The sequence below is a fragment of the Pseudomonas sp. DWRC2-2 genome, assembly GCF_049897885.1.
Taxonomy (GTDB): Bacteria; Pseudomonadota; Gammaproteobacteria; order Pseudomonadales; family Pseudomonadaceae; genus Aquipseudomonas; species Aquipseudomonas azotoformans_A.
This window is the reverse complement of the sequence record NZ_JAFCXD010000005.1, coordinates 112,559-223,492: the sequence shown is the minus strand read 5'-3', so window position 1 is coordinate 223,492 and position 110,934 is coordinate 112,559. Positions and strand designations below refer to the sequence as shown.

At 59.6% G+C, this 110,934-nt stretch carries 117 protein-coding genes, 2 tRNA genes and 3 pseudogenes (1 of these 122 running past the window's edge); 74 read left to right on the top strand and 48 right to left on the bottom strand.

What is annotated here, in order from left to right:
- Positions 1-45: 45 nt before the first annotated feature.
- From ACP7EW_RS22845 to ACP7EW_RS22800, 10 genes are all read left to right on the top strand, one after another.
- Complete coding sequence (locus ACP7EW_RS22845) at positions 46-567, top strand: fimbrial protein (protein ID WP_426219926.1); 522 nt, start codon at positions 46-48, stop codon at positions 565-567.
- A 49-nt stretch (positions 568-616) separates the two neighbouring features.
- Entirely contained in the window at positions 617-1,174 is a 558-nt protein-coding gene (locus ACP7EW_RS22840; protein ID WP_426219924.1) for a fimbrial protein, read from the top strand.
- Positions 1,175-1,193: 19 nt separating this feature from the next.
- Positions 1,194-3,797, top strand: a complete 2,604-nt coding sequence (locus ACP7EW_RS22835) for an outer membrane usher protein (protein ID WP_426219922.1) — start codon at positions 1,194-1,196, stop codon at positions 3,795-3,797.
- The gene (locus ACP7EW_RS22830) at positions 3,794-4,552 is read left to right on the top strand and encodes a fimbria/pilus periplasmic chaperone (protein WP_426219920.1); all 759 of its coding nucleotides are present in this window, start codon (positions 3,794-3,796) and stop codon (positions 4,550-4,552) included. The genes ACP7EW_RS22835 and ACP7EW_RS22830 overlap by 4 nt, the downstream gene beginning before the upstream one ends.
- Positions 4,553-4,573: 21 nt before the next feature.
- Complete coding sequence (locus tag ACP7EW_RS22825; RefSeq protein WP_426219918.1) at positions 4,574-5,146, top strand: fimbrial protein; 573 nt, start codon at positions 4,574-4,576, stop codon at positions 5,144-5,146.
- Positions 5,147-5,156: 10 nt separating this feature from the next.
- Positions 5,157-5,651: a fimbrial protein gene (locus ACP7EW_RS22820; RefSeq protein ID WP_426219916.1), complete on the top strand. Its 495-nt coding sequence runs from the start codon at positions 5,157-5,159 to the stop codon at positions 5,649-5,651.
- A gap of 13 nt (positions 5,652-5,664) precedes the next feature.
- Positions 5,665-6,144: a fimbrial protein gene (locus ACP7EW_RS22815; RefSeq protein WP_178954308.1), complete on the top strand. Its 480-nt coding sequence runs from the start codon at positions 5,665-5,667 to the stop codon at positions 6,142-6,144.
- 11 nt (positions 6,145-6,155) lie between these two features.
- Positions 6,156-6,704, top strand: coding sequence for a fimbrial protein (locus tag ACP7EW_RS22810; protein ID WP_426219914.1), 549 nt, complete (start codon positions 6,156-6,158; stop codon positions 6,702-6,704).
- A gap of 64 nt (positions 6,705-6,768) precedes the next feature.
- Positions 6,769-7,740 carry a fimbrial protein gene (locus ACP7EW_RS22805; RefSeq protein ID WP_426219912.1) on the top strand — a complete coding sequence of 324 codons (972 nt, stop codon included), beginning with the start codon at positions 6,769-6,771 and terminating at the stop codon, positions 7,738-7,740.
- A 145-nt stretch (positions 7,741-7,885) separates the two neighbouring features.
- Positions 7,886-8,167, top strand: a complete 282-nt coding sequence (locus ACP7EW_RS22800; RefSeq protein ID WP_033902944.1) for a hypothetical protein — start codon at positions 7,886-7,888, stop codon at positions 8,165-8,167.
- A 9-nt stretch (positions 8,168-8,176) separates the two neighbouring features.
- On the opposite strand, the gene ACP7EW_RS22795 is transcribed toward ACP7EW_RS22800, so the two are convergent.
- From ACP7EW_RS22795 to ACP7EW_RS22780, 4 genes are all read right to left on the bottom strand, one after another.
- A complete protein-coding gene (locus ACP7EW_RS22795) occupies positions 8,177-8,407 on the bottom strand; it encodes a hypothetical protein (RefSeq protein ID WP_038850956.1) in 231 nt (76 codons plus the stop codon).
- A gap of 76 nt (positions 8,408-8,483) precedes the next feature.
- The gene (locus ACP7EW_RS22790; protein WP_426219909.1) at positions 8,484-9,398 is read right to left on the bottom strand and encodes a c-type cytochrome; all 915 of its coding nucleotides are present in this window, start codon (positions 9,396-9,398) and stop codon (positions 8,484-8,486) included.
- Entirely contained in the window at positions 9,395-10,042 is a 648-nt protein-coding gene (locus tag ACP7EW_RS22785; RefSeq protein WP_426219907.1) for a c-type cytochrome, read from the bottom strand. Before ACP7EW_RS22785 ends, ACP7EW_RS22790 begins: the two co-directional genes overlap by 4 nt.
- Positions 10,043-10,216: 174 nt before the next feature.
- Positions 10,217-10,570 (bottom strand): hypothetical protein, encoded by a 354-nt coding sequence (locus ACP7EW_RS22780; protein WP_033902948.1) that lies wholly within the window; start codon positions 10,568-10,570, stop codon positions 10,217-10,219.
- A 214-nt stretch (positions 10,571-10,784) separates the two neighbouring features.
- On the opposite strand from ACP7EW_RS22780, the gene ACP7EW_RS22775 reads away from it, so the two are divergent.
- From ACP7EW_RS22775 to ada, 4 genes are all read left to right on the top strand, one after another.
- A complete protein-coding gene (locus ACP7EW_RS22775) occupies positions 10,785-11,087 on the top strand; it encodes a DUF1883 domain-containing protein (protein ID WP_003191319.1) in 303 nt (100 codons plus the stop codon).
- 25 nt (positions 11,088-11,112) lie between these two features.
- Positions 11,113-11,280 carry a hypothetical protein gene (locus tag ACP7EW_RS22770; protein ID WP_016974793.1) on the top strand — a complete coding sequence of 56 codons (168 nt, stop codon included), beginning with the start codon at positions 11,113-11,115 and terminating at the stop codon, positions 11,278-11,280.
- A 4-nt stretch (positions 11,281-11,284) separates the two neighbouring features.
- Positions 11,285-11,950 (top strand): DNA oxidative demethylase AlkB, encoded by a 666-nt coding sequence (alkB, locus tag ACP7EW_RS22765; RefSeq protein ID WP_426219904.1) that lies wholly within the window; start codon positions 11,285-11,287, stop codon positions 11,948-11,950.
- A 75-nt stretch (positions 11,951-12,025) separates the two neighbouring features.
- A complete protein-coding gene (gene ada, locus ACP7EW_RS22760) occupies positions 12,026-13,072 on the top strand; it encodes a bifunctional DNA-binding transcriptional regulator/O6-methylguanine-DNA methyltransferase Ada (protein ID WP_426219902.1) in 1,047 nt (348 codons plus the stop codon).
- Here the strand turns inward: ada and ACP7EW_RS22755 are convergent.
- Positions 13,069-13,653 (bottom strand): CGNR zinc finger domain-containing protein, encoded by a 585-nt coding sequence (locus ACP7EW_RS22755; RefSeq protein ID WP_426219900.1) that lies wholly within the window; start codon positions 13,651-13,653, stop codon positions 13,069-13,071. The genes ada and ACP7EW_RS22755 overlap by 4 nt on opposite strands.
- Positions 13,654-13,820: 167 nt before the next feature.
- Here ACP7EW_RS22755 and ACP7EW_RS22750 point away from each other — a divergent pair, with 167 nt between their 5' ends.
- The 8 genes from ACP7EW_RS22750 (at position 13,821) to ACP7EW_RS22715 (ending at position 22,145) form a co-directional block, all read left to right on the top strand.
- Complete coding sequence (locus tag ACP7EW_RS22750; RefSeq protein WP_426219898.1) at positions 13,821-14,699, top strand: alpha/beta fold hydrolase; 879 nt, start codon at positions 13,821-13,823, stop codon at positions 14,697-14,699.
- 109 nt (positions 14,700-14,808) lie between these two features.
- Complete coding sequence (locus ACP7EW_RS22745) at positions 14,809-15,870, top strand: NAD(P)H-dependent flavin oxidoreductase (RefSeq protein WP_061437003.1); 1,062 nt, start codon at positions 14,809-14,811, stop codon at positions 15,868-15,870.
- Between the two features lie 113 nt (positions 15,871-15,983).
- The gene (gene modA, locus ACP7EW_RS22740; RefSeq protein WP_426219895.1) at positions 15,984-16,742 is read left to right on the top strand and encodes a molybdate ABC transporter substrate-binding protein; all 759 of its coding nucleotides are present in this window, start codon (positions 15,984-15,986) and stop codon (positions 16,740-16,742) included.
- Positions 16,743-17,423, top strand: coding sequence for a molybdate ABC transporter permease subunit (modB, locus tag ACP7EW_RS22735; RefSeq protein ID WP_426219893.1), 681 nt, complete (start codon positions 16,743-16,745; stop codon positions 17,421-17,423).
- Between the two features lie 5 nt (positions 17,424-17,428).
- Positions 17,429-18,508: a molybdenum ABC transporter ATP-binding protein gene (gene modC, locus ACP7EW_RS22730; RefSeq protein WP_426219891.1), complete on the top strand. Its 1,080-nt coding sequence runs from the start codon at positions 17,429-17,431 to the stop codon at positions 18,506-18,508.
- A gap of 78 nt (positions 18,509-18,586) precedes the next feature.
- Positions 18,587-19,624, top strand: coding sequence for a DNA topoisomerase IB (locus tag ACP7EW_RS22725; protein WP_426219889.1), 1,038 nt, complete (start codon positions 18,587-18,589; stop codon positions 19,622-19,624).
- A 124-nt stretch (positions 19,625-19,748) separates the two neighbouring features.
- A complete protein-coding gene (locus ACP7EW_RS22720) occupies positions 19,749-21,371 on the top strand; it encodes an ATP-binding cassette domain-containing protein (RefSeq protein WP_426219887.1) in 1,623 nt (540 codons plus the stop codon).
- Between the two features lie 69 nt (positions 21,372-21,440).
- Positions 21,441-22,145, top strand: a complete 705-nt coding sequence (locus tag ACP7EW_RS22715) for a YoaK family protein (RefSeq protein ID WP_426219885.1) — start codon at positions 21,441-21,443, stop codon at positions 22,143-22,145.
- Between the two features lie 146 nt (positions 22,146-22,291).
- Here ACP7EW_RS22715 and ACP7EW_RS22710 read toward each other — a convergent pair whose 3' ends face one another.
- The 4 genes from ACP7EW_RS22710 to ACP7EW_RS22695 all read right to left on the bottom strand — a co-directional run bounded on the left by ACP7EW_RS22710 (position 22,292) and on the right by ACP7EW_RS22695 (position 24,107).
- On the bottom strand, positions 22,292-22,645 hold the full coding sequence (locus ACP7EW_RS22710; protein WP_177075005.1) for a hypothetical protein: 354 nt from the start codon (positions 22,643-22,645) through the stop codon (positions 22,292-22,294).
- A 171-nt stretch (positions 22,646-22,816) separates the two neighbouring features.
- The gene (locus ACP7EW_RS22705; RefSeq protein WP_426219883.1) at positions 22,817-23,128 is read right to left on the bottom strand and encodes an AzlD domain-containing protein; all 312 of its coding nucleotides are present in this window, start codon (positions 23,126-23,128) and stop codon (positions 22,817-22,819) included.
- On the bottom strand, positions 23,125-23,820 hold the full coding sequence (locus ACP7EW_RS22700) for an AzlC family ABC transporter permease (protein ID WP_038850981.1): 696 nt from the start codon (positions 23,818-23,820) through the stop codon (positions 23,125-23,127). The genes ACP7EW_RS22705 and ACP7EW_RS22700 overlap by 4 nt, the downstream gene beginning before the upstream one ends.
- A gap of 71 nt (positions 23,821-23,891) precedes the next feature.
- Positions 23,892-24,107: a hypothetical protein gene (locus ACP7EW_RS22695; RefSeq protein WP_005788169.1), complete on the bottom strand. Its 216-nt coding sequence runs from the start codon at positions 24,105-24,107 to the stop codon at positions 23,892-23,894.
- Positions 24,108-24,284: 177 nt separating this feature from the next.
- Between ACP7EW_RS22695 and ACP7EW_RS22690 the strand changes: the two genes are divergently transcribed.
- The 9 genes from ACP7EW_RS22690 to ACP7EW_RS22650 all read left to right on the top strand — a co-directional run bounded on the left by ACP7EW_RS22690 (position 24,285) and on the right by ACP7EW_RS22650 (position 32,590).
- Positions 24,285-24,641: a metalloregulator ArsR/SmtB family transcription factor gene (locus ACP7EW_RS22690; RefSeq protein WP_426219881.1), complete on the top strand. Its 357-nt coding sequence runs from the start codon at positions 24,285-24,287 to the stop codon at positions 24,639-24,641.
- Positions 24,642-24,660: 19 nt separating this feature from the next.
- Positions 24,661-25,944: an arsenic transporter gene (locus tag ACP7EW_RS22685; RefSeq protein ID WP_033902962.1), complete on the top strand. Its 1,284-nt coding sequence runs from the start codon at positions 24,661-24,663 to the stop codon at positions 25,942-25,944.
- Positions 25,945-25,946: 2 nt separating this feature from the next.
- On the top strand, positions 25,947-26,417 hold the full coding sequence (locus ACP7EW_RS22680; protein ID WP_426219879.1) for an arsenate reductase ArsC: 471 nt from the start codon (positions 25,947-25,949) through the stop codon (positions 26,415-26,417).
- Positions 26,418-26,428: 11 nt separating this feature from the next.
- Positions 26,429-27,115: an arsenical resistance protein ArsH gene (gene arsH / locus ACP7EW_RS22675; RefSeq protein ID WP_426219877.1), complete on the top strand. Its 687-nt coding sequence runs from the start codon at positions 26,429-26,431 to the stop codon at positions 27,113-27,115.
- Positions 27,116-27,163: 48 nt separating this feature from the next.
- Positions 27,164-27,775, top strand: coding sequence for a LysE family transporter (locus ACP7EW_RS22670; protein WP_426219875.1), 612 nt, complete (start codon positions 27,164-27,166; stop codon positions 27,773-27,775).
- A 318-nt stretch (positions 27,776-28,093) separates the two neighbouring features.
- Positions 28,094-28,387, top strand: a complete 294-nt coding sequence (locus tag ACP7EW_RS22665; protein ID WP_016975784.1) for a hypothetical protein — start codon at positions 28,094-28,096, stop codon at positions 28,385-28,387.
- A 235-nt stretch (positions 28,388-28,622) separates the two neighbouring features.
- Positions 28,623-31,337 (top strand): magnesium-translocating P-type ATPase, encoded by a 2,715-nt coding sequence (gene mgtA / locus ACP7EW_RS22660; protein WP_426219873.1) that lies wholly within the window; start codon positions 28,623-28,625, stop codon positions 31,335-31,337.
- 65 nt (positions 31,338-31,402) lie between these two features.
- On the top strand, positions 31,403-31,750 hold the full coding sequence (locus tag ACP7EW_RS22655) for a DUF2493 domain-containing protein (protein WP_025999705.1): 348 nt from the start codon (positions 31,403-31,405) through the stop codon (positions 31,748-31,750).
- 18 nt (positions 31,751-31,768) lie between these two features.
- Entirely contained in the window at positions 31,769-32,590 is an 822-nt protein-coding gene (locus ACP7EW_RS22650) for a hypothetical protein (RefSeq protein ID WP_426219871.1), read from the top strand.
- Here the strand turns inward: ACP7EW_RS22650 and ACP7EW_RS22645 are convergent.
- Positions 32,587-33,276, bottom strand: coding sequence for a tellurite resistance TerB family protein (locus tag ACP7EW_RS22645; protein WP_426219869.1), 690 nt, complete (start codon positions 33,274-33,276; stop codon positions 32,587-32,589). The two genes, ACP7EW_RS22650 and ACP7EW_RS22645, sit on opposite strands and share 4 nt — an antisense overlap.
- 125 nt (positions 33,277-33,401) lie before the next feature.
- On the opposite strand from ACP7EW_RS22645, the gene ACP7EW_RS22640 reads away from it, so the two are divergent.
- The gene (locus tag ACP7EW_RS22640) at positions 33,402-33,929 is read left to right on the top strand and encodes a DinB family protein (RefSeq protein ID WP_426219867.1); all 528 of its coding nucleotides are present in this window, start codon (positions 33,402-33,404) and stop codon (positions 33,927-33,929) included.
- On the opposite strand, the gene ACP7EW_RS22635 is transcribed toward ACP7EW_RS22640, so the two are convergent.
- Positions 33,901-34,374: a GFA family protein gene (locus ACP7EW_RS22635; protein ID WP_426219865.1), complete on the bottom strand. Its 474-nt coding sequence runs from the start codon at positions 34,372-34,374 to the stop codon at positions 33,901-33,903. The two genes, ACP7EW_RS22640 and ACP7EW_RS22635, sit on opposite strands and share 29 nt — an antisense overlap.
- Positions 34,375-34,569: 195 nt before the next feature.
- Here ACP7EW_RS22635 and ACP7EW_RS22630 point away from each other — a divergent pair, with 195 nt between their 5' ends.
- On the top strand, positions 34,570-34,851 hold the full coding sequence (locus tag ACP7EW_RS22630; protein ID WP_426219863.1) for a hypothetical protein: 282 nt from the start codon (positions 34,570-34,572) through the stop codon (positions 34,849-34,851).
- On the opposite strand, the gene ACP7EW_RS22625 is transcribed toward ACP7EW_RS22630, so the two are convergent.
- The 5 genes from ACP7EW_RS22625 to ACP7EW_RS22605 form a co-directional block, all read right to left on the bottom strand.
- The gene (locus tag ACP7EW_RS22625) at positions 34,852-35,499 is read right to left on the bottom strand and encodes a DsbA family oxidoreductase (RefSeq protein WP_426219861.1); all 648 of its coding nucleotides are present in this window, start codon (positions 35,497-35,499) and stop codon (positions 34,852-34,854) included.
- A 172-nt stretch (positions 35,500-35,671) separates the two neighbouring features.
- Positions 35,672-36,040, bottom strand: coding sequence for a hypothetical protein (locus ACP7EW_RS22620; protein WP_061437024.1), 369 nt, complete (start codon positions 36,038-36,040; stop codon positions 35,672-35,674).
- 247 nt (positions 36,041-36,287) lie between these two features.
- Complete coding sequence (locus ACP7EW_RS22615) at positions 36,288-37,046, bottom strand: SDR family NAD(P)-dependent oxidoreductase (protein ID WP_426219859.1); 759 nt, start codon at positions 37,044-37,046, stop codon at positions 36,288-36,290.
- Positions 37,047-37,188: 142 nt separating this feature from the next.
- Positions 37,189-38,634, bottom strand: coding sequence for an MFS transporter (locus tag ACP7EW_RS22610; RefSeq protein WP_426219857.1), 1,446 nt, complete (start codon positions 38,632-38,634; stop codon positions 37,189-37,191).
- 84 nt (positions 38,635-38,718) lie between these two features.
- Positions 38,719-39,192 carry a nuclear transport factor 2 family protein gene (locus ACP7EW_RS22605; protein ID WP_426219855.1) on the bottom strand — a complete coding sequence of 158 codons (474 nt, stop codon included), beginning with the start codon at positions 39,190-39,192 and terminating at the stop codon, positions 38,719-38,721.
- Between the two features lie 127 nt (positions 39,193-39,319).
- Between ACP7EW_RS22605 and ACP7EW_RS22600 the strand changes: the two genes are divergently transcribed.
- The gene (locus ACP7EW_RS22600) at positions 39,320-40,174 is read left to right on the top strand and encodes a LysR family transcriptional regulator (protein WP_426219853.1); all 855 of its coding nucleotides are present in this window, start codon (positions 39,320-39,322) and stop codon (positions 40,172-40,174) included.
- 91 nt (positions 40,175-40,265) lie between these two features.
- Here the strand turns inward: ACP7EW_RS22600 and ACP7EW_RS22595 are convergent.
- A tRNA-Leu gene (locus ACP7EW_RS22595) sits at positions 40,266-40,352 on the bottom strand.
- A 232-nt stretch (positions 40,353-40,584) separates the two neighbouring features.
- Between ACP7EW_RS22595 and ACP7EW_RS22590 the strand changes: the two genes are divergently transcribed.
- On the top strand, positions 40,585-40,821 hold the full coding sequence (locus tag ACP7EW_RS22590) for a hypothetical protein (RefSeq protein ID WP_426219851.1): 237 nt from the start codon (positions 40,585-40,587) through the stop codon (positions 40,819-40,821).
- Here the strand turns inward: ACP7EW_RS22590 and ACP7EW_RS22585 are convergent.
- Complete coding sequence (locus ACP7EW_RS22585; protein WP_426219849.1) at positions 40,781-41,110, bottom strand: hypothetical protein; 330 nt, start codon at positions 41,108-41,110, stop codon at positions 40,781-40,783. The two genes, ACP7EW_RS22590 and ACP7EW_RS22585, sit on opposite strands and share 41 nt — an antisense overlap.
- Positions 41,111-41,187: 77 nt before the next feature.
- Here ACP7EW_RS22585 and ACP7EW_RS22580 point away from each other — a divergent pair, with 77 nt between their 5' ends.
- On the top strand, positions 41,188-41,793 hold the full coding sequence (locus ACP7EW_RS22580; RefSeq protein ID WP_426219847.1) for a cysteine hydrolase: 606 nt from the start codon (positions 41,188-41,190) through the stop codon (positions 41,791-41,793).
- 39 nt (positions 41,794-41,832) lie between these two features.
- Here ACP7EW_RS22580 and ACP7EW_RS22575 read toward each other — a convergent pair whose 3' ends face one another.
- From ACP7EW_RS22575 to pstS, 6 genes are all read right to left on the bottom strand, one after another.
- Positions 41,833-42,426, bottom strand: coding sequence for a hypothetical protein (locus tag ACP7EW_RS22575; RefSeq protein ID WP_426220301.1), 594 nt, complete (start codon positions 42,424-42,426; stop codon positions 41,833-41,835).
- The gene (locus tag ACP7EW_RS22570; protein WP_426219845.1) at positions 42,426-43,124 is read right to left on the bottom strand and encodes a hypothetical protein; all 699 of its coding nucleotides are present in this window, start codon (positions 43,122-43,124) and stop codon (positions 42,426-42,428) included. The genes ACP7EW_RS22575 and ACP7EW_RS22570 overlap by 1 nt, the downstream gene beginning before the upstream one ends.
- Positions 43,125-43,151: 27 nt before the next feature.
- Positions 43,152-43,913, bottom strand: coding sequence for a phosphate ABC transporter ATP-binding protein PstB (pstB, locus tag ACP7EW_RS22565; protein ID WP_033902990.1), 762 nt, complete (start codon positions 43,911-43,913; stop codon positions 43,152-43,154).
- 76 nt (positions 43,914-43,989) lie between these two features.
- Positions 43,990-44,883 carry a phosphate ABC transporter permease PstA gene (gene pstA, locus ACP7EW_RS22560; protein WP_426219843.1) on the bottom strand — a complete coding sequence of 298 codons (894 nt, stop codon included), beginning with the start codon at positions 44,881-44,883 and terminating at the stop codon, positions 43,990-43,992.
- Complete coding sequence (gene pstC / locus ACP7EW_RS22555) at positions 44,883-45,848, bottom strand: phosphate ABC transporter permease subunit PstC (RefSeq protein ID WP_016978032.1); 966 nt, start codon at positions 45,846-45,848, stop codon at positions 44,883-44,885. The genes pstA and pstC overlap by 1 nt, the downstream gene beginning before the upstream one ends.
- A gap of 73 nt (positions 45,849-45,921) precedes the next feature.
- Positions 45,922-46,950: a phosphate ABC transporter substrate-binding protein PstS gene (gene pstS / locus ACP7EW_RS22550; RefSeq protein WP_016978033.1), complete on the bottom strand. Its 1,029-nt coding sequence runs from the start codon at positions 46,948-46,950 to the stop codon at positions 45,922-45,924.
- A gap of 185 nt (positions 46,951-47,135) precedes the next feature.
- On the opposite strand from pstS, the gene ppk2 reads away from it, so the two are divergent.
- Positions 47,136-48,053: a polyphosphate kinase 2 gene (ppk2, locus tag ACP7EW_RS22545; RefSeq protein ID WP_025999860.1), complete on the top strand. Its 918-nt coding sequence runs from the start codon at positions 47,136-47,138 to the stop codon at positions 48,051-48,053.
- Here ppk2 and ACP7EW_RS22540 read toward each other — a convergent pair.
- The 4 genes from ACP7EW_RS22540 to ACP7EW_RS22525 form a co-directional block, all read right to left on the bottom strand.
- Positions 48,050-49,168, bottom strand: coding sequence for a hypothetical protein (locus tag ACP7EW_RS22540; protein ID WP_426219841.1), 1,119 nt, complete (start codon positions 49,166-49,168; stop codon positions 48,050-48,052). The genes ppk2 and ACP7EW_RS22540 overlap by 4 nt on opposite strands.
- A gap of 16 nt (positions 49,169-49,184) precedes the next feature.
- Positions 49,185-49,958, bottom strand: coding sequence for a GNAT family N-acetyltransferase (locus ACP7EW_RS22535; RefSeq protein WP_426219839.1), 774 nt, complete (start codon positions 49,956-49,958; stop codon positions 49,185-49,187).
- Positions 49,959-50,081: 123 nt separating this feature from the next.
- Positions 50,082-52,145 carry a maltose alpha-D-glucosyltransferase gene (gene treS / locus ACP7EW_RS22530; RefSeq protein ID WP_426219837.1) on the bottom strand — a complete coding sequence of 688 codons (2,064 nt, stop codon included), beginning with the start codon at positions 52,143-52,145 and terminating at the stop codon, positions 50,082-50,084.
- An 86-nt stretch (positions 52,146-52,231) separates the two neighbouring features.
- Positions 52,232-52,990: a helix-turn-helix domain-containing protein gene (locus ACP7EW_RS22525; protein ID WP_426219836.1), complete on the bottom strand. Its 759-nt coding sequence runs from the start codon at positions 52,988-52,990 to the stop codon at positions 52,232-52,234.
- A gap of 186 nt (positions 52,991-53,176) precedes the next feature.
- Here ACP7EW_RS22525 and ACP7EW_RS22520 point away from each other — a divergent pair, with 186 nt between their 5' ends.
- Genes ACP7EW_RS22520 through ACP7EW_RS22500 form a run of 5 tightly spaced genes read left to right on the top strand, consistent with a single transcriptional unit; the run spans position 53,177 to position 59,597 of the window.
- On the top strand, positions 53,177-54,796 hold the full coding sequence (locus tag ACP7EW_RS22520; RefSeq protein WP_426219835.1) for an APC family permease: 1,620 nt from the start codon (positions 53,177-53,179) through the stop codon (positions 54,794-54,796).
- A 14-nt stretch (positions 54,797-54,810) separates the two neighbouring features.
- Positions 54,811-55,737, top strand: coding sequence for a 4-hydroxyproline epimerase (locus ACP7EW_RS22515; protein WP_426219833.1), 927 nt, complete (start codon positions 54,811-54,813; stop codon positions 55,735-55,737).
- Between the two features lie 42 nt (positions 55,738-55,779).
- A complete protein-coding gene (locus ACP7EW_RS22510) occupies positions 55,780-56,727 on the top strand; it encodes a dihydrodipicolinate synthase family protein (protein ID WP_426219831.1) in 948 nt (315 codons plus the stop codon).
- A 59-nt stretch (positions 56,728-56,786) separates the two neighbouring features.
- On the top strand, positions 56,787-58,358 hold the full coding sequence (locus ACP7EW_RS22505; protein ID WP_426219829.1) for an aldehyde dehydrogenase (NADP(+)): 1,572 nt from the start codon (positions 56,787-56,789) through the stop codon (positions 58,356-58,358).
- A 3-nt stretch (positions 58,359-58,361) separates the two neighbouring features.
- Positions 58,362-59,597: an NAD(P)/FAD-dependent oxidoreductase gene (locus tag ACP7EW_RS22500; RefSeq protein WP_426219827.1), complete on the top strand. Its 1,236-nt coding sequence runs from the start codon at positions 58,362-58,364 to the stop codon at positions 59,595-59,597.
- A 155-nt stretch (positions 59,598-59,752) separates the two neighbouring features.
- On the opposite strand, the gene ACP7EW_RS22495 is transcribed toward ACP7EW_RS22500, so the two are convergent.
- From ACP7EW_RS22495 to ACP7EW_RS22480, 4 genes are all read right to left on the bottom strand, one after another.
- Positions 59,753-60,760 (bottom strand): GlxA family transcriptional regulator, encoded by a 1,008-nt coding sequence (locus ACP7EW_RS22495; RefSeq protein ID WP_426219825.1) that lies wholly within the window; start codon positions 60,758-60,760, stop codon positions 59,753-59,755.
- Positions 60,761-61,074: 314 nt separating this feature from the next.
- Positions 61,075-61,683 (bottom strand): LysE family translocator, encoded by a 609-nt coding sequence (locus tag ACP7EW_RS22490; protein WP_038844575.1) that lies wholly within the window; start codon positions 61,681-61,683, stop codon positions 61,075-61,077.
- A gap of 269 nt (positions 61,684-61,952) precedes the next feature.
- Positions 61,953-62,108 carry a hypothetical protein gene (locus ACP7EW_RS22485; protein WP_177074976.1) on the bottom strand — a complete coding sequence of 52 codons (156 nt, stop codon included), beginning with the start codon at positions 62,106-62,108 and terminating at the stop codon, positions 61,953-61,955.
- 123 nt (positions 62,109-62,231) lie between these two features.
- Positions 62,232-62,696: a hypothetical protein gene (locus ACP7EW_RS22480; protein ID WP_033903010.1), complete on the bottom strand. Its 465-nt coding sequence runs from the start codon at positions 62,694-62,696 to the stop codon at positions 62,232-62,234.
- Between the two features lie 207 nt (positions 62,697-62,903).
- Here ACP7EW_RS22480 and gcvA point away from each other — a divergent pair, with 207 nt between their 5' ends.
- From gcvA to ACP7EW_RS22455, 5 genes are all read left to right on the top strand, one after another.
- A complete protein-coding gene (gene gcvA, locus ACP7EW_RS22475; RefSeq protein WP_426219822.1) occupies positions 62,904-63,809 on the top strand; it encodes a transcriptional regulator GcvA in 906 nt (301 codons plus the stop codon).
- A 75-nt stretch (positions 63,810-63,884) separates the two neighbouring features.
- Positions 63,885-64,712, top strand: coding sequence for an EamA family transporter (locus tag ACP7EW_RS22470; protein WP_426219821.1), 828 nt, complete (start codon positions 63,885-63,887; stop codon positions 64,710-64,712).
- Between the two features lie 30 nt (positions 64,713-64,742).
- The gene (locus ACP7EW_RS22465) at positions 64,743-65,504 is read left to right on the top strand and encodes an SDR family oxidoreductase (protein ID WP_426219819.1); all 762 of its coding nucleotides are present in this window, start codon (positions 64,743-64,745) and stop codon (positions 65,502-65,504) included.
- Between the two features lie 99 nt (positions 65,505-65,603).
- Positions 65,604-66,146, top strand: a complete 543-nt coding sequence (locus tag ACP7EW_RS22460) for a hypothetical protein (RefSeq protein WP_426219817.1) — start codon at positions 65,604-65,606, stop codon at positions 66,144-66,146.
- 215 nt (positions 66,147-66,361) lie between these two features.
- The gene (locus ACP7EW_RS22455; protein ID WP_426128715.1) at positions 66,362-66,607 is read left to right on the top strand and encodes a hypothetical protein; all 246 of its coding nucleotides are present in this window, start codon (positions 66,362-66,364) and stop codon (positions 66,605-66,607) included.
- Between the two features lie 101 nt (positions 66,608-66,708).
- Here the strand turns inward: ACP7EW_RS22455 and ACP7EW_RS22450 are convergent, their stop codons facing one another.
- Entirely contained in the window at positions 66,709-67,158 is a 450-nt protein-coding gene (locus ACP7EW_RS22450; RefSeq protein ID WP_426219815.1) for a hypothetical protein, read from the bottom strand.
- Between the two features lie 576 nt (positions 67,159-67,734).
- On the opposite strand from ACP7EW_RS22450, the gene ACP7EW_RS22445 reads away from it, so the two are divergent.
- Complete coding sequence (locus ACP7EW_RS22445) at positions 67,735-68,511, top strand: hypothetical protein (protein WP_426219813.1); 777 nt, start codon at positions 67,735-67,737, stop codon at positions 68,509-68,511.
- Between the two features lie 442 nt (positions 68,512-68,953).
- Entirely contained in the window at positions 68,954-69,823 is an 870-nt protein-coding gene (locus ACP7EW_RS22440; protein WP_426219811.1) for a TIR domain-containing protein, read from the top strand.
- A gap of 89 nt (positions 69,824-69,912) precedes the next feature.
- Here the strand turns inward: ACP7EW_RS22440 and ACP7EW_RS22435 are convergent, their stop codons facing one another.
- The 3 genes from ACP7EW_RS22435 to ACP7EW_RS22425 form a co-directional block, all read right to left on the bottom strand.
- Entirely contained in the window at positions 69,913-70,938 is a 1,026-nt protein-coding gene (locus tag ACP7EW_RS22435) for a hypothetical protein (protein WP_426219809.1), read from the bottom strand.
- Between the two features lie 86 nt (positions 70,939-71,024).
- Positions 71,025-72,302, bottom strand: a complete 1,278-nt coding sequence (umuC, locus tag ACP7EW_RS22430) for a translesion error-prone DNA polymerase V subunit UmuC (RefSeq protein WP_426219807.1) — start codon at positions 72,300-72,302, stop codon at positions 71,025-71,027.
- Positions 72,295-72,720 (bottom strand): LexA family protein, encoded by a 426-nt coding sequence (locus ACP7EW_RS22425; protein ID WP_044286813.1) that lies wholly within the window; start codon positions 72,718-72,720, stop codon positions 72,295-72,297. The genes umuC and ACP7EW_RS22425 overlap by 8 nt, the downstream gene beginning before the upstream one ends.
- A 101-nt stretch (positions 72,721-72,821) precedes the next feature.
- On the opposite strand from ACP7EW_RS22425, the gene ACP7EW_RS22420 reads away from it, so the two are divergent.
- Positions 72,822-73,571, top strand: coding sequence for an SOS response-associated peptidase family protein (locus tag ACP7EW_RS22420; RefSeq protein ID WP_426219804.1), 750 nt, complete (start codon positions 72,822-72,824; stop codon positions 73,569-73,571).
- A 123-nt stretch (positions 73,572-73,694) separates the two neighbouring features.
- On the opposite strand, the pseudogene ACP7EW_RS22415 reads toward ACP7EW_RS22420, so the two are convergent.
- Positions 73,695-74,488: pseudogene (locus ACP7EW_RS22415) on the bottom strand (DNA adenine methylase).
- A gap of 172 nt (positions 74,489-74,660) precedes the next feature.
- On the opposite strand from ACP7EW_RS22415, the gene ACP7EW_RS22410 reads away from it, so the two are divergent.
- Positions 74,661-75,200, top strand: a complete 540-nt coding sequence (locus ACP7EW_RS22410; RefSeq protein WP_139212922.1) for a hypothetical protein — start codon at positions 74,661-74,663, stop codon at positions 75,198-75,200.
- A 6-nt stretch (positions 75,201-75,206) separates the two neighbouring features.
- Here ACP7EW_RS22410 and ACP7EW_RS22405 read toward each other — a convergent pair.
- A pseudogene (locus ACP7EW_RS22405) lies at positions 75,207-75,338 on the bottom strand (lysis protein); the annotation flags it as partial.
- Between ACP7EW_RS22405 and ACP7EW_RS22400 the strand changes: the two are divergent.
- Positions 75,300-76,109, top strand: coding sequence for a tyrosine-type recombinase/integrase (locus ACP7EW_RS22400; protein WP_426219802.1), 810 nt, complete (start codon positions 75,300-75,302; stop codon positions 76,107-76,109). The pseudogene ACP7EW_RS22405 and the gene ACP7EW_RS22400 sit on opposite strands and share 39 nt — an antisense overlap.
- Positions 76,110-76,135: 26 nt before the next feature.
- Here the strand turns inward: ACP7EW_RS22400 and ACP7EW_RS22395 are convergent, their stop codons facing one another.
- From ACP7EW_RS22395 to ACP7EW_RS22385, 3 genes are all read right to left on the bottom strand, one after another.
- Entirely contained in the window at positions 76,136-77,167 is a 1,032-nt protein-coding gene (locus tag ACP7EW_RS22395; protein ID WP_426219800.1) for a CBS domain-containing protein, read from the bottom strand.
- A 268-nt stretch (positions 77,168-77,435) separates the two neighbouring features.
- Positions 77,436-77,509: transfer RNA gene (locus ACP7EW_RS22390), tRNA-Cys, on the bottom strand.
- A 212-nt stretch (positions 77,510-77,721) separates the two neighbouring features.
- The gene (locus tag ACP7EW_RS22385) at positions 77,722-80,007 is read right to left on the bottom strand and encodes an acylase (RefSeq protein ID WP_426219798.1); all 2,286 of its coding nucleotides are present in this window, start codon (positions 80,005-80,007) and stop codon (positions 77,722-77,724) included.
- Positions 80,008-80,245: 238 nt separating this feature from the next.
- Here ACP7EW_RS22385 and ACP7EW_RS22380 point away from each other — a divergent pair, with 238 nt between their 5' ends.
- A complete protein-coding gene (locus ACP7EW_RS22380; protein WP_033903021.1) occupies positions 80,246-80,626 on the top strand; it encodes a fe2+ zn2+ uptake regulation protein in 381 nt (126 codons plus the stop codon).
- Between the two features lie 6 nt (positions 80,627-80,632).
- Here ACP7EW_RS22380 and ACP7EW_RS22375 read toward each other — a convergent pair whose 3' ends face one another.
- The 6 genes from ACP7EW_RS22375 to ACP7EW_RS22350 form a co-directional block, all read right to left on the bottom strand.
- Positions 80,633-80,821, bottom strand: a complete 189-nt coding sequence (locus ACP7EW_RS22375) for a hypothetical protein (protein WP_010210250.1) — start codon at positions 80,819-80,821, stop codon at positions 80,633-80,635.
- A gap of 111 nt (positions 80,822-80,932) precedes the next feature.
- A complete protein-coding gene (locus ACP7EW_RS22370; protein WP_426220299.1) occupies positions 80,933-81,679 on the bottom strand; it encodes an ABC transporter permease in 747 nt (248 codons plus the stop codon).
- An 11-nt stretch (positions 81,680-81,690) separates the two neighbouring features.
- A complete protein-coding gene (locus ACP7EW_RS22365; RefSeq protein WP_426219796.1) occupies positions 81,691-82,890 on the bottom strand; it encodes an ABC transporter substrate-binding protein in 1,200 nt (399 codons plus the stop codon).
- Entirely contained in the window at positions 82,877-83,680 is an 804-nt protein-coding gene (locus ACP7EW_RS22360; RefSeq protein WP_314526337.1) for an ABC transporter ATP-binding protein, read from the bottom strand. Before ACP7EW_RS22360 ends, ACP7EW_RS22365 begins: the two co-directional genes overlap by 14 nt.
- Positions 83,677-84,738, bottom strand: a complete 1,062-nt coding sequence (locus tag ACP7EW_RS22355) for an acyl-CoA dehydrogenase family protein (protein WP_426219793.1) — start codon at positions 84,736-84,738, stop codon at positions 83,677-83,679. The genes ACP7EW_RS22360 and ACP7EW_RS22355 overlap by 4 nt, the downstream gene beginning before the upstream one ends.
- Before the next feature lie 33 nt (positions 84,739-84,771).
- Entirely contained in the window at positions 84,772-85,332 is a 561-nt protein-coding gene (locus ACP7EW_RS22350) for a carboxymuconolactone decarboxylase family protein (protein WP_426219791.1), read from the bottom strand.
- 102 nt (positions 85,333-85,434) lie between these two features.
- Between ACP7EW_RS22350 and ACP7EW_RS22345 the strand changes: the two genes are divergently transcribed.
- Positions 85,435-86,340: an AraC family transcriptional regulator gene (locus ACP7EW_RS22345; protein ID WP_016978064.1), complete on the top strand. Its 906-nt coding sequence runs from the start codon at positions 85,435-85,437 to the stop codon at positions 86,338-86,340.
- Here ACP7EW_RS22345 and ACP7EW_RS22340 read toward each other — a convergent pair.
- Positions 86,337-87,248 carry a LysR family transcriptional regulator gene (locus ACP7EW_RS22340; RefSeq protein WP_426219788.1) on the bottom strand — a complete coding sequence of 304 codons (912 nt, stop codon included), beginning with the start codon at positions 87,246-87,248 and terminating at the stop codon, positions 86,337-86,339. The two genes, ACP7EW_RS22345 and ACP7EW_RS22340, sit on opposite strands and share 4 nt — an antisense overlap.
- 118 nt (positions 87,249-87,366) lie before the next feature.
- Here ACP7EW_RS22340 and ACP7EW_RS22335 point away from each other — a divergent pair, with 118 nt between their 5' ends.
- The 20 genes and pseudogenes from ACP7EW_RS22335 to ACP7EW_RS22240 form a co-directional block, all read left to right on the top strand.
- Entirely contained in the window at positions 87,367-88,362 is a 996-nt protein-coding gene (locus tag ACP7EW_RS22335) for an aldo/keto reductase (protein ID WP_426219786.1), read from the top strand.
- A 110-nt stretch (positions 88,363-88,472) separates the two neighbouring features.
- Positions 88,473-89,627, top strand: a pseudogene (locus tag ACP7EW_RS22330) (cache domain-containing protein); the annotation flags it as partial.
- A 15-nt stretch (positions 89,628-89,642) separates the two neighbouring features.
- A complete protein-coding gene (locus ACP7EW_RS22325; protein ID WP_426220297.1) occupies positions 89,643-90,488 on the top strand; it encodes a methyl-accepting chemotaxis protein in 846 nt (281 codons plus the stop codon).
- Between the two features lie 81 nt (positions 90,489-90,569).
- Positions 90,570-91,028 (top strand): SRPBCC family protein, encoded by a 459-nt coding sequence (locus tag ACP7EW_RS22320; protein WP_033903032.1) that lies wholly within the window; start codon positions 90,570-90,572, stop codon positions 91,026-91,028.
- A gap of 97 nt (positions 91,029-91,125) precedes the next feature.
- The gene (locus ACP7EW_RS22315; RefSeq protein ID WP_426219784.1) at positions 91,126-91,572 is read left to right on the top strand and encodes a DUF411 domain-containing protein; all 447 of its coding nucleotides are present in this window, start codon (positions 91,126-91,128) and stop codon (positions 91,570-91,572) included.
- Positions 91,569-92,012: a YqaA family protein gene (locus ACP7EW_RS22310; RefSeq protein ID WP_061437094.1), complete on the top strand. Its 444-nt coding sequence runs from the start codon at positions 91,569-91,571 to the stop codon at positions 92,010-92,012. The genes ACP7EW_RS22315 and ACP7EW_RS22310 overlap by 4 nt, the downstream gene beginning before the upstream one ends.
- A 44-nt stretch (positions 92,013-92,056) precedes the next feature.
- Positions 92,057-93,058 (top strand): alpha/beta fold hydrolase, encoded by a 1,002-nt coding sequence (locus tag ACP7EW_RS22305; RefSeq protein ID WP_426219781.1) that lies wholly within the window; start codon positions 92,057-92,059, stop codon positions 93,056-93,058.
- Positions 93,059-93,084: 26 nt separating this feature from the next.
- Complete coding sequence (locus ACP7EW_RS22300) at positions 93,085-94,038, top strand: D-2-hydroxyacid dehydrogenase family protein (protein ID WP_426219779.1); 954 nt, start codon at positions 93,085-93,087, stop codon at positions 94,036-94,038.
- A 400-nt stretch (positions 94,039-94,438) separates the two neighbouring features.
- Positions 94,439-95,992 (top strand): glycogen synthase GlgA, encoded by a 1,554-nt coding sequence (glgA, locus tag ACP7EW_RS22295; RefSeq protein ID WP_426219777.1) that lies wholly within the window; start codon positions 94,439-94,441, stop codon positions 95,990-95,992.
- 20 nt (positions 95,993-96,012) lie between these two features.
- Positions 96,013-97,758, top strand: coding sequence for a malto-oligosyltrehalose trehalohydrolase (treZ, locus tag ACP7EW_RS22290; RefSeq protein ID WP_426219775.1), 1,746 nt, complete (start codon positions 96,013-96,015; stop codon positions 97,756-97,758).
- Positions 97,755-99,839 (top strand): 4-alpha-glucanotransferase, encoded by a 2,085-nt coding sequence (gene malQ / locus ACP7EW_RS22285; protein WP_426219772.1) that lies wholly within the window; start codon positions 97,755-97,757, stop codon positions 99,837-99,839. Before treZ ends, malQ begins: the two co-directional genes overlap by 4 nt.
- A complete protein-coding gene (locus tag ACP7EW_RS22280; protein WP_426219770.1) occupies positions 99,836-102,571 on the top strand; it encodes a malto-oligosyltrehalose synthase in 2,736 nt (911 codons plus the stop codon). The genes malQ and ACP7EW_RS22280 overlap by 4 nt, the downstream gene beginning before the upstream one ends.
- A 24-nt stretch (positions 102,572-102,595) precedes the next feature.
- Positions 102,596-102,868: a DUF2934 domain-containing protein gene (locus ACP7EW_RS22275; protein ID WP_033896523.1), complete on the top strand. Its 273-nt coding sequence runs from the start codon at positions 102,596-102,598 to the stop codon at positions 102,866-102,868.
- A 119-nt stretch (positions 102,869-102,987) separates the two neighbouring features.
- The gene (glgX, locus tag ACP7EW_RS22270; RefSeq protein WP_269130733.1) at positions 102,988-105,147 is read left to right on the top strand and encodes a glycogen debranching protein GlgX; all 2,160 of its coding nucleotides are present in this window, start codon (positions 102,988-102,990) and stop codon (positions 105,145-105,147) included.
- A gap of 1 nt (position 105,148) precedes the next feature.
- Positions 105,149-106,147 carry an acyl-CoA dehydrogenase gene (locus tag ACP7EW_RS22265; protein WP_426219768.1) on the top strand — a complete coding sequence of 333 codons (999 nt, stop codon included), beginning with the start codon at positions 105,149-105,151 and terminating at the stop codon, positions 106,145-106,147.
- Positions 106,144-106,902 (top strand): PIG-L deacetylase family protein, encoded by a 759-nt coding sequence (locus tag ACP7EW_RS22260; RefSeq protein ID WP_426219766.1) that lies wholly within the window; start codon positions 106,144-106,146, stop codon positions 106,900-106,902. Before ACP7EW_RS22265 ends, ACP7EW_RS22260 begins: the two co-directional genes overlap by 4 nt.
- The gene (locus ACP7EW_RS22255) at positions 106,899-107,498 is read left to right on the top strand and encodes an SAM-dependent methyltransferase (protein WP_426219764.1); all 600 of its coding nucleotides are present in this window, start codon (positions 106,899-106,901) and stop codon (positions 107,496-107,498) included. Before ACP7EW_RS22260 ends, ACP7EW_RS22255 begins: the two co-directional genes overlap by 4 nt.
- On the top strand, positions 107,495-108,154 hold the full coding sequence (locus ACP7EW_RS22250; RefSeq protein ID WP_426219762.1) for a glycosyltransferase: 660 nt from the start codon (positions 107,495-107,497) through the stop codon (positions 108,152-108,154). Before ACP7EW_RS22255 ends, ACP7EW_RS22250 begins: the two co-directional genes overlap by 4 nt.
- A 179-nt stretch (positions 108,155-108,333) precedes the next feature.
- Entirely contained in the window at positions 108,334-109,095 is a 762-nt protein-coding gene (locus tag ACP7EW_RS22245; protein ID WP_426219760.1) for a PIG-L deacetylase family protein, read from the top strand.
- A gap of 248 nt (positions 109,096-109,343) precedes the next feature.
- On the top strand, positions 109,344-110,934 hold the 5' portion of the coding sequence (locus ACP7EW_RS22240; protein WP_426219758.1) for an autotransporter domain-containing protein. 929 nt of this gene lie beyond the right edge of the window; the window shows 1,591 of its 2,520 coding nt (coding positions 1-1,591); its start codon is at positions 109,344-109,346; its stop codon lies beyond the right edge, outside the window.

Genomic DNA, 110,934 nt, shown 5'->3' with positions numbered 1-110,934 from the left:
CGGGGTTTCTTTATGACGTTCATTAATATAGATGGGTCTTAGCTGATGAAAACTGAAATCAAAACTGCACTGTTGTCTATTGGGCTGCTGATGGGGTCGATGTCCGTCGCGCAAGCCGCGGATGGCACTATCACCTTCTTAGGATCGGTCCACTCAGGTGCTTGTTCTATCAAGCCAGACTCTGTCGATCAGTCCGTTCACCTGGGTGCAATCGCAAAACATCAATTGCAAACGGGAGGAAAGTCCGAAGCCCGCCGCGTATTGATCGAGCTTGAAGGTTGCGATCTCACCGGCCTGACCGACAACACCGTAACCACCACCTTCACAGCTGCACCATCGTCCGTCGTTCCGGGCGCGATCGGCACCGTGGGTGGCGCGGGCAACATCGGCATCATGATGACCCACGGCGGCAAACTCGTTGAGTTGGGTGTGCCCACTACCCCGCAGGCCATCGTTGCCGGTGATAACACGCTGGAGTTCGGGGCCTACGTTCAAGGTGCAGCGACGGGCGACGTCGTGCCTGGCGATTTCAGTGCGACCACCAATTTCACCCTGGCTTATCAGTAAGCATTTCCCCCCGCCACCAACGTGGCGGGGGAACTGATGGGAGATAACGGTGAAAACATTAATAAGCCTCGCAATTACCTCTTCGTTGGCGGTCATCAGCCCCGGGATTGTCGCGAAGACATCCGGTCAGGGCGATGGAGTGGTCACGCTGGGTGGAGAAGTCATTGACTCGGCGTGCGGGCTGGAACTGGCGAGTGCCGACCAGTCCATCGAAATGCCACCCGAACCTATTGGCCGGCTTTTGCGTAACACGATCGGCGAGCCGCATCCCTTCCAACTGCGCCTGGTCAATTGCTCATTGACTCGCCCGGACCCTCTGCGCCCTGGGTTAACGCTGCCCGACTGGGAGCATCTGCGCGTGACATTTGACGGGGCCAGCGACCGGCAAGGCCGCTCATTCGCCGCCGCTGGGCTTTCCCAGGGGGTCGCATTTCATATCTGGGATTCGCTTGGCCAGGAGAGTGTTCCAGGTGAGCCGATGCCGCTGGTGCCCCTGAATGAAGGCGACATGACCCTTCACTACACGGTCCGCCTGGTCGGTAACGGATTGCAACTGATGCCTGGGGATCACCGCGCGGCAGTGCGGTTCAAGTTGGAATACTTCTGAACATTGATGGGTTGCTTTCATGTTGAATGCGTCGAAGATCAAACATTCGCTCTGCCCTACCCTGTTTGGAGGGTTGATATCCGTGGCGGGCACTGCATTGGGTGCAGGGGATATCGAGTTCAATACTGACGTTCTGGATCTGAGTGATCGCACTAATATTGACTTGTCCCAGTTTGCCCGCAGTGGCTTTATTCTGCCCGGCACTTATTCAATGGTGGTGCAACTAAACAACCAGCCACTGCCTGAACAATCCGTCGCATTTTACCCTCCCGATAACGATCCCAAAAGCAGTGAAGCCTGCTTGTCTCCCGCCATCGTGGAGCAATTGGGCCTGAAGGAATCCGGCGCCACTGAGTTGACTTGGTGGAAAGGCGGGGAATGCCTGGATATCCGGGCGCTGCCCGGCATGGAGGTAAGGGGTGACCTGGCCACCAGCACGCTGAACATCAACCTGCCGCACGCTTACCTTGAGTACAGCGCGATCAACTGGGATCCGCCTTCACGTTGGGATGAAGGGATCCCAGGGCTGCTGCTCGACTACAACATGACGGCACAAACCAGCCACCAGAGGAATGACCGCACCCGCAACGACGTCAGTGGTAACGGCACGTTGGGAGCCAACGCCGGCGCTTGGCGCCTGAGGGCGGATTGGCAGGGCCGGGTCGACCAGGACCGCGAGGCGTCGGCCAGGCGTTCGCGTCTGGAATGGAGCCGTTACTATGCCTATCGCGCCATTCCATCGCTGAAGGCACGTCTGGTACTGGGAGAAAACTACCTGTATTCGGACCTGTTCGACAGCTTCCGTTTTACCGGCGCTGCGCTCAACTCCGATCAAAGTCAGCTGCCGCCGAATCTGCGCGGTTATGCACCCGAGGTGGTCGGCGTCGCCAAGACCAATGCAAGAGTCATCATCAGCCAGCAGGGCCGCGTGCTGTATGAAACCCTGGTGGCCGCGGGACCTTTTCGTATCCAGGACCTGAATGATGCGGTGAGCGGCAAGCTCGACGTGCGGGTAGAAGAACAGGATGGCTCGGTCCATACCTCCGAGGTCAATACCGCAGGCGTACCTTACCTGACTCGCCCTGGTCACATGCGTTACAAGGTCGCGGCGGGACGACCGTCCAATCTTCAATATGGCGCGGATGGCGACTTCTTCACTACCGGGGAGTTCTCATGGGGCGTCAGCAATGGTTGGTCACTGTTTGGCGGCGCGATTACCGATAACAACTACCGTGCGCTATCGGTCGGTGTGGGGCGTGACTTGTTATCCTTGGGCGCCCTTTCGTTGGATGCCACTCAGGCTCAGGCCAATGTCTGGAATGACACACTGTCGGGCAAATCCTACCGCCTGCAATATTCGAAGCACTTCGAGCAGTACGACAGCCAAATAACCTTTGCTGGCTATCGGTTTTCTGAACAGAACTACTTGAGCATGAGCGAATACCTCGATGCGCGTCATTACGGCAGGAACGGTGAACTCGCCGGGCGCTACAGGTACGACGAATACACAGAAAGTTGGAAGCCTATTGGTGGCAGTAAAGCCTTGTATACCGCGACGATCAATAAGCAATTCCGCGATTTGGGCACCACCGTTTACTTGAGTTACAACAAACAGACTTATTGGGAACGCGCGGCCACGCAACGTTGGAACTTGGCGGTATCGCGTTACTTTAATCTTGGGACGGTCAAAAACATGAGCCTGTCCCTGAATGTACACCGCACACTGGACTACAACTATAAAGATAACGGCGTTACGCTGACCGTCAGCCTTCCGTTAGGGCGTACGGGCACTCTGTCGATGGACGCTGATAGGACCCGTGGCGATAACGGTTTTTCAACGCGCTACAGCGATCGCCTGGATGAACGTAACGGCTACCAACTCAGTGCCAGTGACAAATCTGTCAGTGGTTACCTGAATCATATCGGTGACCAGGCGGACATCGACCTTGCGGCCAGTCAGCAAAGGGACGGCTACAGCACCCTGAGTGTGTCTGCTCGTGGCGGCGCTACGCTTACGCCCCAAGGGGCAGCCCTGCATCGGGCCAACAGCATGGGTGGCACTCGGCTGATGGTCGACACCGGCGGCGTGGCCGATGTGCCGGTGCGCGGTTACGGCGCACCGACACGCAGTAACGCCTTTGGCAAAGCAGTCATTTCCGACATTGGCAGCTACCAGCGGATGGCCGCCAGCGTCGACCTGGAAAGTTTGCCCAGCAATGTCGAAGCCACCCAATCCGTCACGCAACTCACACTGACCGAAGGCGCCATCGGCTATCGATCCTTGCCTGTGATTGCCGGCGAAAAAGCCATGGCGGTGCTGCGTCTGCCGGACGGCAGTGCACCGCCGTTCGGTGCGACGGTGAAGAACCTCAAACAGCAAGACACCGGCATTGTGAATGACGGCGGCAACGTCTACCTGAGCGGCATCCAGCCTGGCGCTCAGATGACCGTCAGCTGGGGAGGTGCAGAGCGATGCACGCTCACGCTCCCTGTCGTGCTACCCGCTGATGCCTTGACTGATGCCCTGCAACTGGGCTGCCGAATGGTAGCCAATGATCAATCCCTGCCCGAGCAAGAAACACTGACCGGGAAGCGTACCAATACGGAGAAAACATCCTCATGAAGCTGAATACGCGCCTTAACCAGACCTGCGCACTACTGGTTCTTGGCTTGAGCCAGAGCACCAACGCCGCGATTGGCCTGGATCGTACCCGAGTGATTTTTGATGGTGGCAAAGATGCCACCAGCGTAAGCATCACCAATAACAACACCCAGTTACCGTATCTGGCTCAGGGCTGGATCGAAGACGAAGCCGGCGAAAAAATCTCCAGCCCCTTGATCGTGCTGCCGCCGGTTCAGCGCGTGGAACCCGGCAAACAAAGCCAGGTAAAGGTTCAGGCGTTACCGGCGGCCAAATCGTTGCCCCAGGACCGAGAGACGGTCTACTACTTCAATTTGCGAGAAATTCCGCCACGCAGTGACAAAGCCAATACCCTGCAAATTGCCCTGCAGACTCGGATCAAACTGTTCTACCGGCCGCAAGCCATTGCGCCCAGCCAGCAGGACTTGTCCACCCCCTGGCAGGAAAAACTCACCCTCACCCGCGATGGCGAGCGTTACCAAGTGAATAACCCGACGCCTTATTACGTGACGCTGGTGGATGCGCGCAGCACCAAGGACGGCAAGACCGTGTCGGGCTTCGAGCCACTGATGGTCCCACCAAAAGGCCAGTTGACCCTGGGCGTCACCGCCAAGGCGCTCGGCACCACCCCGCATCTGGCTTACGTAAATGATTACGGCGGACGTCCATTAATGGCCTTCACCTGCAGTGGCAACACCTGCACGGTGAATGCACAAGCCTCCCCATCCAATCAGTAGCACCAGCCGCTGGAGAACACCATGAAGTGGCACATTGTGAAGGGCTTGGGCGGGCTGTTATTGGTCGCGCCATGGGTCGCACAGGCCGAGGACGTCGAGGGCATGAACGGGATGCTGAACATTTCCGGGAGCATGCATGAAATCCCCTGCGCGCTGGAGATGAATTCACTGCATCAAACCATCGACCTTGGCGCCGTATCAGCCAGCCAGCTGCAACGCCCCGGCGATCAAGCAAGGCCCGTGGCATTCCAATTGCGGTTTGCCGATTGCCAGCGCACCGCTGGCACCATCCGCAGCGAACGCACGGGCAACCTGACGTGGAGCGCCTTTCAACCGGTGCTGTCGGTCATGTTTGTTGCCCCTGCCGATGCCGATGACCCAAGGCTCGTCAAAGTGCAGGGCATAACAGGAATGGGCCTGCGCCTGGCCGACGCTCTGGGACGCGATGTACAGCTGGGATCAAGGGGCGAACCGCTGTTTTTGCCACTGGGCAGTAACACCCAGACGTGGACCGTTCAGCCCACACGCACCGCCGCACCGCTGACCAGCGGCGCGTTCCGGGCCGTGGTGGATTTCAAGCTCAACTATGAGTAAGGGCGTGACAATGGCTAAGCCAACCGGCCTATGGGCCGTTCTTATCAATGGTGGCCTGCTTTGGGCCGTCAGCCAGGGTGTGCAGGCCGAGACCAGCCTGACCATCCGCGCAGTGATTATCGCACCACCGCCCTGCGTGATTAACAGCGGCGCCACACTCGACGTGCCATTTGGTAATGACCTTCAAACCTCACGGGTTGACGGCGTCAATTATCGTCGGGGGGTGCCTTACACCGTCACCTGCAATTCACCTGTCAGCAACGCGATGAAGCTGGAACTCAAGGGCACGGCCGCTGCGTTTGACAATCGTGTGCTGATGACCCGCAAACCGGACCTGGGGGTAAAGCTGTTCGTGAATGGCGCTGATTGGCCACTCAATACCCCCGTGAACTTTACCCACCCGAACTTTCCGGTGGTACAGGCGGTGCCGGTCAAACGCGCGGGCAGCACCTTGACCGGAGGGGCCTTTGATGCGGCCGCCACCCTGGTGGTCGATTATCAATGAAGAGGAATAATCAATGACTGGTTGGCAGCAGCGAGCGTTGCTCGCCTTGTGCTCCCTGGGCCTCTGCGGTGGCGCAGTGGCAAACCTGACGTTCAGTGGAACGCTGAATGAACCACCGCCTTGCACCATTGATGCAGGCAACACGATTGAAGTCGACTTTGGTGATGTGGGCGTAAAGCGCGTAGACGGCGTGAAGTACCGCAAAGCGGTGCCTTACACCATCAACTGTGGCGCAGCCACCCTGCCCTGGGCGCTGAAGTTGAGTGTCAACGGCACGCCGACGGCATTTGATGGCGCGGCGGTGCAAACCAACGTATCGGCGCTGGGGATTCGGCTCTTCCAGAACAACGTGCCGTTTCCACTCAATACGCCAATGGACATCGTCCTCTCATCTCCGCCGAGATTGGAAGTGGTGCCCATCAAACAACCGGGCGCAACACTGCCCCCCGCACCGTTTTCAGCAGTGGCCACGCTGTTGGCTGAATACGAGTAGGAGCCGCGTCGATGCGACATGAAATGGATCATAAAAGATGGGCATGCGCCTGGCTGGCGTTACTGCTGAGCTTCGGACTGACGCCCAATGCGGATGCTGCGGACAACCTTCGCTTCAAGGGCAACCTGGTGGAAGAGGCCTGCACGATCCGCCCAGGCGACGACGCAATCACTCTGGAACTCTGGGACGTGACCAGCAAGCACCTCTACATCAATACCCGCACTCGAGCGAAGGCTTTCAAGGTGCACCTGGAGAACTGCGACACCACGATTGGGGACACGGTCACCATCCTGCTCGGTGGCACGGAAAACGTGAAGCTGCCGGGGTTGTTCGCGCTGGACGGTGGCAGCGGCGCAACGGGGATTGGCCTTGGCATAGAGACACCGGACAACAAGCCTTTCCCCGTGAATACCGTCAGCGAAAAACAGGTGTTAAGCACCGGCAGCAACGTCATTGAGCTCAAAGCCTATGTGCAGGGCGAGCCGGATGCGATCAGGGATCAAACCATTGGGCACGGCCGGTATACGGTGACCTCGACTTTCACGCTGGACTATCCGTAACAGTCCCAGACAAACCTCAAATCTCTCCTGGGTAATTCCAGTAGAGAGGCAACGAGAGATCAACATGAAACGACTTTATGGCGCCATGGTGCTGCTTGCCTTGGTGGGTATTACAACAAACGTGAACGCTGCCCAGTGCCGGGTCAATGGCGGCCCGTGGCAACAAGTGGACACGGGGGGCACGCTGCCCCTAGAGGTTCCCGTGACCGTCCAGCTCGGCTCGGACACAAGCCGTATCCTTCTGGAAGGCGTAAGGCTTGAGTGCCGATTCACGCCTTATCCGGGCTGGCCATCCCATTACGAGGACTACTGGGCGACATCGGTTCTCGCCGGTCCAGCCTGGACACCCGGTCCTAAATTTGTCAACCAGGGTACTGGTTTAAGAATAAACGGGGGGTACTACAACACCCCAGTACCGACTAACATTCGAATTGCAACCATGCCCAATAACGCCATCGGTGTTGCCGTCAACGTGACGCCTTACATCCTGAATCGCAACGATCCGGCGAACCCGATCAACGTTGTCATAAATGACATCCTTGGCACGTTGCGCTTGAGCCAGACAAACAATTATGACTCAGGTAGGGCAGGTCTTTCGCTCGTATACAGGGCCGCCAACAATTTTTCCATCTCTCCCTCAACCTGCACGATCAACAATAACAACCCCATCGAGGTCAACTTTGGTAACGTCCACCAACGACAAATCGGTACAGATCCACTGACAACGCCTATCCAGAGCAATCGCAGGCTCACCTACTCCTGCCCGAATGCGGGGATCACCACACCGATCACCATCACCTATAAAGGCATCGCGACGTCGTTCGACAACCGCCTGCTGCTGATGACCAACCCGAATGTCGGCACAGCGATGGTCCGGGCGGGATCCGCGGTGGCTGTGAACGGCAGGTTCCTGACCCAAATCACCAACAGTGTCGGAGGGGATGATGTGACGTTCTCCCTGGTTCAGAGACCAGGCTCACTGCCTGCCGCAGGGCCTGTAACCGGGAGTGGTGTACTCGTGATGGGAGTTCCGTGACACAGAAAAACCGCTAAGGGCAGGAGCGCGCAGTTGCGAAGTGTATTTATGTGACTGCGCACCAGGTGGCATTTCGCTATAATCCTGCGCCAACGCCCCACGACCGTGTCAGCGTCCCCTCCCACACCCTCGACGATGAACCCCTATGAACAAGTTTCTGGCACTGACTGCAGTCCTGGCGCTCGCCGGGTGCACCACCACGTCTGACGTCTACCTGAAAAATGGAGAGCAAGGCCTGACCATCGACTGTTCCGGCGAGGCCAATTCCTGGGCCAGTTGCTATGAAAAGGCCGACGCCTCATGTGCCGGCACCGGCTACCGTATCGTCGGCACCGAGGGCACACCCTCGCTCCAGGAAAGTGACAAGACCCTGGGCAAGGACGTGGGCAACTTCAAAAGCCGCAGTGTGGTTGTAGTGTGCAAGTAAGCCTCAGGCTTACAGCTGAATATCGGCAAACTTGATACCCAGCCCCCGGATGGTCTCCACCAGGTCATCCAGCCGCTGGAACGACTCGACTTCGTCCTGATCGTCCACCAGGAAAAAACTGCGGCCGCCGCTTTTCTTGAAAAATACGATCCACTCGCCCAAGTCGGCCGGGTTCTGGATGATGTGCGTCGCTGATATCTGGCCTTCGGCCTGGCGAGCCCTGACGTGTTCACGCTTCATGAATAACTTCCCAAAAAGACAAATGCCGCACAAACCGAGGGTTTGCGCGGCATCTTTGCATTGATCGGGTAACAGTTTAACGGATGCCCTGCCCGATCAACACGCCTTCTACAGTTTGCCCGTAGAGATTGACGCCGTCATTGGCGTGGAACTTGAGCCGGGTTTTCTCCACGGAACCGTCAACTAGGCGCGGATCCTGCGGCCGTTCATGGCTGTTGACATAGGCGGCCACGTCCCAGGCTTGCTGGTCGCTCAGACTACCGCCCTTGCCCAACGGCATGTTGTGTTTGATGAAGGACGCGGCCGTATTGATGCGGTGCATGCCCGCGCCCCAATTATAGGAGTCTTTACCCCACAACGGCGGCATCACATAGTGGTCACCGACCTTCTGGCCCTGCCCTTCGGCGCCATGGCAGACAGCGCATTGCCCGTCATAAACCTGGGCGCCCTGCCTCAAGTCGTAACCCTTGGCCGGTTGCGCAACGTCCGGATAGCCGCGCCCCGGCAATTCAACACCCAGTGGCGCCTTGCTCGCCAACCAATAAGCGTAAACCGAGAGCGCGGTGATCTCGGGACTATCTGCGGCCGGAGGCGTGCCGCCATTCATGCTGAACTGGAAGCAGCCCTGCAATCGCTCGGCAAACGTGTTGACCTTGTCGTTTTTCTTCCGATAGGCCGGGTACATCGGGTAGGCAGCCCACAAGGGCGCCGAGTTGGCGAGGCGGCCCTGGTCCAGGTGGCAGTTGCTGCAGTTGAGTCCGTTACCGACATAGTTCGGCGCCAGACGTCTGGTATCCACGAACAGCGCGTAACCCTCCTTGACCAGCTTGCCGTAGGCATTGTCAGGCAGTTCGCTTTCTTGAGGAGGCTGGAATTGGCTGGCAGCAGCGTGGCTGGCAGGTTGCAACTGCGACTGGTCTTCCATGGCGATCGTGGCGGCGTGGGCCGAGGGTAGACCCAGTAGGCCCAAGGCCAATATCAACGGGCTCATGGCTTGGCCTCCAGTTTCAGCGAGGCGAAATACTGGGCCACGCCCTGCACTTCTTCTGCCGTGAGAGACTTGGCGATGTGCCCCATCAAGTCATTCGGGTCATTGTGGCGGGTACCGCTTTGCCAAGCCGTCAACTGCGCGGCCAGGTAAGCGGCGGGTTGACCGGCCAGGGGTGGGAACGCGTCGCCGACGCCCGTCCCTGCTGGGCCATGGCAACTGGCGCACGCCGGAATCTGCCGCTCCCAGGCGCCCTGTTGTGCGAGTTTTTGGGCGGCATTGATCGGCATTTCGCTGCGATAGACCGCCTGGGGAACAGGAGCCGGCATTGCCGCCAGCACCTGGCTGACCGCCTCTATTTCGGCATCCGTGAGCGCATTCGCCAACGGTTGCATCACCGGATTCGTACGGCTGCCACTTTTAAAGTCTTCCAGTTGTTTACGCACATATGTCGCGGGCAAACCTGCCAGTCTAGGAAAACCCGCTGCGGCCATCCCCGATCCATCGGCACCATGGCAAGCTACACACGGCATGGCACCCGGCTGCGAACCGCCCTCGGCAAAAATGTTCCTCCCCTCCAGCGCGTGGGCATTGCCCAATAACAACATCAGCGCACTGCCCATCAGTACTCGTTCCAGGGACATCATCACGGCTCCATTTTATAGTTATATGCTTAGACGCTTACGGAATAAGCCTACAAATGGTAGGGGAATGACCCCGTCGCGACAACTCCAAAAACGTAACGCAAAAAAGCCCGGCTTTGCGCTTACGCGGCCAGGCTTTTTTATCGGATAGGAAGTCGCTGGGTTGAACAGGCCAGATCAGCCGGAAATGCAGTCCTCGCCCGCCTTCTTCACATCACCCGGACGGATCGGCACATTGGACATGCTCTCGTAGAGCTTGATGCTGCTACCGCTGGAGCGCTCATCGATCTCGAAGATCGCTGAAGGGTCGGCGGAAAACTTCTGCGGCACAATCACCTGCACACCGCCATCCTTATGCGGTTCGATCTGCGACGGCCGACGGGTCGCCGAGAGTTTTTTCACCACACACGCGGCGTATTCCTGGGGCTTCTTCCCGGAAATGACGGCCAAGGTCGGAGGGGTCTGCTTGATATCTGCAACCGAAGCACACCCACCAATCGCCAGGGCCAGAACCAACACACTCCACTTCATACAAAAACCTCCGATAAAGACCCTACGACAGCGGGGATGGTAATTTTCTCCCGCCCACGTAGGATTTATCCCTGATAACTCGGTAAATAACTGTTTTAAATTGTCGATGTCGTTGAAGACGGGCCGATAATAAACGCGCTGGGGCTGATAAACTCCATCTTAACCTACGTATCGTTCTGATTTTTCAGAAAAAGCCCTTCTGGAGCCCCCACCCATGAAATTCATCCACCAGCGTGAGCACCTCAACGAGGGCGACATTGTCGTCATCGAATGCTCGCAGACTTGTAATATTCGTCTGATGAGCGACGCGAATTTTCGCAGCTTCAAAAATGGCGGCCGTCATACCTATCACGGCGGCGCTTTCGACAAGTTCCCCGCCAAAATCACCGCACCGAGCACCGGATTCTGGAACATCACCCTGGATGTGGTCACGCGTCGTGCAATCAGCGTGACCCGCAAACCCGCGTTGTCCCACAAGATCCGCATCGTGCGTCGCACCAGCTCCAAGCTGAGCTGATCCGCACACTTCACAGGAAATAGCCGTGAACACCACTACAAAATACGTGATCAAGTACAAGCTCAACGGCGAACGCCGTTTTGAGTTCGCCCAACTGCAGACCAACAGCGTGGAAGAAGCCAAACAGGCCCTGGCGAAAATTCACGATGCCAGTGATGAAATCACCGACATCAATGTGAGCAAGGCGCTGTAAGCCGATGCCCGGCCCCACCGCTGACCTGTTTGCCGACGACGCCCTGCAGCAACCCCCAGGGCGTGAGCAAATTGGCGAGCAGTCCTACGTATTACGGGGCTATGCCCTACCTTGGATTGAGCACGTTCTGCCAGAACTACGGCGTGTTCTGGCTCAATCACCGTTCCGGCAAATGGTCACACCCGGCGGCTTTACCATGTCGGCGGCATTGAGCAGTTGCGGCGACCTGGGCTGGACCACCGACACCTCCGGCTACCGCTACTCGCCGCTCGACCCGCGCAGCCAAAAGCCATGGCCGCAGATGCCAGACGTTTTGCGTCAATTGGCGGTGCAGGCGGCGGCAGAGGCCGGCTTTCCCGACTTTGCCCCCGACGCCTGCTTGATCAACCGCTATGTACCCGGTGCCAAGATGTCGCTGCACCAGGACAAAAACGAACGTCGCTATAGCGAACCGGTTGTATCCGTGTCACTCGGCTTGCCGGCGATTTTCCTGTTTGGCGGACATGAGCGCAGTGACAAAACCCGCAAAGTCTCGCTGTTCCACGGCGACGTGGTGGTGTGGGGCGGCGTGGACCGCTTGCGCTTCCACGGGGTGATGCCGATCAAGGAAGGCGTACATCCGGTCATGGGCCCGCAACGCATCAACCTCACGTTTCGCACCGCCGGCTGATTTGACCGCAAGCTTCAGAGTGCCAGGTGTGCATGGCGCGATTAGTCTGAATGGAATCCGTCAGGAGTACCGAGCATGACCAACGAACAAGACCCCCGCTGGGCGGCCATCCTCGCCCGCGACCCCAAGGCTGATACGTTGTTCGTCTACGGTGTAAAAACCACCGGTGTGTACTGCCGCGCCAGCAGCGTTTCACGCTTGCCACGCCCGGAAAACATCGAGTTCTTCGACACCCCTGCACAGGCCGAAGCCGCCGGGTATCGCGCCAGCAAACGCGTAAGCGCAGACCAGACCCAGTTGGTTGCGCACCACGCGCAACTGGTCGCGGACGCGTGCCGGCATATCGAACAGGCTGACACTGCACCCAGCCTGCACGCGCTGGCTTCGCAAGCCAACCTGAGTCCGTTTCATTTTCACCGTGTATTCAAAGCCGTCACCGGCCTGACCCCCAAGGGGTATGCCACTGCGCACCGTTCGCGCAAGGTACGCGATGGGCTCAAAGGCTCGCACTCGGTGACCGATGCCTTGTATGACGCAGGCTTCAACTCCAACAGCCGCTTTTATGAGTCGGCTGACCAGCTGCTTGGCATGAAACCCAGCGACTACAAAGCCGGAGGGACTAACTCGGCGATCCTGTTTGCCGTCGGGCAGTGCTCGCTGGGGGCGATTCTAGTGGCACAAAGTGCGCGTGGCGTGTGCGCGATTCTGCTGGGGGATGACCCTGACAAGCTGGTACGCGATCTTCAGGATCAATTTCCCAGGGCGGAACTGGTAGGCGCCGACCAGCGCTTCGAGCAGTTGGTCGCGCAGGTCGTGGGCTTTGTCGAAGCGCCTGCGCTCGGCCTGGACCTGCCACTGGACTTGCGCGGCACCGCATTTCAGGAGCGGGTGTGGCAAGCCTTGCGCGATATTCCAGCGGGAAGCACGGCCAGCTACGCGCAAATAGCCGCGCGAATCGGTGCGCCGAAGTCGTTCCGCGCAGTGGCTCAAGCCTGTGGCGCGAACAGCCTCGCGGTCGCCATTCCTTGCCACCGGGTGGTGCGCAGCAATGGCGACCTGTCGGGCTACCGCTGGGGTGTAGAACGTAAGCAGCAGTTGCTGGAGCGTGAGAGCAAGGCTTAACCCAGCTTGCGCTTGCGAAACTCAGCGACTTTGTGCCGGTTGCCACACAGCGCCATGCTGCACCAACGGCGCTTATGCGCCTTGGTGCGGTCGTAGAACCACAACACGCATTCGGGATGTTCGCAGGTGCGGATCAGGTTGAAATCCCCGTCTACCAGCAAACGCGCTGCGGCTTCTGCAATCACCGAGAGAAATTGCTCCGGGGTCTGCTGCTTGCGCTGACGCTCAACGCGTAACTCACCCGACGCCGGCCAAGCCAACTGCGAATGGCTGACGGCCTTGCGCAAAAAGCCATTCAGCGCGGCGGGATCGCCCCGCGTTCCCTCCTTGCGCGACTCCAGCAATACACGGATTACCTCGCGCAGTTCCCGGCCCACCCGGAGCAATGCGCCCGGTTCAAATGCAGGCACCTGCCCTTCCTTCACCCACTCCAGGCGCACCAGCCAACGCTCGACATCGGCATCGGACTGCCAGAAGTCGTGGGGTTGCGCGTCCACATTGGCGCGCGTGTTGAGCATGTCCAACACCGGGTCATCGGCGAGGACATAAGGCTCAAGGGGGGCTGGGATAGTCATGGTCATTCCTCTTATAGGCGTCGACATAGTAACCGCTATCTAAGCACACGGATAGTTACACACGACAAAATTGAAACCTCTATAAATAGTTTGACAGGTTACTTGTTTGAGCGCAGATTTTGAAAACGGTAACCCGTATATCAACCCAATCAAGTTACAAAGGCGCTTTCATCATGACCACTCCAACCTCCGTCGTTCACTACCGCCATGTCGATGCCGACGGCGTAAGCATGTTCTACCGCGAAGCCGGCGACCCCTCGGCGCCGGTCATGTTGCTGCTGCATGGCTTCCCCAGTTCGTCGCATATGTACCGTGACCTGATCCCGTTGCTCGCCACGCGCTTTCGAGTGATCGCGCCGGACTTGCCAGGTTTTGGCTTCACCGAGGTACCGGCCGAACGCGACTACCACTACAGCTTCGATAACCTGGCGATCACCGTCGGGCATTTTGTCGACGCGCTGGAATTGACGCGGTACGCGTTGTACGTCTTCGACTACGGCGCACCCGTAGGTCTGCGCCTGGCAGTGGCACACCCTGAACGGGTCAGCGCGCTCGTCTCGCAAAACGGTAACGCCTACCTGGAAGGCCTGGGGGACGCCTGGGCACCCATTCGCGCCTATTGGGCCGAACCAAGCCAGGCCAACCGCGAGGTGATCCGCAACGCGGTCATCAGCCTGGAAGGCACGCGCTACCAATACCTGCACGGTGTCCATCAACCCGAGCGGGTTGCGCCGGAGTCCTACATGCTCGACGTACTGCTCATGCAGCGGCCCGGCAATGACGAGATCCAGTTGGACCTGTTCCTCGACTACCGTAACAACCTGACGCTGTACCCGGCGTTCCAGGCCTTCTTCAGGGCCAAACAGGTGCCGACACTGGTGATCTGGGGCCAGAACGATCCGTTCTTCATCCCACCAGGGGCTCACGCCTACCAGACCGACAACCCGAACGCGGTGGTGGAACTGCTCGACACCGGGCACTTCGCCCTGGAAACCCACGCAGCCCACATCGCCGAACGGATACACGCGGTACTGGGCGACGCCATCAACTGATGGCACACCACGAAACGTGCCGTTCGTCCAGTGAATAAAACAGAGTGGCCGGGGCACATGGGCCCTGTTAAAACAGCGTAAAGCCTCACTAACGCTGGAGAGACATCCCATGAGCACCTGGCCAGACACCCGCATTATCGACCTGCTGGGGATCGAACTGCCCATCATCCAGGCGCCCATGGCCGTGGGTACGACCACGGCCATGGTCATCGAGGCCAGTAAAGCCGGGGCGCTGGGCTCATTGCCGGCGGCTGCACTGAGCCTCGCGCAATTGCGCGAAGCCCTGGCCGCCATCCGTGAGGCCAGCCCGCGCCCGATCAACGTCAACTTCTTCTGCCACCAACCGCCAGCCCCCGACGCTGCGCGTGATCGGCGCTGGAAGGACTTGCTGGAACCCTACTACCGCGAATTGGGTGCCGATTTTGAGGCGCCGACGCCTGTGTCCAACCGCGAACCGTTTAACGAAGCGGCTTGCCAAGTCATCGAGGAATTCTGTCCCGAAGTCGTCAGTTTTCACTTCGGCCTGCCAGAAAAAGCCCTGTTGGATCGGGTAAAAGCCACGGGTGCGAAAGTGCTGTCCTCGGCCACCACCGTGGAAGAAGCAATCTGGCTGGAGCAGCACGGCTGCGACGCAATTATCGCCATGGGCAGTGAAGCGGGCGGCCATCGTGGCTTGTTTCTCAGCGATGACCTCAATACCCAGATAGGCCTGTTCGCCCTGCTGCCGCAAGTGGTTGACGCCGTGAGCGTGCCGGTGATTGCCGCCGGGGGAATCGGTGACGCACGCGGAATTGTCGCGGCCTTTGCCCTGGGCGCCTCGGCGGTGCAAATCGGTACGGCTTACCTGTTTACACCTGAAGCCAATGTCACCCCTTCGCACCACCACGCACTGCGCCATGCCCAGGCCAGCGAAACCGCACTGACCAACCTGTTCACCGGTCGCCCGGCACGGGGCATCGTCAACCGTGTGATGCGTGAGTTGGGCGCAATCAACCCAGCAGCTCCGGCCTTCCCCACCTCCGGCGGCGCGTTGATACCGCTCAAAGCCAAGGATGAAGCAGGTTTCAGTAACCTGTGGTCTGGCCAGGCACTGCGCCTGGGCAAAGACACCACCACCTATGAGTTGACGCGTGAACTGGCGCAGCAGGCGCTGGCCAAACTCAACCCATAGAACCTGTGGCAACTTTGCACTGTACCGGCAATGGCCAACCGCTATATATTCCCATACATAGCGGTTAAGCCTTCTACCTATAACAAGCCGTACACTCTCAAAGGAGCTGCTTCATGACGATTCACGCCTCACGCCTGGCCATCCTGGTCGCTGCCCTCGCCTTCGGTTCGGCCCACGCCGATGAAGTCCAGGTGGCCGTCGCCGCCAACTTCACCGCACCGATCCAGGCGATTGCCGCCGATTTCGAAAAAGACACCGGCCACAAACTGATCGCAGCCTACGGTGCCACCGGCCAGTTCTACACCCAGATCAAGAATGGCGCGCCGTTCGAAGTGTTCCTGAGCGCCGACGACACCACCCCGCAAAAGCTCGAAACCGAAGGCGACACCGTCAAAGGCTCGCGCTTCACCTACGCCGTCGGCACCCTGGCGCTATGGTCGGCCAAAGAAGGTTACGTCGACGCCAAAGGTGAAGTGCTGAAGAAAAACGAGTTCAAGCATTTGTCGATCGCCAACCCGAAAGCCGCACCTTACGGCCTCGCGGCTACCCAAGTGCTGGCCAAGGAAGGGCTGACCGAGAAGGTCAAAGACAAGATCGTCGAAGGCCAGAACATCACCCAGGCCTACCAGTTCGTGTCCACCGGCAACGCCGAGCTGGGCTTTGTGGCCTTGTCGCAGATCTATAAAGACGGCAAAGTCACCAGCGGTTCAGCGTGGATCGTTCCAGCAGCCATGCACGACCCGATCAAACAAGACGCAGTGATCCTCAACAAGGGCAAGGACAGTGCTGCTGCCAAGGCACTGGTTGACTACCTCAAGGGGCCTAAAGCCGCTGCTGTCATAAAGTCCTATGGTTACGAGCTGGCCAAGTAAATGCCGTTATCGAGTGCCGATTTTTCCGCTATCTGGTTGACCATTGAACTGGCGTCACTGACTACCGTGATCCTGCTGGTCATCGGCACTCCGATTGCCCTGTGGTTGTCGCGCACCCGCTCCTGGTGGCGCGGCCCCATTGGCGCCATCGTCGCTCTGCCGTTGGTGTTGCCACCGACGGTGATCGGTTTCTACCTGCTGTTGACCATGGGCCCCAATGGCTACTTCGGCCAGTTCACCCAATGGCTGGGCCTGGGCACTCTCACCTTCAGCTTCGCGGGGCTGGTCATTGGCTCGGTGATCTATTCCATGCCGTTCGTGGTGCAACCGTTGCAAAACGCCTTCTCCGCCATCGGCACACGCCCGCTGGAAGTGGCCGCGACCTTGCGGGCCAATCCTTGGGACACGTTCTTCACGGTCATTTTGCCCCTGGCGCGACCAGGGTTTATCACCGCCTCTATCCTGGGGTTTGCGCACACCGTCGGTGAATTCGGCGTGGTGCTGATGATCGGCGGCAATATCCCGGACAAGACCCGCGTGGTGTCCGTGCAGATCTACGACCATGTGGAAGCCATGGAATATGCTCAGGCCCACTGGCTGGCCGGCTCGATGGTGGTGTTCGCGTTCCTGGTGTTGCTGGCGCTGTATTCCAGCCGTAAAACCAAGATGGGCTGGAGTTGATGCCGATGATTGATGTACGCCTGAAACTTGAGTACTCGGGCTTTGCCCTGGATGTGGACTTGCACTTGCCCGGTCGCGGTGTGACGGCGCTGTATGGGCATTCCGGCTCCGGCAAGACCACGTGCCTGCGTTGCATCGCCGGGCTGGAGCGCGCCGAAGACGGTTTTATCCAGATCAATGATGAAGTCTGGCAAGACAGTCGCAACAGGTTGTTCGTACCGCCGCATAAACGCGGCCTGGGCTACGTGTTTCAGGAAGCCAGCCTGTTCCCTCATCTGTCGGTGCGGGCCAACCTGGAGTTCGGCCTCAAGCGTATTGCTCGTCAGCAGCGCCGTGTGGATATGGCCCATGCCACCGAGTTGCTGGGCATCGGCCACCTGCTCGATCGCCATCCCCAGCACCTTTCCGGCGGCGAGCGCCAGCGCATCGGCATCGCCCGCGCCTTGCTCACCAGCCCCAGCTTGTTATTGATGGACGAACCCCTGGCCGCTCTCGATAGCCAGCGCAAAGGCGAGATCCTGCCGTACCTCGAACGCCTGCACGATGAACTGGATATCCCGGTGCTGTACGTCAGCCATGCCCAGGATGAAGTAGCGCGCCTGGCCGACCACATCGTCTTGCTCAGCGACGGCAAGGCCCTGGCCAGCGGCCCCATCGGCGAAACCCTGGCGCGGCTCGACCTGCCCCTGGCGCTGGGAGACGATGCCGGGGTGGTGATCAACGGCGCGGTCAGCGCCTACGACGATCACTATCAGTTGCTCACCCTGCGACTGCCCACCAGCGCCTTGCATATGCGTGTGGCCCATGCACCGCTGGCCGTGGGCAAAGCGTTGCGTATCAAGGTGCAGGCGCGGGATGTGAGCCTCAGCCTGCAAGCGGAGGAGCACAGCAGCATCCTCAACCGCTTGCCGGTGACGGTTACCCAGGAGATTTCGGCGGACAATAACGCCCACGTGCTGGTGCGACTGGACGCGGGTGGGACGCCGTTGCTGGCGCGCATCACGCGGTTCTCCCGCGACCAACTGCAACTGCACCCCGGCCAGCGTCTCTGGGCGCAAATCAAGGCCGTCGCGGTGTTGGCGTAAGCAACCTTTTGGCACGACCGCACACCGCTGCGGTCCATCAGACATACCGGCCTGATTTGTTGCCAAGGAACCCGCCTCATGCCCGACTCTGCGCTACCCCGCGACCTGCATTACGTTGACGACACCCAGCCCGGCATCCGCCGCAAGACGCTGCGGGGCAAGTTCCAGTATTTCGACCCCAAGGGTGAGCGCATCACGGATGCCGACGAGATCAAGCGCCTCAATGCCCTAGCCGTCCCGCCGGCCTACACCGATGTGTGGATCTGCGCCGACCCGCGCGGCCACCTGCAGGCCACCGGCCGCGACGCCCGTGGGCGCAAGCAATACCGTTATCACCCGCGCTGGCGCGAAGTGCGGGACACCGACAAGTACTCGCGGCTGCAAGAATTCGGCAATGCTCTGCCCAAGCTGCGCAAGCAGCTGGAAGCGCAAATCGCCGAACCCGGATTTACCCGCGAAAAGGTGCTGGCCACCGTGGTGACGCTGCTCGACGCTACGCTGATCCGCGTCGGTAATACCCAGTACGCCCGCGACAACAAGTCCTATGGATTGACCACCCTGCGCACCCGCCATGTGGATGTCAAAGGCAGCGAAATCAAGTTTCAGTTCCGCGGCAAGAGCGGCGTCGAGCACCAAATCAGCGTTAAAGACCGGCGACTGGCAACCGTGGTCAAACGCTGCCTGGAATTGCCGGGCCAGAACCTGTTCCAGTACCTGGATGAAGACGGCGAGCGGCACACCGTCAGCTCTCACGACGTGAATGACTACCTGCACAGCCTCACCGGCGCCGATTTCACCGCCAAGGACTACCGCACCTGGGCCGGCACTGCCATGGCGCTGGCCGTGTTGCGGGAGTTGGAGTGGCAGCCTGAGTCCGATGCCAAAAGGCATGTTGTGTCGATGGTCAAGGATGTCGCCAAACAGCTTGGCAACACCCCTGCGGTGTGCCGCAAGTGCTACATCCACCCTGCCGTGCTGGAGCATTTCAGCCTCGGCGAACTCTCCAAGCTGCCCAAGCCGCGCATCCGCAAAGGGCTCAAGGCCGAAGAAGTGGCCTTGGCGATGTTTCTTGAGCAACTGGCGGCGCACTTGCCGAAAAAAGCCAAGACGGGTTAGGCTTTGCCTCCCTTCTGATCCGCAGGACGACCGCCGACGTGAACCACTAAGCCTTCCAAAATGTATCTGCAACGAGCCGCCTGGCGCGCTTGTTGGCCTGTCCGACATTTTTTTGGAGGTGCTGATGACTGACGTCAACCGGCCGCCCGTCCTTGTTTCCCTGCAACACTTGAGTTTCCAGTTCGCCAATGGCGAGACCTTGCTGGATGACCTGACCCTGTCCATCGATCACACACCCACCGGCATTGTGGGGCGCAATGGTCGCGGCAAAAGCATTCTCGCCCGGTTGATCGCGGGGCTGCTGCCACCCTCCTCCGGATCGCTGAATGGCCCTGGCCGTGTGATCTACGTGGCACAGAGCATCACGGCTGCGCCAGGGGAGACGGTCGCCGATCTCACCGGCACCGCCGTGATATTGGCCGCCCTTGAACGCATGGTGCGAGGCGCCGCACGGATCGAAGACCTGGAACTGATCGATGACCGTTGGGACCTGGCCGAACGCTTGCGCAGTGCCCTGGATGGCGCGGGGCTGGCGCAGCTGTCCTTTGATACCCCTGCCGACCAACTCAGCGGCGGCCAGTTGGCCAGGGTCGCGATCATCGGTGCGCTGCTGGCCGCGCCGCCGTTGCTGGTACTCGATGAGCCCACCAACCACCTCGACAGCGAAGGCCGCGCCTGGCTGCTGCGTGTGCTCAGCGCTTGGCGGGGTGGCCTGGTGGTGGTCAGCCATGATCGGCAATTGCTCAACGCCATGGCGCGCATCATTGAACTGTCGCCCCTCGGCGTAAACGTCTATGGCGGCAACTACGATGCCTATCGCCTGCAGCGCGATGCCGAACAACAGGCCGCCATCGCCGCGCTCGACCATGCACGCCTGGAGCGCAGCCGCGAACGGCGGCGCCTGCAAAAAGACCACGACAGCCTGCAACGCCACGCCGCGCGCTCACGCAAGCAGGCAGAAACCGCCAACGTCGACCGCTTCACCAAGGCGCGCTGGAAAGGTGCCGCCACCGAGATCGTCAGCACCGTGCGTAGCGCGCATGGGCAGCATAAACACGAACTGGATGCCCAGGTGCGCCAGGCTTATGAACGGGTCGAAGATGAAACGCCGACCTTGTTGGCATTGCCCGCCTCAGCGGTGCCCAACGGGCGACAAGTGCTGTCGTTGGTGAACGCACAGTTACCGTGGCTGCCGTCGACCTGCCTGAATGTGCATCTTACAGGTCCGGTGCGCGTCGCCGTGCGTGGGCCCAACGGCTGCGGCAAGTCCTCGTTGTTGAAGGTACTGGCCGGTCAATGGCAGGTCGTCGCGGGTGAATGCAGCGTGTTTCTGCCCTGCGCCTACATCGATCAACACCTTACGCTGCTGGACGATCAACGCTCCATCGTTGAACAGCTCAACCTGCTCGATACATCCCTGGCCGAAGCCCAACTGCGCACGCGCCTGGCGTTGCTGCAACTGGATGCCTTGCGCGTCACCCAACCCACCGGGCAACTCAGTGGCGGCGAACGCTTGAAAGCCGCGATGGCGATTGCCTTGTGGCGCGAAGTGCCGGCGCAACTGCTGTTACTGGACGAACCGACCAACCATCTGGACCTGGAGTCGGTGATGGCTTTCGAGCAGGCGCTGCAAGGTTTCAATGGGGCGATGGTGGTGGTGTCCCATGACGCGGCGTTCATCCGATCGATCAGGCCTACCCATTTCCTGGATTGGCACCCCACAGGTTGGTCGCTGGAGCCTGTCTGAGGTCATTGCACGTGTGCATAAAGCGTCATACGGTAGTGGCCGGATAATCTCACCGAGGAACCCGGTCCTATGCTGCCTTCGCCCCGCAAGCCTTACGCCAATGCTGCACTCGCCCATCGACAGCGCTGGCGTGGCCGGGTCGGGCTGATGCTGGTGGCCAGCCTTTCAGTACTGGCGGGGATGACCGATGCCATCGGCTTCATGGCGAGCGGCGACTTCGTTTCATTCATGAGCGGCAACACCACGCGCCTGGCAGTGGCGATCAGCGCGGGAGAGCTTGGGCTGACCGGGCGGCTGTTGTTGCTAGTAGCAACATTTGTGGTCGGTAACGCACTGGGTGTGCTGGTCAGTCGACTCAGCCGTCGTCATGCCCTGCCTTTGCTGCTGTGTATTGCGGCCTTGTTGTGCGGCGCGGCATGGCTGCCTTTCACTGACACACTGCTCGCGCTGCTGGCGGCGATCATTGCGATGGGCATGCTGAATGCGGCAGTGGAAGAGGTCAACGGACTCCCCGTAGGGCTGACTTACGTCACTGGCGCACTGTCACGCTTTGGCCGTGGGCTGGGGCGCTGGATGCTCGGAGAACGGCGCACGGGCTGGCGCGTGCAGTTGATCCCATGGACCGGCATGTTCGTGGGCGCGGTGATTGGCGCGCTGCTGGAGCAGCAGATGGGCTTGAAGGCGCTGATGGTCAGCGGGGTAGTGGCGGGGTTGTTGGGGTTGCTGTCACTGAAGATTCCCCGTCGCTGGCACCTGGGTTACATGCCGCGTTGAAGAAAAGGAGGGATGCTCGCCCGACGTTTAGGCCTCGACGTCCGTGTACTGGTAAAGAGCCATCATGTCGGGCGAGCGGGTGAATCATAAGCTAATGCCCGGCGGCTGTCGTGCCAGGCATTTCCTAAATCTTCTAAGGCAATGGATTACAGGCAGGTCGCGAGTGCAGCCAAACGACGCTTGGCGGGCATGTTGTCTTCTGCGGCGTAGTACTTGATAGAGGAGCCGGCACCCGCGTTTTGCACATCGACAAAGTAATCGCCAGCGGTGGTGTAGACGGTGTAGCCGCCCGCCGCTATCGGCTCCTTGAAGCCGCCGGCATCAACGCCAAACACGCTTTCGTCCTGCCAGCCGAACTGCACGCATTCGGCAACAACCAGGGTGGCCTTGTCCGAAGCCAGGGTTTTGTAGGGCGTGCCTGCGCGCGCTTCTTTCATCTTCGAACCCGCGCAACCGGCCAGGGCCGCCAATACCAGTGCGCCAATTACCACCTTGTGCATGCCATTGCTCCGTTGGAAAAAAACGCGACTGTACCATTGCCACAGGCACTACTGACGGCTGGATGAACTTTGTTTCACTGTAAAGAGAGCAGGCGCCGCCTATAGTGGCGACGCTCATTTTTAGAAGTCTCCCTTCGGCCCGCTCTCCCGCGGGCTTTTTTTCGCCTGGGCTCAGAGCAACCAGCGAAACAGATAGAACACCACCATGCTCAGCAACACGGTGAGCAGCACATTGCGCGTCCAGAACATCAGCCCCACTGCGCTGATACCCGCCAACAGGTAGGGGTTGGCCGGACTGAGGTTCAGATGATGGTCCGCCAGGAAAATGATCGGCCCGCAAATCGCCGTGAGCATGCCGGGCACGGCAAACCCGAGAAACTCCCGCGCGCCCCGGTTGAGACGCACCGGCAGGCGCGGCTCGATAAACAGGTAACGGTTGAGAAAGACCGCGAGGCCCATTATCACAATCATCAGGAAGATCATGGCTGCCCTACTCCCAATCGCTTGCAGGCGTAACCCGCGCTCATGCCCAGCAGGCCGGACACCACCACCGCCGATTCCCAGTGCAGGAAGCTCAACCACACCGAAAACAGCAGTGAAACCGCCACGCAGACCACCGTGGGAATATCCCGCACCACCGGCGTGATCAACGCGATGAAGGTGGCGGCAATGGAAAACTCCAGGCCCAGTTGATCAAGGCCGGGAATGCTTTTGCCGAGCACAATGCCCGCCAGGGTGAACAGGTTCCAGGCGATGTAGAACGTCAGCCCGACGCCCAACGCATACCAACGGTTAAAGGTCTCGCGGTCATAGTGGCTGACCAGTGCGAAGAATTCGTCGGTCAACAAAAAGCCCAGGCTGATACGCCAGCGGGTCTTGAGGGGAGAAAGGATCGGCCGCAGGTGCATGCCATACAGCAGATGCTGGGAGGTCAGCAGCAAGGTGGTCAGCACGATGGAAATCAGGCTGGCGCCACTCTTGACCATGCCGATGGCAACCAGTTGCGCGGCACCGGCAAACACGATGGCGGATAAGCCCTGGGCTTCCAACGGGCTGAATTGCGCGTCGATGGCCATGGAACCGGCCAGCAGGCCCCAAGGCGCGCAGGCCAGGGACAAGGGAATAACGGCAATGGCGCCGCGAGCGAAGGCGTAATGAGGTAAGGCAGTAGGCATGGAAACGGCTCATCGACAGACAGTCGACAAGCATGCCAGCGCAACAACGGGCTTGTCTTGAACGATCTTGCTCAGGCGAGCCTGACCGACACCTGCTCCACCGAATCACGCGCTTCGCGCAACTCATAGGCATCCTGGTTGAGCCTGTGAATGGTATTGAGCAGACGCTGGCGCAGCACTTCATCACCGAGTTTTTCGACGGCGCGCATCAGGTCGAACGCAGCGGTTTCGTTGTTTTCCGCGACGGAATCGAGGGTCTTGCGCAGGTTACGAGTGGCACGGGTCACGCGGGGTCTTCCTTCATCAGCAATGGGCAGGCACTTTAGGACATTCGTGTTTCATTTTAATTTCAAACACTTGTGGCGGATTTCAAGGCATTTGATCCATATCAATTGAAACAGGGTTTGACTGATATATATGGAAATACGTATATTCGGATAACCATATATACAAAGGCCTTGGCCATGTCGGACTCCCTCTCCCCGCCCACTCTCTTCAAATGCCTGGCCGATGCCACCCGTGCCCGCCTGACATTACTGATCCTGCGTGAAGGCGAACTTTGCGTGTGCGAACTGATCCATGCCTTGGACGACAGCCAGCCGAAAATCTCCCGGCACCTGGCGCAACTGCGCAACTGCGGGTTGCTGCAGGACCGTCGTCAGGGTCAGTGGATCTACTACCGCATCAACCCCGCGTTGCCCGAGTGGGTGACGCAGGTGCTGCACACCACCTTGCAAGCCAACCAGCCATGGTTGCACAGCGACGCACAGCGTCTTGATGCAATGGGCGACAGACCACAACGGGCCAGCACTTGCTGCTGAGCCATCGGAGCCTTTATTCATGCTTGTCGCAATTGCCATTTTTATCTTCACCATCGTCCTGGTCATCTGGCAACCCAAGGGTCTGGGCGTTGGCTGGAGCGCCACGATGGGCGCGATCCTGGCCCTGGCCTGCGGCGTGATCAGCCTGGCTGACATTCCCGTGGTGTGGCACATCATCTGGAATGCCACGGGGACCTTTGTCGCGCTGATCATCATCAGCCTGTTGCTTGACGAAGCCGGCTTCTTCGCCTGGACCGCACTCCACGTCGCACGCTGGGGTCGTGGACGTGGCCGACGCTTGTTTGCCTATATGGTGCTGCTCGGCGCCTTGGTCTCGGCGCTGTTCGCCAACGACGGCGCGGCACTGATCCTCACGCCCATCGTAATGTCGATGCTGCTGGCGCTGCGCTTTTCCCCGGCGGCCACCCTGGCGTTCGTCATGGGCGCAGGCTTTATCGCCGACACGGCGAGCCTGCCGCTGGTGGTCTCGAACCTGGTGAACATCGTCTCGGCGGATTACTTCAAGATCGGCTTCAACGAATACGCCGCCGTGATGGTGCCGGTGAACTTCGTCAGCGTCGCGGCCACACTGGCGGTGCTGCTGTGGTTCTTCCGCCGTGATATCCCGCAGACCTACGACCCCGCCGACCTCGCAGACCCTGCCAGTGCCATCCACGACCGCGCGACTTTCCGCGCCGGCTGGTGGGTGCTCGGCATCCTGCTGGTAGGCTGCTTTGCCCTGGAACCACTGGGCATTCCGATCAGCGCGATTTCCGCCGTGTGCGCCGTGCTCCTGCTGGTGATCGCCGCCAAGGGCCACAAGATCTCCACGCGTAAAGTGCTGAAAGAAGCGCCGTGGCAAATTGTGATCTTTTCGCTCGGCATGTACCTGGTGGTCTACGGCTTGCGTAATGCCGGCCTCACCACCTACCTGGCCACCTGGCTCGACACCTTCGCCACTTACGGCGTGTGGGGCGCGGCCATGGGGACCGGCGTGCTGACAGCACTGCTGTCATCGGCGATGAACAACCTGCCGACGGTGTTGATCGGGGCGCTGTCCATCGAGTCCAGCCATGCCGTGGGCGTGGTCAAGGACGCGATGATCTACGCCAACGTGATCGGCAGCGACCTGGGCCCGAAAATCACCCCTATCGGCAGCCTCGCTACCTTGCTGTGGCTGCACATCCTGGCGCGCAAAGGCATCACCATCACCTGGGGCTACTACTTCAAGGTCGGCATTGTGCTGACCTTGCCGGTGCTGTTGATCACCCTCGCCGCCCTTGCCTTGCGACTGAGTATCTAACGATGAAAGTCCTGTTCATGTGTACCGCCAACAGCTGCCGCAGCATCTTGTCCGAAGCGATGTTCAATCACCTGGCGCCGGAAGGTTTCGAGGCGATCAGCTCCGGCAGCTTTCCCAAGGGCCAGGTCCTGCCGCGCAGCCTGAACACCTTGCAGGCCGCCGGTATCAGCACCGAAGGCTTGTACAGCAAAGGCAACGATGCATTCGAAGGCAGCCCGCCGGACGTGGTGATTACCGTGTGCGACAAGGCGGCCGGCGAAGCGTGCCCGGTGTATTTCGGGCCAGCGGTAAAAGCGCACTGGGGGTTGGAAGACCCATCGGATGTACAGGGCGACGACGCGAGCGTGCAGGCGGCATTCGACGCCACGCTGAAGACCATTGCCACTCGCTGCAGGGCGTTTTTTATCCTGCCGTTTGCCGAGCTCAGCCCAACTGAACTCAAGGCAGAACTCGCTCGAATTGCCGAGCTGTAATCGGAGGCTCCATGACCACCCTGCCCAACCTGGACCTGTCGCTGTTCCCGTCAAACGCGCACGGCGCGGCTCAACCACCGCGCATCCTGCTGCTCTACGGATCGACCCGGGAGCGCTCGTTCAGCCGCTTGCTGGTGGAAGAAGCCGCGCGCCTGTTGCAGCACTTCGGCGCGCAAACGCGCATCTTCAACCCCAGCGGTTTACCACTGCCGGATGACGCCCCCAGCGATCACCCCAAGGTACAAGAGCTGCTGGAACTGATGCAGTGGTCCGAAGGCCAGGTGTGGTGCTCGCCCGAGCGCCACGGTTCAATGTCAGCGGTGTTCAAGGCACAGCTCGACTGGGTGCCGCTGGCCCTTGGCGCGGTGCGCCCGACCCAAGGTAAAACCCTGGCGGTGATGCAGGTGTCCGGCGGCTCCCAGTCCTTCAATACGGTTAATCAGTTGCGCGTGCTGGGGCGCTGGATGCGCATGTTCACCATCCCCAATCAATCCTCGGTGCCCAAGGCCTTCCTGGAGTTCGACGATCAGGACCGCATGAAACCTTCCGCCCTGTACGACCGCGTGGTCGATGTAATGGAGGAACTGGTGAAGTTCACCTTGCTGCTGCGCGAACGCCCGGACCTGGTGGACCGCTATTCGGAGCGCAAGGAAAGCGCCGACGAACTCTCGCAGCGCGTCAATCAACGGTCGATTTGAGCCCGTCTGCCAGCGTATGCTCACGCACTTTCCTGAAAGGACGCGGGCATGCTGACCATCTTCTTTTACGCACTGGTATTCGGTTTTGTGTTCTGCCTCTCACCCGGCGCGGTGTTGGCAGAGACTTTGCGCCGTGGCTTGCTGCACGGCTTCACACCGGCCCTGCTGGTGCAGTTTGGCTCACTGGTGGGCGATGCGGTGTGGGCAGTGATCGGCCTGACCGGGATCGCTTTGCTGATCCAACATGATGCCGTGCGCGTGCCGCTGACGGTGGTCTGTGCGGTGTACCTGGCCTGGCTCGGCATTCGCAGCCTGATCGACGCCTGGAAGCTACCTGAGTCAGACGATGCACCCGCCAGCACTCGGCAAAACGCATTGGCCACCGGGGCAGCGATCTCCCTGGCCAACCCGAAGAATATCGTCTACTGGGGCGCGCTGGGCAGCGCGTTGTCGGGCATCGTCGGCACCACGCCCAGCCACGGGCAGACGCTGATGTTCTTTGCCGGCTTCATGCTGGCGTCAGTGCTGTCGTGCTTTCTGCTCGCTGCGCTGGTCAATTTGCTGCGCCAGAACGCATCACCGTTGTGGCAACGTATCAGTTATGGCACCTGCGGCGTGGTATTGATCTATCTGGCCGTTCTGGCCGCACAGGGTATCTAAAGTTATATACCCACTCACTTTCGAATGCCGATTATCTGAATGAACTCTGAACACCGGACACTTTAATTAATCATGCGTTGACATTTTGTAACCGTCTGAGTAGATTGCCCGTGCCTGCAACTGGGGCCTTTTTTAAACCTCACAAAAGAAGCCAATGGACACAGTATCTAGTCGCTGTCCGAGCACCGCTTACGCGGGCATCGGGCGCCAAACCCAGAATATGACAGGACTCGCCTCCCCGGTCCGGTAAGCTGCGCTAGAGCTCGATGCTCCACCGTAACTGCCTCGCCGGTCGCCTGTCCGGTCCCGAGGTGTGTTATGACCTTCCAAGCCCTTGTTTTGCCTGATGTACGCACACTAGCGGCCGCCCTGCGCGCCAAACTGTGCCGTGAGCCCGTAGGCTTTTCCCCTACCCGCTCAGCGTTTGCTGCACCCTCCCCTCAAGTGCGCCCAGCCTACCCGCTGGCGCATTGGCGTATCTGCCCGGAAAGCGGCCAACTGGTGCAGCACTGGGATCACGCCGACCCTCAAGACCCGCAGAGACCCAAGGTTTCCAGCCTGGCACAGGCCAGCTTGATGCTCGGTCTTTATGTGAGCGCTCGCGCCGCCTGACCCGGCTGGAAACAGCAACTTCCTGATCCATATTCTGGAGTTCTTTATGAACACGTCCAGTAGTAGCCCGCTGCGCGCTAGTTAACTAACGTGCTGTAAGCGGGCGATATAGAAGTTATGTGAATACCTTATTTAAACCGATCGCGAAGTTAGCGACTCGGCATGCTTTCGCTCGCCTGTCTTCAGGTAAGTACCGGGTATGTTTTGTCGAAAATTGGCGACAGGAGTACAGACAATGAGCGCCGTAAAAAACACGCCTCTGCACAAAAAGAATGGCACCGACGCCGACACCAAACTGTCGATGCGTGCCGCCCGCGAAGCCCACAACGGCCTGTCGGCCACCCTGGCGAACGTACGTGCCACCCAGGACGGCCTGACCGAACTGGACGCTTCCGCTCGCCTGCAACGCGAAGGCTACAACGAAGTCGCCCACGACAAGCCGCCTCACGCCATCGTCCAGTTCCTGCACGCACTGAATAACCCGTTCATTTATGTGTTGTTGACCCTGGGCGGCATCAGCTTCTTCACCGACTGCTGGCTGCCGATGCAGGAAGGCGAAGACGCTGACCCGACCAAAGTGATCATCATCATGACCATGGTGATGCTCAGCAGCCTGCTGCGCTTCTGGCAGGAACACCGTTCGGCCAAATCTGCCGAAGCCCTGAAAGCCATGGTTCGCACCACGGCCACCGTGTTGCGCCGTGAGCAAGTGGGTTCGCAACCGACCCTGCGCGAAGTGCCGATGCGCGAACTGGTGGCCGGCGATATCGTGCAGCTGTCGGCCGGCGACATGATCCCGGCGGACATCCGCCTGATCGAATCCCGCGACCTGTTCATCAGCCAGGCCGTACTGACCGGCGAAGCCTTGCCGGTGGAAAAGTACGACACCCTGGGTAATGTCACGCAGAAATCCGCCGGACCGGTGGTGGCCGACCAGGGCAACCTGCTGGACCTGCCGAACATCTGCTTCATGGGCACCAACGTGGTCAGTGGCCGTGCAAAAGCGGTGGTAGTCGCCACCGGGCCGCGCACCTACTTTGGCTCCCTGGCCAAGGCAATTGTCGGTTCGCGGGTGCAAACCGCGTTCGACCGTGGGGTAAACAGCGTCAGCTGGTTGCTGATCCGTTTCATGCTGGTGATGGTGCCGATTGTGTTCCTGCTCAACGGCTTCTCCAAGGGCGACTGGGGCGATGCGTTCCTGTTTGCCCTGGCGGTGGCCGTCGGCCTCACTCCGGAAATGCTGCCGATGATCGTCAGCGCCAACCTGGCCAAGGGCGCCACCGCCATGGCCAAGCGCAAAGTGGTGGTCAAGCGCCTCAACGCGATCCAGAACTTCGGTTCGATGGACGTGCTGTGCACCGACAAGACCGGCACCCTGACCCAGGACAAAATCATCCTCGAACATCACGTCAACGCCTTTGGCCAGCGTGATGATGCGGTGCTGTCCCTGGCCTGGCTCAACAGCCATCACCAGAGCGGCATGAAGAACCTGATGGACCAGGCGGTGGTGGAGTTTTCGGAGCAGAACCCGAAGTTCAAGGTGCCGTTCGCCTACAGCAAGATCGATGAATTGCCGTTCGACTTCGTGCGTCGTCGCCTGTCGATCGTGGTCAAGGATGCCGCCGACGACCAACTGCTGGTGTGCAAAGGCGCTGTGGAAGAGATGCTGAGCATTTCCACTCACGTCATGGAGGCCGGCGCCGCCGTGCCGCTGGATGATCGTCGCCGTGAAGAACTGCTCGCGATTGCCAACGACTACAACGAAGACGGGTTCCGTGTGCTGGTGGTCGCCACCCGCCACATTCCTAAATCCATGGCACGTCAGCAGTACACCACTGCCGATGAGCGCAACCTGGTGATCCAGGGCTTCCTGACCTTCCTTGATCCACCGAAGGAAACTGCCGGCCCTGCGATTGCGGCACTGCAACAGACCGGCGTGGCGATCAAGGTACTGACCGGCGACAACGCCGTGGTCACCAGCAAGATCTGCCGCCAGGTCGGTCTCGATCCAGGCCAGCCGCTGCTGGGGGCTGAAATCGAAGCCATGGACGATGCCACGCTGCTGCGCCGTGTGGAAGAACGCACCGTGTTCGCCAAGCTGACACCACTGCAGAAGTCACGCGTGCTCAAGGCGCTGCAAGCCAACGGCCACACTGTGGGTTTCCTGGGTGATGGGATCAACGATGCACCGGCACTGCGCGACGCCGACGTGGGTATCTCGGTCGACACGGCCACCGATATCGCCAAGGAATCGGCCGACATCATCCTGCTGGAAAAGAGCCTGATGGTGCTGGAAGAAGGCGTGCTCAAGGGCCGCGAAACCTTCGGCAATATCATGAAGTACCTGAACATGACCGCCAGCTCCAACTTCGGCAACGTGTTCTCGGTGCTGGTGGCCAGTGCATTCATCCCATTCCTGCCGATGCTGTCGATTCACCTGTTGCTGCAGAACCTGATGTACGACATCTCCCAGCTGGCTTTGCCGTGGGACAAGATGGACAAGGAGTACCTGGCCAAGCCGCGTAAGTGGGATGCGAAGAACATCGGCCGGTTCATGATCTGGATCGGGCCGACCTCGTCGATCTTCGACATCACCACCTTTGCGCTGATGTGGTACGTGTTCGCGGCCAACAGTGTGGAAGTGCAGACCCTGTTCCAGTCCGGCTGGTTCATCGAGGGGCTGCTCTCGCAAACCCTGGTCGTGCACATGCTGCGGACCCGCAAGATCCCGTTCTTCCAGAGCATCGCCGCGTGGCCGGTGTTGATGATGACCTGTGTGGTGATCGTGCTGGGGATCTACGTGCCGTTCTCGCCACTGGGCACCCTGGTCGGCCTGCAACCGCTGCCGCTGGCGTACTTCCCATGGCTGGTGGGAACCCTGCTCAGCTACTGCTGCGTGGCCCAACTGATGAAGACGATCTACATCCGCCGCTTCAAGCAGTGGTACTGATCTCCCCCGCCGTTTAAACGGTGGCGGTCGCCCGGCCGCCACCGTGCAACACAAGGAATCACCCTATGCGCGTCTTGATCTGTGCAGGTCGTCATTACGCCGACACCAAAATGTCCCGCCAAGTGCTGGACGCTTACCATCGCCTGCGCCCGGTGCAGGTATTGATCCACGGCGGCAACCAATTCCTCGGCAGCGACGTCGAGGAATGGGCGCGGGAACTGGGCATCGACGTGGTGCGCTACCCGCCCAACTGGCAACGCCACGGCAAGCAGGCGGAACGCCAGCGCAACCATTTCATGCTGACCGACAGCCGCCCAGATGTAGTCATCGCCCTGCCCGGCGGGGACGACACCTCTGAGCTGGTCTGCCAGGCCAAAGCCAGCGGCATTTCGGTGCTGACCGTAGAAAGCTGAATTCATGCGAGGTGCATCATGCACAAAAAACACACCCCACCACGCCAGGACGGGTTCGCCAAATACCGTGCGCGTCACTACCGAGGTGCGCGTCATACTCTGTTGTTGCTGCCACCGGCCAAGCGTCGCGCGTTGCAACGTAACCTGATCTTTATCGGGCTGACCCTGGGCATCCTGTTGGCGATTGCCTTGCTGTCCAAGGCCAATGCGGCCGGAGGTTCGTACGTGGTCGATGACGGCGCGATCAATGCGCCGGGCGAATGCAATGTGGACGCCTGGCACACTGCCAACCGCCACGAGGGTAGTACCCACACTGAAACGCTGTCGCCCGCCTGCACCTTTGCTGCGTTGCCTTCGGTGCAATGGGGCGCAGCCCTGTCCCGTGCCACCAGCGCAGACAAGGGCGAAACCCAGGTGAACCCACAGGTCAAGGCACAAGTGCTGTCGCGGGAAGACCTGGGGCTGGAAATGGCCGTGTCGGCCGGTGCGCATTTTGCACTCGACCGTCAGCACGGCTTCGATGGCGCCGACTTCAACATCCCGTTGACGTGGCAACCGCTGGAGCCCTTGCGGTTGAACCTGAATGCCGGTTGGTCCCACGCCTACAACGATGGCGACCAAAAACACCGCCTGACCTGGGGCACTGGCCTTGAGTACCACGTGGCCCATTCGTTGACCGTGATCGCCGAACGTTACGGCCAGGATGGCGGCGATCAGGCATGGCAGGCCGGGCCCAGGTTTCATGTCGGCGAGTTTGTCGACGTGGACCTGGTGGTCGGGCGCAGCCTGATCGGTGAGCGCGCGCAATGGCTCACCACCGGTGCCACACTGCGATTCTAGGCCTTGGCTTGTTGTTCCAGGTGCAGTTGCAATTGCGGGTCGATTTGCAGCTGCCCTGCCAGGTCATCCAGATAGTTACGCTCGGCGTCCTGCTGATCGTCCACCAACATCACACTGGCCAGGTACACCTCGGCCGCCACAGCCGGGTCGCTGGCGAACTCGGCGAAATCCGCGGCATCCAAGGGCTTGGCGACTTCGGCGTCGAGCCACTGTTGCAGTTGCGGGTCGTCGGTATGGCGGCCCAGCTCACTGGAAATCAGCGCCTGTTCTTGCTCATCAATGCGCCCATCGGCTTTCGCGGCGGCAATCAAGGCACGTAATACCGCATGGCTGTGGGCTTCGGCTGCGGGGCCGTCGAGCTGGTCTACTGTCTGGAAGGCTTGCTGCGGCGCAGTGGCCTGCTGGCGTTGCCAGGCTTGGTAGGCCTGGAATGCCGCCATACCGAGTGAGGCCAACGCAGCGTAGTTCATCCCGCCGGAACGCCCTTGAGCGGGACGAGTGCCCGTGGCGCCACCCAACATGCCACCCAGCCCTCCCAATAAACCACCCAGACCGCCACCGGCTGATGCATTGCCTGTGCCGGCGCCCTTCAGTAACCCACCCAGCAGTCCACCCAGTCCGCCGGATGACGCACTGCCGCCTTGCCCGGCGCGCAGGAGTTGTTCGAGTAAATCGCTGGTGTTCATGGTGTCACCCTCCGAGGGCGCAGTGTTGGCGTCTATCAACCATAGCCCGACCTTGCCGGAACACCATGACCGCCGGGCGGTCCCGGCCTATCATGACGCTATCGCGACTTCGAGAGAAAACCCAAGTGAACCGGACTGAGCACATCGCACTGATGGCGAATTACAACCAGTGGATGAACCGCAAGCTCTATGACGCGGCCCTGACATTGACGGACACGGAGCTGGCGATGGACCGACAGGCGTTTTTCGGCTCGATCCTCGGCACCCTGAACCACCTGGTGCTGGGCGATACCGTCTGGCTCAAGCGTTTTGCGCAGCATCCAGCAGGTTTTTCAGCACTGGTTCCGATGCAGGCTGTTGCTACGCCTGCTGATCTCAAGCATCTGGCCTTCGCGGATATACGCCAGCTGGCAGCCCATCGCACCTGGCTGGATCAATTGATTGTCGATTGGAGCCACACCGTGCAGGAGACCGACCTGGACCATCGCCTGCATTACAGCAATATGCGCGGCGTCACGGCCGATAAGGACTTCTTCAGCCTGCTCGTACATTTCTTCAATCACCAAACCCACCACCGGGGCCAGGCCACGACCTTGCTGACCCAGGCAGGCTTGGATGTGGGCACTACGGACTTGCTGGCGCTGATCGACTGAACTCGGCGTAGGCCTGCATCAAGCGCGGAAATTCCTGAGGCTCGGGCAGCTGCGCAAAGCTTTCCACCGCCGGAGTGGAGGCCCAAGGCAGCTTCTCGCGCGTCCAGGTCTCCATGTAAGGCACGTAACCGCTGGCGTTATCCAGCAAGGCGGCGCGCACGTTGACGAACTCATCGATGCCGTGGGGCCGGGTGAACAACCAGCTCATGCAATGGGGGCAGAAATAGTGGCGATCCACGCCCTGCATACCGCCGATCACAGGGCAACCCTGGATGACCGTGAAACCGCTGGCGGGAATCAATGCGCTCAGTGAGAACGCACTGGAAGACATCTTCTGGCAGCCGGTGCAGTGGCAAGCCATGGTGATCACCGGGGCAGCACTCACGGTGAAGCGCACACGCTCACAACGGCAACTGCCCTCGTATGGCAGGGTCTCGACGCTCATCATTGCTTCCTTATTCTTGATGGGTGGCTTGGCAGGTTAGCTTCAGGTGCCAGGCTTGAACAGGCCCTGGGCGAAAACCGAACGCTGTCTCAGCGTTGGGGTCGTAACCCTAGGTGTCGAGGTTTTACAGCCCCGCCCTCCCCGCGCGCATTGTGAGTCTACCGATGTGCGTACCCCCAAGAAGGAGACGCTGACATGGTCATTCACTTCAAGGTTGCAGGTCACTTGGCCTGTGGCCACCACGGCACCAACCTCCCCTCCAGCACCGAGCTGAACCGGGTCAAATGCCGTACCTGTCGCAATACCGATGCCTATAAAGAGGCGCGCCGCACCCAGCGCAACGCCGCCCGCCGCGCCAATCGAAAAGCCAAGACTCAGACCCACGTTGACTGGCGCACCGCGTGGACGCAGCGTCTTACCGACTTGCCTGGTTTGCAGCGTTTGCCACGCGGGTTCAGCGGTCAGCCGTTCGTGTAATCACGGCGCAACCGCAATTTGCCTGATGGCTTGTTCGTATTCCTCGACGGACTGTGAGCCAGCCACCAGGTGACGCCCATTCAGTACCATAGCCGGGACAGCGTTGATCCCGCGACTGCGGTAAAAATCTTCAAGCTCACGGACTTCAACGGCGAACTCCCCACTGTCCAGCACCCCTTGAGCGCGTGCCGTGGAGAGCCCCGCCTCACCAGCAAGACGCACTAAGGTGTCGTGGCTACTGATATTTTCCCCATCACTGAAATGCGCCTTGAACAGAAGGTGCTTCAGTGCAACTTGGCGACCCTGCGCCACCGACCAATACAACAGACGGTGGGCGTCAAAGGAGTTGTAGAAGTGCGTACGCTTCGCCAAGTCGAACGTGAAGCCCAAGGCGTTACCGCGGTCGATCACCTTGACATTACGCGCGGCGACTTCGGCCAAGGTTCGGCCATATTTACGCATCATGTGTTCGAGAGCGTTTTCGCCCTCAGGCGGCATGTCCGGGTTCAGCTCGAAGGGTTTGAAGGTCAGCTCCACGGCAACTTCGCCCGCCAGGTTCGCGATGGCCTGTTGCAGCGCTAAAGCGCCGAGTGCACACCAAGGGCACATCACATCCGACACGAACTCGATGCTCACGGTGCGAGTCACGATAGGGACTCCAACAGGTTATTGCGCCATTCGATGGTTTTGAACAAGGGCATCAGTAATTCTCCAATTCGCGCCCTGCCGGGATGACAGAGCGGCGAATGGGAAGAACTCTAGGAGGTTGTACCGGATGAATAAATACAGGGGCAGGCACTTCATTTGTACTTCAGTGTAATCAGTTTGCCGATTGCTTAAAGGCCACGCTGCGATTGGTTAATATGCTTTCCAAATTGGCGGGCTCTACACTCACATGGGTTTTGCGCCTGATCTCTTCCAACCCCAGCTCTATCCGATAGTTGCAAAGATGATCAAAAAGCCTGTCGTGCGTTTCCGAAATCGCCGCCCCTTCATTTTTCGCGAACAGGATGTGAAGTACGGCCATCAAGGGGAGTGACAGGCACTCATCTGAATCATTTTCGAAAAAATCCTCCATCTGCGCGGATAACACCTCCAGCCACTGGTCGCTCAAGTTACAAGGCAGGGTCGACTCCGGCCCGTTTTGCATGACCTCTTTAGAGAATGATTTGAGCAGATCTTCACTCATGAGCAGTACCCTCATCTACCTATCTGGGAGCCTAAGATTTAACAATTCGGCAGAGGTCATATGGAAGCAAAGCTCGCGTCTGAAGCATCCTGATTTTTTGAGCGCAAATTCGTACACGCCTCGACTGATTCTTGAAGTCACAGCTAACGACTTGTTGTAACAGGCTGGTCAATGTTTCTGCGGGGGCACCGCGACCTGAGACGTACTAAGCAGCCTCTTGTGAGGCTGCTCAGGGTTTATCGGGTCTCTAGATTTGCGACAGGCCTCCGTCCACCATCAGTTCCACTCCGTTGACGTACTTGGCATCGGCCGAGGCCAGGAACAATGCCGAAGTGGCAATCTCTTCAGGCTCAGCCATATAGCCCAGCGGCGTGATCTGCTCGACGTGTTGGCGCAGCGCGGCGATTTCGTGCGCGCTCATCTTCAACCCATTGTCCTGAATCGGGGTGCGGGTAAAACCTGGGCTGACGACATTTGCACGAATTTTGCGGCCCTTGAGTTCATTCGCCCAAGTACGGGCAAAGGAGCGCACGGCTGCCTTGGAGGCGTTGTACAGGCTCAGCCCTTCCATGCCGTTGCTTGAACAGATCGAGGCGGTCAGAACGATGGACGCACCGTCTTTCATCAGCGGCAGTAAGGTTTGGACACTGAAGAAGACGCCCTTCACATTGATGTCAAACACGTTGTAGTAGGTGGACTCGCTGGTTTCGCCCACGGGGTTTTTTTCGCAGATCCCTGCGTTCGCGAACACTGCATCGACCTGATCGTGCTGTGCTTCAATCATTGCCTTGAGCTTGTCGAGATCCGCTTGGCGGGTAACATCGGAGAGCACCGCGACGGCCTTGTCGCCCAACCGGGCAACCGCTGCCTCCAGGGCACCGGCTGACCGGGCTGTGATGTAGACGCGCTTGGCCCCCTCGGCAATCAAGGCGTGCGCCATCGCAAAGCCGATCCCCGTGGAGCCGCCGGTGACGACGGCAACCTGACCACTGAATTTACCTGACATATCTGACTCCTCACGATTGGAGACCCATTGTGCGAGGGAGCAGGAAAACGCGGCACTGGCATAAATGAACATTGCTCGTACATTTTTGTGCAGTGAAAAAACCCGCTGGTCACCTGCAGTACTACGCGCGGCCGGGTTAGGCTCAAGTTTCCAGCCCAGGTGTATAGCCAGCGGGTCGCCAAGCGAGCGTAACGCCCAAGCCGGCACCTGCGGCCAGGCAAACGGCAATGCACAGGTTCGCAACGATGAAGGCGTGAGTGATCGCGGCTGGATCGGTGCGCGAACCGAGAACGGTATAGAACACCCCGCCAATTACGGCGACGCTGAGGGCCGTGCTGACTTGCAGGGTCGAACTGGCGATGCCGGCAATCATGCCCGAATAGGCCGGCGCAACGCTGCCGGTGACCATGCGCATCAACGTCGGCAGGGCCAGCCCTTGCCCCAGGCCAATCACAAACAGAGTCGCTCCCAGCCCCACCGGCGCCAGTGGCGCACCGACGGGTGTCGCAGCGATGAGCCAGACCAGCGCAAGCAACCCGATGGACTCCAGCGCCATGCCGAGCGGATTGACATAGCCGCCGAGTATGCGCCGCCCCAACGGGGTCAACAGGGGGCCGACCAGGAACCCTGCGCCAAATGGCAGGAACACCAAGCCGGCGCTCAGCGCAGAGGTGTGCAACGCCTGCTGCAGGTATACCGAAAACAACAGAAAGAACACGCCAATTGAGTAAAACAGCAATGCAACCAGCAGTGCGCGGCCCAACCTGGGGGCGGTCAACGCGGCGGGCGCAATCAGCGGCACGCCGCCGGAACGGCTCAGGTGAGTTTCATAGCGCCAGAACAACCGCGCCAATACCGGTACGGCAAGCAGCGACAACCACGACCACCACGGCCAGCCTGCTTCCCTGCCCACGGTCAACGGTACGATGAGCGCGCCAAGGCAGGCAACCGACAACGCCATGCCGCCGAGGTCCAATTGCGTGGTATGACGTAATTTCACGTCCTTCAGCAGGGGAATGCCAAACAGCACGACCAGTGCCGCCACCGGCAAGTTGACCAGGAAAATCGCCCGCCAGCCCAAACCCATGGGATCGAGGGAAATCAAGATGCCTCCCAAGGCCTGGCCGATCACGGAGGCCAGGCCGAAGACAGCACCGTATAAACTGAGCGCGAGCGGCTTTTCCGACTCGGGAAAAATCGCCTGCACCGACGCCAGCGCCTGCGGGGCCATCACGGCGGCCGTAACGCCCTGCAAGGCGCGTCCGGCGACCAACACCCAGGGCGACCCGGCAAAACCGCACAGCACTGATGCCGCCGCAAAACCCACCAGGCCGCAAAGAAACACGCGGCCTCTTCCGTAGAGGTCCCCAAGCCGTCCTCCGGTGATCAGTGTCACTGCATACAGCGCGGCATACGAGGAAATGACTAGCTGCTCGGCGGAGGCCGAGCCGCCCAACGCGTCGCGGATCGACGGCAGTGCGACATTGACGATAAAAAAATCCAGCGGCGGCAGGAACGCGCCGACCAGCAAAACCGCAAACATCGCCCAGCGGCGTGGGTCAGGCTGGGAAATAGCAGTGCGCAACATGGACATACTCCCTACACAATCAATCGAGGCCGGGCTCTGCGTCATCCGCCCAATCAACGGCGCGCATCCCAAACGGCTGCGGGTTCAAATACCGCCGAACGTTTCCGAACCCGCGATGGGCTTCCAGTTTTCCAGTGGCGTCAGGAAGTGCAGCTCAAAGCGTCGCTTGGTAAACAGCCATTGGCCGTCGCGTCGTTCGAAGCAATCGTGATAAAGGCCACTGACCTGCACCGGACCTTTTTCGATGTCATGAAACAAGCAGTCAGCTGCGACGGTTGCCGTGGCGACATCACCCTCGATACGAATCAGCGGGTTGGCCATCCAATGGTGCATATGGGGCATCTTTCGCCAGCTGTTGTGTGCCATAGCGACAATACCTTCCGGGCCGGCGCCTTCGCCAAAGCCTGGCAGGTCCAGCACGGCATCGGCATGCCAGATCGTGCGTAACAAGTCAGGGTCCAAGCGATCAAACGCGTTGGCGTAGGCAGAGATGAGTGATTCGATGGCCGCACGGCTTTCCAGGGCCTCCAGTCGAGCGGCCAGGGTTTCAAGGTTCATGCGGGTGTCCTTCTGTGGGTGCAGGAGTCAAGCCTGAAACGGCTTGCCCGCCATTGTGCGAGCCCAGGGGTTGCCGCGGGACTGCCATTACTGCATCTTCACTGTTCACTTTTGTACGGGGTAAACCATGGAATGGAATGACTTGCGCGTCTTCCTGTCCGTCGCACGCGGCGGTTCGCTGGGTGCCGCCGCCAAGCTGTTGGGCGTCAGCCATCCCACCGTGGGGCGACGCCTGCACGTGTTGGAGCAGGCCGGTGGCGAGGTGTTTTTCCGCCGCACGGCGTCAGGGTTGGTATTGACCGACAGCGGTGAACGCATTTTCGAACTGGCAGAGGAAATGGAACGTAACGCGCTGGCAATCGAGCGACGCATCGCGGGCGAAAGCGCCCAGCTTGAAGGCCAGTTGCGGATCTCATCGGCGGACTGGTTCGCCAGTTATGTGCTAGGCCCCGTCCTGGGTGAACTCTCCCGGCGTCATCCCTTGATCGTGCCCGAAGTGATTGCGGGGCATCGCTTGTTCGATCTGACGCGCAGAGAAGCGGATATCGCGTTCAGGATCGTCCCGTTCACCGAGCCCGACATCGTCCAACGACGGCTCGTTACGCTGAGCTACGGGCTGTACATGAGTGCCCAGGCGTCATTCCCGCTGCAAACGGATGGTGAAGGCCTCGGACTGATCACCATGAACACTGCACAGGCGCATTATCCCGACGTACTCTGGTTACAGGCGTTGTACCCACGCGCCAACACCGTATTCACCAGCAGCAGCCGTACGGTTCAGGCGCAGATGTGTGGGCTCGGCCTAGGCGTAGCCGTGCTGCCCCGCGCACTGGGTGATCAATTGCCCGCGCTAAAACGAGTAGACACCGGCGAGGCGCCACCGGGCCGGGACATCTGGATGGGCTATCACCACGATATGCGACAGATGGACCGTCTTCGCGCCCTCGCCGACTTGGCAGACGAGATGATTGGGAGTGCCTGAGAAAAGACGCCCCGTGAAAACAAAAAAACCTGCACAAGGCAGGTTCTCTGTGGGTTTCAGCGACTTCCTGGGATGTCGTGAAACCAAATGATGGTGCCCGAACCCGGAATCGAACCGGGACGCCCTTACGAGCGGGGGATTTTAAGTCCCATGCGTCTACCAGTTTCGCCATTCGGGCGGCAGCGCGTGTTGCAGGGTTGGGAATATATAGATCCGGTGGCTTTGATGCAAGGTCGAAGGGCGGCTTTCTTGCCTCAGGGAGCCAGCAAAAAAGCTTGCTAGATCAGTGAGCTAGGCAAGCATCTGGAGGAAAGCCGGCAAACTCATCCAACGCGATGAGCCCCCTACTCTGTTATCGTGGCGTCCTCCCAACGCAATGGACACACCGCAGAATGGACTCATGGAAGAGAGTGGTAATCGCCACCTTGGCATTGCTCGGCAATCCAGTCGCCGCCGCTGAAAACAACAACCCCTTTCAAGCCGCGCTCATGATCACTTTGGTTGCGCCCTTTGTGCTTGTCTCAGGCGCCACCGCCTTGACCTCTGCCATTCCCGACCTGTTCAAGTCATCCAAAAGTTCGGCCGATGAGACCTCTCTCCCGGTAACTACTCAGCGACAGTTTCTGCCGCTGGCGCTGGTTTCTTGAGCGCCAGCGCCGGGTCGGGCACTTCGACCCAGCCCTTCTTCACATACTCAGCGGCGACGATTTTACGGATCAGGAAGCAGTAGATGATGGGCAGCCCGGCAATCGGAATCGCCGCCCAGGGCGGGCCTGCGAGAAAACCCAGCCCTAATGCCATAGCCCAGATCAGCAGGTGGCGCCAAAGGCCTGCGAAGAGCAGGTAGAGCGGGCCGAGAAACAAGACTGCCAATACCTGGAACGCATCGACTTCTTCGACCTGGTCGCTCTCTGGATGTTTGAAATAGCGGGTCATTGCACTGTCCTTGTGGGGGTTTATTCAGTGAATATACTCTGAAGGATCAATCCCGTGACACCTCTCGGAGCCTCATCATGAATCCAAACGCCACCGCTCTTGTCCTGATCGAGTTCCAGAACGATTTCACCACCGCAGGGGGCGTGTTTCATGACGCCGTCAAAGACGTCATGCACCAGTCCGACATGCTGGCCAATACTGCAACGACCGTGCAACAGGCACGCGCGCTGGGCGTGAAGATCATTCATCTGCCGATCCAGTTCACTGAGGGCTACCCGGAACTGACGACGCGTGATTATGGAATCTTGAAGGGCGTTGCCGATGGCGCTGCTTTTCTTTCCGGCAGTTGGGGCGCCGAGATTACCGAGGCAATCAGCCGTGAAACCGGCGATATCCTCGTGGAAGGCAAGCGCGGGCTGGATGGCTTTGCCACCACCGGCCTGGACCTGGTACTGCGCAACAACGGCATCCAGAACCTGGTGGTGGCGGGATTCCTGACCAACTGCTGCGTCGAAGGCACCGTTCGATCAGGTTATGAGAAGGGTTATAACGTGGTGACGCTTGCCGACTGCACGGCGACGTTCACCGACGAACAGCAAAAAGCGGCTGAAAACTTCACGCTGTCGATGTTTTCGAAGGTGTTGCGGCACACCGAGTTTCTTGGGGCGTTGACCCCCCAATAAACAAAAGGGGCGACTGATTGATCAGTCGCCCCTTTTGTTTCATCCGTTCAACGTCAACCCTGGATAAGTCCGAACGGGCAGCTTGTGCCGCTGCGGTTGTTGCCGTGCCAGTTGTACCTGAACCTGTGCCACAGCCTCCAGCACACGTTGTGCCCATTGCTCGTCTTCCGGGTCAACCACTACCACGCGAAACCCGTGGTCGAAACCTTCAAGCTGCACGCCTTCGGAATCATCGACATGCAAGTCGATATCGAAAGCCGGTGGGAATTTTGACGGGGTGCTCGTCAGCCCACGGTCGGTCAGGGCCTGGCTATGTCGCACACTGTTGACCACGCCGTCGACATGGATGCCATACAGCAACAACCAACGGCGGATGTAGGACGGCGTGCGGCCGGATGAGGTATAGACCCAAACGCTGCAACCCTGGCGACGCAGTTCACGGGTCAGGGAGCGGGTACCGCTACGCAGCGGTTCACCCAACCAACGGTGCACACACGCCGGCAAGCGGCTGTGCTCGGTTGCACTGTGGTGCAGCTGACAGGCCAGTGTGTCGTCGATGTCGAACGAAATACGGATTCGCTGACGCTTGATGAACACACGCTTGATCGTGTCGAGCACTGGGTACCTTCCCATCATTGGCCCCCCTGGTGGGCGGGCGCTGGTGTGTCGCTCAGGAAAAACTCGGTTGGATCTGGAGCGTTATCTTCCAGGAACGCTGCGTATTTTTTCTTGATCTTGGGCAATTCGTACAACGCCATTACGCCATGTTTGGCGGAGTTGCGTATCACCGAGGACGGGTTGAAATAGCCCTCGGCGTTGTCCAGCGTCAGCACAAACGGTGGCAACCCCTCGCGCATCAGCAGATAGCTGACGATCAGCGACCCACTGCGGTGATTGCCTTCAATGAACAACTGCGGCTTGCTCAGGACCCGCACGTAGACACCGGCTGCTCGCTTCCATACGGATTCGTTATGGTGCTTGCAATACCAGTTATACAAATCCTTGATGCCACCTTCGACATTGTTGAAAAAGTGCACTTCGGTCGCCGCCAGGTGTTGCGCGTATTCCTGCCGGCGCACCGGGTCTTTGCCACAGAGCACCGTGGCATTGATCTCCAGCATCAGGCTCAGTTGCTGGAGGTCAAACAGGTCGACACCGCGCGCAACATAGTCGTCAATCAGGGCATAACCTTCAAGCACATTCTGCAGCACTTCGTCTGTCAGCGGGTCGCGTGGCTCGGTAAAGTCCTGGCTAAGCTGGGCAAAACGGCCCTGTACCTTGCGCAGGGCGCGTTCAATCGCGACCAGATCAAGACGACGTGTTGCAGTCATTGGCAATCCTGAAAAACGATGCATGGGTCAGCTGAATTTGCCGCTGATGTAGTCCCCGGTCATTTGCTCACGCGGGTTTTCGAAGATCTGCGCGGTGGCGCCCATTTCCACCAGATAACCGGTGCGGGTGCCCTGGGAGATGTCTACCGAGAAAAACGCGGTGGTATCGGCCACACGGATCGCCTGCTGCATGTTGTGGGTGACCAGCGCGATGGTGTAATCCTTTTTCAACTCGACCATCAGCTCTTCGACACGACGGGTGGCGATGGGGTCGAGCGCCGAGCAAGGTTCGTCCAACAACAGCACTTCCGGCTCGGTGGCAATTGCGCGAGCAATACACAGACGTTGCTGCTGGCCGCCGGAGAGCGACAGGCCGCTGACCTTGAGCTTGTCCTTGACCTCATCCCACAACGCGGCGCCTTGCAGCGCGTGCTTGACGCGATCACCCAAGTCGCCTTTGTAGCGGTTCAGGCGCAGGCCAAAGGCCACGTTGTCAAAGATGCTCATCGAAAACGGGTTCGGCTGCTGGAACACCATGCCGATGTAACGGCGTACGACGACGGGATCAACGCCCTTGCCATACACGTCCTGGCCGAGGAAATGCACATGGCCTTCGAAGCGGAAACCTTTCACCAGGTCGTTCATGCGGTTGAGGCTACGCAGCACAGTCGATTTGCCGCAGCCGGACGGGCCGATGAAGCCGGTAATCTTGTTTTTCTCGATTGGCACATGGCTATCGCGCACCGCCATGAAGTTGCCGTAGAAAATCTTGTCCAGCTTGCAGTCCATGACCACAGGCGCCTGGGTGACAAACGGAGCGGCTTTTTGCGCAGTTGAGACGTTCAAAATTCAGGTGCTCCCGTTCTTAGTACTTGGGCTTGCCGAAAATACGGCTCACGATATTCACGACCAGCACGATCATTACCAGCACCAACGAGGCTGCCCAGGCGAGCTCAAGCTGGTTGTCGAAAGGCATGCCGGAGAAGTTGTAAATCAACACGGCCAGGGACGCCGTCGGATTCATGACCGCCAGGCTGCCGTCGTGGTAGATCCAGTAGTTACTGAACAGCGCGGTGAACAACAGCGGTGCGGTTTCGCCGGCAGCACGTGCGACTGCGAGCATCACGCCGGTCAGGATCGCGGGCATGCCGGTGGGCAAGACGATTTTCCAGATCACCTGCGAACGGGTGCAGCCCATGCCGTAGGCCGCGTCCTTCATGATCTTGGGCACCATCTTCATCGACTCTTCAGCCGTCAGCACCACGATCGGCAGCATCAGTACCGCCAATGCCACGCCACCTGCTGGAGCCGAGTAAGTCCCGGTCGTCATCACCACCAGGGCGTAGGCAAACACACCCGCCAGGATCGATGGCAAACCGGTGAGCATCTTGGCGGCGAAGCGCGAAGCGTTGGCCAACTTGCTGTCCGGACCCAGTTCAGCGAGGAAAACCGCAGCCAGAATGCCGACCGGCACGGCGATGGCGGCCGCGATACCGACCATCACGAACGTACCGGCCATGGCGTTACCGAAGCCACCGCCGGTCTCGAAACCGGTGGGGGGCAGTTCAGTGAACACTTCCATGCTCAGGCGTGCGCCACCGCGGGTGATCAGCATGTAGAGCACGGAAATCAGCGGCACGCTGGCCAACAACGCGCCGAACCACACCAGGGTGGTCAGCACCAGGCTGCGCAAGGCACGGCCTTCGAACCGGCGTTGCAGGCTCGGCATGGCGGTGATGGGCGTAGAGAGATCAGTCATTACTTGGTACCCCGCTGGGCGTAGACCATGATCATCGAACCGATGATGTTCACCAGCAGCGTGATAAACATCAGCACCAGTGCGGCGTACATCAACACTTCGATCTCGTTCGGGCCGGCTTCGGGGAAGTTCAGCGCCAACAAGGCGGCCAGGGTGTTGGCCGGGGCAAACAACGAAAGCGAGATGTTGTTCGCGTTACCCACCAACATGGCCAGGGCCATGGTTTCACCCAAGGCGCGACCCAGGCCGAGTACCAGCGAACCGAAGATGCCGGTCGCGGCAGAGGGCACCATCACCTTGAGAATCGCTTCCCAGTGAGTGGTGCCCATACCGTAGGCGGCTTGCTTGGTTTTCATCGGCACACCGGTGAGGGCGTCCTGGGACACGGCGGCAATGGTTGGCAAAATCATGATTGCCAGCACCAGCGCCGCCGGCAGCAGGCCCGGCCCGCTCAGGGACGTGCCGAAAAACGGAATCCAGCCCAGTTCAGTGTTCAGCCACGCGGTCAGCGGGCGGATGGCCGGGATCACCACATAAATGCCCCAGAGGCCGTAGACCACGCTGGGGATGGCGGCGAGCAATTCAACGATGGTGCGAAACACCGCCGCGAGTTTTGCTGGCAGGAAATCCTGGGTGAGAAAAATCGCCATGCTGACGCCGAAAAAGCCTGCGATCAGCAACGCGATAAGGGCGCTATAAAGCGTGCCCCAAATAGCTGGCAGAATGCCGTACTTGCCTTGGTTAACGTCCCAGACACTGCCGAACAGCACATCAAAACCGTGCTTTTCCATGCCGGGAAGTGCCTTGCGCCCTACTTCGAAGACCAGCGCGAAAACCAGCGCCAGCACCAGCACTACGCCTATGCGTGCAAGTGCACGGAAGGTGCGGTCAACCAGGAAATCCTTCGTAGAAGGTGGCTGGCACGCAGAATCCGGGTTAACCGGTACGACAAAAGGTGTGTTCATTGGCTATTTCCGGAACAAGGGGGAAACGCTCCCGGCATGGCTGACAACCCATACCGAGAGCGGCCTGGCGGCCTTACTGGATGTTGGCGGAAGCTTTGCGAACTTGATCGACAACCGATGGAGGCAGTGGGATGTAGCCCATCGAGTCGGCGATTTTCTGACCTTCGGTCAGGCTGTACTCAACCATTTCACGCATGGCCTTGGCTTTGGCTGGGTTGCCGTTGTCCTTGCGGAAGATCATCCAGGTGTAGGACGTGATCGGGTAGGACTTGGCACCATCCGGATCCGGCAGCCAGGCCACCAGGCTTTCCGGCATTTTCACCGCAGCCAGGGCTTCGGCGCCGCTTTCGGCGTTAGGTACAACGTATTTGCCGGCCTTGTTCTGCAGCTGGGCAAAGTCAACCTTGGCCAGTTTGGCGAAGCCGTATTCGATGTAGCCAATCGCGCCTGGGGTCTGACGCACAGTGGCGGTCACACCATCGTTTTTCGGCGATTTGATGAATTTGTCGCTGGCTGGCCAGTTGACGGTGTTGCCTTCGCCCAGGTCTTTCTGGAACTCAGGGTTGATCGCAGCCAAGTGCTTGGTGAACACCGCGGTGGTGCCGCTGGAGTCTGCACGTACGACAACAGTGATCGGCATGTCAGGCAGTTTCAGGCCTGGGTTGGCGGCGGCGATCTTGGGATCGTTCCACTTGGTGATCTTGCCCAGGAAGATGTTGGAGTACACATCGCGTGGCAATTTGAGTTCTTTAGGATTGCCCGGCAGGTTGAACGCCAACACGATTTCACCCGCGGTCATCGGCAACAGTTGCGCGCCTTCGGCCACCTTGGCGATGTCTTCGTCTTTCATGGCCGAGTCGCTGGCGGCGAAGTCGACGGTTTTGTTCAGGAAGTCCTGTACACCCGCACCGCTACCTTTGGATTGGTAATCAACGGTGACACCCTCGGTTTTCTTGCTGAAATCCTTGAACCAGGTGAGGTAGATCGGGGCTGGGAAACTCGCACCGGAACCGGTGAGGCGGATGCTCTCGGCAGCAAACACCGAGGTGGCACTGAGAGAAACCGCAACGGCGAGTGCAGCAGACTTCATCAGACGTTTCATTAAGGAAAATCCTTGTGATTTCGGGCCCGGGAACTCTGCAACATTCTTGTTACGGTTTTATGAACGTGGAGTGGCAAAACGCCTGGTTGTCCCCCTCTCCCGCCGCAATCACGGTATTTGATGTCATTGGTTAGTAACAAAATGCGACTAAGACTTTGCCATCTCCCACCACGCGAGTTCCGCCCATGTCCTCAATAGAAGATGCCTTGATGCAGCGCATCCATCGTGAATTGCTGGATCACAGTGATGAAGAGCTGGAACTGGAATTATCCGAAGATGGGCACGACCTCAACGCGCTGTTTGACGAGCACGTCGGTGAAAGCGCCGAAAAAGCCGCGCGCAGGATTTATTTCAGCGAACTGTTCCGCCTGCAGGGCGAACTGGTGAAATTGCAGAGTTGGGTGGTCAAGACCGGTCACAAAGTGGTGATCCTGTTCGAAGGGCGCGATGCTGCCGGCAAAGGCGGTGTGATCAAACGCATCACCCAGCGCCTGAACCCGAGGGTCTGCCGAGTGGCCGCCCTGCCCGCGCCGAATGACCGAGAACAGACTCAGTGGTATTTCCAGCGCTACGTTTCACACCTGCCGGCCGCCGGCGAAATCGTGCTGTTCGACCGCAGCTGGTACAACCGCGCTGGCGTCGAGCAGGTCATGGGGTTCTGCAACGCGGACCAGTACGAAGAGTTCTTTCGCACCGTGCCGGAGTTCGAGCGCATGCTCGCCCGTTCCGGCATTCAGTTGATCAAGTATTGGTTTTCCATTTCCGACCAGGAACAGCACCTGCGCTTTCTTAGCCGTATTCACGACCCGCTCAAGCAATGGAAGCTCAGCCCCATGGACCTGGAGTCGCGTCGGCGCTGGGAGGCCTACACCAAGGCCAAGGAAATCATGCTCGAACGCACCCACATCGCCGAAGCGCCGTGGTGGGTGGTGCAGGCGGATGACAAGAAAAAAGCCCGGCTCAACTGCATCCACCACTTGCTCGGGCAGATGCCATATGAAGAAGTCGAGCTGCCGGTGATCGAACTGCCGCAGCGCGTACGGCAGGAGGACTACTCCCGTAGCCCGACGCCACCGGAACTCATCGTGCCGCAACTCTATTAACTGAGCTGCTCACACAGGAACGGCACACTGGCGAGCCGTGAAGTGGGGTGAAACGCCAGTACCCGCGTCGCCACCAACAGGTAAGCGACTTCCTCGGAGGACATGAACGCCATGCCGCCGAGGATTTCGAAGGCGCGGGTACTGATGCGGTTGATCGCCTCTTGCACCGCAAACCGCGTGGCTTGCGCGCGCGCCAGATCCGCGCGCAGGAACCGGTTCTGGTCGATGGCAACCGCCAGGCCGCGTATCGCCATCGTGGCGCCCTGCAGATCAATCAGCAGCATTGCGCGATCATCCTGCGAGCCTTTGTTGCACGCCAATGCCCTCGACGCCAACGCAGACGCCATGCCCACGTAGGACGCCGACGCAAGCAGCTGGAACCAGATCGCAAACAAGTGTTCACCCGTGCCCTGCTGCACATCGTCCAGCTGGTTATCCACGGCCTTGCTGAAATACATCAACGCCTCTGGCACCAACAGTTGGTTGAAGATCACTTCATGGCTGTCGGCTGCTTGCAAATGCGGCACCGACCAGAACTTTTTCCGCTGGATATTCGGGTCACCCGCCAACCCCAGGCCGATGCCGATATGGGTCTGGCCTTGCGGGTCGACGTAGTTGACGCCAAAGGTGATCGCGTCAAAGTGATGGGTCATCGTGCAGGGCTTTTTGCTGCCGCTCACTCGATAACCATCGGCTGTTTTTTCTACGGACAGCGTGGACTCCAGGATATTGGCGTGCGCCCGCCCCTCGGCAAATCCCGAGGCGACCAACAGGTTGTCGCGAGCGACCACGCCGAGCATTCCCTGGATATCGGGAAAGAAGCGACTCGCCGCCATCATGCCAGCCACCGTGTGATGGTGCATGGTCATCATCACGGCCAATGAAGGGCAATGGGCGCCAACCCAGGTGTGTACCTGGGCCAGGTTGACTGCGCTGATCCCTCCACCGCCAAGTTCCTTGGCGATGGAAAGTCCTGGCGCGCCGACTGTTTTAAACAACGTGGCCAGTTGTTTGGACTCGCCCCGTTCTAGTTCAATCAGTGAGGCCGCTTCAAGAACAGGCACCAGTTCAGGAATACAGGCTAAAACGGTATCTCTTTCTTCACTCAGAAACATAGTAAACGAACCCTTGTTATTGTTTAGGCTTTAAGTAATGTCGCGCATAACGACTGTCCAACTTCGACAGTGGCAATAACATAAAGAAGTCCGCCACATTGAATTCCTTATCCCACGCCGGTGCACCACAGACCCAGCCACCACTGCGCAAGTAACCTTTAAGCAACGGCGGGACGCGCGGCACATGTCCGGGCTCGAACGCTTCCAGGGGAAAAGGGATATGGGGCGTTACGCGATAGTCGTCGGGCGCTCGATTTTCTGCGGTAAAGCCTCGATACAACGCCGCCGCATCATGGCCACCATCGGACAGGCTCACGCTCGCGCAACCCATCAGATGGTCACAGCCCTCACGCTCCATATACTTCGCAAGACCTGACCACAACAGCATGATCACACTGCCGCTGCGGTATTCGGGGTGGACACAGGCATGCCCGGCTTCAACGGTCCTGGCGCGTAATGACGCTAGCCCACTGAGATCAAACTCCCTCTCCGAGTAGTAGTGCCCCATGCGTTGTGCAGCGGCCGGGCCCATCAGGCGGTAGGTGCCCACCACGGCTGAAGTCTTGGCGTCGCGGACCAGCAAGTGGTCGCAGTAGTCGTCAAACTCGTCAGTATTCAACGCCTCAGGGTTTGCAAGTTCAGACCATTTAAAAGTTTCGGTAAAGACACGATAACGCAGGCGTTGCACCTCACGTATTTCTTCTTGTCGAGTGGCGAGACTGACCACTAACCCTGCACGCGGAAGTTGTGCAGTTGAATGTTCTTCACTGGATACCGACGGAGATCGCATTCCTGTTCCTTTGAGTCGCCATACGCGTAAGAGGCAAGTAGTGAGCAGGACACTAACATGCGACTTTATGCAGGCAACGTAAGGAAACTCCGAAACAAGTTGCGATCTTTATGGTGGGTCAAGTTACTGTGGTGAACTACTCACCACCCGCAACGCCAACCCCTCGTACGCATCCAGGGTAATGGTGAATTCCCCCTCCGCCGTCAGGTCGCCTTCCACACGCTCATTGATGATGTCCACTACCATCCCGGCAGCAATATCCGATAGATGCAGGGTTTCAGTGATCGGCGTCGCACCAAAATTCAGTGCAGTGATTTGCGTGCCTTTGCCGGCCGGCAATTCATGCACCATTACCAGCAGCGCTGAGTTTTCAACCTCCGGCACCAGAATCTGGCGGCTGGCGGCGATGTCATAGGCGCGGCGCACCGCGAGGATTTTCTGCAGTTGCGAAGCGAAGGACTCGGGGTCCTGCAACTGGCTGTTCAGGCTGCCGTAAAGGCTTTTCGAGCGTGGCATGTGGCCAGCCGAAAGCGCTGCGTCCGGGTTCAAATCCACTAGGTCATACGCGCCGCGATGAATCCAGCGAGTATCGCCATCCTGCATCAAGTGCTCGACCTCTTCGGCCGCCAGCGGCAGCGCGCCCACCAGGTCCCAACCCGACAAGGCAAACACCCCAGGCTGCATGGCGTTGTACATCACCAGCAGCAAATGGATCTGGCGGATCTGTTGGATGTCAGCTTCGGTGATCGCCTCCAGATCACGAATACCCAGCGCCGCAGTAATGATGCTGGCCGTGGTGCACGACACGCCATTGGTCACGAACTTGAGGTTATACGGCGCATGCTCACCGGCCAGGCGCTCGTACATCTGCTCGCGAATGTGCTCGCGCAGGATATTGCCGGGAAAGGTCTGGCCCTGGTACAGGAAGGTGTCATGGGCGTGCAACGTCCAGAAGTGCACCAGCTCCAGCGTCAGCTCATCGTGGTTCTGCAACGCATGGATCAACGAACCGGGGTCGATGCCTTGGCGGTGCATTTCACGCAACATCAGGCGCAGGAACTCGGCATCGCCCATTAGCAACGCATGTTGGTATGCCGGACGGGTGATGAAGTCATAGGAGAGGTCGGCGCCACCATGGGACATGGAGGCGATGTCATCCACGGTGAGGTTCAACTCCTGGAAGCTGAATCCGCCGGCCTTGCGAATCGCGCCGCCGAGCAACTGGTTGCCGGTGATCGACAGCGGATGGCTCTCGGACCAGGCCGTGCCGTCCAGCTTGCGCTCCACACCGAGAAAACCGTTGGCGTCCAGGCGCAGGATCTTCGCGCCCATCACGTCGATGGCGTGCAGTGCGTCACCGATGATCATCTGCTGCGCGGCAAAGGTCGGGTCCAGCCAGTTCAGCGATGGCTGGCCTTCTTTGAAGTAATGCAGGTACACCCAGCGACGCGGTTTGCCATCCACACCGAGCACCACGTCTGTCGCGCTCCAGTCGGTTTCCTTGACGCCGGGCTCGAAGAAGATCACCCGTTGCAACTGGCCGACGATGTAGTGTTTGTCACGCAACGCATCGACCTGGACGGGGCTGAGGTTTTGCGCGTCACGGCCCTCAGCGACGTCGGGCAGCAGCGCCCAGTCCTCCTCGCGGATTTCGACCATGTGGTACAGGCCGGGATAGTCCTCGTAGGCCATCTCGGCCAGGCGGAAATCCGCGCCCTTGCCGGTGTGGGACGGGATCACATCGTCGATGATCACCGCATTGTGCGCCGCCGCCATGCGCGTCAAGGCCTGTAACTGCGCCTCGGTGCCCAACTCCGGGTCGATCTCGAAGCTGATGCGGTCGAAATTGCCGTCGATGGTCGGTGTGTGCTGCGTGCCCTTCAGGCCGCCGGACTTCTTCAATGGGCCATTGTGGATGCCCTGGATGCCGATCTTCGACAACGCCTGCCACAGCGCCTCATCCCCCAGTGCCTCCAACACCGTGCCGCCCTCACGGGTCACAATCGAGGCCGGGTACGCGGTAAACCACACGGACGACAGGGCCGAAGCATCACGGGGCCGCGTCTGCGCGTACGGCTGCTGCCACAACCGGCCCTGGCCCGAATAGAGCTTGGCGCGCTGGCGTGCTGCGTGCAGCATCGATTGTTCCACCAGCCAGTTCACATGGTTGTTTTCAGCCGCCGTCATATGCCTGATCCCTGTTGTCGTCCAAAGGTTGCTCGTAAGCATAGGAGCCACAACCGGGGCCATTCGTTGCATTGCAATGTGGGCGACTACGCCAACTGCCGATACTGCCTCGGCGTAAACCCCGTCGACGCCTTGAATTGGCGGGTAAACGCACTGTGGTCGGTATACCCGCATTGCAGCGCCACTTCGGTGATCGGCAGGTCGGTGTGCAACAGCCGGTGCGCCTGCTCCAGCCGTACCTTCTGGATCATTTGACGTGGCGTGAGGTGGAACACGCGCTTGCAGTAGCGCTCCAGCTGCGCCACCGAAATGCCGGCGATCCGGGTCAATTCACCCAGGGTCACGCGGCGGTTGAAGTGTGCGCGGATGTGCGCGTCCACGGCGGCCAGGCGTTGGTACGCCGGGTGGCTTTCGCTGGCGGTTTGCAGGTCGACCGAGATACCCGCCAGGCCAATGATCGCGCCCGAATGGTTGTACAGCGGCCACTTGTGGGTCAGGCACCAACCGGGTTCGCGGGTGCCGTACAAGTGCAGTTCCAGCTGATCTTCCAGCACAAAACCCTGCTCCAGCACGCGCCGGTCCTGTTCGGTGTAGCCAGGCCCCAACTGCGCGGGGAAGACTTCGGCACTGGTCTTGCCCAGCAGCGGTTGCAGTTGCTTGAGGCCGCAGCGCTGCACCAGGGTGCGGTTGGCGAGCACATAGCGGGCCTGGATGTCCTTGATGAAAATCGCGGCATTGGGGATCACGTCCAGCATCGGCAATAGCTGCGCGACACTGCCCAATAACTGTTCGATGTCTTGGGGGTTGCTCCCTTGGCAAAGGGTCGCAAACGCGTTCTGCAGCATGACGGTTGATCCCCGCTGGTGGCCTGACGGATAGCAGATTGCCCGATGCCCGGAGCCCTGTCGAGCAAGCAAAACTGTGCTGATTTCGTCATCGATGCCGGCAAAAAACATCAATCGCGCCGCCGTTCATGCGTTCACTGTATGGCCACTGCATGCCTATCCAATAACTCACAAGAAGGCGACGCTATGTCAGCTCAAGGCAAGTTCAAGAAACAGCTTTCCCTGATGGACCTGACCTTTATCGGGTTGGGTGCCATCTTTGGTTCGGGCTGGTTGTTTGCAGCCAGCCACGTATCTGCAATCGCAGGCCCAGCGGGCATTATTTCCTGGCTCATCGGCGGTTTCGCGGTGCTGCTGCTGGGCATTGTGTACTGCGAACTGGGCGCCGCACTGCCCCGCGCCGGCGGCGTGGTGCGCTACCCGGTTTATTCCCACGGCCCGCTGTTGGGCTACCTGATGGGCTTCATCACCCTGATCGCGTTTTCCAGCCTGGTGGCCATTGAAGTGGTCGCCTCGCGGCAGTACGCAGCGGCGTGGTTTCCGGAACTGACCAAGGTCGGTTCCAGCGACCCGACTACCCTCGGCTGGCTGGTGCAATTCGCCCTGCTGTGCCTGTTCTTCGTGCTCAATTACCGCAGCGTGAAGACCTTCGCCATCGCCAATAACCTGGTCAGCGTCTTCAAGTTCATCGTACCGTTGCTGGTGATCGGTGTGCTGTTCACCTTCTTCAAACCGGCGAACTTTGAGGTGCAGGGTTTTGCGCCGTTCGGGCTGTCGGGCATCGAGATGGCGGTGTCGGCCGGCGGGGTGATTTTTGCCTACCTGGGCCTGACGCCAATCATCTCGGTGGCCAGTGAAGTGAAGAACCCGCAGCGCACGATTCCGATTGCCTTGATCCTTTCGGTGTTGTTGTCGACCGCCATCTACGTGCTGCTGCAAACCGCCTTCCTCGGTGGCGTGCCTACGGAAATGCTCGCCAATGGCTGGGCCGGGATCAGCAAGGAACTGGCGCTGCCTTATCGGGATATCGCCCTGGCGCTGGGCGTGGGTTGGTTGGCCTACCTGGTGGTGGCTGACGCGGTGATCTCACCCAGTGGCTGCGGCAATATCTACATGAACGCCACCCCTCGCGTGGTGTATGGCTGGGCGCAGACCGGCACGTTCTTCAAGATTTTTACGCGTATCGATGAGAAGTCCGGCATTCCACGCCCGGCGCTGTGGCTGACCTTTGGTTTGTCGGTGTTCTGGACCCTGCCGTTTCCGTCCTGGGAAGCGCTGATCAATGTGGTGTCCGCGGCGCTGATCCTCAGCTACGCCGTGGCCCCGGTTACTGTCGCCGCGCTACGTCGCAATGCCCCGCAGATGGCGCGGCCGTTCCGAGTCAAGGGCATGGCGGTACTGGGCCCGCTGTCGTTCATCATCGCCGCGCTGATCGTGTACTGGTCTGGCTGGGGCACGGTGTCCTGGCTGCTCGGCCTGCAGATCCTGATGTTTGTGGTGTACCTGCTGTGCGCACGCTGGGTGCCGACTGCGCACCTCAATATCAAACAACAAGTGCGCTCGTCTGCCTGGCTGATTGGCTTTTACGCGGTGACCATCCTGCTGTCCAAGCTTGGCAGTTTTGGCGGCATCGGCGTGATCAGCCACCCGCTCGACACCATTGTCGTCGCCGTTTGCGCACTCGGCATTTACTACTGGGGCGCCGCCACTGGCGTGCCGGCTCACCTGGTACGACTGGAACATGAAGCCGATGAAAGCGAAGCGGTCGACGAACCTCACGCCCCGCTGACACCCGCGACCTACTGATTCAGGAGCCTTTTATGAAGCGACTGCATGTGATCGACTCCCACACCGGCGGCGAACCGACGCGCCTGGTCATGAGCGGTTTCCCGGCGCTGAGCGGCGTCACGATTGCCGATCAATTGCACAGCCTGCGCACCGAGCATGATCACTGGCGCCGTGCCTGCCTGCTGGAGCCGCGCGGCAATGATGTACTGGTCGGCGCGCTGTATTGCGAGCCCGTCACGCCGGGCGCGGTCTGTGGCGTGATCTTCTTCAACAACGCCGGTTACCTCGGCATGTGCGGCCACGGCACCATTGGCCTGGTCGCCTCGCTGCACCACTTGGGGCGCATCCAGCCCGGCGTGCACGCCATCGACACGCCTGTCGGTCCAGTGGAGGCCACGCTGCACACAGACGGCAGCGTGACGCTGTGCAATGTGCCCGCCTACCGCCTGCGCAAACAGGTGCCAGTGGAGGTGCCAGGGCATGGCGTGGTCTACGGCGATATCGCCTGGGGCGGCAACTGGTTTTTCCTGGTGTCGGACCATGGCCAACGCTTGCAGATGGACAACGTGGATGCGCTTACCGATTACACCTGGGCGATGCTCAAGGCCCTGGAGGATCAAGGCATTCACGGTGAGGATGACGCGCTGATCGACCACATCGAACTGTTCGCCGATGACGACCTTGCCGACAGCCGTAACTTCGTGATGTGCCCCGGCAAAGCCTACGACCGCTCACCCTGCGGCACCGGCACCAGCGCCAAGCTGGCCTGCCTGGCCGCCGATGAAAAACTCAAGCCCGGTGAAACCTGGACCCAAGCCAGCATCACCGGCAGCAAATTCGAAGGCCGCTATGAATGGGACGGCGAGCGCGTGCGGCCCTTCATCACCGGCAGCGCCTATATGACCGCCGAAAGCACCTTGCTGATTGACGAGCGCGACCCGTTTGCCTGGGGCATCTAAGCCCTTCCCTGTTTGTACTGAACGTTCCAAGGAGTTAGAACAATGAGCGACAACATCTTCACCGGCTGCATCCCCGCCCTGATGACCCCGTGCACCGGCGAGCGCAAACCGGACTTCGACGCCCTGGTCGCCAAGGGCCGGGAATTGATCGATATCGGCATGAGCGCCGTGGTGTACTGCGGCTCCATGGGCGACTGGCCGTTGCTCACCGAGGCCGAACGCCAGGAAGGCGTGGCGCGTCTGGTGGCCGCCGGTGTACCGACCATCGTCGGCACCGGTGCGGTCAACAGCCGTGAAGCCGTGGCCCATGCCGCCCACGCCGCCAAAGTCGGCGCCCATGGCCTGATGGTGATTCCGCGCGTGCTGTCCCGTGGTGCCTCCGCCACCGCGCAAAAGGCGCACTTCTCGGCCATCCTCAAGGCTGCGCCAAACCTGCCGGCGGTGATCTACAACAGCCCCTACTACGGCTTCGCCACCCGCGCCGACCTGTTCTTCGAACTGCGTCGCGAACATCCGAACCTGATCGGCTTCAAGGAGTTCGGCGGCGGCGCCGACCTGCGCTACGCCGCCGAACACATCACCTCCCAGGACGATAATGTGACCTTGATGGTCGGCGTGGACACCCAGGTGGTGCACGGCTTCGTCAACTGCAACGCCACCGGCGCCATCACCGGTATCGGCAACGCCCTGCCTCGCGAAGTGTTGCAGCTGGTGGCCTTGAGCAAAAAAGCCGCCAAGGGCGATGCCAAGGCCCGTCGCCAGGCCCTTGAGCTGGAAGCCGCGCTGGCGGTGCTGTCGTCCTTCGATGAAGGCTGCGACCTGGTGCTGTATTACAAGCACTTGATGGTGCTCAACGGTGATACAGGCTACGCCCTGCACTTCAATGAAACGGATGTGCTCAGCGACGCCCAGCGCCGTTATGCCGAGAACCAGTACGCGCTGTTCCGTCAGTGGTACGCCAACTGGTCGGCGGAACAGAACGTCGCCTGACGCCCTTGCGCCGCTGCGGTTCTCGCAGCGGCCAACCCCTTTTCTACCAGGACAATCCCATGACTCTGACGGGCAAAATGCTGATCGGTCAGCAACTCACTTCCGGAAATCGCGAAGCGATCCGGGCGATCAATCCCGCCACCGATACTCCCATGGAACCGGCCTATCCAGGCGGCGACGGCGAACAGGTGGCCCAGGCGTGTGCCTTGGCGTGGGCGGCGTTTGATAGTTACCGAGAAACGTCGCTGGAGGCGCGTGCCAGCTTTCTTGAAGCCATCGCCACGCAGATCGAGGCCCTGGGTGATGAGCTGATCGAACGCGCCGTTGTCGAAACCGGCCTGCCCCACGCGCGCATCCAAGGCGAACGCGGGCGTACCTGCGGCCAACTGCGCACCTTCGCTCGCACCGTGCGCGCCGGGGAATGGCTGGATGTGCGGGTGGACCCTGCACAGCCGCAGCGCCAGCCACTGCCTCGTCCAGACCTGCGCCAGCGCCATATCGCGCTGGGCCCGGTGGCCGTGTTTGGTGCGAGCAATTTCCCCCTGGCGTTTTCCGTGGCAGGTGGCGACACCGCCTCCGCGCTGGCCGCCGGTTGCCCAGTGGTGGTGAAGGCCCATGGCGCGCATCCGGGCACCAGTGAACTGGTGGGCCGGGCGGTGGCGCAAGCGGTCAAGGCTTGTGGCTTACCCGAAGGCGTGTTTTCGCTGTTGTACGGTTCGGGACGCGAGGTGGGGATTGCGTTGGTCACCGATCCGCGCATCAAGGCCGTTGGCTTTACCGGCTCACGCAGCGGTGGCGTGGCGTTGACCCAAGCCGCGCAGGCCCGGCCCGAGCCGATTCCGGTGTATGCGGAGATGAGTTCGATCAATCCGGTGTATCTGTTCCCAGCCGCACTCACCACACGCGGTGAAGCGTTGGCGAAAGGCTTCGTGGCATCGTTGACCCAAGGGGCCGGGCAGTTTTGCACCAACCCAGGTTTGGTGATCGCCGTACAAGGGCCCGCGCTGGATCGTTTTATCGGCACGGCCAGTGAAATGTTGCCCAACTGTGCAGCGCAGACCATGCTGACCCCCGGCATTTTCAGCGCCTTCGATGCAGGCGTGGCCGCACTGACAGAACACGCCAAGGTGGCGGCAAAAGGGTTGCCAGCAGAAGGCCCCAACAGAGGCCAAGCCCACCTGTTCGTGACTCAGGCCAAGGATTTTTTAGCCAATGAACACCTGCAAGCCGAAGTTTTCGGCGCAGCCTCATTGATCGTCGTATGCGCCAATAACGAAGAGATGCATCAGGTTTCCGAACACTTGGAAGGCCAACTGACCGCGACCCTGCAGATGGATGACGACGATCTGCCAAGCGCCAAGGCCCTGCTGCCGGTGCTAGAACGCAAGGCCGGTCGCCTGCTAGTCAACGGCTGGCCGACGGGTGTCGAGGTCTGTGATGCCATGGTGCATGGCGGCCCCTTCCCCGCCACGTCAGACTCGCGCAGCACTTCGGTGGGCACGGCGGCGATCCAACGGTTTTTGCGACCGGTGTGTTATCAGGACTTCCCCGATGCGCTGTTGCCTGCTGCACTCCAGCACGGCAACCCGTTGCTGCTGCGGCGCCTGCTCGATGGCCAGAGGGAGGCGTAGGCCATGTCCGATGCGGATATCGTCGTGGTCGGCGCCGGCATTATCGGCGTCGCCTGCGCGCTGCAACTGGCGCGTCAGGGCCAGCAAGTGCGAGTAGTCGACCCGCAGGAACCCGGCATGGGCGCGTCCTATGGCAACGCCGGGCACTTGGCGACCGAACAGGTGTTCCCCATTGCCGACCTGTCGATCCTCAAGCGCTTGCCCGGTATGCTGCTGGACCCCATGGGCCCGTTGCGCCTGGATTGGAAATACCTGCCGCACGCCCTGCCCTGGTTCGTGCGCTTGCTGCTGAACCTGCGCCCGGCGAGTTACCAGCGCACGGTCGCGGGTATCCGTACGCTCAATGAAGGCAGCCTGGGCGCGTGGCAGCGCCTGCTGCACAGCATCGGGCAGCCGGAGTTGTTGCGTGAGGATGGTTCGCTGCTGCTGTTTGAGCGTACGGAATCACGGGAAGCGCTCAATGCCTTGCAGCAGCGCATGCAACAGCAGCAGGTGCCGGTGGCGTTCTGGTCCGGCGATGCCATACGCCAGGCCGCACCGCAGTTGAGCGACAACATTCAGGGCGGGCTGTTTTTTCCGGGTACTGGGCACTTCCTGGATCCCTACCACGTGGTCTTCGAACTAGTACGTGCGGCCAAGGCCAGCGGCGTGCAGTTCCTTAAACGCCAAGTGCTGGATGGCCGCGTCGACGCACAGGGCGTTTCACTCACCACTGACCAGGGACCGCTGTCCGCGTGCCAGGTGCTGATTGCCTGCGGCGCCCATTCGGCCAAACTGACCGCGGCCCTGACCGGCAAAAAAGTCCCGCTGGACACCGAGCGCGGCTACCACCTGATGCTGCCCCATGAACATCATCGTCTGCCGTTTGCCGTCACGTCCCTGGAACGCAAATTCATCATGACCCCCATGACCGACGGCCTGCGCCTGGCCGGCACGGTGGAATTCGCCGGCCTCGATCGCCCGGCGAATATGGAGCGTGCCTGGCAGTTGCATCGGTTGAGCAACGGGTTGTTTCGCGAGGACCTGAGTGCAGAAGGCGCAACGCCGTGGATGGGGTTTCGGCCGTCGTTGCCGGATTCACTGCCCGTGATTGACCGGGTGTGTGATGGGAAGGTGCTGCTTGCGTTTGGGCATCAGCATTTGGGGTTGACGCAGGCGGCGGTGACGGCGGAATGGGTTGGGGCGTTGGAGAAGGATCAAGCGCAGTTACTGACGCCTTATCGCCTGGACCGATTCTGAGCGCTCTGTAGTGAGCAGGCTTGCCCTGCGCTGGGCTGCGAAGCGGCCCTAAACCCAAACGGCCGATTTCCGACTGAAGCACTGCGGCGCCTGGAGTGGGGCCGCTTCGCGGCCCAGCGCAGGGCAAGCCTGCTCACTACAACATGCGGCGGGCTTTACTTGACCAAGCGCTTCTCCTTCGAGGGGCGATAGCCGAAGTACGAGCTATAGCATTTGCTGAAATGGCTCGGCGACACAAACCCACACGCCACCAGCACCTCCACCTGTGAAAGCTCGGTGTGCTGTAACAGCCGCCGCGCTTCGGTCACGCGCAGTTCCATGTAGTAGCGCTGTGGCGTGGTGCCCAGCTGTTCCTTGAACAAGCGCTCCAACTGGCGCCGGGACCGGCCAGCGTAGACGGCGAGTTGGTCCAGCTCCAGGGGCTCTTCCAGGTTGGCGTCCATCAGCTTCACCACTTCACGCAGGGGCGCGCTGACGCTGACGTTTTCGGTGGGTTTGATGCGCCGATAGCGGGATTCTTCAAAGGCCAGGATGTCTTCGACCCCTTCGACCAGTGCCTTGTCATGCAAGCCCTTGATCCAGTCCAGCGCCATGTGGAAGGCACCGGACGGACTTGAGGCCGTCAGGCGGTCGCGGTCGATCACGTAGGGTTCGCTGGTGACGTGGGTAGCCTTGGACACTTCTGCCAGTGCCGGGCGATGTTCCGGGTGGATGGCACAACGATAGCCTTGCAACAGACCGGCACGGCCAAGGAACCAGGCGCCATTCCACAGCCCCGCGAGGTTGATACCCTGTTCAGCGGCCGTGCGCAGCAGGTGGATGAAGTCTTCGCTGGCCTTGAGTTCCGTGCGAAAACCGCCGCAGATCACCAGCAGTTCCAGGTCTTGCAGCGCCGCCACGTCGATCCGTGCATCCGGGCGGATCACCAGGCCAAGGTCGCTGATGACTTCGCCATCGTCACAGCCGAACGTACGCGCGGAAAACAGATCGGGACGCAGCAGATTGGCGGTAACGAACGTGTCGAGAGTCTGGGTGAATGCGGGCAGGGAAAAGTGTTCGAGCAACAGGAAGCCGACGCGGGTGACCGCCGCCGGCTGCGAGGTTTCGTTGAGGTAGCGCAGGTTCTTGCCTTTCATGCCGCCGCTGAATTGACGTCTTTCCATCGAGGGTTGGCCCACTCTTATTGTTGATGCAATGGGCGCCATCTTAGGGGCAAATGCGTCGGCTGTCTCAGGCCCTGATCTTGAAATAACCACAAGCGAGCAAAGCCCCCGGCTAAACAGGGTCAGTCGCATCTGATACGGTTTTTTCTTTGCTATCTGCGTCTGTATCGAAACGCCGCCTGGGCGGACAATAGCGCCATCCCTACTCCCTTCCCTCTGGAGGCCTTATGACCAAGATGGCACTTTTCCTGTTCGGCTTTTTGGTGTTGACCATCGGCATCGGCCTGCTGGCGACCATCTCGCCAGTCTGACAGTCAGCCGGCGAACAGCATCGGGTACAACGACAGCACCAGCAACGCCGCCATCGACCCGTTGAACAGCCGCAACCAGCGCGGCTCACGCAACACATTGCGCAAGCCGCTGCCGCATCCGACCCACACACAGACGCTGGGCAGGTTGACCACCGCGAACACCAGCGCAATCACCAGCACATTGGTGACGTAACCTTCGGCCGGCGTGTAGGTGGTGATTGCCCCCAGCGCCATGATCCAGGCCTTGGGGTTCACCCACTGGAACGCCGCCGCGCCGAGGAAGGTCATGGGCTTGCCCTGCTCATCAGGGCTGTCGGACATGCCGCCCGCCGTCGCAATCTTCCACGCCAGGTACAACAAATAGGCTGCGCCCACGTAGCGCAGCACCGTATAGGCCCACGGAAACACCTTGAACACCTCGCCCAGCCCCAGTCCCACTGAAATCACCAGCAGCATGAAGCCGATGCTGATCCCCAGCGCATGGGGCATCGACCGGCGGAACCCGAAGTTCACGCCCGAAGCGAGCAACATGGTGTTATTGGGTCCTGGCGTGATCGAGGACACGAAGGCGAACAGCACGAAGGCTGATAACAGGCTGGTAGACATGAACATGATGCGGCATCCAAACGCAGAGGTATGCCAGCGACAGTAGAGGGTAATGCGCCGCCCTGCCCCGTACAGCCAAGGTGCGATTGAGGCATACACTTTTTTGCCACGATTTTCACAAAGCTTTCACAGACGAGCGCCTAGGGTGACTACAGCTCCTAATGAACATCCTTTTTAGCCCGCGCTCCCCACGCGGGCTTTTCTTTGCCTGGCATTTGTCACGGGCAAAAAAAGAGGCAAGCCATTGCGCATGGCTTGCCTCTCACATCTGCCCGTTAGCGCGGGCCGCCGCCTGGCCCACCGCCCTGACCATGCCCGCCACCGTGACCACCGCCACCACCACCTCCCGGTGGCATGAACATCCAGCAGCCTGACAGGGTCGACAACAGCGCGATAACCACCGCTGCCTTGGTTAGATAACTTAACTTCATGACCACACTCTCTTACTTGACGAGATTGACTTCTCGCAGGGTAAGACAGCGCCAACTCAAGTGCGTCACGGCTATCGTGTAACCTGATGGTAGGGTTTGTAAGCCCCGCGGTACAAGGCGTCGTCAGTTTTGCGGGCGCTGCTTGGTCGAATCCAGTTCGGCTTTTTTGCCGGTGCTGATTTCAGTGATTTGCGCCGATTTGGCAATCGCAAAATCAAACGTATCCTGCATCTTGGCAATGGCATCGGTGGCGGTGCCTTTCAGCCCGCCGTTGGCCGCCCAGTCGAAGTTCCACACGCCCGAGAGATTATCGGCGCCGGGTACGTCGTGGGTTTCGATGGCGGTGAATACATCGGGGTGACGCTCCATGTACTTGGCCGCATCAGAGACCTCAGCCGGCACTTTGCCTGAGGCATTGTTGGCCAGTTGGGTCAGTTCCTGCTTGGTGATGGCCGACTTGCCGGTCTGGCGCATGTAGTCGGCAATGACCTTGCTGGACTTGGCAATGTTCAACTTGTCGTCGAACACCGAAGGTGATGCTTTAGGCGTATTTGCCCCGCTGCCCGCGGGCGTTACGGTAGTAGACATCGGCGCTGCTCCCTTGGTGAAACGAATGCAATCGTCGTGCTGACGACAGCCCGAAGCGGACGTTAGCATGGGCAATGGGCCAGTAATCCGTGCTTCACAACAATTCACAACGCCAGGCTTCCAGGCTTTGATGAGAGCACGCCATTGGACTAGCATGAGCCTCCACTCATGGAAACTGATTGCCGGAAGGCTCGCCGGGACCCACCAATGAGAGATCTACCCCCTACTGCCACGCTTCGCGCGTTCGAAGTCGCGACCCGACACACGACCTTCACTTCCGCGTCGCAAGAGTTGCATGTGACCCAAAGCGCCGTCAGCCATCAACTCAAGCACCTTGAAGACCTGTGGGGTTTACAGCTCTTCCAACGCGGCAAGTCGTTGCAATTGACTCCGGCCGGGGCGGCACTGGCGCCCATCGTTCGCGAGTTTTTCATGAACCTGGACGCCACATTGACCGACCTCCGGGAGCAAAAAGGCAGGGTCCGCCTCAAGGTCAGCACCACCTACTCTTTTGCATTGAAATGGCTGCTGCCCAGGTTGCCAGGCTTGTCGCAACAGCATCCGCAGATTCTGATCACCCTGGAGACCAGCGACAAAGCGATCATGTTTTCCAGCACGGATTCAGATGTCGCGATTCGCCTGGGCAACGGTCATTACCCCGCCTTACATTCGGAGTTCATGCTCAGGGAGCAGATTTTCCCTGTCGCCAGCCCTGACCTGCTCAAGCGCTTTGGCACCCCGCACGAGCCCGCCGAATTGTTGCGTTACCCACTCCTGACACGCGACGGCGCAGACCTGGTGCCCAAATGGGAGGCCTGGTTCGAGCACGTCGGCGTGGGCGTTTCGCCGTTCCAGGAAAGTGTCAGGTTTGCTGACACCAACATAACCATAGAAGCCGCCTTGCTGGGCCAGGGCATTGCCTTGGCCCGTAGCGGCCACGTTGAGGCCGAGATCAACGACGGCAGCCTGATCAGGTTGTTCGATGTGCCGTTCGCCTCACCGGTCGCTTATTACTTTGTCTGCCCCAAAGGGATCGAAACACAGCCCCATATCGTCAGCTTTCGTAACTGGTTGATGGTGCAGGCGACCCAGGCCCAACAACAGTATCGTTAGTACCATGAGCAATGGCTCATACCAGGATGAAGGGACTTCGTTGTTATCCAACTGCCGGGATGCTTAACATGGCGCATGCCCTTTCCTATCGTATTACTCGTCCTCTTCGCCGCCCTCTTGCACGCCAGCTGGAACGCGCTGTTACGTGTCGGCAGCGACCGGCTTTGGTCGATGACCGTGATGTGCCTGGCGGTGGCCATTATCAGCAGCGGCGTGGCGCTGTATCTCCCGGCGCCGGCTGCGGCGAGTTGGCCATACGCCGCGCTCTCGGGCGTCTTGCACGTTGGCTATAACCTGTTTTTGGTGCGCAGCTACAAAGTCGGTGACCTTGGGCAAACCTACCCGATTGCCCGTGGTTCCTCGCCCATTCTGATCACATTGTTCGCCTTGACGTTTGCTGGCGAGACCGTGGGCACCAGCGCCTTATTCGGCATTGCGCTGGTGTCGGGCGGCATTATTTCACTGGCCTTCAGACAGCGCAGGCTCGCGGTGCCCAGCTTGCCTTACGCCTTGGGCACGGGGGTGTTCATTGCGGCCTACAGCGTGACCGACGGCATAGGCGCGCGTCTCTCCGGCGCACCGCTGGCCTATACCGCCTGGATGTGCGCCCTCTGGGGCATACTGATGCCATTGGTTTACATCAGTCTGCGCGGCACGCGAAGCCTATTTGCGCCGCGTCCGGGTTTCATCACAGCCTTACTGGGTGGGCTGGTCTCCCTGCTGGCCTATGGCATCGTCATTTACGCCATGTCTGAATCGCCCATGGGCGCGGTTTCGGCCTTGCGCGAAACCAGCGTGGTCTTTGCGGCGTTGATCGGTTACTTCTTCCTGGGCGAATCGCTGAGCGTGCGCAAGGTCTTGGCGTGCGCGGTCATTGCCACCGGCACAATGTTGATTGGCTGAATTCATCTCCTTCATAAAAAGGTTCAAGACATGGCTAACGATACTTCAACCCCCCTTATTCTGATCACCGGTGGAAGCCGAGGCGTGGGCGCGGCAACGGCCCGGCTCGCGGCGGCGCAAGGCTATGACGTCGCCATCAGCTACATCAACAACGAGGCCGCCGCACTTGGCGTGGTCGCTGACGTGCAATCACTGGGACGACGCGCCTTGGCCCTGCGCGCCGACAGTGCCGCCCCGGAACAGGTCGCGCACCTGTTCAACACCCTCGACGAGACGTTTGGCCGCATCGACGTTCTGGTCAACAACGCCGCGATCATTGCACGTCAATCGCGCTTTGAAGACCTCGATTTTTCCCGCATGCAACGCATCTTCGCGATCAATGCGCTCGGCCCGATGCTCTGCGCGCAGCAAGCCGTGAAGCGCATGTCGTTTCGACACAATGGCGACGGCGGCAGCGTGATCAACGTCTCTTCGGGCGCCGCGCGATTGGGCAGCCCCAACGAGTACGTCGACTATGCAGCGTCGAAGGGAGCACTGGAAACCTTCACCATCGGTCTCTCCAAGGAAGTCGCGCGCGAAGGCATCCGCGTCAATTGCGTTCGCCCAGGGCATATCTACACCGAAATGCACGCCAGCGGCGGAGAACCGGGGCGCGTGGACCGCGTCAAGGACAGCATACCGATGGGCCGGGGTGGCGAGCCCGAAGAAGTGGCGCGGGCCATACTGTGGCTGGCAGGTAAAGAGGCGTCGTTTATTACCGGGACCTTTCTTGATGTGACTGGGGGCAAGTGAGACATTTGCACACGCTTGGCTGGGAATACACACTGCGTCATCAAGCCTTTAACCAGAATAACTGTTGATAACGGCTCCACTGAATAAACGGGATAACTCATGGGGATTAACGTCACGATGCTAAAGGGCATTTGCTTCCTGACGATGGCTGCCATTGCGCTCGATACGCTTGCGGGAACGTCGGAGCAGAACTATCTGTGCAAGACGCAAGAAACACTGTTATTCGGCTGCGACTCCGGGCCGAAAATGATCTCGGTTTGCGCATCGCACGATTTCTCAGCGACAACCGGCTATGTGCAATACCGATTTGGTACGCCCGGCAAAATCGAGTTGAGCTACCCCGAAAAACCGAGCCCACCGAAGGGTCACTTCTGGCTCAGTTCCACGGCCTACTCCGGTGGAGGCGAAGCCCATCTGCGCTTTACCAATCATGGGGTAACCTACGCCGTTTTCGACCGTATGGTGCGCACCAACTTTACCCCCGGAGAACCCAACGACCCCGAGATGAGCGAGGGAGTGGTCGTGCGTCCGCAGGGAAAAAAAGCCACACGGCGGCTTTGTACCTATTCCGAAGGCGGGATTCGCGAGCAAGCTTATACAACCATCGAACGTGAAGATTTCGACGATAGCCTCATTCCTTAAGCGCAAATGTCGCATGATCACCGCCTGGCAACAGTCGTACGCTTGGCAAAGGTCAACTGGTCGGCGCCTGCCCCCATAATGGGTGAAATTGGCGCAGAACTGCGCAAGATCTACTTTCTAAAATCCGCCGCTGGGCGCGGCTATGGACAGACCTGGCTGAAAGTGAAATTGGAATGGATGTGATGGGGCGTGAATTCAAGCGGCGAGGAGCCTGAATGGATGAGTTGATAAAAGGCCTCGACGGGCCCAGGACGGCGCAGCAGGAATTGTTCTACGACCTGGAAGATGCGGCGGCGGTGATTGGGTGGTCGGTGGTGGAGCTGACGGCTATGGCAGCCAGCGGCAGGACGCCGGATGAGGCGGTGGCACTGATGAACATATGTGCCTTACTAATGGCTCAGCAGGAAAGGATTGGCGTGTATGCCGCAGAGGTAAAGGACCAGCGCATCACACGATCATAGGCGAGTTGCACCGTAGGTAATCGCGGAATTCTATCGGTCAACCCGGATAAAGCAGCACATTCAGCAATCGCCAGTAAGTGCTGCTTATTGACGCATACCGCTTAGTTGATCCAATCCGGGTGTACGTTCATCAGTTTTCCAGGCGACTTCTTAACACCATTACAACAAACATACCCGTTATACAGATACAACCCAGGGTACTTGATAAAGCTCAGTGGCTTTACAGTGAGATACGCTGCATTCGACCAGCTACCATACGCATAGAGATAGCTCTGACTCGTATAGGAGAGGTATTCGGCGGTGTCCACGGTGACGATATACCAATTGCCTTCACCATAGTTCACCACCAGAAACAACGACGCTTTCGTAATGTCCTCAGTGGTTTTTACATAGCCTTCGACCATTTGAAAATACGTGTTGGGTACGGTCGAAAAGTCTTTCAGGCGTGCCAACTGAGAGGGCGGTACGGCCGCTTCATTGGCGTTTTCACCGGCTTGTGGCCGTACTTCAGGTTTCGCGGTTCCTTCTGGCGATTGCAATCCGTTCGACATGTTGAAATCCTTTCAGAAAAGTAGGTGCTTCGACGACACACGCAAAGAACACCTCACCCAAAACACTGGCCCGCTGTTCCTTGCGCATGCCTGTTAGTGCCTATGCCAAGACAAGCTCGGCACAAACCAGATGAACAGTGAACTACTACTATCCCGTCAGATACTGTCAACTTTCACAGTCTGCTAGATGATTTAGCGATGAGTACGTAACTTTAAGGCGCAAAATGTACAGGCAATAAAAAACCCCGTAGACGTTAATCTACGGGGTTTCCAAGAGTGGAGGCCGAGGTCGGAATCGAACCGGCGTAGGCGGATTTGCAATCCACGAATATCCTAATATTTTTCAAAAACTTATAGCCATATCGATTCCGCACCGCCCACGGTTCTACCTCGCTGGAACCCGCTGAAATCGGAGGTTCTTATTACAGTTGCGGAATGGATTTTCTCTTCTAAGTCGCCTACAGTCGGGTAAAAGCTGTCAATTGTCGGCACCGAGCCCGACCCTACCTGCTGGTGATCGAAGTACTGATGATGCGCGCATTTCAATAAATCTAAATGAACGATAGAGGCGAATTGGTGGATCTAGACAAAAAGTCTAAAATTTTTGGACTAAAACACTTTGGGGTCTTTATCAAAGAAAATCCGCATATGGCCGTTTCGCTGAGCTTGTTCTGTTGTGGGGGAATGGCGCTATGGCAGGATGTCACGCCGCTCGCGGGCTCCTTATTTGGCGCTGGCGGTGCACTCCTTGGCGCATGGGTCACCGAACTTAACAAACGTCGGACTGATTCGCAGGATAAGGCCAAAAAGGAAGCTGACGCCGTCGCAGCACTCGCACCTGAGTTACAGCGCTCGATCGAGCGAGTTCATTACATTATGGACCGCTCACTGGCTAATTTTATTTGTGAGTCGGCGGTCAATGGCGCAAAGACTAGTGACCTGCAGGCGGATTTTCGACCGTATTTGCCGCTGCTTTACCCCAGCGCGCCTCAGGTGCGCGATCTGACAAGCGAGAAGGCCATCGCCCTAGTCCGTTATTACGACTCACTAAATGAGCTTTCCAATATCGTCGACGACTGGTGGGAGCGGGAGGGGCAGCTCGCCGTCAATATTTTCAACACACTCATGCACTCTGCAGAAAAGAGCATTCGGCTGGGTCTCGTCTGCGTTGAAAAGTTCGACCTTGAGGCTCGCTTCCCGCCGCCTTATGAGTCCTGGGGTTCATTGACATTTCGGATCGAACGGACGCTGGATGGTGCGACTAGGAGTCGTCAGCATCACATGGATCGGGCCGAAAAGCGCCGGCTGGATCCAAGCACATCCAAGGGTCCGACTCCTTTCCGCAAATACTAAAAATTACCGGATGGGCACAATATGGAAGGTTACGATCTATAGCGACAGATCCTCAGCACTCGCCAATTGTGTTGAAGTACTTCGGCTTTTTGGCCCCAGTCCCACATAATTACTGAGCGTCAGCACGAATTTAGACTGCATGCATAAATGCATGATTGGCATTGTTCGGCATGCGGCTTGCCCCATTTTTGCCCCATGAAAACTGAAGGCTGGACATATCAAACAGGGCTTGGCCAAACTCAAGCGTTCGCATGGCGGCTAAGCATCAGCCTCCCGAAGTGACCTCAGAATCGCCTCATCAAAGTCCAATGATGGTCAGTCTAATTTTGTTGAAGCCTCAGATAGCGACACTTAGCCCACTTCACATCTTTTTCAAAGGCACCCCGCGCTTCCGTGGCATGCTGTGAGGTAACGGCAACTCACCCCAAAGGAATGCATTCTCATGGTACGAAAAACAACACCATCGGAGCAGTTTGCTCCCAAATTGAACTTAAATATTCAGGACATCGAACGCGGACATGCCCGGCTAGCCGACCGCATAACTGAGCTGTCTGCCTTCGATGTAAATACTGTGAGCGCAGGGATGACTCCCGAGCTTAAGGCGCTTGAAGTGGCAGTAAAAGACACACTGATCAGATGCTTTGGTGTAGACACCTCATCCTATCGGACTTATCAGAGTGCAACATCTTTAACCGTGTACCCTATCTCAATGGCAAGGGGTTCGCGCCCAAACCTAGTCGATCCGGTGGACCGTAAAGTCAAAAGTGCTATTGCTTTACTCTCACAAGCGCAACGCAGTCTCAAAGAGGACCTGATTGATATACAGCATTCCTCCAGCACCAAAGTGCCTGAATCGAATCCCCTTCTGTTTTCCAAACGAATCTTTCTGGTACATGGGCATGATGAGGGGGCAAGAGAAACCGTCGCTCGTTTTCTCGAAAAGATTGGTTTTGATCCAATTATTTTGCACGAACAGGCGAACCGTGGCCGCACTATAATTGAAAAAATTGAAGCCAATAGAGACGTCGGCTTCGCTGTAGTTCTACTCACGCCAGACGACGAGGGATGCGTAAACGGCGGAAAAGCAGAGCCCAGAGCCCGCCAAAACGTTCTGCTTGAACTTGGATATTTTCTCGGCTACCTAGGGAGAGATAAAGTGTGCGCACTTAAGAAAGGAACATTGGAAATACCAAGTGATTTCGCCGGCGTAGTCTGGACATCTATGGACGGTGATGGATGGAAGAACTCATTGTGCCTTGAACTTCAGGACGCCGGGTACGAAATTGACTGGAACAAAGTTATGCGCGGCTAACATCGATATTTTAGGTTGTCGCAGATTATCCACGGCGAAAAAATTTTTCACCGTGGAAATAAAATCTCCACGTCATAAATATTTCGAACTCAACTTTTCTCACGTTGAACATTTTGCTCACCGTACTCTGCCTCTCCTTGCTCGATTAGCACGGAAAGCTCATCTCGGTGTATAGACTCAATAAACTCACCCTTTTTTATCCAGTATTCAGTTTTCACAAATACGGTCTCAAGCTCATTTGAAAGCTTCATTCTTGGCCGCCCAGAAAAATCACAAAAATTATTATAGTACTCTCTCGTAAACCTTAAAGCTGCCAAAGTCTCAAGGGTTGTAATACCCAACGTAGACACACCTCCCTCACTGTTCTCCCACCTAACATAAACTCCACGCTGAACCATGTCACGAGTTATCTCTTTAATATGCAGGGAATTGGCCGCGAGATAAATCTTAAGTGAAGCCTGAAGGTAATCATTTAGCTTATAATTCGAAGCCCCACTTAAAACCTTAAATAGATAAACAGAGGCCTGTTCCAAATTTTTTTCCACATTATCAAATGATCTATCATTTCTTTCAGGCCATCCTTTCTCAGGAGAGCCGGTAAAAAAACGTTTATGAAGAACCGGGTGAGTTTTAAACTCAAAATCATACTTTCCAAAATAAGACATTTTTTCGAAATTAGAAAAGTACTCCAGCATACCTTTTCGATGCGCGGAAAAAGCGTCCAGATTATTCTTAAACGTTGTAATAGATATCTGCTTTGCCGCTTGATGCGTAGAGTGGAAGCGTGAAACCAGACCAGCCAACGGCAGTGAAATCGAAATAATGGCCAATGGCAAAATGCTAATCTCTATAAATTTTCGGTATCCATCAGCACTTAAACTCAAGCTGTACCCGGCCCAAACCCAAATACCGAAGGCGAGACCCAAACTCAAGGGGATTCCGATTGCCAGCCACAATAATCCTTGCTTAATTAAACCTAACTCAGAATCCAACTCAAAAATCGAAAGGACCTTTCTCCTGATCCTCTCCCCACGACCCAAGCACCACACCACCCCAGATGTAGTCAATGCGACAGGGACTATGATTGTCAGGAACATATAAACCATACTCAGCATACATCCCTCTCATAAGACATGATAAAAACTCCGATTTATAATTCTGAAAATCTCGCACTATTCAGCATCCTAGGCATTGTAGATTTTCACATACATCTTACAGACCAGAGCTGATCGATTTTGGTTGTATAGCTCTGGCTCATCAGATCTCGGCGCATCCTCCAATCAGGATCTACCGGCACGCTGGCAGAGCGTAGGGTTCCCCTACCCCATCGCTCATTGATCTGGTCCAGGACTGTCATCACCCGAGTCGCCTCCGCCGGCTGTGAAATAGCAAACAGATCATCGGTGTACTCGCCAGGCTGGCATAGGTCGAGCAGCATCACCTCGGCCTTGCTATATTTGAACCCAGGCCGAAACACACGATCAGTCGCCCCTACCGCCGCCTGGGTGAGCAGGCGAACGTCGTCAGTTGGGTACGGCATGTCTACCACCACACCGTTGGCATATTTCGCCTCCTCAGGGTTGAACATGCCGGTGCGGATACACACACGCACCTTCTTACACAGCGAGTTCTGCGCTCGGAGCTTTTCTGAGGCTCGCATCATATAGGTGGCCACCGCCTCTTTGATAGGCGCCAACTCCGTCAGCCTCTTGCCGAACATGCGGCTACAGCAGATCTCCTGCTTTGGCGGATCCGGCTCATCCAGCTCCAGGCAGGGCGTGCCGCCTAACTCCCTGGCCGTCTTCTCGATCACAATGCTGAACTTCTTACGGAGCGTCCACGGATCGGCCTTAGCCAAGTCCATAGCCGACTTGATGCCCATGGCATCAAGATGGAGTTTCATCTTGCGGCCAACGCCCCACACTTCAGCCACGTCCGTATTACGCAGCACCCAGTCACGCTTAACCCGATCGGTGATGTTGACCACTCCACCGGTTTGGGACTGCAGGCGCTTCGCGGTGTGGTTTGCCAGCTTCGCCAGAGTCTTTGTGTGAGCGATACCAACGCCGACAGGGATACCAGTGCAGCGAAGCACCTGGGCCCGAATCTGCCGGCCTAAGGCATCCAACTCACCGACACCAGTCAGATCAGCGAACGCCTCGTCAATGCTGTACACCTCAACCGCCGGTACCATCGCCTCGATCAGGCTCATCACGCGCTCGCTCATGTCGCCGTACAGCGCATAGTTGGAGGAGAACGGGACAATGCCGTGCTGCTTGAGCTTGTGCTGGATCTGGAAATACGGCTCGCCCATCTTGATAAAGGGCTTGGCGTCGTAACTACGGGCGATAACACAACCGTCATTATTGCTCAGCACCACGATGGGCACTTTCGCCAGGTCGGGCCGAAATACTCGCTCGCAGCTGGCATAGAAACTGTTGCAGTCGATCAGTGCAAAGGTTGGCTGCTGCTTAGACATGGCTGCGCACTGTGCTGGTGATCACGCCCCAGATCGACAGTTCGTCGCCTTCAAGAACGTAGCGCGCCGGGAACTTGGGGTTTTCGGAAAGCAGGACCACCTCCCGGCCACGCTTACACAAACGCTTGCAGACGGGCTCATTGTTCAGCAGTGCCACCACCACATGCCCGTGGATCGGCTCGATGGCACGGTCCACCACTGCCAGGTCACCATCGAAGATCCCGACGCCCTGCATGCTCTCCCCGGTGATCGCTACCAGGTACACGTGGGGCGCACGGATATTCAAGACCTCATCCAATGAGATGTGCTGCTCGATGTGGTCCGCTGCCGGCGATGGAAAACCGGCTGGAACCTGGAACGAGCACAGCGGCAACTTCGCGCCGACCTCAGCGATGGGACCTAGAATAGTGAAGCTCATGATGCGGCCTTTTACATTTACTGTATGAATGTACAGTTAACTTTGTAGGACGTTTGCGGTCAATTTTTCTGTAGGGGATTTCGACAAGCGGAGAGGTGCATATGTGCGGGCGATTCGTGCAATACGAAGGGATGGCGATCTTCATTGAAGAGCTGAGCCCGCAGATAGAGCTGTTCAGCGGGTATGACGCTCAGCCTATTGATCGCTACAACGTCGCACCGTCAACGCGGGTGCAGGTTTTACACACATTAGAGGATGGGCTGCATATCGATGCGGTGAAATGGGGATGGGCGCCTTTCTGGGCGAAGGGAAAACGTTCGGATCCGATTAACGCGAGGGTCGAGACGGTCACCACCGGGAAGTTCTTCAAACAGCTCTGGCCGAATGGCCGGGCCATTGTGCCCAGTGAAGGCTGGTATGAATGGGTAAAAGATCCGGACGATCCGGAGAAGAAGCAGCCCTACTTCATCCGCCTGAAGAGCCGGCGTCCGATGTTCTTCGGGGCGCTTGCCCAGGTCAATTCAGGATTGGAGCCTCACGAGGGCGATGGTTTTGTCATTATCACCGCCGCAAGCGATCAGGGCATGGTCGATATCCACGACCGGCGCCCTTTGGTGCTAACACCAGAGCATGCCAACGAGTGGCTTGATCCCGGCATGACCCCATCGCGAGCGGAGGAGATTGCAAAGGAACTGTGCCAACGCACGGAAGAGTTTGAATGGTTTCCCGTAGGCAAGGCCATAGGGAATGTTAGAAATCAGGGGCCGGAACTGATTGAGCCAGACAGGTCAGCTCAGGTACCACATCACGAAGGCGACTGCAGAGATCCACACCAGGGTAAGCAGAAATGAAAGACCCGCGAGTTGCTTATCCATCCGCTACCCAATGTGAGGTTAAAAGACTGCAATACGAGCTACAGGGGCAACTTTAGTTCAGTGAGGGCAACGCGCCACCGTTCAAAACGGCGGCACCTATCAGAACAGCCCACCCAACGCTGCCGGCTCCCAATTCATGATTATCAACTCACCGCTGATCTCGGCTTTGCCTTGGCGCTGGTTAGCTGTGCTGTATCGAATATCTATCGTCTCGAAGTGAAAGCCTTCAAATACGCTTCGGATATCGGGATGATCATTGATGCTAACCATCACCTTGCCCTTGCAGCGCCGCATGAAATCGGCCATTCGCTCGTAGTTTTCAAAAGGAAAGTCCACGCCATAGCCTGCGGTTTGCCAGTAAGGCGGGTCCATGTAATGGAAAGTGTGCTGTCGGTCATAACGTTCGGCGCAATCAATCCAGGGGAGATTCTCAACATAGGTGCCGGACAGCCGCTGCCATGCGGCCGAGAGGTTCTCCTCGATCCGCAGCAGGTTAATAGCCGGGCCAGTCGTCGCGGTGCCAAAGATCTGCCCCGTCACCTTGCCGGCGAAGGCGTGATGCTGCAGGTAGAAAATCGGGCGGCGCGTTGGATATCAGCAAGGGTTTCAGGTCGGGTCATTTTCTGCCATTCGAACACCTGTCGAGAACTGAGTGCCCATTTGAACTGGCGCACGAATTCTTCCAAGTGGTTCTGCACAACGCGGTAGAGCGTCACCAGGTCGCCGTTGATGTCGTTTAGGACCTCAACCGGGGCGGCCTGGGGACGCATGAAGTAGAGCGCGGCACCGCCAGCAAAAACTTCGACGTAGCATTCGTGCGGCGGGAAGAGCGGGATAAGGCGGTCGGCTAGGCGGCGTTTGCCGCCCATCCAGGGGACGATGGGTGTAGGCATAGAAGCAAGACCTTTGCTGTATGGATAAACAGTGCTAGGCTCGCTTCGCTTTGTGCACGAAGCAGGAGCCTTGGCTGGACTTGCAGGGACGATCTGCGGGGAAGGTGGCTGTTTGAATGTTGACGCATCCAAAACAGCCGCTCCTTTTTAAATCGGTCTAACAGGCTGGCTAATGAAAAAAGATCTACTACATAATTTCAAAATTGAACTACCGCAGTTCGCAACTAAGCTTATTACAGAGCTGTTGTTAGGGATCATCATAGGCTCCATTCCAGTATGGATTAACTCCAGATCCAAAGAAGGGTTTGAAGCTACTATCAACGGCCTACTTGCAGTAAAACAGCTATCGGATCATGCCTCATTTCTCCTGATACCCTACACCGTCATTTGTATATATAGCTTTGCATTCACCCGAAAGACCGAATGGGGAGCGAGAAGATTTAATTACATCCACAAGATAACCTCCGAAGTCGGAACGAATTTATTAGCAATAGTAAGAGCTGGGCTAGGCGCAATGTTTGGCTATTTAACGGCTTCTGCATTCACCGAGTTCGGAGCAAAATCCAATACCGAATACGTAACAACAGCTCTATACCTAGTATTCACACTGATTTTTTGCGCTGCAGTTTCACTCTTTCACGACACCCTCACACCACAAAAATTGACTAGCCGGTATAAAAACGATCTTAAGTTTGATCGTAACTTGAAATAGCCCCTCTCAATGTAGGATCTCCCGAACGTAGGATTGGCACGTCGCAAGGGCGATCAATCCTTGATCACCTGCATCGGTGATTCCGATAATTCGTTGAGCATGCGCTGGGTCAAGTTGGGCTCTTGTGGGGCCATGAAGGAACTCAAACAACTCAGGAAAGCGTTTGAGAAAGCCCCCATTGATTCGATAACACCCCAGGTGGTCGCGCAGTACCGGGACGCCAGGACAGCAAAGGTCAGGGCGAATCGGGAAATCGCGCTGCTGTCGCACATGTTCACGATCGCCCGCGAGTGGGGCCTGACCAACAACGCCAACCCCTGCTTCGGTGTGCGCCGCAATGAGGAGATCCCACGGGACTACTACGCCGGCGATATCGTGTGGAATGCCGTATACGACGCAGCCGTGCAGGAACTCAAGGATGCCATGGACCTTGCCTACTTAACCGGTCAGCGCCCCGCCGACGTCTTGAAAATAGCCACCACCGATCTAAACGCCGATTTCCTAATGGTCAAACAGGGCAAGACTGAGAAGAAACTTCGCCTACGCCTGGAGGACGAAGGTGTTCAATCCGGACTGAGTGCCTTTATCAATGATCTGCAGGAACGCCGAGCCTTCAGCGGCATAAAAACATCGAGGCTGATCACCAACACATCCGGCCTAAGGATGAGCCAGCAGATGCTACGCAATCGCTGGGACGAAGCTCGTGAGAAAGCCGCCATCAAAGCAGGTGCCAACGGTGACTCAGCTCTGGCAGTGCTGATTCGTCAGTTCCAGTTCAAGGATATTCGCCCGAAAGCGACCAGCGAGATCGAGTTGACACACGCCAGCCGCCTACTTGGGCACACCACCGAAGAGATGACCGAGAAGGTCTATCGACGAGTGGGTGAGATCGTCAAGCCAACTAAATAACATTTCGCCACTTTCTCGGACCCAAATCACTGTGGTGGGCTGAGTGCATCCAGTAATCGCACGAATTGCCGCAGTTTCTCTAGCTCTGTTGGGGCAGTACCATCTGGATCGAAGTGCATAACGTCGTTGCGAATGTCTCTTATCTCCTTCAGGTGCTCGACGAATGTTGCGCGATCTATATTTAGCCCCAAGGTAGACCAGCGGCTGGGATTCTCAAGTAATCGAACATGCTCTCCAAAAGTAAGATCGGACAAACTGTTTATATCTCGAGACACGTCTCCTGGGTCTTTTAGTGAGGACAGATCATCCCTTGTAAACTTCCCATCAGCTAAGCGACGAAGGTGCATCTCGATCTCGCCGAGCAGTAAGAATGGCTCGGCGAGCTGACGGAATTGAAGGCTTAAATCAGTTGTCGTCACTATGCCAGATATCGTTTTGTCGCTAGCCTCGATCAAAACGAAAGCACGTTCTACGATTGTTGGAATTGCTGAAAAAAGTGAGCTGTCCGCATTAATCACTACCGCCTCATCGAGGCAATCCCTGACGTTTACGCACGGGCGGTTAAGCGCGAGCATAGAGCCAATAGACTTCCAGGTGACAACACCCTTAAGTGATCGATCACCTTGCATAACCGGGAGCTGAGAGTAGTCATAGAGCAGCATCAGCGTAACTGCTTCAGAAACCGTGGCATTCGGCCCAACAGATATTAGTTTGAGGTTAGCAGATGGTAGCTTCCCAATTCTTTGAGTAGGATCATCAGGTTCCTCAGTTACAACCTTACCCAAAGACTCTTCATGCAGGTCTGAAAACTGGCTAGCGATAACTTCAGGTTCTTCTACCAAATGAAATACAAGAGGCCCATCAAGGTATGCGTACTCAATATCTGGATCGGTAGTTAACTTTAACTCTTCCAGATTCTTTCTGATAGCGTCCACAATATAGCGACTGCGACGCTCGTACCGATACCAACTTAGGAGAGTACGAACGGAGTACTCTTGAGGCCCTTCAGATCTCACACGCTCAGCAACCTTACTTAGCTCTTCTGGAGCGCTATACATCATTCATCCCTAGTAGATATAAACGACCTAAAGAAAAACTACGCAAGTCGTTTAGGGTCTTGGCAGCTGGTCAGTGGAATTTGCAATCCTGGATGCAGACTATCGCTGATTATCTGTACTGATGTATAGAGCCTTTGGCACCAGAGCCGTTGATTTTGAGCTCCCTTTGAATCGAGGTTGCGGAACGCATGCCAATAGTTGCGGAACGGTTCTTAAATCCCAGGCAATAAAAAACCCCGTAGACGTTAATCTACGAGGTTTCTAAGAGTGGAGGCCGAGGTCGGAATCGAACCGGCGTAGGCGGATTTGCAATCCGCTGCATAACCATTTTGCTACTCGGCCTCAAACGATCAATGTCCTGACTGCTGACACTCACCGCATAAAAACTTGAGTGGGCTATGAAACCCTGCCTCTACTCTAACTCATTGAATACATTGAAGTTTTTAATGCTTCATTGCGTTCGATGGGCGCCATTATGTACGTATTTGCCAAAGCGTGCAACCCCTTGATTTCAAAAATATTTCGTATTGGCATCAAGGGGTTGCGGGGCTGCCCTACTCCTTGATGTGGAGCTGTTGGTACTGCGGGTCGGCCTTGATTTGCGCTTCGGTGAAGGGCAATGGGCTGAGTTTTTTCTGGGAGAAGGCTTGGGTCTGGTCCTTGGCGTGTTTGGACGCTGGGTTGCTGGACTCGGAGAACGCGAGTACGCCTTGGGCATGGGGCCCCTGGTCGTCGAAGGTGACGATTTGCAGGTAGCTGGTGCCGCTGACCACTTCACGCTTGCCGTCGGCGCGGGGCACGGTTTGCATGGCGTTGTAGATTCCCAGCTCTTGCGGGCCGCCGTGGATCGGGGTTTGGCCGGAGACTTGGACGTCGCCCCAGGTGCTGTTGGCGGTGAGGCCGAGTTTGGCGATGTCGGCGGTGGACGCCAGCATGGCGTCGCGCAGGGCTTTGGCGACATCCGCGCGTTCGATGGCCAGGCCGCGTGGCGTGGTGAGGGGCTGGGCCGGGTCGAAGGCGACGCGCCAGGCGTCGGGGATTTGCTGCAGGTGTTGCACCAGGTTGATGAAGTGCATCAGGCCGATGCCGCTGTCGAGGTTGGCGCGCTGGTCCCAGTTTTTCAAGTCGGTGCACAGGGGCTGCAGCGCAGTGGCGTCGGCGCCGAGGTGTTTGGCGCAGAATGCGAGCAGGTCGGGCATGACTTGGCCCGCCAGGTACACCTCGTTGTCCATCACCATGTTTTGCAGGTCGGTGACACCGATCGGTTTGTCCAGGGATTGCAGGCGTTGCAAGGCAAAACGCGCGCGCGGGCCGAGGCCGATATGGTCCTGGCTGATCACTGGGGAGAAGCCGGTGAGCGGCGCCTTGGGGTTGGCCAGCCAGGCCGAGTCGTTGGAGTGCTGCACGTAGTCGGTGCGTTGCAGTTGCGGCAATTGATCGGCCGGGAAGATGCCGGCCTGGGCTGCGCGCGGGTCGACGTCCCAGGCACAGGCGCTGTGGGCGCCGTCGAGCATGATCATCTGCAGGCCTGCACGGGGGTCGCTGCATTGCGCGAGTTTGGCCGCGCTGACGTTGGGCACCACCGACTGGTTCATGTACAGGCTCTGGCCTTGGTCATCGGCGGCCAGGGTGTTGACCCACGGGATACCTTGCAGGGTGTGCACCGAGGTTTTCAGTTGATCGAGGCTGCCCGCGCGGTTCATCGCGTACCACTGTTGCAGCACACGGTCGTTGCCCAGGTTGGCGTCACGCAGGCTGAAGGCGTAGCGGTTGTCCCAGTCGAGCTTGCCCGGCCATTGCACAACCGGGCCGAATTGCGAGCTATAGACGGTGTGCGACTGGCCCTTGAGGCTGCCATCGGCTTGTTTGATTTGCACCGTCACCGTGGTTTTATCCAGGGCGACGGATTTGCCATCGAGCAGGTAGCGCGTGGAATCCTTCGGGTCGAGGGTCAGGCGGTACAGGGTGAAGTGCTTGGACGTATCCACGGTGTGGGTCCACGCCACGTGCTGGTTGAAACCGATGTTGATCACCGGCAGGCCCGGCAGCGCCGCGCCCATCACATCCAACTGGCCGGGGATGGTCAGGTGCATCTCATAAAAACGCATGCCGCCCACCCACGGGAAGTGCGGGTTGGCCAGCAGCATGCCGCGTCCGTTGAACGAGCGATCACGGCCGACCGCCACGGCGTTACTGCCGCGATCGAAGGCGAAGCGCTGCTGATTGGCGGCGGCCAGTTCAAAAGCTTTCGAGTCGGTCGGTACGCTGGCCGTGGCTTGGGGCGGCGTCGCACCCACCAAGGCTTCAGCGAATTGGCCGACACCGCCTTCGACCAATAACCTACGAGTCAGCTTGACCAAGTCTTCAGCCACCAATGGCCGCACCCACGCCGCCTGGCACTGCGCCGGAGCGCCCTGCTCTTTCAGGTAACGGTTGTAGCCGGCCACGTAACCTTGGATACGTTGCTGGATCTGCGGGCTTTGCGCCTTCCAGAACGCGGCGACCGATTCCGGCGTGTTCAGCCACGTAAAAAACACGTCACTGGCCAGGTTGTTGCGCTCTTCCAGGGTCGCCTGCTCGGGGCCGAAGAACTTGGCGCGCTCGCCATTCACGGTGACCACTTCATTGGCCAGCAGGCACAGGTTGTCCTGGGCGTAGGCGTAGCCGATGCCGAAACCCAGGCCACGCTCATCGTTGGCGCGGATGTGCGGTACGCCGTAACTGGTGCGCCGGATATCCGCCGACGCTTGCGTCACCGGTTCCCGCGCCGAGGCGGCCAGGCTCAACCCCAGCAACATGCCCGCCACACCTACCCTGGACAACCCATTGGAAATAATCACGCAAACTCCACCGTCAGATTTAACCGCCTCACAAGGGGTAATAACCCCACCGTAAGAACGCAAACCACCAGGAATAATTTAGCGCGACGGCACGTTTATTTAAGGCAGAGCGGATGTGACAAAACCGATACCGACAAAATTTCTACATCCGGCACTTCATGATTTTGCTCGCTCGTTCGTCTTATTAACCAAGAGCGCTCATTTTTTTCCTGATCAGGCTCTGATAAGGAGTTTTTGCATGTACAACCCGCAAGTGCCCACGGATGGACATTCACCGGCTGCCGAGGCCAGTTTCGGCAACGGCGCACAAGCGTTCGGCAAAACGCCCGAACAGCAAGGCAACCAGCGTATCCGCCACCTGCTCAAGTGTTTTGGCTTGCGCACCAGCCTGATCCGGCTGAAGGTCATCGACGCCCTGCTCACTGCCGCCGACAACCAGCGCACCCTCGGGGTACGCGGCGTGCACAGCCATCTGCTGGAGCTGGGCATTCCGTTGTCGTTTCTCAGCGTGCGCGAGGTGCTCAAGCGCCTGTGCAGCGAGGGCGTGATCACCCTCAATGCGGATAAAAGCTACAGCCTCCATGAAGAGGCTGCCAAGGTGCTCGAAGGTCGCGCCTGATCGTCCTTAGAGCTTGACCTTGCGGCGCATGATGCCGTTGATCACCACCACGACCACTGCGACGGCAATGGCGATGGTCTGGAATGTCTTCTCACTGATAACCCCGGTGTTCTGCAAGTAGGACAGGCCAAACATCGTTGCCAGTACGGCCAGGGCAATCAGAATCGAATATTTCAAACGCTGCTTTTGTGTCATGACGGGTTCCTGAACCTGAAAAATAAAGCGTCGAACCTGCCCTGCGCGCAAGAGCGAACAGGTCCGACAGGCGCTCATGTTACAGGCGATGAAAAACTTTGGCTCGACCAATCAGCCGGCGTGCACCCAACGCTGGTGCAGCCAACGCGCCAACGCATCCAGCGCAAAGCCCAGCAACCCGATCAGCAACACCATCGCCATCAGCTCCGAATAAGCCAGACGATCACGGGTGTCGAGAATGTAATAGCCCAGCCCGGCACTGACCCCGAGCATTTCGCACGGCACCAGCACGATCCACAAGATGCCGATGGCCAAACGCACGCCGGTCAGCACATGCCCGACCACACCGGGAATGATCACCCGGCGCAAGGTCTCCCAGCGCGTCGCGCTCAGGCTGCTGCTCAGCTGCAGCCAGCGCGGGTCCAACTGGCGTACGCCGGCCGCGGTGTTGAGCATGATCGGCCACACGGCGGCAAACGCCAGCAGGAAATAGATCGGCTGGTCCCCGACCCCCATCAGCATCACCACGATGGGCATCCACGACAGCGGCGAGATCATGCGCAGGAACTGAAAGGCCGGCGTGGTCGCCGCTTCCAGCGTGCGCGAACGGCCCACCAGCAGCCCCAACGGAACGCCGACCAACAAGGCCAGGAACAACCCGACAAAGATGCGCTTCAGGCTCACCGCAATATGCACATACAGCTCACCGCGTCCCAGCAATTCCCACAGGCTACTGAAGGTGGCGGCGAGGGAAAATCGTGCAGACAATCCATCCGTCGCGCCAAACACCTTCACCCCCAGCCACCAGAGCAACAGCAACCCCGCCAAGCCACTCAACCCGAGCAACCAGCCCGGGATTTCACGGTTGTTCAAACGCCGATCTCCTCATGCCGCGCATAGCCGTCCGGCAAGCCAAAGGTCTTCATGCCGCCCACGGCCTCGATGGCGTTGCGCACGAAACGGTCGTCCACCAGGTCCTTGGCGACGAACGCCGGGTCGAGGTCAGCGAGGAATTTCTTATCACCCTCGATCAAGGTGTCTTTCAGGCGCCGCACCAGTTCCTCGGTGTAGCTGGGGAATGGGTACGGCTGGAAGTCGATGCGGTGCTCATCCCAATTCCCGTGTTGGATGGCACCGTCTACCAGGTAGGCGGCACGGTCGGCGGCAGCCGGCGCCAACACCTTGCTCAATACCGGCTCGGCATGCGGGGTGTAGCGGTTCGGGCCGTCCTTGGACAGCAGCTTCACCGCTTCTTCGCGGTTGTCGCGGGTCCAGACCTGCGCCTTGACGATGGCGTTCACCACCTTCTGCGACCACTCTGGGCGATTGATCAGGTCGTGTTCGTGCATGAACACCACGCAGCACGCGTGGTTGCGCCACACGTCGCCGGTAAAGCGCTGCACGCGGCCGACCTTGAGGTTTTCCGCCAGGGCATTGAACGGCTCAGCGACGATATAACCGTCGATGCGCTGGCTGGCCAGGGCCGGTGGCATGTCCGAAGGCGGCAACACGATCAGGTTGACCTCATTGGCCGCAATCGCACTGCCCGCCGCCCGCGCCACTGGCGTGAGGCCGTTGTCACGGAACAGTTGCTGCACCACCACGTTATGGATCGAGTACCAGAACGGAATCGCCACTGATTTGCCGCCCAGTTGCTTCACATCGGTGATGCCCGGTGCCACGGTCAGGCCGGAGCCGCCCACATGGTTCCACGCCACCACCTTGGCCGGCATCTTGCTGCCATAACGTGCCCACACGGTCATCGGCGACAGCAGGTGAATCACATTGACCTGGCCCGAGATAAACGCCTCGATCACCTGCGCCCAACTGCGCAGCAACACCGGGCGTTCGGCCTTGATGCCTTCGGCTTCGAACAGGCCGTTGTTGTGCGCCACCAGCAGCGGCGTGGCGTCGGTTATCGGCAGGTAGCCGATGCGTACCGGTGCATCCGGCTCGCTGGCGGCGCGGGCTTGCAAGCTGCTGAGCAGCGGCAAGGCACCGGCGGCGCTGAGTACGGCGGAAAGTTTGAGAAAGTCGCGGCGCGAATGGGACAGGTCATCCAGGCACATGGGCAGGCTCCAGCAAATCAAGGGGGTTGGATTGAGGGCGGCTCGCCTGCCGTAGGGTTTTAAGGATCTCGATACGCAGCGCGCCGATGGCTTCCACCTGTTCTTCGCGGGGTTGCGGCAGGTCAATCAGCCATTCGCCCAACGTCCGCGCCGGGCGGTTACCCAGTAGCAGGATGCGGTCGGACAGCAGCAGCGCTTCGTCAATGTCATGGGTGATCAGCACTGCCGCCGAGCCTTGCTCGCGGTTGACCTTGAGCAACAGGTGCTGCATATCGGCGCGGGTCACTTCGTCCAGGGCGCCGAAGGGTTCATCCAGCAACAGCACCTGGGGCTGGCGTGCCAGGCAGCGGGCCAACGCCGTGCGCTGGGCCATGCCGCCGGACAACTGCGCCGGGAAGTGCTGCCGCGCATGCTCCAGGCCGACGGCGGCGATGGCATGGTCGACGCGCTGGCGGCGCTCGTCAGCGCTCAGATGGGGTTGCCGGGCGAAATCCAGGCCGAAGGCAACGTTCTTTTCCAGGTTCAGCCAGGGCAGCAGGCTCGGGTCCTGGAAGGCTACCGCCACGCGTGGATGAGGACCGTTCAACGGCTCGCCCAGCACGCGCACACTGCCGCCCTGCGGTGCCTGCAAACCGGCGAGGACGCGCAACAGGCTGGACTTGCCCACCCCGCTGGGACCGAGGATCGACACCACTTCACCGGGTTGCAAGTGCAGGTCGAAGTGCTGCAACACCGGCCCGCTGGCATAGCCCAGGCAAATCCCCTGGGCACTCAATACGGCCGCTGTCATAGATTGGCCTGACGTTGCAGTTCAGTGCGCAATTGCACCAGGCTAGGGGTCACGATCGGCACAAACGCCGATTCACGCCAACGTCGCGCGAAACCACTGCCGTGGGCGGTGAGATAAGCCTTGCCGCCGCTGGCCTGCAACTCCAGCTGCACGGCGCTGGCGGCGGTCTCCGCCAGGGCGATGCGCAGCTTGAACAACGGCACCGGTTCGGCAGCAAAACGCCCTGCCAACAGGCCACTTTTCAAGTCGTTGACCTCATGGTCCAGGGTCACGCGCAGGGTTTCCAGCTCTTCGCGCAGCACCGTGCGTGTCGCGCCCAGGTGGTTGGCGACTTCCGCCAGGGAACGACGCGCCAACCCGATGGACATCCCGCACTGCAGGCCCAGGAACGCCGGGCGCACCGCCGGCAGGAATGTGCGCGCGTCTTCGTGCAGCAGCCAGTCGCGACTCAGCTCCACGCGTTCCAGATCCAGGGCCGCCGTATTGCTTGACTGCAAACCGAGCAATTCCAGGTCGCGAGAACGCTGCAAACCTGCCACCGAGTCCGGAATCGCCAGGATAAACGGCGCACCACCGCCCGCGTGCTCAATGGCCGCTGCCGCGACAAAACCGTTCTTGCGCAGGTTGGTCACCCAGTGCAGGCGGCCGTTGAGGGTCCAGCCGTCGTTGGACGGTTCGGCGCTGATCTGCAGCGACTCGATGCCCGACAAGAACTTCATCGCGTTGGACAACCCCGTCGCCCCCGCCAGCTTGCCGCTGAGCAAATCGGGCAGCAGCTGTTCACGCAGCCGCGCATTGGGACTCTGCAGCAGATACTCGATAAACGAGCGCTGGCCCCAGCACACGAATGCCGCCGCCAGGGAATGGCTGGCAACGTTGGCGATGGCCTCTACGGCGCCCGCCACATCACCGCCCAGGCCGCCCAGATGAGTCGGCACGCCGATGCGTAATACGTTGGCCTCTGCCAGCCGTGGCAGCACTTCCTGTGGATCGCAACTGCCCACGTCCAAGGCTTGCGCCTGGATGTCGAGCCAACGGCTCAAGATGGGGTCAAGCATTCCTGTTTCTCCTTTACAGCAGGTGGGCCAACTTCAACTTGCGGGCTTTTCCCAACGGTATTGCGCCAGCTCCGGGTTCAGTGGAGTACGAGCAAACACGTTAGCGAAGTTGCACAAGGTTGCCAGGCTGACGCCCAGAATCACTTCCAGGGCCTGGCCTTCGGTGTAACCGGCGGCGCGGAATGCGTCATAGCCCGCATCGCTCACATCACCCCGGGTGGCGATCACTTCACGGGTGAAGGCCGCCAGGGTTTCATAACGGGTATCGGGCAGCTCGCCACGTTGACGCAGGGCTTCGATGACGCTTTCCGGCAACTTGGCTTTGTTACGCGCGACGGCGGTGTGGCCGGCCACGCAGAAATCGCAACCGTGAGTGGTGGCGGCAATCAGTTGCACCACTTCGCGGTCGGCCAGGCCCAGTGCAGATTTGGCGTTCAAAGCGGAGACGGTGATGTAGGTTTCCAACGCGGCGGGCGCATTGGCCAGCACTGCCAGTAGATTGGGAATGAAACCCGAGCCTTTCAGTGCGTTTTCCAGCAAAGGCTTGGCCGCTTCCGGCGCAGTTTCAGGGGTGAGCAAGGGTACACGGGACATGGAGGCGTCTCCTGATGAGTTCGTGTATCCAGTCTGTTGGTTATAAAAAATCGCCTCAATAGTCTAAAGTAGCGATTACTTGCTCTTGAGTCTTTCCATTAGATGAATTCGTCCAGTGCACTTGTCGATTGGTTATTAGACAGCCTCGAACTCGACACCAGCCTGTTCCATGTGGGTCGTTATTGCGGCGACTGGCATGCCAGCACCCATGGCCTGGCGAGCGCGAGTTTCCACCTGATTGTGCAAGGCCAGTGCTGGCTGCATATCGACGGCGACGCCACGCCTCATCGCCTCGATAACGGCGATGCGGTGTTCCTGCTGCGCGACCTGGAATATCGCCTCTCCGGCGAGCCCACGGCGGCAAGCGCACAGGAATGCCCGCGCGTGCCCATGGTGCCCCTGGACAGTGCCGCCAGCGATGGCGTCGGCCTGGTGTGCGGGTTCTTTCACTTCCAGTCCGGTCTGTCGGCGATGATCGTCGACACCCTGCCCGCGTGGATCATCCTGCGGGCGGGCGATCCCTCGCTGACGGCCGCGCGCAACCTGTTCGAACTGATCCTGCAAGAATGCCAGCGCCTGCCTGCGCCCTCTTCGGCCTTGCTTGAACGGCTTTGCCACCTGCTGTTTCTGTATGTACTGCGCCAACAGGTGCTGGACAACAGCGAACTGGGCGGCCTGGCGGCACTGGGTCGGCAGCCGGCGTTTGCCGGTTTGCTGGAACAGCTGATCGCGCACCCGGCCGATGCCTGGACCCTGGAAAGCATGGCCGCTTGCACCGGGCTGTCGCGTTCGGCGTTTTTCAAGCGCTTCAATGAACTGTGCGGGCAGTCACCGGGGCAAGTGCTGCTGATGATGCGCATGCGTCATGCCTGCCAGTTGTTCAAGCAGGACCAGACGGTGGCGGATGTCGCGCTGGCCGTGGGTTATCAGTCGGTGGCGGCGTTTACCCGGGCGTTTCACAAGGTGACGGGGCAACAGCCTGGGGCCTATCGCAAGGCACAGGCTTAGCGGCGCAAGCCTGTGCCGGGAGCGGCGCAGAGTTCGACCAGCCAGTCCACAAACACGCGTACGCGTTGGGACAGTTGTCGGTGCGGAGGATACAGCGCCGTCAAGGCCATGGACGGCACGCCAAACCGGGGCAGCACTTCCACCAGCGTGCCTTGGGCCAGTCGCTGCCTGGCGTGATAGTACGGCGCCTGTATCAACCCGTAGCCCGCTTCGCAAGCGCAGAAGTAGCCGTCGGCGCTGTTGACCGCGACCACCTTTGGCAGGTTGAGCGTACGCAACTGGGAGGCGAGTAGAAACTCCAAGCCAAACCGTTTGCCGCTGGCGGCCGAGACGTATTCGACCATCTGATGGTGGGCCAAGTCGTCGAGCGTTTCGGCTACCCCCATACGCTCAAGGTAAGCGGGGCTGGCCAGGGTGATTTGATCCATCATCGCCAGCGGCCGCGCCACCAGTGAATCATCCAGCGCCAGGCCACCGCGCAGCACACAATCGACGCCTTCACGAATCAGGTCAACCGGCCGGTCATTCAAGCCGATTTCCAATTCAATCTGCGGATACAGTGCGGTGAACGTGGGCAGTGCGGGTATCACCAGAAAACGGCCGATGCCCGACGGCATATCAATGCTCAACGTGCCGCGTGGGTTCTGCCGACTCGCGGAAAACACCGCTTCAGTTTCTTCAAGGTCCGACAGCAATTGCACGCAGCGCTGGTAATACGCAGCGCCATCCAATGTAGGGCTGACCTGCCGCGTGGTGCGTTGCAACAGTTGCACCCCAAGGTGCGCCTCCAGTTGCTTGATCAGCACCGTCACCGAAGCGCGGGGCAGTTGCAGGCTGTCGGCGGCCTTGGCAAAGCCCCGCAGTTCGACGATCCGGGTGAACACGCGCATCGCGTTGAAACGGTCCAAGCGTCGGCTCCTTGAGCTGATTATTTAGAAATACCGAATAGTGTTAGTGCTTTTAGCCGGTTTATCCCGATTTTGTCGAGCGTGACAATGCAGGCCTTCCCAACCAGGAGCTCTCCCCATGCACACTCGTCCACTCGGTAACAACGGCCCACTCGTCTCCGCCATCGGCCTCGGCTGCATGGGCATGAGCGATTTCTACACGCCCGGCAGCGACACCCGGGAAGCCACTGCGACCCTGCACCGCGCGCTGGAACTTGGTATCAACTTTCTGGATACCGCCGACATCTACGGCCCGCACACCAATGAAGCACTGATCGGCAAAGCCATTGCCGGCAAACGCGACCAGGTGTTCCTGGCCAGCAAGTTCGGCATCGTGCGCGACCCGGCCAACCCGGCGCTACGTGGCGTCAACGGGCGCCCCGACTATATCCGCAAGGCGATTGACGGCACGCTGCAACGCCTCGGCGTGGACACCCTGGACCTGTATTACCAGCATCGTATCGACCCGCAGGTTGTCATCGAAGAAACCGTCGGCGCCATGGCCGAGTTGGTGCAACAGGGCAAGGTGCGTTACCTGGGCTTGAGCGAAGCATCCGCCGCGACCCTGGAGCGGGCCCACAAGGTGCATCCGATCAGCGCCCTGCAAAGCGAATATTCGCTGTGGAGCCGTGATCAGGAACACAACGGCTGCCTTGCCGCCTGCCAGCGCCTCGGCATTGCCTTTGTGCCTTATAGCCCGCTGGGGCGAGGGTTCCTGACCGGCGCCCTGCAAAGCCCGGATGACTTCAGTGCAGATGACTATCGCCGCTTCAGCCCGCGGTTCCAGGGGGAGAACTTCGGCAAAAACCTGGAACTGGTGAAGCAGGTGCAGGCACTGGCCGCCGACAAAGGCGTGAGCGCCGGGCAACTCGCACTGGCCTGGGTGTTGGCGCAAGGTAACTTCATCATTCCGATTCCTGGCACCAAGCAGCGCAAGTACTTGGAAGAGAATGTGGCCGCCCTCGCGATCCACCTCAACCCGGCCGAATTGGCGGCGCTGGAAGCGATTTTCCCCGTCGAGGCAACCGCCGGCCTGCGTTACCCGGAAGCGGTCATGGCCATGCTGGATATCTAAGCGAAGGAGCGCCCTCAACGGGCGCTTTTTTCTTGCACGATCGTACCTAAAGCTCTTCCTCGCCAAGCCGATATCCCGACGAAGCTCTAACAAAGCCGCGTCGGTCATAAATGCTTCGTAAGGACGACCCCATGCCCCCACTGCGCTCCATCCAAGCCCGCTATACCCTGTTTCTGGTGCTGTTCGTCCTGGTGTTATTTGTGTTGACCGTCGTGGGTATCGGCCAGTTGGTCGCGCCCACGCTGCGTCACACCGAAGAACAGGTGGTGCTCAACCGTATCGCCGAAGTAGCTGAACAGATTCAGGGCGAGCTGAACAAGGTTCAGTCCCAGCAACGCAGCATCACCCAGACGGTCCCGTTGCTTGACAGCGATGCCATCGACAAGGTCCTGCCTGGCCTGGTCGACCAGTATGGCGAGCTGAAAGTCTTCGGCGGCGGGATCTGGCCGCTGCCCAACCAGCGCACACCGGGGCGCAACAAGCACAGTACGTTCTGGCACCGCGATGCCTCGGGCAAACTGGCCGTCAACACCTTCTGGAACAGTGACCCTGCGCCCAACTATTACGACCAGAGTTGGTACAAAGGCGGCCTGGCCTCCCAGCGTGGGCAATGCGCTTGGGCCGCCGCTTACAAGGACGACGCCAGCCAGGAGCCGCGCACCAATTGCGCCATGGCGATCCAGCGCGACGGCGTGCCCTACGGCGTCGCCACCATCGACGTGACCCTGGGTTTCTTCAATGACCTGGTGGCCAGCAAAGAAAAAGACATCGGCGGGCAAATGCTGATCGTCGAGGGCGACGGCAAGATCATCAGCAACAGTTCGCGCATCAGCGGTCCGGTGGTGTTGAAAAACATCAGCGAACTCGCCGGAACCTCGGCGTTTGCTGCCCAAATCAGCAAGGCCCTGGGTAATCGAGACCAAGCGCTGCAACGCGGCGAATTCGACAACCAGGGCGTGGCCAGCACCTTCTACATGCGCCCCATCGGTGGCACGCCGTGGTTCCTCGCCACTGCCCTGCCCACCTCGCTGATCACCGCCCAACGCGATGACGTACTCGGCACCCTGGCCCTGCTGCAAATCCCCATGGTGTTGTTGCTGGTGCTGCTCGCGGTGTATGCGATCCGCCAACTGGTGCAGCGCATGAAGTCGCTGAAAACCAATATCGACGCGCTGTCTGCCGGCGATGCCGACCTGACGCGACGCATCACCATCCGTGCCGAAGACGAGCTAGGCGCGATTGGTCATTCGGTGAACCGCTTTATCGTCTACCTGCAGAACATGATTGGTGAAGTGACCCAGGCCACCGGCGCCATGTCGTCGAGCCTGGAGCAATTGCAACGGACCTCGGCGCACACCAACCAGATCCTGGTGCGACACGCCTCCGAGACCGACCAGACAGTCACCGCCATCACCGAAATGAGCTCCACCGCCGACACCGTTGCGCAAAACGCCGCCGAAACCGCCGCGTTCACTCAACGCGCCAATGAACATGCCGACCGTTCCCGCGTGGTGGTGGGTGAAGCGTCCACCAGCGTCAGCGCCTTGATCGGCGAAGTGTCCAGCGCCACCCACAGCGTGGAAAACATGCGCCAGGACGCTGCACGCATCACCGAAACCCTCGGCGTGATTGGTGCGATTGCCGGCCAGACCAACCTGCTCGCCCTCAACGCGGCGATTGAAGCCGCGCGTGCCGGCGAGCAAGGCCGGGGCTTTGCGGTGGTGGCCGATGAAGTGCGGGCGCTGGCGGCACGCACTCAGGCCAGCACCTCGCAGATCAACGACATGCTCACGCGTTTGACCGCTGGCGTCAGTTCCTCGGTGGCCGCCATGGAAAACACCCAGGCCAGTTGCCAGTCGGCGGCGGATGCCACGGCACGGGTAAACACCGGCCTGGATGAAATGGCCGGTTCGGTCAGCCATATCAACAACCTCAGCACCCAGATTGCCACCGCGGCCGAGCAGCAGAGCGCGGTGACCGAGGAGATCAACCGCAGCATGGTGCAGATCCGACAAATGGTCGAAGAGCTGGTACAGAGCGGCCATGCCACCGAAACCAATACCCAAAGCCTGCTGGAGGCGAATGGCCGGGTGATCGCTTTGATGGGTCGATTCAAGGTGCAGTGATAAACGGCTGAAACACTCCCGTGCAATGTGCGGGAGTGGGACTATTCTGACAGTTCCTAGTCGCAACACAGGAGGTGTGCCATGCGAGCTGCCGAGCAGTCGGTCCGTTTGGAGCGGATCAGTCAGGAACGCTTTATCCGAGCGCCTATCGAAGCCGTCTACGACTATGTGACCCAACCGGATCGCTGGCACGAATGGCATCCCACGTCCCTCAGTGCCGACACCGGCACCACCGGTTCACTGCCTGCCGGTGCACGGTTTACCGAGTTCATCGACCTGCTGGGGGTGCGCGTGCCCATGAGTTACCGCGTACAGATCGCCCGGCGCCCTGGCGAATTCAAGACGGTGTTCACCTCCCTGGCCGTGGATGGCTCCATTCATTACTTCCTGCTGCCCCATCAGGGCGGCACGCTGTTCAAGCGGGTGCTGACCTACGAAACCGAGCTGCAACTGGCCACTTTGCATGAGCGCATGATCGAGTTGTCGACCATTGCCCTGGACCAGTTGAAGCATCGCCTGGAAAACCCACCCTTCGTATAATTTGGAAACATTCCCAACCGGTAGGAGCTGGCTTGCCCGCGATGACGGCGTCATGATCGCCGCCATCCCAACGGCCCTCTCCTACACGCGAGTTCCTATGAAAACCACATTGCGCCTGGCTCTGCTGTCAGCCCTGTTCACTTCCACCCTGGCCCAGGCCGCCGACCTGATTCCCATCGACGTGCACCGCGACGCGAACTGCGGTTGCTGCAAAAAGTGGATCAGCCACCTGGAAAGCAACGGTTTCAAGGTCAATGACCATGTCGAAGCCGACATGAGCGCCGTCAAACAACGCCTGGGCGTGGCCCCGCGCCTGGGTTCGTGCCACACCGCCGTGATCGACGGCAAGTTGGTCGAAGGCCACGTGCCCGCCGAGCAAGTGCTGGCCTTGCGTAAACGCGATGACCTGTTGGGCTTGGCCGCGCCGGGCATGCCCATGGGCTCACCGGGCATGGAAGTCGAAGGCCGCAGCGAGGCCTATCAAGTCATCGGCCTGACCCGTGCAGGCAAAGATGTAGTGGTGGCTGAATACCCGGCGCAATGATCGCGGGCTACCTGGGGCTATTTTTCGCGGCCTTTGGCGCCGCCACACTGCTGCCACTGCAATCGGAAGCCGTGCTGGTGGGCCTGCTGCTCAGCGGGCATTACAGCCTCTGGTTGCTGCTGGGCGTTGCCACGCTGGGCAATGTGCTGGGCTCGGTGGTCAATTGGTGGCTCGGACGCTGGGTCGAGCATTTCAAGGGGCGGCGCTGGTTTCCTGTCAGTGACAAGCAGTTGGACAAGGCTCGTAACCATTACCAGCGCTGGGGCCATTGGACGTTGTTGCTCAGTTGGATGCCGATCATCGGTGACCCGCTGACCTTGGTGGCCGGGGTGATGCGTGAGCCGTTGTGGCGATTCCTGCTGTTGGTGACTTTAGCCAAAAGCGTCCGTTATGGGGTACTCGCTGCCGTGACCTTGCACTGGGTGTTAATCCCCAGTTAATCGTCCCGCAACAGCATCCGAACACCCTTCTCGGAGCCTTGCCAATGCCCCTGATCCGCGCTTTTTGCATCACCGGCCTGCTCGCCGTCAGCACCGCACCCGCCTTTGCCGCCAGCTACGGTCCCGAGCTGCAAGGCTTTGAATACCCCTACCCACTCAAGCATTTCGAATTCCAATCCCAGGGCAAATCCCTGCAGATGGGGTATATGGACGTGCCCGCCAAAGGACAGGCCAACGGCCGCAGCGTGGTGTTGATGCACGGCAAGAACTTCTGCGGTGCCACCTGGGAAGGTTCGATCAAGGCGTTGAGCGATGCCGGTTACCGAGTGATCGCGCCGGACCAGATAGGTTTTTGCAGCTCCAGCAAGCCTGACCATTATCAATACAGTTTCCAGCAGTTGGCGACCAACACCCATCAACTGCTGGAAAAACTCGGCATTCAAAAGGCCACCATCATCGGCCATTCCACCGGTGGCATGCTCGCCACGCGTTACGCGCTGATGTACCCCGAGCAGACCGAACAGTTGGCAATGGTCAACCCGATTGGCCTGGAAGACTGGAAGGCACTGGGCGTGCCCTCGCTCACCGTCGACCAATGGTATGCACGTGAGCTGAACGTCAGCGCCGACGGGATTCGAAACTATCAACTCAACACCTACTACGTCGGACGCTGGAAGCCCGAGTATCAGCGTTGGGTAGACATGTACGCCGGCCTGAGCAACGGCCCAGGGCATACCCTGGTCGCATGGAACTCGGCGTTGATTTACGACATGATCTTCACCCAGCCGGTGTACTACGAGTTCAAGAATCTGCAAATGCCCACGCTGCTGCTGATCGGCACGTCCGATAACACCGCCATCGGCAAGGACGTCGCGCCGCCGGCAGTCAAGGCCAAGCTCGGCGACTACGCCGTGCTGGGCAAGAACGTGGCCAAGCTGATTCCCCATGCCACCCTGGTGGAGTTCCCGGGCCTGGGGCATGCACCGCAGATGGAGGAACCGGCCCAGTTTCATAAAGCGCTGTTGCAGGGTTTAAACGCCCTTTAATCCAACCTTTTTCGAGGCACTCGTGAATGTCGGTACAGATCGCAGTGATTGATGATTGGCAGAATGTGGCCAGTGGCGTGGTGGATTGGTCAGTGCTTGAGGCCGTGGGCCAGGTGCATTTCCTTCACGATTACCCGGCGGACACCGCCACCATGATCGAGCGTTTGCGGGGCTTCGAGGTGATTTGCGTGATGCGCGAACGCTCCACCTTCGACAAGGCTCTGCTGCAAGGTTTGCCAAAGCTTAAATTGCTGGTCACCGGTGGCATGCGCAATGCGGCCATCGACATTCCCGCCGCCAAGGCGCTGGGCATCACAGTCTGCGGCACCGACAGCTATAAACACGCCGCGCCGGAATTGACCTGGGCGCTGATCATGGCGTCCACCCGCAATCTGCTGGCCGAGGCCAATTCCTTGCGCGCCGGCCATTGGCAGGTTGGCCTGGGCGGCGATCTGCATGGCAAGACCCTGGGCATTCTCGGCCTGGGCAGCATTGGCCAGAAAGTCGCGCAGTTTGCCCAGGTGTTCGGCATGCGGGTGATTGCCTGGAGTGAAAACCTCACGCCGGAACGCGCGGCGGAATCGGGCGTGACCTGGGTCAGCAAGCAGGCGCTGTTTGAACAGGCGGATATTCTTACCGTTCATCTGGTGCTTAGCGACCGCAGCCGTGGGCTGGTGGACGCCGAGGCACTGGGGTGGATGAAACCCAGCGCGCACTTGGTCAACACGGCCCGTGGCCCGATTGTGGATGAATCGGCGCTGGTGCAGGCATTGGAAAGCGGTCGCCTGGCGGGGGCGGCGCTGGATGTGTACGCCGAGGAGCCGCTCCCGGCGGATCACCCGTTCCGCCGCCTGTCGAACGTGCTGGCGACGCCGCACGTGGGGTATGTGAGCGATCAGAATTACCAACAGTTCTACGGCCAGATGATCGAAGACATTCAAGCGTGGGCCAAGGGAGCGCCCATTCGCGTGCTGGGCTGACGCACTCTTTCAGGGCATTCGCACTTTTTTGGCGAGCGGGCTTGTTGTGGCGAGCCCGCGTCAACCTGACATAAGGTTACAAGTTTTTTGTCCTACAAAATTTCCGTAGAAAGCCTACAAGCTCTAGGATCTGTCCTAGACTCATGACCGATGGGTCCGTTCGAAAACAAAAACCCCGCAAAAAATCGAAACTTTCCAACTCTGCCGTAGGTCCAGTTTTAAGGTAAGGCGAGCACCCGCGGTTCACGCGAAATGCCCGTCCATCCAATCTTTTTTGGCTAACCGTGCAACTGGCATACGCCTTGCCAGTTTGTACAGTGCTTGTGCGCCTGGCCGCAGGATGTGGCCATCGGAGCTAATGGCAGCGGGCCATTAGCCGACCAACATGTGGGAGAGAACTATGATCAGTGCCGCTGTAGATATTCAGGGAGAGCGTGTCAGTCAGCCGGTAGGGGGACCTTCGTTGGTCGACCTGCCCACCACTGTGCGGCCGATCGTGAGTCAGAATCCTAATCGCAAGAAAGTCCTGTTCGTGACCTCCGAATTTGCCGACTTGGTGAAAACCGGCGGCCTGGGCGATGTGTCCGCGGCCCTGCCCCGCGCCATGGCCCACCTGCACGATGTGCGGGTGCTGATTCCCGGTTACCCGCAGGTGATGGAAAGCGATAACCCGATCCATATCATCGGCGAGCTGGGTGGCCACGCCGCGCTGCCGCCGTGCAAGATCGGGCGCATGGACCTCAAGGACGGCCTGGTCATTTATGTGTTGATCTGCCCCGAACTGTACGAGCGCGAGGGCACGCCCTACGGCGCCAATAACGGCCGCGACTGGCCGGACAACCATATCCGTTTCGCCCGCCTGGGCCTGGCTGCCGCCGACATGGCCGCCAACCTCGCGCAGATCCACTGGTGCCCAGACCTGGTGCACGCCCACGACTGGCCCGCTGGCCTGGCGCCGGCGTATATGCACTGGCGTGGGTCACGCACACCGACGCTGTTCACCATTCATAACCTGGCCTATCAGGGCGTGATCAGTTTGGCTTCCACGCCGGAACTGGGCATTCCACCCCACGCCCTGCAGCAGGAAGGCATGGAGTTCTACGGCAAGATGTCGTACCTCAAGGCCGGCATGGCGTATTCCAGCCACATCACCACGGTGAGCGCTACCTACGCCCGGGAAATCACCACCCCGGAATTCGGCTGCGGCCTGGATGGCTTTCTTGCCAGCAAGACCCAGCAAGGCTTGCTCAGCGGCATTCCCAACGGCATTGAAGACAGCTGGGAAACCTCTACGGACCCGCACCTGACCCACAACTTCAACATCGGCGACTGGGAAGGCAAAGCGATCAACGCCAGCCAGGTGCGCGAGCTGTTTGGCCTGAGTGAATCCACCGGCCCGCTGTTCGCCGTGGTCTCACGCCTGGTGTTCCAGAAAGGCCTGGACCTGACCGAAGCCGTCGCCAGTTTTATCGTCGAGCAAGGTGGGCAGATCGCAATCATCGGTCGCGGCGAGCCGGAAGAAGAAAACGCCATGCGTGAACTGGCGCTGCGCTTCCCCGGCCAGATTGGTGTGCGCATCGGCTTCAATGAGACTGATGCCCGGCGCATGTTCGCTGGCAGTGACTTTTTGCTCATGCCGTCGCGCTACGAGCCGTGCGGCCTGAGCCAGATGTACGCCCAGCGCTTCGGCTCGCTGCCCGTCGCGCGCAATACCGGTGGCTTGGCTGACACCATCGAAAATGGCGTGACCGGTTTTCTGTTCAATGAATCCACGGTCGACAGCTACAAAGAAGCCTTGAGCCGCGCGTTCAAGGTGTTTGCCTACCCTGGCCTGCTCAATGCCATGCGCTGCCGGGCGATGACGCAACCGTTCAACTGGAGCCAGGCGGTGGAACCCTACGCCGAACTGTACGAGCAGCTTGTGGCCAAGGCCTTGGGGAAATCCGCTAAATAATCAACGGGAGGTCTCTATAGATGCCGTTACGGACTCTGGAAACCTGGCCCCACGGCGCAATCATGCTGGACGCGCAACACACGCGTTTTGCCTTGTGGGCGCCAGACGCGTTTTATGTCAGCGTTGAATTGGAAAATGGCAAGTCCGTCGCCATGCTGCCCCAGGCAGATGGCTGGTTTGAAACCGAAATAGCGTGCCCGGCGGGCACGCGCTACCGCTTCAATATCGATGGGGAGATGGATGTTCCCGACCCTGCCTCCAGGGCCCAGGCCTCGGATGTGCATGGCTGGAGCCTGGTGGTCGACCCCCTCGCCTATCCATGGCGCCACAGCCAGTGGCAGGGCCGTCCCTGGCACGAAGCCGTCATCTATGAACTGCACGTCGGCGCGATGGGTGGCTATGCCGGTGTCGAGAAGCACCTGCCGCGCCTAGCCGAGCTGGGCGTGACCGCGATTGAATTGATGCCGCTGGCGCAATTCCCTGGCGAACGCAATTGGGGCTATGACGGTGTCCTGCCCTACGCGCCCCAAGCCTCCTACGGCACGCCCGATCAACTCAAGCACCTGATCGACAGCGCCCACGAGCATGGCCTGGCGGTGATCCTCGACGTGGTCTACAACCACTTCGGCCCCGACGGCAACTACCTCGGCCAGTACGCCAAAGGCTTCTTCCAGGAAGACGTGCACACCCCATGGGGCGCCGGTATCGACTTTGACCGGCGTGAAGTGCGGGACTTCTTCCTGGATAACGCCTTGATGTGGCTGCTCGAATACCGTTTCGACGGCCTGCGCCTGGACGCGGTACACGCCATCGATAACCCGGACTTTCTGAAACAACTGGCGCACCGGGTTCGCGAGCAAGTCGACACCGGTCGACACGTCTGGCTGATGCTGGAAAACGAGCTCAATCAATCCAGCCTCCTGCAGCACGATTTTGACGCGCAATGGAATGATGACTTTCATAACGTCCTGCACGTACTGCTGACCGGCGAAACCGACGCCTATTACAGTGATTTTGCCGAGGAGCCTACCGCCAAACTGGCGCGTTGCCTGGGTGAAGGCTTTGTCTACCAGGGGCAGACCACCCGGCATGGCCATGAACGCGGCGAACCCAGCGGGCACCTGCCGCCGAGCGCGTTTGTGGCGTTTTTGCAGAACCATGACCAGATCGGCAACCGCGCCCTGGGCGAGCGCCTGCATCAACTCTGCTCGCCCCAGGCTTTAGAGGCGGCAACGGCCCTGCTGCTGCTCTCGCCGATGATCCCGATGATGTTCATGGGCGACGAGGTCAACGCCAGCGAACCGTTCCTGTTTTTCACTGACCATCACGGCGAGTTGGCCGAAGCGGTACGTGAAGGACGGCGCAATGAGTTTGCTGACTTCGCCGCGTTCAAGGACCCGGAACGACGTGAACGCATTCCCGATCCCAACGACGCGACCACCTTTGAACAATCGGCCCCGTCGTTTACCGACAACCCGCATGGCCGGCTCTACCGCCAACTACTGAACCTGCGCCACCAGCATATCGTGCCGCACTTGCCCGGCAGCCTTGCCTTGGGCGCGCAGGTGCTGGCGGAAGGTGCCGTGAGCGCCCGCTGGCACCTGGGCAACGGCAGCCTGTTGCAGATCGATCTCAACCTGAGTGCCGCGCCGCTGGATTACCCGGCGACCGGCGCCGTCCTTTTCGAAACGCCTGCCAACCTCAGCGCCCAGCTGCCGGCGAACAGCGCACGCGTTACCCTATCCCCTGTTGGAGAGCACCCTTGAGCGAAGCGAACCTGGAAATCCTCGCCAGCCGAGCGGGCCTGGCCGTCGATTGGATCGACGCAAACGGCCGCCCGCAACGTGTGAAACCCGACGCCCTGCGCGCCGTTCTCAAAGGCCTGGGCCACCCGGCCGACAGCGATGCCGAGATCGACGCCAGCCTGCTCGAACTGGAACAGGCGCAACACGACAAACACCTGCCACCCTTGATGACCATCGACAGCGGCGAAGGCCTGGACCTCGCCCGTTACTTTGAGCCGGACACCCTGTGCCGGGTCAGCCTGGAAGATGGCGAAACCCTCGACTTGCGTCTGGATGGCGACGCCGTATTACCCGGCGTCATCGCCCTCGGTTACCACCAGGTGCATATCGCCGAGCAGACCTTCACTTTGGCCGTCGCCCCCACCCACTGCTACAGCGTGGCCGAGGCCGTCGACAGCCGCCCCGCTCGCGCCTGGGGCCTCAGCGCGCAACTGTATAGCCTGCGCCGCCTGGGTGATGGCGGCTTTGGCGACACCCTGGCCCTGGAACACTTGGCCCGTTCGGCCGCCGAGCGCGGTGCCGACGCCCTGGCCATCAGCCCGATGCACGCCATGTTCAGCGCCGACACCGAGCGCTACAGCCCGTATTCGCCGTCGAGTCGTTTGTTCCTCAACAGCTTGTACGCCTCGCCCGGTTGCATTCTAGGGGAGCGCGAGGTGCGCAACGCCATCGAAGCCCTCGGTCTGACGGACGAGCTGCACGACCTGGAACAACACAGCCTGATCGACTGGCCCACAGCCGCCAAGGCCAAGCAGCGACTGTTGCGAGCGTTGTACGAAGACTTCCGCCACGGCCAGCATCCACAACACGCCGACTTCCTGAGTTTCCGCCAAGCCGGTGGTGAAGCGCTGGAAAATCACTGCCGCTTCGAAGCCGTGCAGGCCGTGCGCGCCGCCAAGGGGGAAGACCTCGACTGGCGCCACTGGCCAGAAGACTGGCGCAACCCGCAGAGCCCGACACTCGCAGCATTTGCCGCAGAAAACCCGGATGAGATCGGCTACTTCGCCTTTAGCCAATGGCTGATCGCCCGTTGCCTGGAACGCGCGCAACAAGCGGCCCGTGGCAGCGGCATGGGCGTCGGCTTGATTGCCGACCTGGCCGTGGGCGCTGACGGCGGTGGCAGCCAGGCATGGAGCCGTCAGGACGAGCTGCTCGCGGACCTGACCGTGGGCGCGCCACCCGACATTCTCAATCGCGCAGGTCAGGGCTGGGGCATCTCCGCGTTCTCGCCTGAAGGCCTCAAGCGCAACGGCTTCCGTGCCTTTATCGAAATGCTGCGCGCGAACTTCGCCCATGCCGGTGGCCTGCGTATCGACCATGTGATGGGCCTGCAACGCCTGTGGGTGATCCCCATGGACGCTTCGCCGCGTGAAGGCGCCTACCTGTATTACCCGGTGGAAGATCTGTTGCGCCTGCTGGCCCTGGAATCCCATCGCCACCACGCCATCGTGCTTGGTGAAGACCTGGGCACGGTGCCGGACGGCCTGCGCGAAAAACTCATCGCCCGCTCGATCCTCGGCATGCGCGTGTTGCTGTTCGAGCAAAACCACGAGGGCCAATTCAAGCCGATCCTCGACTGGCCGGACAATGCCCTGGCCACCACCAGCACCCACGATTTGCCGACGCTCAACGGCTGGTGGCACAGCCGCGATATCGACTGGAACATCCAGCTCGGCCTGATCGACGCGCCCACCGTGGAGCAATGGAGCGAACACCGCCTGCGCGAACGCCAGGCACTGCGCCAGGCCTTGAGCCAGGACCCGCAGAACTTCGTTGAAGAAATCCGCAATGAAACCGACCACATGATCGACGCCAGCGTGCGCTACCTCGGCCATACCCGTGCGCCGTTGGTGCTGTTGCCGTTGGAAGATGCGCTCGGCGTTGAGGAGCAGGCCAACCTGCCCGGCACCACCGACACCCACCCCAATTGGCGCCGCCGCTTTGTGGGTGAGGCCTCCAGCCTGCTCGACAACGCCGGTGCCGCCCGCCGCCTCGAACTGTTGGCCGTCGCGCGCAACCAAGCCTATGAGCGTGACCGATGAACGCACTGCCCCTGCGCGCGACCCAGCGCCTGCAATTCCACAAAGGTTTTACCCTGGATGACGCGGTGCCCCTGGTGCCCTACTTTGCACGCCTCGGCATCAGCCACCTGTACGCTTCGCCGCTGCTCAGCGCCCGCGCCGGGTCCATGCACGGCTACGACGTGGTCGACCCCACCCGCGTCAACCCGGAACTGGGTGGCGAAGCTGCCTTGCGCCGCCTGGTTGCCGCCTTGCGTGAACACGGGATGGGCCTGATCCTGGATATCGTCTCCAACCATATGGCCGTGGGCGGTGCGGATAACCCTTGGTGGCTGGACCTGCTGGAATGGGGGCGCATGAGCCCCTACAGCGAGTTCTTCGATATCCAGTGGCATTCGCCCGACCCCTTGCTCAAAGGCCAGTTGCTGATGCCGTTCCTCGGCAGCGATTACGGCGAAGCGTTGCAGAGCGGCAGTGTGAGCCTGAAGTTCGATGCGACCCATGGCGCGTTCTATGTCGAGCATTACGAGCATCGCTTTCCGATCTGCCCACGGGACTACGCGACGATCCTGGGCAGCGATGAGTTGCTCAAGCCATTGTCCGACCGCTTCAGCGCCCTGGCCTATCAGGACGACGCTTACCATGAAGCCGCCTGGCTCAAACAGGCCCTGGCCGAACGGGCCACTGAGGACGAAGTGCGCCAGGCCATCGACGCACAACTGGCGACCTTCGACTTCGACCGCCTGCACCAACTGCTTGAACAACAAGCTTATCGCCTCGCCAGCTGGCGCACCGCAGCGGACGATATCAACTGGCGGCGCTTCTTCGATGTCAATGAACTGGGCGGCCTACGCGTAGAACGCACGGCGGTGTTCGAGGCCACCCATGGCAAGATTTTCGAACTGATCAGCGAAGGCTTGGTGGATGGCCTGCGTATCGACCATATCGACGGCCTGGCCGACCCGCGCGGGTATTGCCGCAAGCTGCGGCGCCGGGTGGATTCGTTGTCACCGCAGCGGCATCTGCCGATCTTCGTGGAAAAAATCCTCGGCGAAGGCGAAACCCTGCGCGAAGACTGGCAAGTGGACGGCACCACCGGCTACGAATTCATGAACCAGCTGTCGCTGCTGCAACATCACCCCGACGGCTTTGAGCCATTGGCCCAATTGTGGACCAGTCACAGCGAACGGCCTTCGGCGTTCATCGAGGAGGCGCGGCTGGCACGTCAGCAAATCCTTAACGGTTCCCTCGGCGGCGACTTTGAAAGTGTGGCCCAAGCCCTGCTGCAAGTAGCCCGCGACGATGTGATGACCCGCGACCTGACCCTAGGCGCCATCCGCCGCGCCTTGCAGGAACTGATCGTGCACTTCCCGGTGTACCGCACCTACATCAGCGCACGTGGCCGCAGCGACGCCGACGACCAGGTGTTTCAACACGCCATGGACGGCGCGCGCACCACCTTGGGCGAAGGCGACTGGCCCGTACTCGATCACCTGGAAAAATGGCTGGGCGGCCAGCCCTGGCGCAATCGCCCGGTGGGCCGCGAACGCAAGATCCTCAAGCACGCTTGCGTGCGTTTCCAGCAACTGACCTCCCCCGCTGCCGCCAAGGCCGTGGAAGACACTGCGTTCTATCGCTCGGCGGTATTGCTGTCGCGCAATGACGTGGGCTTCAGCACCGAACAGTTCAGCGCGCCATTGGCCGACTTCCATGCCGTCAACCAGCAGCGCTTGCAGACCTTCCCCGACAACCTGCTGGCCACCGCCACCCATGACCACAAGCGCGGCGAGGACACCCGCGCGCGCCTGGCGGTGTTGAGTGAATGCGCGCCGTGGTTTGTTGAGCAGGTGGAACACTGGCGCACCCTGGCCGCCCCGTTACGGACCGACACTGCGCCCTCACCGGGTGATGAATTGATCCTCTATCAAGTCTTGCTCGGCAGTTGGCCGCTGGATCAGGGCACCGACTTTGACGGCTACCAGCAGCGCCTGTGGCAGTGGCAACAAAAGGCCCTGCGCGAAGCCAAGTTGCAGAGCAGCTGGAGCGCGCCCAACGAAGCCTATGAACAAGGTGTCGAAGCATTCCTTTCACGGCTATTGCTCAGTGAAGAAGGCCACGCACTACGCACCGCCATTGGCAATGCCGCTCAGGCGATTGCCCCGGCCGGCGCGCTGAATGGCCTGGCGCAATCCTTGCTTCGCATGACCGTACCGGGTGTACCGGACTTGTACCAGGGCGATGAGTTCTGGGACTTCAGCCTGGTCGACCCGGACAACCGCCGCCCGGTGGATTACAGCGCACGGCAAAAGGCGCTGGCGACCCCACCGGACATCGGCGAACTGTTGTTCAACTGGCGCGACGGGCGTATCAAACAGGCGTTGATTGCCCAGGTGCTGGCCTTGCGCAAGGCCCAGCCTGACCTGTTCCGCAGCGGCACCTACACGCCGCTGGAAGTGGTCGGCGCACACGCCGAACGGGTGGTCGCATTCAGCCGCGAACATCACGGTAAACGCTTGCTGGTGGTGGTGCCACGCTGGCCCCATTACCTGCTTGAAAACGGTGTGCATCCCCAGATCAACGCGCAGGTTTGGGGCGATACACGGGTAAAATTACCGTTCGCCGCCACAACGCAAAACTGGAAGGGACTTTTTCATACAGGCGCAGTCACACCAGACAAGGAGCTGTTGGTTAGCGCTGCCCTGGGGGATTTCCCGGTCAATGTCTTTATCAATCCTGATGATCAAGAAAGCTGAAAATTTTCTGTGAGGAGCATTGTGATGAGTACTGAAGACAAACGCATACGCGAACTGGCGCATCAGATCTGGGAGTCGGAGGGCAAACCCCATGGTGAAGATGCACGCCACTGGGAGATGGCGCGCAAACTGGCAGAAGCCGAAGCGCTGACGCCGAGCAAGCCCAAGGCAGCCGCCAAGCCCAAGGCCAGCGCCCCCAAGCCGCCGGCGAAAGCCAAACCCGCGGCACCTGCGGCCAGCAAGCCGGCGCCACCGGCCGCTAAAAAACCACCGGCGCCCAAAAAGCCCAAGCCTTGACCCCTCGCCTCTTGTCGGCGCTGTCGGCAAGAGGTGATTTTACCTTCCAGACTCTCAGCTGAAATTTCGTCAGCACGGCCGCATTCGGCCCGAAAAAAGACCCTTGCAGGAGCAACTCAATGAGCAAACCCGATAAAACCCCTTCGACGCCGGGCAGCGAGCCGTCGCGGATTCGTGAAGGTTTGCCCTTCCCCCTCGGCGCCACCTGGGACGGCCTGGGTGTCAACTTTGCCTTGTTCTCGGCCAACGCGACCAAGGTCGAACTGTGCCTGTTCGATGATTCCGGCGAAGTCGAACTGGAGCGCATCGAACTGCCCGAATACACCGACGAAACCTTCCATGGCTACCTGCCCGACGCCCATCCAGGGCTGATTTACGGCTATCGCGTGTACGGTGCGTATGACCCCGCCAACGGCCACCGTTTCAACCACAACAAATTGCTGATCGACCCCTACGCCAAGCAATTGGTGGGCGAGCTTAAATGGTCCGAGGCGTTGTTCGGCTACACCATCGGCCACCCGGACGACGACCTCAGCTTTGACGAACGTGACAGCGCACCCTTTGTGCCCAAATGCAAAGTCATCGACCCGGCACACACCTGGGGCAATGACCAGCCGGTGCGCGTGCCTTGGGATCGCACCATCATCTACGAGACCCATCTGCGCGGCATCAGCATGCGCCATCCATCCGTCGCTGAATCCGTGCGTGGCACCTGCGCCGGGCTGATGGAAGACGACGTGCTCAAGCACATCCGCCAGTTGGGCATTTCATCCGTCGAATTGCTGCCCGTGCATGCCTTTGTCAATGACCAGCACTTGCTGGAAAAAGGCATGACCAACTATTGGGGCTACAACAGCATCGCGTTTTTCGCGCCAGACCCGCGCTACCTCGCCAGTGGCAAGATCGCCGAGTTCAAGGAGATGGTCGCGCACCTGCATGAGCAGAAGCTCGAAGTGATCCTGGACGTGGTTTACAACCACACCGCTGAAGGTAACGAGCGCGGCCCGACCCTGTCGATGCGCGGTATCGACAACGCTTCGTACTATCGGCTGATGCCGGATGACAAGCGCTTCTACATCAACGATTCCGGGACCGGCAACACCCTGGACTTGAGCCATCCGTGCGTACTGCAGATGGTCACCGACTCCCTGCGTTACTGGGCAACCGAGATGCACGTGGACGGTTTCCGCTTCGACCTGGCAACCATTCTTGGCCGCTACCGCGATGGTTTCGACGAACGCCACAGCTTTCTCGTGGCGTGCCGCCAGGATCCGGTGTTGCGCCAGTTAAAAATGATTGCCGAGCCCTGGGACTGCGGCCCTGGCGGCTATCAAGTGGGTAATTTCCCGCCGGGCTGGGTGGAATGGAACGACCGTTTCCGCGACACCGTTCGGGCGTTCTGGAAAGGCGACGACAGCCAGTTGGCCGACTTCGCCGCACGCATGACGGCCTCCGGCGAAATGTTCAACCATCGTGGACGTCGCCCTTACAGCTCGGTGAACTTCATCACCGCTCACGACGGGTTCACCCTGCACGACCTGGTGTCGTACAACGACAAGCACAACGAGGCCAACGACGAAAACAACCAGGACGGCAGCAACAACAACCTGTCCTGGAACCACGGCGTCGAAGGGCCAACCGACGACCCGGAAATCAACGCACTGCGCCTGCGCCAGATGCGTAACTTTTTTGCCACGCTGTTGCTATCTCAAGGCACGCCGATGATCGTGGCCGGGGATGAATTCGCCCGCACCCAGCACGGCAACAACAACGCCTACTGTCAGGACAGCGAGATCGGTTGGATCAACTGGGACCTGGACGAAGATGGCAAGGCGCTGCTCAAGTTCGTCAAGCGCTTGATCAAGCTGCGCCTGGCCTACCCGATCCTGCGTCGTGGGCGCTTCCTGGTAGGCGACTACAACGAAGACATCGGTGTGAAGGACGTTACCTGGTTGGCGCCGGATGGCAATGAAATGACCACTGAGCAATGGCAGGACAGCCATGGCCGCTGCCTGGGCATGCTGATGGATGGCCGCGCGCAGGAGACGGGCATTCGCCGGCCCGGCGCGGATGCCACCTTGTTGCTGGTGGTCAACGCCCACCACGATATGGTCAACTTCCGTTTGCCGGCGGTGCCTGAGGGCGAATTCTGGACGTGCATGCTCGACACCAACTCCCCGGCAGTCCGTGGCCAGGAACGCTTTGATTTCGATCATGAGTACGCGGTGACGGGCCGCTCGCTGCTGCTGTTCGAATTGCAGCGTGAAGACGAGGTGTGAAATGGCACTGCATGGATTCCTTCAAGGCTACCGGGGCTATGCGGACACGCAAGCCCTGGGCGCGGCCCTGAAGGCGCTTCAGGAGGAAGGCCTGGACCAACTGCCCTTGCCGGGCAGCGGTCAGACATTGGCGCGGTTCAGCCGCTTGGCACAGGTGGCAGGCCATGACCTGCGCCTGTGCAAGTTGTTCGAAGGCCACACCGACGCCTTGGCGATCATCGCCGAACTCAACAGTCCGTTGCCGCCCTTGGGCAGCATTTGGGGCATGTGGGCGGCCGAGCCACCCACCGCCAAGGTACGCGTCTTCAAAGAGGGCCAGCGCCTGAAGGTGCAAGGGCGTAAAGCCTGGTGTTCCGGCGCGGCAGTGGTCAGCCATGGCTTGCTGACGGCCTGGGACGAAGAAGACCGCCAGCAACTGGTGGCAGTGCCTATGGATCAACCGGGCGCCGTCGTCACGGACGAAGGCTGGAACGCCGTGGGCATGGCCGCCACGGGCAGTGTGGAAATCGTGTTTGACCAGGCCTGGGGGCTGGCCGTGGGCGGACCAGGTGATTACCTGGCTCGCCCCGGATTCTGGCAAGGCGGCATTGGCATTGCTGCCTGCTGGTATGGCGCGGCGCAACGCCTGGCGGAAGTCTTGCGTGAGCAGTGCAGCAAACGCCCCGAACCTCACGCCCTCGCCCACCTCGGCGCGGTCGACAGCGCACTCAACAGCGCCGCCTGTGTACTGCGCGCCAGCGCTGAACAGGTCGATCGAGAACCCAAGACCAATGCCCGGGAGTTGGCGCAACAGACTCGGGCGTGCATCGAGGACACCGTCGAACAGGTGATGCGCCACGTGGGTCGGGCCGTCGGTGCGGGGCCCTATTGCAAGGATCCGCATTTCGCCCAGTTGATGGCGGACTTGCCGGTGTATATGCGCCAGAGTCACGCCGAACGCGACTTGGCCGGCCTTGGCGAGTTGGTCGCCGGCGAACCCACAGGGAGGTGGCAGTTATGAAACCCAATCCAATCGTTGGCCAAGGCACGCCGCTGCATCGCTGGCAGGCGTCGCCGAAGATGGCCGAGCTGCCGCCGATCAGCGTTGAGCAGTTGGTGCCCGAAGGCTATCGGGCGGTGATCGTCGCCCCCCATCCGGATGATGAAGTGTTGGGGTGTGGTGGTTTGATGCAGGGGCTCGCGGCACTCGGCCGGGCCATCCAGCTGATTTCAGTCACCGATGGCAGCGCCAGTCATCCGGGTTCGCGGCATTGGCCGGTTGAGCGTTTGAGTGTGGTGCGCCCGCAGGAGTCGGCCCAGGCCCTGCATCGTCTTGGCTTGCCGCTGCACAGCCTGAAATGGCTGCGGGCCGGGTTTACCGACAGTCAGGTGGCGGCGCGGGAAGATGAACTCGCGGCGTTTATCCAGCGTTATCTCAAACCCACCGATGTGGTGTTTACCACTTGGCGCGAAGATGGGCATTGCGACCACGAAGCCGTCGGTCGTGCCAGCGCCAAGGCAGCCTCGGCTGTAGGCGCAAGCCTGTACGAACTGCCGGTATGGACCTGGCACTGGGCAACGCCCGAAGACAACCAAGTGCCCTGGCATCGCGCCCGCAAGATCCCATTGACCTGTGAAGCGGTCGCCCGCAAACGCCACGCCATCCATGCCTTCGCCAGCCAATTGGAGGGCGACCCGCAGATCGGCCTTGCCCCCGTGCTTGCACCCTATGTAGTGGAACGTCTGCTCCAGCCTTTTGAAGTGGTATTCGTATGAGTGTGGCCACACCGTATTTCGACCAATTGTTCGCCAACAACGATGACCCCTGGGCCTTTCGCCAACGCTGGTACGAACGCCGCAAACGCGCGTTGACGCTGGCGATACTCACGCGCCCCCGCTACGCCTCGGTGTTCGAGCCTGGTTGCGCCAATGGCGAGCTGAGCTTCGAACTGGCGCCCCGCTGTGACCGCCTGCTGTGTTGCGACACGGCTTCGGCCGCCGTTGACCTGGCCCGCAGCCGCTTGCTGGGTTTTCCCCAGGCTCAGGTGCAGCAAAGCCGTTTGCCCGAACAGTGGCCCACAGGTCAGTTCGAGCTGATCGTGCTCAGCGAGTTGTGTTACTACCTCGACGCCGATGATTTGTGCCGGTTGATCGAACGCGTGCGCACCTCGTTGACCGACGACGGCCAGGTGCTGGCCTGCCATTGGCGCCCGCCTATCGAAGGTTGCCCGCAAACGGCCGAGCAGGTGCATGCCCTGCTTCAGGAACGGCTGAATATGCCTCGCGTGACCAGCCACCACGAACACGACTTCCTGCTCGACCTGTGGAGCCGCGACGGCACTTCGGTCGCCACCCTTGAGGGCCTGAGATGATCGGCATTCTGATCCCGGTACACAACGAAGAGGCCCTGCTGGGCGACTGCCTGAAAGCGGCACTGATCGCGGCCAGTCATCCAGGTTTACTCGGCGAAGCCGTGACTGTCTTGGTGGTACTCGACAGTTGCAGCGATGCAAGTGCCACCATTGCCCAGGCCTATCCCGTGCAATGGCTTGAAGCCCAGGCACGCAATGTCGGGCATGTTCGAGGCGTGGGTGCGCGGCATCTGCTCAACCAGGGCGCCCGCTGGATTTCGTGCACCGATGCCGACAGCCGCGTGGCGCCTGATTGGCTGGTGGCCCAGTTGGCACTGGGGGCCGACGCGGTATGCGGCACCGTCACCGTGGACGCCTGGAGCGAAGGCTTCGACCCGGCTGCGCAGATTCGCTACAACCAGGGTTACGAGGCGCGAGACGGCCATCGACACATCCACGGTGCCAACTTGGGCGTGAGCGCAGGCGCTTATGTGCGCGCGGGTGGTTTCGAGCCGCTGGCGTGCCATGAGGATGTGCAACTGGTGCGTAACCTGGAGCTGTGCGGCGCCTCCATCGCCTGGAGCCACAGCCCGCAAGTGATCACCAGTGCGCGCCTGGATGCTCGCGCACAGGGCGGTTTCGGCGATTACTTGAAGAGCTTGGTGCACGCCACTTGAAAAAAACGACGTTACCGAATGTAAAACCGACCAATCCTTGTCTATGCTGATGACGCCTTGCTGGCGTTCCAGGGTTGGGGCGTCATGCAGCCACTGCGGCGGAGCCTGTGGTGGATAAAAGAGTGTCGTCCCGTCAACGGGCCACGACCCAGCATCAATCGACAAGGATGTGACACCCCATGAAGCTTGCTTCCTTAAGCGACGGCCGTAGTGGCTCTGCGCAAATCTGGAACAGCGCCCCGCAGCTGGCGCAAATCCCCCCGATCACCCCGTCCTCATTGGTGCCACCTGGCGCGCGCGTGGTCATCATCGCGCCCCACCCCGGCGACGAAGTGCTGGCCTGCGGGGGCCTGCTGCAACTGCTCAGTACCTTGGAGCATCCCCTGCAACTCATCTCCATCACGGATGGCAGCGCCAGTCACCCAGGGTCCAACGTCTGGCCGGCCAGCCGCCTGAGCGTTGTGCGGCCCCAGGAAAGCGTCGAGGCCATGCGCCGCCTGGGCATGCCCCTGCACAGTTTGAAGTGGATCCGCGGTGGCTTCTGTGACGACGCGCTCGCCAGCCGCGAGCCGCAACTGAGTCAATTCATTGCGCGCTACTTGCAACCGGGCGATGTGGTGTTCAGCACGTGGCGTAACGACGGCAATGACGATCACGACACTGTTGGCCGTGCCAGCGCCAACGCCTGCACCCTGGTCGGTGCGCAGCTGTATGAACTGCCGATCTGGGCGTGGCACTGGCCCGCTCGGGAAGGTGCGATCATACCCTGGCAACGCGCACGCAAGGTGCGGCTGGACACCTGGACCGTGGCGCGCAAGCTCCATGCGGCGCACGCCTATGCCAGCCAATTGGCCGGCGACCCGGCCATCGGTCTGGCGCCGATGCTGGCCCAGGTGCTTCTGGAGAGAATGCGCGAACCCTATGAGATCGTGCTGTCGTAGCACCCTACTCGTCCATACCTGTTAGTTCTCACAGTAGCGGCCCGGGGAATCCGTGGCTAAGGTGAAAAAGCGCTGCACCGGTTCAGGTGCAGTCGAGAAAGCCATGCCAACCTTTTGCATTGGCCGGTGTTTTCAGAAACAGGTAACCCGCTGTCCCTGATCCGTATCGCGCGTCACGTTGTCATGGTCTGGCCCGCACCGGCTTTTGCAGGTGCCGGGGCAACGCTCCCCTCGAACGAGGACGGATCATGCGTGCACAGACACTTGCCTGGATTTATCTTTTCGCCCTGACGGCGTGGCCGCTTGCCTCTTATGGAGCCTGCACCGTAAACATTACCGCCGGCAACGACACCTCCACCTGCACTAGCGCAACAGCGCCAGGCTTTACCGACACGGGCGGCAGTAACACGCTCGACATCACCGCGACGGGGCGGATTTCGGGCAATGTGACCTTTGGTGCCGGCAATGATCTTGTGGACGTGAACGGGCCCAGCGCGGGGATCGATGGCAACCTCGACCAAGGCGACGGCGCCAATATCTTCAGGCTCAACCTCGGAAGTATTACCGGCTCGGTGACACAAGGCGCGGGCACGGACGTTGTGCAGATATCGGGGGGGCAGGCCGGGGCGGTGCGCCAAGGCGCCGGCATCGACAACTTCTCCATGAGCGGCGGCACCCTCTTGCTGCTGGAGCAAGGCGACGGCTTGGACGATTTCTTCATGAGTGGCGGTACGATCACCGGGGCATTCGAAGACGGAGACCGCGCCAAGATGACCGGCGGCAGCATTGGCCGCGTCGATATGAAACTCGATAACAACGTCTTTGATATGTCGGGCGGGCGCATCATCGGCAACCTGGTGACGGGGTTTGGCAACGACACCATCCTGATCTCGGGCACAGCGTTTGTGGGTGGCAATATCAGTGTCAGCGGCGGTGATGATCACGTGACCGTGTCGGGTGGCGAAGTCAACGGGCAGATTCTGCTCAGTTTTGGCAACGACAGCTTCATCTGGACGGGCGGCAACCTGCATTCGTCCGTGCTGACGGGAGCGGGCGACGATACGGCATTGCTGAAAAACCTGGTCAATTCGCAAGTGGCGGCAGCACAACTGATCGATGGCGGCCTGGGTAACGACACGCTGACCCTGGACAACACCCAGGCGGGTAACCCGGGCCTGTTCACAAATTGGGAAACCCTGCAGCTGGACAACGGCTCGCAGCTGACATTGGGCGGCACCTTGACCCTGGGTGACAGCGATACAGGCACGGGTGTGCTGAATGTGGATGGCGCCAGTGAACTGCTAGTGGGCACGGGGCTGATCACCCCATTCACCGCCGGACAACGGGTCGACGTCAACAACAACGGTGTCATCAACATGACCACAGGCAGTTCAAGCGCCAACGACACCCTGACCATCAATGGCAACTACACCGGTAACGCAGGTGTGCTCGCACTGCAAACAGCACTAGGCAATGACAGTTCTGCCAGCGACAGACTGATCGTCAACCAGGGCGTAATCAGCGGCACGACAGCCATCCAAATCACTAACCTGGGAGGCATCGGCGCCGCCACGACTGCGGACGGTATCAGAGTGGTCGACGCACAAAATGGGGCCACCAGCACCAGCACTGCGTTTTCATTGAACGGGACAGCGGCCGCCGGCCCTTACAACTATTACCTGTATCACGGCGGGGTCAGTGCAGGCTCGCAGGACAGTTGGTTCCTGCGCTCGGAAGCCCCCGTGGAAGCGCCGGTTACCCCGCTGCCCGCACCGGGCAGTCCGCCGTTGCCAACCGCAACGATCCGGCCAGTGCCCTTCATTCGCCAGGAAGTCTCAC

Excerpts from the sequence above, each read along its gene's own strand:
- ACP7EW_RS22845 (WP_426219926.1), top strand. The coding sequence starts at position 46 with ATGAAAACTGAAATCAAAACTGCACTGTTGTCTATTGGGCTGCTGATG.
- ACP7EW_RS22835 (WP_426219922.1), top strand. The coding sequence starts at position 1,194 with ATGTTGAATGCGTCGAAGATCAAACATTCGCTCTGCCCTACCCTGTTT.
- ACP7EW_RS22830 (WP_426219920.1), top strand. The coding sequence starts at position 3,794 with ATGAAGCTGAATACGCGCCTTAACCAGACCTGCGCACTACTGGTTCTT.
- ACP7EW_RS22825 (WP_426219918.1), top strand. The coding sequence starts at position 4,574 with ATGAAGTGGCACATTGTGAAGGGCTTGGGCGGGCTGTTATTGGTCGCG.
- ACP7EW_RS22820 (WP_426219916.1), top strand. The coding sequence starts at position 5,157 with ATGGCTAAGCCAACCGGCCTATGGGCCGTTCTTATCAATGGTGGCCTG.
- ACP7EW_RS22815 (WP_178954308.1), top strand. The coding sequence starts at position 5,665 with ATGACTGGTTGGCAGCAGCGAGCGTTGCTCGCCTTGTGCTCCCTGGGC.
- ACP7EW_RS22810 (WP_426219914.1), top strand. The coding sequence starts at position 6,156 with ATGCGACATGAAATGGATCATAAAAGATGGGCATGCGCCTGGCTGGCG.
- ACP7EW_RS22805 (WP_426219912.1), top strand. The coding sequence starts at position 6,769 with ATGAAACGACTTTATGGCGCCATGGTGCTGCTTGCCTTGGTGGGTATT.
- ACP7EW_RS22800 (WP_033902944.1), top strand. The coding sequence starts at position 7,886 with ATGAACAAGTTTCTGGCACTGACTGCAGTCCTGGCGCTCGCCGGGTGC.
- ACP7EW_RS22795 (WP_038850956.1), bottom strand. The coding sequence starts at position 8,407 with ATGAAGCGTGAACACGTCAGGGCTCGCCAGGCCGAAGGCCAGATATCA.
- ACP7EW_RS22790 (WP_426219909.1), bottom strand. The coding sequence starts at position 9,398 with ATGAGCCCGTTGATATTGGCCTTGGGCCTACTGGGTCTACCCTCGGCC.
- ACP7EW_RS22785 (WP_426219907.1), bottom strand. The coding sequence starts at position 10,042 with ATGATGTCCCTGGAACGAGTACTGATGGGCAGTGCGCTGATGTTGTTA.
- ACP7EW_RS22780 (WP_033902948.1), bottom strand. The coding sequence starts at position 10,570 with ATGAAGTGGAGTGTGTTGGTTCTGGCCCTGGCGATTGGTGGGTGTGCT.
- ACP7EW_RS22775 (WP_003191319.1), top strand. The coding sequence starts at position 10,785 with ATGAAATTCATCCACCAGCGTGAGCACCTCAACGAGGGCGACATTGTC.
- alkB (WP_426219904.1), top strand. The coding sequence starts at position 11,285 with ATGCCCGGCCCCACCGCTGACCTGTTTGCCGACGACGCCCTGCAGCAA.
- ada (WP_426219902.1), top strand. The coding sequence starts at position 12,026 with ATGACCAACGAACAAGACCCCCGCTGGGCGGCCATCCTCGCCCGCGAC.
- ACP7EW_RS22755 (WP_426219900.1), bottom strand. The coding sequence starts at position 13,653 with ATGACCATGACTATCCCAGCCCCCCTTGAGCCTTATGTCCTCGCCGAT.
- ACP7EW_RS22750 (WP_426219898.1), top strand. The coding sequence starts at position 13,821 with ATGACCACTCCAACCTCCGTCGTTCACTACCGCCATGTCGATGCCGAC.
- ACP7EW_RS22745 (WP_061437003.1), top strand. The coding sequence starts at position 14,809 with ATGAGCACCTGGCCAGACACCCGCATTATCGACCTGCTGGGGATCGAA.
- modA (WP_426219895.1), top strand. The coding sequence starts at position 15,984 with ATGACGATTCACGCCTCACGCCTGGCCATCCTGGTCGCTGCCCTCGCC.
- modB (WP_426219893.1), top strand. The coding sequence starts at position 16,743 with ATGCCGTTATCGAGTGCCGATTTTTCCGCTATCTGGTTGACCATTGAA.
- modC (WP_426219891.1), top strand. The coding sequence starts at position 17,429 with ATGATTGATGTACGCCTGAAACTTGAGTACTCGGGCTTTGCCCTGGAT.
- ACP7EW_RS22725 (WP_426219889.1), top strand. The coding sequence starts at position 18,587 with ATGCCCGACTCTGCGCTACCCCGCGACCTGCATTACGTTGACGACACC.
- ACP7EW_RS22720 (WP_426219887.1), top strand. The coding sequence starts at position 19,749 with ATGACTGACGTCAACCGGCCGCCCGTCCTTGTTTCCCTGCAACACTTG.
- ACP7EW_RS22715 (WP_426219885.1), top strand. The coding sequence starts at position 21,441 with ATGCTGCCTTCGCCCCGCAAGCCTTACGCCAATGCTGCACTCGCCCAT.
- ACP7EW_RS22710 (WP_177075005.1), bottom strand. The coding sequence starts at position 22,645 with ATGCACAAGGTGGTAATTGGCGCACTGGTATTGGCGGCCCTGGCCGGT.
- ACP7EW_RS22705 (WP_426219883.1), bottom strand. The coding sequence starts at position 23,128 with ATGATCTTCCTGATGATTGTGATAATGGGCCTCGCGGTCTTTCTCAAC.
- ACP7EW_RS22700 (WP_038850981.1), bottom strand. The coding sequence starts at position 23,820 with ATGCCTACTGCCTTACCTCATTACGCCTTCGCTCGCGGCGCCATTGCC.
- ACP7EW_RS22690 (WP_426219881.1), top strand. The coding sequence starts at position 24,285 with ATGTCGGACTCCCTCTCCCCGCCCACTCTCTTCAAATGCCTGGCCGAT.
- ACP7EW_RS22685 (WP_033902962.1), top strand. The coding sequence starts at position 24,661 with ATGCTTGTCGCAATTGCCATTTTTATCTTCACCATCGTCCTGGTCATC.
- ACP7EW_RS22680 (WP_426219879.1), top strand. The coding sequence starts at position 25,947 with ATGAAAGTCCTGTTCATGTGTACCGCCAACAGCTGCCGCAGCATCTTG.
- arsH (WP_426219877.1), top strand. The coding sequence starts at position 26,429 with ATGACCACCCTGCCCAACCTGGACCTGTCGCTGTTCCCGTCAAACGCG.
- ACP7EW_RS22670 (WP_426219875.1), top strand. The coding sequence starts at position 27,164 with ATGCTGACCATCTTCTTTTACGCACTGGTATTCGGTTTTGTGTTCTGC.
- ACP7EW_RS22665 (WP_016975784.1), top strand. The coding sequence starts at position 28,094 with ATGACCTTCCAAGCCCTTGTTTTGCCTGATGTACGCACACTAGCGGCC.
- mgtA (WP_426219873.1), top strand. The coding sequence starts at position 28,623 with ATGAGCGCCGTAAAAAACACGCCTCTGCACAAAAAGAATGGCACCGAC.
- ACP7EW_RS22655 (WP_025999705.1), top strand. The coding sequence starts at position 31,403 with ATGCGCGTCTTGATCTGTGCAGGTCGTCATTACGCCGACACCAAAATG.
- ACP7EW_RS22650 (WP_426219871.1), top strand. The coding sequence starts at position 31,769 with ATGCACAAAAAACACACCCCACCACGCCAGGACGGGTTCGCCAAATAC.
- ACP7EW_RS22645 (WP_426219869.1), bottom strand. The coding sequence starts at position 33,276 with ATGAACACCAGCGATTTACTCGAACAACTCCTGCGCGCCGGGCAAGGC.
- ACP7EW_RS22635 (WP_426219865.1), bottom strand. The coding sequence starts at position 34,374 with ATGAGCGTCGAGACCCTGCCATACGAGGGCAGTTGCCGTTGTGAGCGT.
- ACP7EW_RS22630 (WP_426219863.1), top strand. The coding sequence starts at position 34,570 with ATGGTCATTCACTTCAAGGTTGCAGGTCACTTGGCCTGTGGCCACCAC.
- ACP7EW_RS22620 (WP_061437024.1), bottom strand. The coding sequence starts at position 36,040 with ATGAGTGAAGATCTGCTCAAATCATTCTCTAAAGAGGTCATGCAAAAC.
- ACP7EW_RS22615 (WP_426219859.1), bottom strand. The coding sequence starts at position 37,046 with ATGTCAGGTAAATTCAGTGGTCAGGTTGCCGTCGTCACCGGCGGCTCC.
- ACP7EW_RS22610 (WP_426219857.1), bottom strand. The coding sequence starts at position 38,634 with ATGTTGCGCACTGCTATTTCCCAGCCTGACCCACGCCGCTGGGCGATG.
- ACP7EW_RS22605 (WP_426219855.1), bottom strand. The coding sequence starts at position 39,192 with ATGAACCTTGAAACCCTGGCCGCTCGACTGGAGGCCCTGGAAAGCCGT.
- ACP7EW_RS22600 (WP_426219853.1), top strand. The coding sequence starts at position 39,320 with ATGGAATGGAATGACTTGCGCGTCTTCCTGTCCGTCGCACGCGGCGGT.
- ACP7EW_RS22585 (WP_426219849.1), bottom strand. The coding sequence starts at position 41,110 with ATGACCCGCTATTTCAAACATCCAGAGAGCGACCAGGTCGAAGAAGTC.
- ACP7EW_RS22580 (WP_426219847.1), top strand. The coding sequence starts at position 41,188 with ATGAATCCAAACGCCACCGCTCTTGTCCTGATCGAGTTCCAGAACGAT.
- ACP7EW_RS22575 (WP_426220301.1), bottom strand. The coding sequence starts at position 42,426 with ATGGGAAGGTACCCAGTGCTCGACACGATCAAGCGTGTGTTCATCAAG.
- ACP7EW_RS22570 (WP_426219845.1), bottom strand. The coding sequence starts at position 43,124 with ATGACTGCAACACGTCGTCTTGATCTGGTCGCGATTGAACGCGCCCTG.
- pstB (WP_033902990.1), bottom strand. The coding sequence starts at position 43,913 with ATGGACTGCAAGCTGGACAAGATTTTCTACGGCAACTTCATGGCGGTG.
- pstA (WP_426219843.1), bottom strand. The coding sequence starts at position 44,883 with ATGACTGATCTCTCTACGCCCATCACCGCCATGCCGAGCCTGCAACGC.
- pstC (WP_016978032.1), bottom strand. The coding sequence starts at position 45,848 with ATGAACACACCTTTTGTCGTACCGGTTAACCCGGATTCTGCGTGCCAG.
- pstS (WP_016978033.1), bottom strand. The coding sequence starts at position 46,950 with ATGAAACGTCTGATGAAGTCTGCTGCACTCGCCGTTGCGGTTTCTCTC.
- ppk2 (WP_025999860.1), top strand. The coding sequence starts at position 47,136 with ATGTCCTCAATAGAAGATGCCTTGATGCAGCGCATCCATCGTGAATTG.
- ACP7EW_RS22540 (WP_426219841.1), bottom strand. The coding sequence starts at position 49,168 with ATGTTTCTGAGTGAAGAAAGAGATACCGTTTTAGCCTGTATTCCTGAA.
- ACP7EW_RS22535 (WP_426219839.1), bottom strand. The coding sequence starts at position 49,958 with ATGCGATCTCCGTCGGTATCCAGTGAAGAACATTCAACTGCACAACTT.
- treS (WP_426219837.1), bottom strand. The coding sequence starts at position 52,145 with ATGACGGCGGCTGAAAACAACCATGTGAACTGGCTGGTGGAACAATCG.
- ACP7EW_RS22525 (WP_426219836.1), bottom strand. The coding sequence starts at position 52,990 with ATGCTGCAGAACGCGTTTGCGACCCTTTGCCAAGGGAGCAACCCCCAA.
- ACP7EW_RS22520 (WP_426219835.1), top strand. The coding sequence starts at position 53,177 with ATGTCAGCTCAAGGCAAGTTCAAGAAACAGCTTTCCCTGATGGACCTG.
- ACP7EW_RS22515 (WP_426219833.1), top strand. The coding sequence starts at position 54,811 with ATGAAGCGACTGCATGTGATCGACTCCCACACCGGCGGCGAACCGACG.
- ACP7EW_RS22510 (WP_426219831.1), top strand. The coding sequence starts at position 55,780 with ATGAGCGACAACATCTTCACCGGCTGCATCCCCGCCCTGATGACCCCG.
- ACP7EW_RS22505 (WP_426219829.1), top strand. The coding sequence starts at position 56,787 with ATGACTCTGACGGGCAAAATGCTGATCGGTCAGCAACTCACTTCCGGA.
- ACP7EW_RS22500 (WP_426219827.1), top strand. The coding sequence starts at position 58,362 with ATGTCCGATGCGGATATCGTCGTGGTCGGCGCCGGCATTATCGGCGTC.
- ACP7EW_RS22495 (WP_426219825.1), bottom strand. The coding sequence starts at position 60,760 with ATGGAAAGACGTCAATTCAGCGGCGGCATGAAAGGCAAGAACCTGCGC.
- ACP7EW_RS22490 (WP_038844575.1), bottom strand. The coding sequence starts at position 61,683 with ATGTTCATGTCTACCAGCCTGTTATCAGCCTTCGTGCTGTTCGCCTTC.
- ACP7EW_RS22485 (WP_177074976.1), bottom strand. The coding sequence starts at position 62,108 with ATGAAGTTAAGTTATCTAACCAAGGCAGCGGTGGTTATCGCGCTGTTG.
- ACP7EW_RS22480 (WP_033903010.1), bottom strand. The coding sequence starts at position 62,696 with ATGTCTACTACCGTAACGCCCGCGGGCAGCGGGGCAAATACGCCTAAA.
- gcvA (WP_426219822.1), top strand. The coding sequence starts at position 62,904 with ATGAGAGATCTACCCCCTACTGCCACGCTTCGCGCGTTCGAAGTCGCG.
- ACP7EW_RS22470 (WP_426219821.1), top strand. The coding sequence starts at position 63,885 with ATGCCCTTTCCTATCGTATTACTCGTCCTCTTCGCCGCCCTCTTGCAC.
- ACP7EW_RS22465 (WP_426219819.1), top strand. The coding sequence starts at position 64,743 with ATGGCTAACGATACTTCAACCCCCCTTATTCTGATCACCGGTGGAAGC.
- ACP7EW_RS22460 (WP_426219817.1), top strand. The coding sequence starts at position 65,604 with ATGGGGATTAACGTCACGATGCTAAAGGGCATTTGCTTCCTGACGATG.
- ACP7EW_RS22455 (WP_426128715.1), top strand. The coding sequence starts at position 66,362 with ATGGATGAGTTGATAAAAGGCCTCGACGGGCCCAGGACGGCGCAGCAG.
- ACP7EW_RS22450 (WP_426219815.1), bottom strand. The coding sequence starts at position 67,158 with ATGTCGAACGGATTGCAATCGCCAGAAGGAACCGCGAAACCTGAAGTA.
- ACP7EW_RS22440 (WP_426219811.1), top strand. The coding sequence starts at position 68,954 with ATGGTACGAAAAACAACACCATCGGAGCAGTTTGCTCCCAAATTGAAC.
- ACP7EW_RS22435 (WP_426219809.1), bottom strand. The coding sequence starts at position 70,938 with ATGCTGAGTATGGTTTATATGTTCCTGACAATCATAGTCCCTGTCGCA.
- umuC (WP_426219807.1), bottom strand. The coding sequence starts at position 72,302 with ATGTCTAAGCAGCAGCCAACCTTTGCACTGATCGACTGCAACAGTTTC.
- ACP7EW_RS22425 (WP_044286813.1), bottom strand. The coding sequence starts at position 72,720 with ATGAGCTTCACTATTCTAGGTCCCATCGCTGAGGTCGGCGCGAAGTTG.
- ACP7EW_RS22420 (WP_426219804.1), top strand. The coding sequence starts at position 72,822 with ATGTGCGGGCGATTCGTGCAATACGAAGGGATGGCGATCTTCATTGAA.
- ACP7EW_RS22410 (WP_139212922.1), top strand. The coding sequence starts at position 74,661 with ATGAAAAAAGATCTACTACATAATTTCAAAATTGAACTACCGCAGTTC.
- ACP7EW_RS22400 (WP_426219802.1), top strand. The coding sequence starts at position 75,300 with ATGCGCTGGGTCAAGTTGGGCTCTTGTGGGGCCATGAAGGAACTCAAA.
- ACP7EW_RS22395 (WP_426219800.1), bottom strand. The coding sequence starts at position 77,167 with ATGTATAGCGCTCCAGAAGAGCTAAGTAAGGTTGCTGAGCGTGTGAGA.
- ACP7EW_RS22380 (WP_033903021.1), top strand. The coding sequence starts at position 80,246 with ATGTACAACCCGCAAGTGCCCACGGATGGACATTCACCGGCTGCCGAG.
- ACP7EW_RS22375 (WP_010210250.1), bottom strand. The coding sequence starts at position 80,821 with ATGACACAAAAGCAGCGTTTGAAATATTCGATTCTGATTGCCCTGGCC.
- ACP7EW_RS22365 (WP_426219796.1), bottom strand. The coding sequence starts at position 82,890 with ATGTGCCTGGATGACCTGTCCCATTCGCGCCGCGACTTTCTCAAACTT.
- ACP7EW_RS22360 (WP_314526337.1), bottom strand. The coding sequence starts at position 83,680 with ATGACAGCGGCCGTATTGAGTGCCCAGGGGATTTGCCTGGGCTATGCC.
- ACP7EW_RS22355 (WP_426219793.1), bottom strand. The coding sequence starts at position 84,738 with ATGCTTGACCCCATCTTGAGCCGTTGGCTCGACATCCAGGCGCAAGCC.
- ACP7EW_RS22350 (WP_426219791.1), bottom strand. The coding sequence starts at position 85,332 with ATGTCCCGTGTACCCTTGCTCACCCCTGAAACTGCGCCGGAAGCGGCC.
- ACP7EW_RS22345 (WP_016978064.1), top strand. The coding sequence starts at position 85,435 with ATGAATTCGTCCAGTGCACTTGTCGATTGGTTATTAGACAGCCTCGAA.
- ACP7EW_RS22335 (WP_426219786.1), top strand. The coding sequence starts at position 87,367 with ATGCACACTCGTCCACTCGGTAACAACGGCCCACTCGTCTCCGCCATC.
- ACP7EW_RS22325 (WP_426220297.1), top strand. The coding sequence starts at position 89,643 with ATGATTGGTGAAGTGACCCAGGCCACCGGCGCCATGTCGTCGAGCCTG.
- ACP7EW_RS22320 (WP_033903032.1), top strand. The coding sequence starts at position 90,570 with ATGCGAGCTGCCGAGCAGTCGGTCCGTTTGGAGCGGATCAGTCAGGAA.
- ACP7EW_RS22315 (WP_426219784.1), top strand. The coding sequence starts at position 91,126 with ATGAAAACCACATTGCGCCTGGCTCTGCTGTCAGCCCTGTTCACTTCC.
- ACP7EW_RS22310 (WP_061437094.1), top strand. The coding sequence starts at position 91,569 with ATGATCGCGGGCTACCTGGGGCTATTTTTCGCGGCCTTTGGCGCCGCC.
- ACP7EW_RS22305 (WP_426219781.1), top strand. The coding sequence starts at position 92,057 with ATGCCCCTGATCCGCGCTTTTTGCATCACCGGCCTGCTCGCCGTCAGC.
- ACP7EW_RS22300 (WP_426219779.1), top strand. The coding sequence starts at position 93,085 with ATGTCGGTACAGATCGCAGTGATTGATGATTGGCAGAATGTGGCCAGT.
- glgA (WP_426219777.1), top strand. The coding sequence starts at position 94,439 with ATGATCAGTGCCGCTGTAGATATTCAGGGAGAGCGTGTCAGTCAGCCG.
- treZ (WP_426219775.1), top strand. The coding sequence starts at position 96,013 with ATGCCGTTACGGACTCTGGAAACCTGGCCCCACGGCGCAATCATGCTG.
- ACP7EW_RS22280 (WP_426219770.1), top strand. The coding sequence starts at position 99,836 with ATGAACGCACTGCCCCTGCGCGCGACCCAGCGCCTGCAATTCCACAAA.
- ACP7EW_RS22275 (WP_033896523.1), top strand. The coding sequence starts at position 102,596 with ATGAGTACTGAAGACAAACGCATACGCGAACTGGCGCATCAGATCTGG.
- glgX (WP_269130733.1), top strand. The coding sequence starts at position 102,988 with ATGAGCAAACCCGATAAAACCCCTTCGACGCCGGGCAGCGAGCCGTCG.
- ACP7EW_RS22265 (WP_426219768.1), top strand. The coding sequence starts at position 105,149 with ATGGCACTGCATGGATTCCTTCAAGGCTACCGGGGCTATGCGGACACG.
- ACP7EW_RS22260 (WP_426219766.1), top strand. The coding sequence starts at position 106,144 with ATGAAACCCAATCCAATCGTTGGCCAAGGCACGCCGCTGCATCGCTGG.
- ACP7EW_RS22255 (WP_426219764.1), top strand. The coding sequence starts at position 106,899 with ATGAGTGTGGCCACACCGTATTTCGACCAATTGTTCGCCAACAACGAT.
- ACP7EW_RS22250 (WP_426219762.1), top strand. The coding sequence starts at position 107,495 with ATGATCGGCATTCTGATCCCGGTACACAACGAAGAGGCCCTGCTGGGC.
- ACP7EW_RS22245 (WP_426219760.1), top strand. The coding sequence starts at position 108,334 with ATGAAGCTTGCTTCCTTAAGCGACGGCCGTAGTGGCTCTGCGCAAATC.